The 115,343-nt window shown below is 61.2% G+C and carries 91 protein-coding genes and 1 pseudogene (2 of these 92 cut by a window edge); 52 read left to right on the top strand and 40 right to left on the bottom strand.

The window, feature by feature from the left end; all coding sequences use genetic code 11:
- Both AC3WJW_RS05030 and AC3WJW_RS05025 read left to right on the top strand, forming a co-directional pair.
- Positions 1-387, top strand: partial view of a thermonuclease family protein gene (locus AC3WJW_RS05030; protein ID WP_493725322.1) — the end only. Its footprint begins 402 nt before the window's first position; 387 of the gene's 789 nt are visible here — the last part of the coding sequence; its start codon lies off the left edge, out of view; it ends in the stop codon at positions 385-387.
- A gap of 183 nt (positions 388-570) precedes the next feature.
- Positions 571-1,839 (top strand): malic enzyme-like NAD(P)-binding protein, encoded by a 1,269-nt coding sequence (locus AC3WJW_RS05025; RefSeq protein ID WP_007989306.1) that lies wholly within the window; start codon positions 571-573, stop codon positions 1,837-1,839.
- Positions 1,840-2,106: 267 nt separating this feature from the next.
- Here AC3WJW_RS05025 and AC3WJW_RS05020 read toward each other — a convergent pair whose 3' ends face one another.
- Complete coding sequence (locus AC3WJW_RS05020; protein ID WP_493725519.1) at positions 2,107-4,548, bottom strand: penicillin-binding protein 1A; 2,442 nt, start codon at positions 4,546-4,548, stop codon at positions 2,107-2,109.
- Positions 4,549-4,765: 217 nt separating this feature from the next.
- Here AC3WJW_RS05020 and AC3WJW_RS05015 point away from each other — a divergent pair, with 217 nt between their 5' ends.
- The 23 genes from AC3WJW_RS05015 to AC3WJW_RS04905 all read left to right on the top strand — a co-directional run bounded on the left by AC3WJW_RS05015 (position 4,766) and on the right by AC3WJW_RS04905 (position 32,135).
- A complete protein-coding gene (locus tag AC3WJW_RS05015) occupies positions 4,766-5,830 on the top strand; it encodes a pilus assembly protein PilM (RefSeq protein ID WP_493725321.1) in 1,065 nt (354 codons plus the stop codon).
- Entirely contained in the window at positions 5,830-6,396 is a 567-nt protein-coding gene (locus AC3WJW_RS05010) for a PilN domain-containing protein (RefSeq protein WP_493725320.1), read from the top strand. Before AC3WJW_RS05015 ends, AC3WJW_RS05010 begins: the two co-directional genes overlap by 1 nt.
- Entirely contained in the window at positions 6,393-7,016 is a 624-nt protein-coding gene (locus tag AC3WJW_RS05005; protein ID WP_493725319.1) for a type IV pilus inner membrane component PilO, read from the top strand. The genes AC3WJW_RS05010 and AC3WJW_RS05005 overlap by 4 nt, the downstream gene beginning before the upstream one ends.
- Positions 7,013-7,540 carry a pilus assembly protein PilP gene (locus AC3WJW_RS05000; RefSeq protein ID WP_493725318.1) on the top strand — a complete coding sequence of 176 codons (528 nt, stop codon included), beginning with the start codon at positions 7,013-7,015 and terminating at the stop codon, positions 7,538-7,540. Before AC3WJW_RS05005 ends, AC3WJW_RS05000 begins: the two co-directional genes overlap by 4 nt.
- A gap of 13 nt (positions 7,541-7,553) precedes the next feature.
- The gene (locus AC3WJW_RS04995) at positions 7,554-9,623 is read left to right on the top strand and encodes a type IV pilus secretin PilQ (RefSeq protein ID WP_493725317.1); all 2,070 of its coding nucleotides are present in this window, start codon (positions 7,554-7,556) and stop codon (positions 9,621-9,623) included.
- 4 nt (positions 9,624-9,627) lie between these two features.
- Positions 9,628-10,146 carry a shikimate kinase AroK gene (aroK, locus tag AC3WJW_RS04990; protein WP_015093141.1) on the top strand — a complete coding sequence of 173 codons (519 nt, stop codon included), beginning with the start codon at positions 9,628-9,630 and terminating at the stop codon, positions 10,144-10,146.
- 150 nt (positions 10,147-10,296) lie between these two features.
- Positions 10,297-11,397 carry a 3-dehydroquinate synthase gene (aroB, locus tag AC3WJW_RS04985; protein ID WP_007975598.1) on the top strand — a complete coding sequence of 367 codons (1,101 nt, stop codon included), beginning with the start codon at positions 10,297-10,299 and terminating at the stop codon, positions 11,395-11,397.
- 10 nt (positions 11,398-11,407) lie between these two features.
- Positions 11,408-13,003: an AAA family ATPase gene (locus AC3WJW_RS04980; RefSeq protein WP_493725316.1), complete on the top strand. Its 1,596-nt coding sequence runs from the start codon at positions 11,408-11,410 to the stop codon at positions 13,001-13,003.
- A gap of 349 nt (positions 13,004-13,352) precedes the next feature.
- Positions 13,353-17,798 (top strand): glutamate synthase large subunit, encoded by a 4,446-nt coding sequence (gltB, locus tag AC3WJW_RS04975; protein ID WP_116580782.1) that lies wholly within the window; start codon positions 13,353-13,355, stop codon positions 17,796-17,798.
- Positions 17,799-17,830: 32 nt separating this feature from the next.
- A complete protein-coding gene (locus tag AC3WJW_RS04970) occupies positions 17,831-19,249 on the top strand; it encodes an FAD-dependent oxidoreductase (RefSeq protein WP_007975602.1) in 1,419 nt (472 codons plus the stop codon).
- A gap of 255 nt (positions 19,250-19,504) precedes the next feature.
- The gene (gene hemE, locus AC3WJW_RS04965; RefSeq protein WP_493725315.1) at positions 19,505-20,572 is read left to right on the top strand and encodes a uroporphyrinogen decarboxylase; all 1,068 of its coding nucleotides are present in this window, start codon (positions 19,505-19,507) and stop codon (positions 20,570-20,572) included.
- Positions 20,573-21,219: 647 nt separating this feature from the next.
- Complete coding sequence (gene gbpA / locus AC3WJW_RS04960; protein WP_493725314.1) at positions 21,220-22,686, top strand: N-acetylglucosamine-binding protein GbpA; 1,467 nt, start codon at positions 21,220-21,222, stop codon at positions 22,684-22,686.
- A gap of 58 nt (positions 22,687-22,744) precedes the next feature.
- Positions 22,745-23,299: a type II secretion system protein N gene (locus AC3WJW_RS04955; protein WP_493725313.1), complete on the top strand. Its 555-nt coding sequence runs from the start codon at positions 22,745-22,747 to the stop codon at positions 23,297-23,299.
- Positions 23,300-23,307: 8 nt separating this feature from the next.
- Entirely contained in the window at positions 23,308-25,227 is a 1,920-nt protein-coding gene (gene gspD / locus AC3WJW_RS04950; protein ID WP_493725312.1) for a type II secretion system secretin GspD, read from the top strand.
- A gap of 3 nt (positions 25,228-25,230) precedes the next feature.
- Positions 25,231-26,703 (top strand): type II secretion system ATPase GspE, encoded by a 1,473-nt coding sequence (gene gspE, locus AC3WJW_RS04945; protein WP_218483320.1) that lies wholly within the window; start codon positions 25,231-25,233, stop codon positions 26,701-26,703.
- Positions 26,704-26,706: 3 nt separating this feature from the next.
- Positions 26,707-27,915 carry a type II secretion system inner membrane protein GspF gene (gspF, locus tag AC3WJW_RS04940; protein ID WP_493725311.1) on the top strand — a complete coding sequence of 403 codons (1,209 nt, stop codon included), beginning with the start codon at positions 26,707-26,709 and terminating at the stop codon, positions 27,913-27,915.
- Between the two features lie 3 nt (positions 27,916-27,918).
- Complete coding sequence (gspG, locus tag AC3WJW_RS04935) at positions 27,919-28,374, top strand: type II secretion system major pseudopilin GspG (protein ID WP_008047876.1); 456 nt, start codon at positions 27,919-27,921, stop codon at positions 28,372-28,374.
- A gap of 3 nt (positions 28,375-28,377) precedes the next feature.
- The gene (gspH, locus tag AC3WJW_RS04930; protein WP_493725310.1) at positions 28,378-28,845 is read left to right on the top strand and encodes a type II secretion system minor pseudopilin GspH; all 468 of its coding nucleotides are present in this window, start codon (positions 28,378-28,380) and stop codon (positions 28,843-28,845) included.
- Positions 28,838-29,221, top strand: coding sequence for a type II secretion system minor pseudopilin GspI (gene gspI, locus AC3WJW_RS04925; protein WP_493725309.1), 384 nt, complete (start codon positions 28,838-28,840; stop codon positions 29,219-29,221). Before gspH ends, gspI begins: the two co-directional genes overlap by 8 nt.
- The gene (locus AC3WJW_RS04920; protein ID WP_493725308.1) at positions 29,214-29,756 is read left to right on the top strand and encodes a type II secretion system protein GspJ; all 543 of its coding nucleotides are present in this window, start codon (positions 29,214-29,216) and stop codon (positions 29,754-29,756) included. The genes gspI and AC3WJW_RS04920 overlap by 8 nt, the downstream gene beginning before the upstream one ends.
- The gene (locus tag AC3WJW_RS04915; RefSeq protein ID WP_493725307.1) at positions 29,753-30,604 is read left to right on the top strand and encodes a type II secretion system protein GspK; all 852 of its coding nucleotides are present in this window, start codon (positions 29,753-29,755) and stop codon (positions 30,602-30,604) included. The genes AC3WJW_RS04920 and AC3WJW_RS04915 overlap by 4 nt, the downstream gene beginning before the upstream one ends.
- The gene (gspL, locus tag AC3WJW_RS04910) at positions 30,601-31,707 is read left to right on the top strand and encodes a type II secretion system protein GspL (RefSeq protein ID WP_493725306.1); all 1,107 of its coding nucleotides are present in this window, start codon (positions 30,601-30,603) and stop codon (positions 31,705-31,707) included. Before AC3WJW_RS04915 ends, gspL begins: the two co-directional genes overlap by 4 nt.
- Positions 31,704-32,135 carry a type II secretion system protein M gene (locus AC3WJW_RS04905; protein ID WP_493725305.1) on the top strand — a complete coding sequence of 144 codons (432 nt, stop codon included), beginning with the start codon at positions 31,704-31,706 and terminating at the stop codon, positions 32,133-32,135. Before gspL ends, AC3WJW_RS04905 begins: the two co-directional genes overlap by 4 nt.
- A 62-nt stretch (positions 32,136-32,197) precedes the next feature.
- On the opposite strand, the gene AC3WJW_RS04900 is transcribed toward AC3WJW_RS04905, so the two are convergent.
- The 3 genes from AC3WJW_RS04900 to AC3WJW_RS04890 all read right to left on the bottom strand — a co-directional run bounded on the left by AC3WJW_RS04900 (position 32,198) and on the right by AC3WJW_RS04890 (position 35,466).
- Positions 32,198-32,842 (bottom strand): retron system putative HNH endonuclease, encoded by a 645-nt coding sequence (locus AC3WJW_RS04900; protein WP_493725304.1) that lies wholly within the window; start codon positions 32,840-32,842, stop codon positions 32,198-32,200.
- Positions 32,839-34,110 carry an AAA family ATPase gene (locus AC3WJW_RS04895; RefSeq protein ID WP_493725303.1) on the bottom strand — a complete coding sequence of 424 codons (1,272 nt, stop codon included), beginning with the start codon at positions 34,108-34,110 and terminating at the stop codon, positions 32,839-32,841. The genes AC3WJW_RS04900 and AC3WJW_RS04895 overlap by 4 nt, the downstream gene beginning before the upstream one ends.
- 78 nt (positions 34,111-34,188) lie before the next feature.
- Positions 34,189-35,466 carry an MFS transporter gene (locus tag AC3WJW_RS04890; RefSeq protein WP_493725302.1) on the bottom strand — a complete coding sequence of 426 codons (1,278 nt, stop codon included), beginning with the start codon at positions 35,464-35,466 and terminating at the stop codon, positions 34,189-34,191.
- Between the two features lie 118 nt (positions 35,467-35,584).
- Here AC3WJW_RS04890 and AC3WJW_RS04885 point away from each other — a divergent pair, with 118 nt between their 5' ends.
- The 3 genes from AC3WJW_RS04885 to AC3WJW_RS04875 all read left to right on the top strand — a co-directional run bounded on the left by AC3WJW_RS04885 (position 35,585) and on the right by AC3WJW_RS04875 (position 37,828).
- Entirely contained in the window at positions 35,585-36,487 is a 903-nt protein-coding gene (locus AC3WJW_RS04885) for a LysR family transcriptional regulator (RefSeq protein WP_493725301.1), read from the top strand.
- Positions 36,488-36,585: 98 nt separating this feature from the next.
- Positions 36,586-36,969: a type II toxin-antitoxin system PemK/MazF family toxin gene (locus tag AC3WJW_RS04880; protein ID WP_493725300.1), complete on the top strand. Its 384-nt coding sequence runs from the start codon at positions 36,586-36,588 to the stop codon at positions 36,967-36,969.
- A gap of 643 nt (positions 36,970-37,612) precedes the next feature.
- Positions 37,613-37,828: a DUF6124 family protein gene (locus AC3WJW_RS04875; RefSeq protein ID WP_217836975.1), complete on the top strand. Its 216-nt coding sequence runs from the start codon at positions 37,613-37,615 to the stop codon at positions 37,826-37,828.
- A 139-nt stretch (positions 37,829-37,967) separates the two neighbouring features.
- Here AC3WJW_RS04875 and AC3WJW_RS04870 read toward each other — a convergent pair whose 3' ends face one another.
- The 20 genes from AC3WJW_RS04870 to AC3WJW_RS04775 form a co-directional block, all read right to left on the bottom strand.
- Entirely contained in the window at positions 37,968-39,194 is a 1,227-nt protein-coding gene (locus tag AC3WJW_RS04870; RefSeq protein ID WP_015093149.1) for a beta-ketoacyl-ACP synthase, read from the bottom strand.
- On the bottom strand, positions 39,194-39,922 hold the full coding sequence (gene fabG, locus AC3WJW_RS04865; RefSeq protein WP_493725299.1) for a 3-oxoacyl-ACP reductase FabG: 729 nt from the start codon (positions 39,920-39,922) through the stop codon (positions 39,194-39,196). Before fabG ends, AC3WJW_RS04870 begins: the two co-directional genes overlap by 1 nt.
- Entirely contained in the window at positions 39,919-40,380 is a 462-nt protein-coding gene (locus AC3WJW_RS04860; RefSeq protein ID WP_493725298.1) for a hotdog family protein, read from the bottom strand. Before AC3WJW_RS04860 ends, fabG begins: the two co-directional genes overlap by 4 nt.
- Positions 40,377-41,573 carry a beta-ketoacyl-[acyl-carrier-protein] synthase family protein gene (locus tag AC3WJW_RS04855; protein ID WP_493725297.1) on the bottom strand — a complete coding sequence of 399 codons (1,197 nt, stop codon included), beginning with the start codon at positions 41,571-41,573 and terminating at the stop codon, positions 40,377-40,379. The genes AC3WJW_RS04860 and AC3WJW_RS04855 overlap by 4 nt, the downstream gene beginning before the upstream one ends.
- Positions 41,570-42,187, bottom strand: coding sequence for a hypothetical protein (locus tag AC3WJW_RS04850; protein WP_493725518.1), 618 nt, complete (start codon positions 42,185-42,187; stop codon positions 41,570-41,572). Before AC3WJW_RS04850 ends, AC3WJW_RS04855 begins: the two co-directional genes overlap by 4 nt.
- Positions 42,187-42,912 (bottom strand): class I SAM-dependent methyltransferase, encoded by a 726-nt coding sequence (locus tag AC3WJW_RS04845; RefSeq protein WP_493725296.1) that lies wholly within the window; start codon positions 42,910-42,912, stop codon positions 42,187-42,189. The genes AC3WJW_RS04850 and AC3WJW_RS04845 overlap by 1 nt, the downstream gene beginning before the upstream one ends.
- Positions 42,909-44,156 (bottom strand): NAD(P)/FAD-dependent oxidoreductase, encoded by a 1,248-nt coding sequence (locus AC3WJW_RS04840; RefSeq protein WP_493725295.1) that lies wholly within the window; start codon positions 44,154-44,156, stop codon positions 42,909-42,911. Before AC3WJW_RS04840 ends, AC3WJW_RS04845 begins: the two co-directional genes overlap by 4 nt.
- Positions 44,143-45,300, bottom strand: coding sequence for a sodium:proton antiporter (locus tag AC3WJW_RS04835; protein ID WP_493725517.1), 1,158 nt, complete (start codon positions 45,298-45,300; stop codon positions 44,143-44,145). The genes AC3WJW_RS04840 and AC3WJW_RS04835 overlap by 14 nt, the downstream gene beginning before the upstream one ends.
- A complete protein-coding gene (locus AC3WJW_RS04830; RefSeq protein ID WP_493725294.1) occupies positions 45,300-47,639 on the bottom strand; it encodes an MMPL family transporter in 2,340 nt (779 codons plus the stop codon). Before AC3WJW_RS04830 ends, AC3WJW_RS04835 begins: the two co-directional genes overlap by 1 nt.
- Complete coding sequence (locus AC3WJW_RS04825; RefSeq protein ID WP_493725293.1) at positions 47,623-48,327, bottom strand: outer membrane lipoprotein carrier protein LolA; 705 nt, start codon at positions 48,325-48,327, stop codon at positions 47,623-47,625. The genes AC3WJW_RS04830 and AC3WJW_RS04825 overlap by 17 nt, the downstream gene beginning before the upstream one ends.
- The gene (locus tag AC3WJW_RS04820) at positions 48,324-48,749 is read right to left on the bottom strand and encodes an acyl-CoA thioesterase (RefSeq protein ID WP_095964637.1); all 426 of its coding nucleotides are present in this window, start codon (positions 48,747-48,749) and stop codon (positions 48,324-48,326) included. Before AC3WJW_RS04820 ends, AC3WJW_RS04825 begins: the two co-directional genes overlap by 4 nt.
- Positions 48,742-50,286, bottom strand: coding sequence for an HAL/PAL/TAL family ammonia-lyase (locus tag AC3WJW_RS04815; RefSeq protein ID WP_493725292.1), 1,545 nt, complete (start codon positions 50,284-50,286; stop codon positions 48,742-48,744). Before AC3WJW_RS04815 ends, AC3WJW_RS04820 begins: the two co-directional genes overlap by 8 nt.
- Positions 50,267-51,208: a lysophospholipid acyltransferase family protein gene (locus tag AC3WJW_RS04810; RefSeq protein WP_493725291.1), complete on the bottom strand. Its 942-nt coding sequence runs from the start codon at positions 51,206-51,208 to the stop codon at positions 50,267-50,269. The genes AC3WJW_RS04815 and AC3WJW_RS04810 overlap by 20 nt, the downstream gene beginning before the upstream one ends.
- The gene (locus AC3WJW_RS04805) at positions 51,205-51,939 is read right to left on the bottom strand and encodes a glycosyltransferase family 2 protein (RefSeq protein WP_493725290.1); all 735 of its coding nucleotides are present in this window, start codon (positions 51,937-51,939) and stop codon (positions 51,205-51,207) included. Before AC3WJW_RS04805 ends, AC3WJW_RS04810 begins: the two co-directional genes overlap by 4 nt.
- Positions 51,940-52,094: 155 nt before the next feature.
- Positions 52,095-53,774, bottom strand: coding sequence for an ApeI family dehydratase (locus AC3WJW_RS04800; RefSeq protein ID WP_493725289.1), 1,680 nt, complete (start codon positions 53,772-53,774; stop codon positions 52,095-52,097).
- The gene (locus AC3WJW_RS04795; RefSeq protein ID WP_493725288.1) at positions 53,771-54,316 is read right to left on the bottom strand and encodes a COG4648 family protein; all 546 of its coding nucleotides are present in this window, start codon (positions 54,314-54,316) and stop codon (positions 53,771-53,773) included. Before AC3WJW_RS04795 ends, AC3WJW_RS04800 begins: the two co-directional genes overlap by 4 nt.
- Positions 54,313-54,567 (bottom strand): acyl carrier protein, encoded by a 255-nt coding sequence (locus AC3WJW_RS04790; RefSeq protein ID WP_007972204.1) that lies wholly within the window; start codon positions 54,565-54,567, stop codon positions 54,313-54,315. The genes AC3WJW_RS04795 and AC3WJW_RS04790 overlap by 4 nt, the downstream gene beginning before the upstream one ends.
- Positions 54,568-54,576: 9 nt before the next feature.
- Positions 54,577-54,837, bottom strand: a complete 261-nt coding sequence (locus AC3WJW_RS04785) for a phosphopantetheine-binding protein (RefSeq protein ID WP_095943238.1) — start codon at positions 54,835-54,837, stop codon at positions 54,577-54,579.
- Positions 54,818-55,627 (bottom strand): lysophospholipid acyltransferase family protein, encoded by an 810-nt coding sequence (locus AC3WJW_RS04780; RefSeq protein WP_493725287.1) that lies wholly within the window; start codon positions 55,625-55,627, stop codon positions 54,818-54,820. Before AC3WJW_RS04780 ends, AC3WJW_RS04785 begins: the two co-directional genes overlap by 20 nt.
- A complete protein-coding gene (locus tag AC3WJW_RS04775) occupies positions 55,603-56,328 on the bottom strand; it encodes a beta-ketoacyl synthase chain length factor (RefSeq protein WP_493725286.1) in 726 nt (241 codons plus the stop codon). Before AC3WJW_RS04775 ends, AC3WJW_RS04780 begins: the two co-directional genes overlap by 25 nt.
- Before the next feature lie 355 nt (positions 56,329-56,683).
- On the opposite strand from AC3WJW_RS04775, the gene AC3WJW_RS04770 reads away from it, so the two are divergent.
- Positions 56,684-57,454: a ParA family protein gene (locus AC3WJW_RS04770; protein ID WP_007972195.1), complete on the top strand. Its 771-nt coding sequence runs from the start codon at positions 56,684-56,686 to the stop codon at positions 57,452-57,454.
- Between the two features lie 126 nt (positions 57,455-57,580).
- On the opposite strand, the gene trxC is transcribed toward AC3WJW_RS04770, so the two are convergent.
- Entirely contained in the window at positions 57,581-58,015 is a 435-nt protein-coding gene (trxC, locus tag AC3WJW_RS04765; RefSeq protein WP_492585401.1) for a thioredoxin TrxC, read from the bottom strand.
- A gap of 287 nt (positions 58,016-58,302) precedes the next feature.
- On the opposite strand from trxC, the gene AC3WJW_RS04760 reads away from it, so the two are divergent.
- The gene (locus tag AC3WJW_RS04760; RefSeq protein ID WP_493725285.1) at positions 58,303-58,704 is read left to right on the top strand and encodes a helix-turn-helix domain-containing protein; all 402 of its coding nucleotides are present in this window, start codon (positions 58,303-58,305) and stop codon (positions 58,702-58,704) included.
- Positions 58,705-58,710: 6 nt separating this feature from the next.
- On the opposite strand, the gene selO is transcribed toward AC3WJW_RS04760, so the two are convergent.
- Genes selO through AC3WJW_RS04745 form a run of 3 tightly spaced genes read right to left on the bottom strand, consistent with a single transcriptional unit; the run spans position 58,711 to position 65,368 of the window.
- Entirely contained in the window at positions 58,711-60,174 is a 1,464-nt protein-coding gene (gene selO, locus AC3WJW_RS04755; protein ID WP_493725284.1) for a protein adenylyltransferase SelO, read from the bottom strand.
- Positions 60,175-60,222: 48 nt separating this feature from the next.
- Positions 60,223-63,591 carry a mechanosensitive channel MscK gene (gene mscK, locus AC3WJW_RS04750; RefSeq protein ID WP_493725283.1) on the bottom strand — a complete coding sequence of 1,123 codons (3,369 nt, stop codon included), beginning with the start codon at positions 63,589-63,591 and terminating at the stop codon, positions 60,223-60,225.
- Positions 63,592-63,625: 34 nt separating this feature from the next.
- The gene (locus tag AC3WJW_RS04745; protein ID WP_102698610.1) at positions 63,626-65,368 is read right to left on the bottom strand and encodes a potassium/proton antiporter; all 1,743 of its coding nucleotides are present in this window, start codon (positions 65,366-65,368) and stop codon (positions 63,626-63,628) included.
- Positions 65,369-65,734: 366 nt separating this feature from the next.
- On the opposite strand from AC3WJW_RS04745, the gene AC3WJW_RS04740 reads away from it, so the two are divergent.
- From AC3WJW_RS04740 to AC3WJW_RS04725, 4 genes and pseudogenes are all read left to right on the top strand, one after another.
- On the top strand, positions 65,735-65,965 hold the full coding sequence (locus tag AC3WJW_RS04740; protein WP_007971835.1) for a hypothetical protein: 231 nt from the start codon (positions 65,735-65,737) through the stop codon (positions 65,963-65,965).
- The gene (locus AC3WJW_RS04735; protein WP_007981180.1) at positions 65,962-66,264 is read left to right on the top strand and encodes a cell division protein ZapA; all 303 of its coding nucleotides are present in this window, start codon (positions 65,962-65,964) and stop codon (positions 66,262-66,264) included. The genes AC3WJW_RS04740 and AC3WJW_RS04735 overlap by 4 nt, the downstream gene beginning before the upstream one ends.
- Positions 66,265-66,364: 100 nt before the next feature.
- Positions 66,365-67,438, top strand: a pseudogene (locus tag AC3WJW_RS04730) (HAMP domain-containing protein); the annotation flags it as partial.
- Between the two features lie 18 nt (positions 67,439-67,456).
- Positions 67,457-68,302 carry a methyl-accepting chemotaxis protein gene (locus AC3WJW_RS04725; RefSeq protein WP_493725516.1) on the top strand — a complete coding sequence of 282 codons (846 nt, stop codon included), beginning with the start codon at positions 67,457-67,459 and terminating at the stop codon, positions 68,300-68,302.
- A 110-nt stretch (positions 68,303-68,412) separates the two neighbouring features.
- Here the strand turns inward: AC3WJW_RS04725 and AC3WJW_RS04720 are convergent, their stop codons facing one another.
- Both AC3WJW_RS04720 and putA read right to left on the bottom strand, forming a co-directional pair.
- Positions 68,413-70,215, bottom strand: coding sequence for an acyl-CoA dehydrogenase (locus tag AC3WJW_RS04720; RefSeq protein ID WP_493725282.1), 1,803 nt, complete (start codon positions 70,213-70,215; stop codon positions 68,413-68,415).
- 258 nt (positions 70,216-70,473) lie between these two features.
- Positions 70,474-74,424: a trifunctional transcriptional regulator/proline dehydrogenase/L-glutamate gamma-semialdehyde dehydrogenase gene (gene putA / locus AC3WJW_RS04715; protein WP_493725281.1), complete on the bottom strand. Its 3,951-nt coding sequence runs from the start codon at positions 74,422-74,424 to the stop codon at positions 70,474-70,476.
- Positions 74,425-74,885: 461 nt separating this feature from the next.
- On the opposite strand from putA, the gene putP reads away from it, so the two are divergent.
- Together putP and AC3WJW_RS04705 are read left to right on the top strand one after the other, a co-directional pair.
- Positions 74,886-76,370, top strand: coding sequence for a sodium/proline symporter PutP (gene putP / locus AC3WJW_RS04710; RefSeq protein WP_102698616.1), 1,485 nt, complete (start codon positions 74,886-74,888; stop codon positions 76,368-76,370).
- Between the two features lie 455 nt (positions 76,371-76,825).
- A complete protein-coding gene (locus tag AC3WJW_RS04705) occupies positions 76,826-77,662 on the top strand; it encodes a 23S rRNA (adenine(2030)-N(6))-methyltransferase RlmJ (protein WP_007971823.1) in 837 nt (278 codons plus the stop codon).
- An 85-nt stretch (positions 77,663-77,747) separates the two neighbouring features.
- Here the strand turns inward: AC3WJW_RS04705 and msrA are convergent, their stop codons facing one another.
- The 5 genes from msrA to aceE all read right to left on the bottom strand — a co-directional run bounded on the left by msrA (position 77,748) and on the right by aceE (position 87,793).
- Positions 77,748-78,398, bottom strand: coding sequence for a peptide-methionine (S)-S-oxide reductase MsrA (gene msrA / locus AC3WJW_RS04700; RefSeq protein ID WP_493725280.1), 651 nt, complete (start codon positions 78,396-78,398; stop codon positions 77,748-77,750).
- Between the two features lie 178 nt (positions 78,399-78,576).
- The gene (locus AC3WJW_RS04695) at positions 78,577-81,270 is read right to left on the bottom strand and encodes a putative bifunctional diguanylate cyclase/phosphodiesterase (RefSeq protein ID WP_493725279.1); all 2,694 of its coding nucleotides are present in this window, start codon (positions 81,268-81,270) and stop codon (positions 78,577-78,579) included.
- A gap of 235 nt (positions 81,271-81,505) precedes the next feature.
- The gene (locus tag AC3WJW_RS04690; protein ID WP_493725278.1) at positions 81,506-82,900 is read right to left on the bottom strand and encodes an alkaline phosphatase D family protein; all 1,395 of its coding nucleotides are present in this window, start codon (positions 82,898-82,900) and stop codon (positions 81,506-81,508) included.
- Between the two features lie 274 nt (positions 82,901-83,174).
- Entirely contained in the window at positions 83,175-85,136 is a 1,962-nt protein-coding gene (gene aceF, locus AC3WJW_RS04685; RefSeq protein WP_493725277.1) for a dihydrolipoyllysine-residue acetyltransferase, read from the bottom strand.
- An 11-nt stretch (positions 85,137-85,147) separates the two neighbouring features.
- Positions 85,148-87,793, bottom strand: a complete 2,646-nt coding sequence (gene aceE, locus AC3WJW_RS04680; protein ID WP_015093183.1) for a pyruvate dehydrogenase (acetyl-transferring), homodimeric type — start codon at positions 87,791-87,793, stop codon at positions 85,148-85,150.
- Between the two features lie 383 nt (positions 87,794-88,176).
- Between aceE and glnE the strand changes: the two genes are divergently transcribed.
- From glnE to AC3WJW_RS04610, 14 genes are all read left to right on the top strand, one after another.
- Positions 88,177-91,116, top strand: coding sequence for a bifunctional [glutamate--ammonia ligase]-adenylyl-L-tyrosine phosphorylase/[glutamate--ammonia-ligase] adenylyltransferase (gene glnE, locus AC3WJW_RS04675; RefSeq protein WP_493725276.1), 2,940 nt, complete (start codon positions 88,177-88,179; stop codon positions 91,114-91,116).
- Between the two features lie 307 nt (positions 91,117-91,423).
- Positions 91,424-92,458 carry a lipopolysaccharide heptosyltransferase II gene (waaF, locus tag AC3WJW_RS04670; protein ID WP_104451067.1) on the top strand — a complete coding sequence of 345 codons (1,035 nt, stop codon included), beginning with the start codon at positions 91,424-91,426 and terminating at the stop codon, positions 92,456-92,458.
- 1 nt (position 92,459) lies between these two features.
- The gene (waaC, locus tag AC3WJW_RS04665; protein ID WP_429390993.1) at positions 92,460-93,521 is read left to right on the top strand and encodes a lipopolysaccharide heptosyltransferase I; all 1,062 of its coding nucleotides are present in this window, start codon (positions 92,460-92,462) and stop codon (positions 93,519-93,521) included.
- Positions 93,521-94,642, top strand: a complete 1,122-nt coding sequence (locus tag AC3WJW_RS04660; protein ID WP_102673182.1) for a glycosyltransferase family 4 protein — start codon at positions 93,521-93,523, stop codon at positions 94,640-94,642. Before waaC ends, AC3WJW_RS04660 begins: the two co-directional genes overlap by 1 nt.
- A complete protein-coding gene (rfaP, locus tag AC3WJW_RS04655; protein ID WP_493725275.1) occupies positions 94,643-95,449 on the top strand; it encodes a lipopolysaccharide core heptose(I) kinase RfaP in 807 nt (268 codons plus the stop codon). It abuts the gene before it with no gap.
- A complete protein-coding gene (locus AC3WJW_RS04650; protein ID WP_015093188.1) occupies positions 95,449-96,183 on the top strand; it encodes a lipopolysaccharide kinase InaA family protein in 735 nt (244 codons plus the stop codon). Before rfaP ends, AC3WJW_RS04650 begins: the two co-directional genes overlap by 1 nt.
- Positions 96,180-96,932 (top strand): lipopolysaccharide kinase InaA family protein, encoded by a 753-nt coding sequence (locus AC3WJW_RS04645; RefSeq protein WP_015093189.1) that lies wholly within the window; start codon positions 96,180-96,182, stop codon positions 96,930-96,932. The genes AC3WJW_RS04650 and AC3WJW_RS04645 overlap by 4 nt, the downstream gene beginning before the upstream one ends.
- Entirely contained in the window at positions 96,932-98,383 is a 1,452-nt protein-coding gene (locus tag AC3WJW_RS04640; RefSeq protein WP_493725274.1) for a lipopolysaccharide kinase InaA family protein, read from the top strand. Before AC3WJW_RS04645 ends, AC3WJW_RS04640 begins: the two co-directional genes overlap by 1 nt.
- A 548-nt stretch (positions 98,384-98,931) precedes the next feature.
- Positions 98,932-100,689 carry a carbamoyltransferase family protein gene (locus AC3WJW_RS04635; protein WP_493725273.1) on the top strand — a complete coding sequence of 586 codons (1,758 nt, stop codon included), beginning with the start codon at positions 98,932-98,934 and terminating at the stop codon, positions 100,687-100,689.
- The gene (locus tag AC3WJW_RS04630; RefSeq protein WP_218475965.1) at positions 100,673-101,803 is read left to right on the top strand and encodes a glycosyltransferase; all 1,131 of its coding nucleotides are present in this window, start codon (positions 100,673-100,675) and stop codon (positions 101,801-101,803) included. Before AC3WJW_RS04635 ends, AC3WJW_RS04630 begins: the two co-directional genes overlap by 17 nt.
- Positions 101,803-102,699 (top strand): antimicrobial resistance protein Mig-14, encoded by an 897-nt coding sequence (locus tag AC3WJW_RS04625; RefSeq protein WP_493725272.1) that lies wholly within the window; start codon positions 101,803-101,805, stop codon positions 102,697-102,699. Before AC3WJW_RS04630 ends, AC3WJW_RS04625 begins: the two co-directional genes overlap by 1 nt.
- Positions 102,700-102,707: 8 nt before the next feature.
- Positions 102,708-104,150: a PIG-L deacetylase family protein gene (locus tag AC3WJW_RS04620; RefSeq protein WP_493725271.1), complete on the top strand. Its 1,443-nt coding sequence runs from the start codon at positions 102,708-102,710 to the stop codon at positions 104,148-104,150.
- A complete protein-coding gene (locus AC3WJW_RS04615) occupies positions 104,147-105,301 on the top strand; it encodes a glycosyltransferase family 4 protein (protein WP_493725270.1) in 1,155 nt (384 codons plus the stop codon). The genes AC3WJW_RS04620 and AC3WJW_RS04615 overlap by 4 nt, the downstream gene beginning before the upstream one ends.
- Positions 105,298-106,182, top strand: a complete 885-nt coding sequence (locus AC3WJW_RS04610) for a glycosyltransferase (protein WP_493725269.1) — start codon at positions 105,298-105,300, stop codon at positions 106,180-106,182. The genes AC3WJW_RS04615 and AC3WJW_RS04610 overlap by 4 nt, the downstream gene beginning before the upstream one ends.
- Positions 106,183-106,212: 30 nt before the next feature.
- Here the strand turns inward: AC3WJW_RS04610 and AC3WJW_RS04605 are convergent, their stop codons facing one another.
- Positions 106,213-107,433, bottom strand: a complete 1,221-nt coding sequence (locus AC3WJW_RS04605; RefSeq protein WP_493725268.1) for an acyltransferase family protein — start codon at positions 107,431-107,433, stop codon at positions 106,213-106,215.
- Positions 107,433-109,295, bottom strand: coding sequence for an O-antigen ligase family protein (locus AC3WJW_RS04600; protein ID WP_493725267.1), 1,863 nt, complete (start codon positions 109,293-109,295; stop codon positions 107,433-107,435). Before AC3WJW_RS04600 ends, AC3WJW_RS04605 begins: the two co-directional genes overlap by 1 nt.
- Before the next feature lie 154 nt (positions 109,296-109,449).
- Here AC3WJW_RS04600 and msbA point away from each other — a divergent pair, with 154 nt between their 5' ends.
- The gene (msbA, locus tag AC3WJW_RS04595; RefSeq protein ID WP_218483216.1) at positions 109,450-111,252 is read left to right on the top strand and encodes a lipid A export permease/ATP-binding protein MsbA; all 1,803 of its coding nucleotides are present in this window, start codon (positions 109,450-109,452) and stop codon (positions 111,250-111,252) included.
- 176 nt (positions 111,253-111,428) lie between these two features.
- Positions 111,429-112,853: a bifunctional D-glycero-beta-D-manno-heptose-7-phosphate kinase/D-glycero-beta-D-manno-heptose 1-phosphate adenylyltransferase HldE gene (gene hldE / locus AC3WJW_RS04590; RefSeq protein WP_218475980.1), complete on the top strand. Its 1,425-nt coding sequence runs from the start codon at positions 111,429-111,431 to the stop codon at positions 112,851-112,853.
- Positions 112,854-112,995: 142 nt separating this feature from the next.
- On the opposite strand, the gene AC3WJW_RS04585 is transcribed toward hldE, so the two are convergent.
- The 3 genes in view from AC3WJW_RS04585 to AC3WJW_RS04575 are tightly spaced (at most 32 nt apart) and all read right to left on the bottom strand, a layout consistent with a single transcriptional unit that may run on beyond the window.
- Entirely contained in the window at positions 112,996-113,964 is a 969-nt protein-coding gene (locus tag AC3WJW_RS04585) for a hypothetical protein (RefSeq protein ID WP_007977441.1), read from the bottom strand.
- Between the two features lie 32 nt (positions 113,965-113,996).
- Positions 113,997-114,809: an aldo/keto reductase gene (locus tag AC3WJW_RS04580; protein WP_007977442.1), complete on the bottom strand. Its 813-nt coding sequence runs from the start codon at positions 114,807-114,809 to the stop codon at positions 113,997-113,999.
- A protein-coding gene (locus tag AC3WJW_RS04575; RefSeq protein WP_493725266.1) for an NAD(P)/FAD-dependent oxidoreductase crosses the window boundary here: on the bottom strand, positions 114,806-115,343 show its final stretch. Its footprint extends 638 nt past the window's final position; 538 of the gene's 1,176 nt are visible here — the last part of the coding sequence; the start codon falls outside the window, past its right edge — the gene reads right to left on this strand; its stop codon occupies positions 114,806-114,808. The genes AC3WJW_RS04580 and AC3WJW_RS04575 overlap by 4 nt, the downstream gene beginning before the upstream one ends.

The raw sequence follows: 115,343 nt of genomic DNA, 5'->3' as shown, positions 1-115,343 counted from the left end.
GTGGCGCCGAACGTCGATCTGGTCGCCTGTCAGCAAGCCGCAGAGCGCAACGCTCGACGGGCCGGGCTCGGTGTGTGGCGCCAGTCGCCTGTACTGAAAGCGGAGCAGATCAGCACTTCCGGTTTTGCCGTGCTCAGCGGTCGTGTGAGCAAGGTGCAGCGCAATCGAGGCGGGGTTTGGATCGAGTTGCAGGACTCGGTTGTATTGCGCGTTGCACCCAATCTGCTGGCGCGTTTCGATGTGAACTCGCTGGAAAGCCTCAAGGGCAAGCAGATCGAGGCGCGCGGCTGGGTGCTGGATCGTTCGCGACGTGGCGGACTGAAAGAAGGGCAGGCGCGCTGGATGTTGCCCTTGACCGACCCGGCGATGCTTCAAGCGGTACAGTGATAAAAAATTGTAGACATTTTTTCATTCGATTGTGAACAGTCTAAGCCTTGTGTGCCGTGGCTCTTGGCCCAAAGTCGTAGGGGCGGGCGCTTGACAGGGGTGACCAGTCAGTCTTGTGGGGACTTTGCGAGGCGCGTATCCTCGCTGACCAGTCTGTCCAACAGTAAAAAGCGGAATGCCAAAATGTCTGATCTGAAAACTGCCGCTCTCGAATATCACGCCAATCCTCGTCCAGGGAAGCTGAGTGTCGAGCTCACCAAGGCCACTGCTACCGCTCGCGACCTGTCGCTGGCCTACAGCCCGGGCGTAGCCGAGCCAGTACGCGAGATCGCCCGCGATCCTGAGCTGGCCTACAAGTACACCGGCAAAGGCAACCTGGTTGCAGTCATTTCCGATGGCACCGCGATTCTCGGCCTGGGTAACCTCGGCCCATTGGCTTCCAAGCCAGTGATGGAAGGTAAAGGCGTACTGTTCAAGCGCTTCGCCGGCATCGACGTTTTCGACATCGAAGTCGACTCCGAAAGCCCGCAGGCCTTCATCGACACCGTCAAGCGCATCTCCATCACCTTCGGTGGCATCAACCTGGAAGACATCAAGGCACCCGAGTGCTTTGAAATCGAACGCGCCCTGATCGAGCAGTGCGATATTCCGGTATTCCACGATGACCAGCACGGCACCGCTATCGTGACCGCGGCCGGCATGATCAACGCCCTGGAAATCGCTGGCAAAACCCTGCCGGAAGCCAAGATCGTCTGCCTGGGTGCCGGCGCCGCCGCCATCTCTTGCATGAAGTTGCTGGTGAGCATGGGCGCCAACATCGAAAACATCTACATGGTCGACCGTACCGGTGTGATCCACTCCGGCCGTGACGACCTGAACCAGTACAAGGCTGTGTTCGCTCACGCGACCGACAAGCGCACCCTGGCTGACGCCCTGCAAGGCGCTGACGTGTTCGTAGGCCTGTCCGGCCCGAACCTGCTGAGCCCTGAAGGCCTGCTGTCCATGGCGGCCAACCCGATCGTGTTCGCGTGCTCCAACCCTGATCCGGAAATCTCCCCGGAGCTGGCACACGCCACCCGTAGCGACGTGATCATGGCCACCGGTCGTTCCGACTACCCGAACCAGGTCAACAACGTACTGGGCTTCCCGTTCATCTTCCGTGGTGCCCTGGACGTTCGCGCCAAGCGCATCAACGAAGAAATGAAAGTGGCTGCGGCCAACGCCCTGCGTGAACTGGCCAAGCTGCCAGTGCCTCAGGAAGTGTGCGACGCCTATGGCGGCATCAAACTGGAATTCGGCCGTGAGTACATCATTCCGAAGCCAATGGATGCCCGTCTGATCACCCTGATCTCCGATGCCGTGGCTAAAGCCGCCATCGAGACCGGCGTGGCGACCCTGCCGTATCCGAAGAACTACCCGCTGAAAAGCGTGGATGATGTGTTCAACGGCTAAGCCGTTGTAACGTTTCAACGAAAAGCCCCGGCTTGCGAGAGTCGGGGCTTTTTTGTGCCTGACAGTTTTGTGCCACCTGTAAGGGCCTCTTCGCGAGCAAGCTCGCTCCCACAGTGGGCGATGGTGTACATCGAATTTATGTACACCGCTGATTCCTGTGGGAGCGAGCTTGCTCGCGAAGAGGCCGGACCAGACAACATCAAAACCGGCAGGCACAAAAAAGCCCCGCTCTTCTTTCGAAGGCGGGGCTTTTCATCATTGCTGCAATCAGAACAAATCGATCGGCGCAGCTTCATCCGCTGGCAATGGACTGCCCGGCGCATTGCCGTTACCGAGTTCGTTGACCGACGGCGGCGTATCTTCGGCCTTGAACAGCTCGAAATAGGCGCCTGGCGTGCCCGGGCTGGCCGCGCGACCGCTGACCGGATCGACCCGCAGGCTGAGGAGGCCTTCCGGCTCCGCTTGCGTATGCGGCGGCTTGCCTTTGAGAGCAGCGCCCATGTAGTTCATCCAGATCGGCAACGCGACGGTGCCGCCGAACTCCTTGCGGCCCAGGCTTTCCGGCTGGTCGAAACCGGTCCAAACGGTGGTCACGTAATCGGCGTTGTAACCGGAGAACCAGGCGTCCTTGGATTCGTTGGTCGTACCGGTCTTGCCGGCAATGTCAGGGCGGCCCAGGGCCAGTGCGCGGCGACCGGTGCCGAGCTTGATCACGTCCTCAAGCATGCTGTTGAGGATGTACGTGGTGCGCCCGTCAACGATGCGTTCGGCCACGGCGGGTGCCTGTGGCGTCGGCACAGCAGCGCCAGGGACTTCGCCCGGCGTTGCGTTGACCGTGAAGGCTTGAGGCGCTGGTGCGGCAATGCCATCGCTGGCAGCGCCGCCCTGAGGCACGCTCGGCGGGTTGGCGACGAACAGCGTGTCGCCGTTGCGGCTTTCAATTCTGTCGATGATGTACGGGGTGATCTTGTAGCCGCCGTTGGCGAAGGTGCTCCAGCCGGTGGCGATCTCCATTGGCGTCAGGGTCGCGGTGCCCAGCGCCAGGGACAGGTTGGGTGGCAGGTCCTGTTTGTTGAAGCCGAATCGAGCGATGTAATCGATGGTCTTGCCAACGCCCATCGCTTGCAGCAAGCGGATCGACACCAGGTTGCGCGACTTGTACAGCGCTTCACGCAGGCGGATCGGGCCGAGGAACGTGTTGGTGTCGTTTTTCGGCCGCCAGACTTTGTCCAGGTACTCGTCGACGAACACGATCGGGGCATCGTTCACCAGGCTGGAGGCGGTGTAGCCGTTATCCAGTGCGGCGGCGTAGACGAACGGTTTGAAGCTCGAACCCGGCTGGCGCTTGGCCTGCAGTGCGCGGTTGTAGTTGCTCTGTTCGAAAGCGAAGCCGCCGACCAGGGCGCGAATGGCACCGTTCTGTGGGTCCAGGGACACCAGCGCGCCCTGGGCCTGCGGGATCTGGCTGAACTTCAGCGAGTTGTCCGGCTGACGCTGCACGCGAATCAGGTCACCGACCTGGGCCACGTCCGAAGGCTGCTTCGGATTGGCGCCCATGCTGTTGGTGTTCAGGAACGGACGGGCCCACTTCATGGTGTCCCAGCTGACGTGTTCCTGGCCGGTGCGGGTCAGCACCTGCAGGCCGCTCTTGTCGACCTGGGTCACGATGGCCGGTTCCAGACCGCTGATGGTGCGTTGCTTGGTCAGCTCTGTTACCCAGGCTTCACGAGTCTTGCCCGGGAGCCGCGACTCGGGGCCGCGATAGCCGTGGCGCTGATCGTAGGTCATCAGGCCTTCGTGGACTGCGGTGTTGGCCAGTTCCTGGAGGTCGCTCGGCACCGTGGTGGTGACGCGGAAGCCTTCGGTATACGCGTCGCTGCCATAACGCCCGACCATTTCGGCACGGGCCATTTCGGCGATGTACGGCGCGTTCACTTCCGGAGTCGGTACGTGATAGCTGGCGTTCAGTGGCTCGTTGATCGCGGCGGTGTAGTCGGCCTCGGTGATTTTGCCGAGCTTGTACATGCGCCCCAGGATCCAGTCGCGACGTTCCTTGCTGCGCGCCGGGTTGGCCAGCGGGTTGAAGCGCGACGGCGCCTTGGGCAGGCCGGCAATCATTGCCATCTGCGCCAGGCTGACATCGCGGATCGATTTGCCGTAATAGACCTGCGCCGCCGCCTCGATGCCGTAGGCACGGTTACCCAGGTAGATCTTGTTGACGTACAGCTCGAGGATCTCGTCCTTGGTCAGCTGTCGTTCGATCTGCAGGGCCAGCAGGATCTCGGTGGTCTTGCGCGAAAAGCTGCGTTCGCTGGTCAGGAAGAAGTTCTTCGCCACCTGCATGGTGATCGTGCTGCCGCCGGACTGGATGTGTCCGCTTTTGACCAGTTGGGTCGCGGCACGCATCAGGCTGCTGGGATCGACGCCATAGTGGTTGGCGAAATTGTCGTCTTCAGCACTTAGTAACGCATTAATGAAATTGGGGGGAATGTCGGCGAAACGGATCGGTGTGCGGCGCATTTCGCCGAATTCTGCGATCAACTTGTTATCGCTGCTGTAGACCCGCAAAGGAATCTGCAACTGGATGCTTCTCAGTGCCTCCACGGACGGTAGCCCGGGACTAAGGTAGAGGTACGCCCCGCTCAGACCCAGAAGGAGTCCGCAGAAAACCGCGACGATGGACCAACCGAAAAACTTCAGCAGACGAATCAAGGCTTTTGGATATCCAGGGCAAAAATGAATTGGGCAACAGGGTTCAGGCTAAATGAGAACGACCCGCGCTTGAGCAAATGCGGAAAAAAAACGCTGGGCATTATAAGCATTTTTCTGATCGGGAGCGCGGTTGGCGCTGCTGTCAAGACGGGCGGATTGAACGCAATGGACATTGCAGAGTCCGTAACTCACGGAAAGTCATAGGGAATTGGTAGTGCCAGGACTCTTCAACAAAAAATCCCGTACGCTCCTCGGAATCGATATCAGCTCTACCTCGGTAAAGCTTCTGGAATTGAGCCGTCAGGGCGAACGCTTCCGGGTCGAGGCTTATGCGGTCGAGCCGTTGCCGGTCGGCGCGGTAATCGAAAAGAACATCGCTGACCTCGAAGGCGTGGGGCTGGCACTCGCGCGCGCGCTGACCAGGGCCAGAACCGGCCTCAAGGGTGTGGCCGTGGCTGTGGCAGGCTCGGCGGTGATCACCAAGATCATCGAGATGGATGCCGCTCTTTCCGAAGACGAGATGGAAAGCCAGCTGAAGATCGAGGCGGATCAATACATTCCTTATCCCCTGGATGAAGTCGCGATCGACTTTGAAGTCCAGGGCTCCTCCGCGCGCAGCCCGGAGCGCGTCAACGTGCTGCTCGCGGCTTGCCGCAAGGAAAACGTCGAAGTCCGCGAGGCCGCCCTGGCCCTGGCGGGGCTGACCGCCCGCGTAGTCGATGTCGAGGCCTACGCACTGGAGCGCTCATTCGCGTTGTTGGCCAGTCGGCTTGCGGCGTGCGAGGAACCTTTGACGGTCGCAGTGGTGGATGTCGGCGCCACCATGACCACCCTGAGCGTGCTGCACAACGGGCGGATTATCTACACCCGAGAGCAATTGTTCGGCGGTCGGCAGTTGACCGGGGAAATCCAGCGCCGCTATGGCCTGACGCTGGAGCAGGCGAGCCTGGCGCAAAGGAAGGGCGGCCTGCCGGATGACTATGCCGGTGAGGTCTTGCAGCCATTTCAACAGGCGCTGGTGCAGCAGGTGTCACGCTCGTTGCAGTTCTTCTTTGCCGCCGGCCAGTACAGCGCCGTCGACCATATCCTGCTGGCCGGCGGTACCGCGTCGGTCCCGGGGCTGGACCGTTTGATCGAGCAGCAATTGGGCACGCCGACGCTGATCGCGAACCCTTTTTCCGCAATGACGCTGGGCAGCAAGGTCAATGGTGCTGCCCTGGCGAGTGATGCACCGGCGTTGATGATCGCCTGTGGTCTGGCCCTCAGGAGCTTCGACTGATGGCACGGATCAACTTTTTGCCCTGGCGCGAGGAGCGGCGTGAAATCCGCCGCAAACGCTTCCTGCTGGTCCTGGTGGCCGCTATGGCGGGCACGGTGGGCGCGGTGCTGGTTGCCAACCAGGCCATCAGCCGTGCCATCGACCGGCAAATCGCCCGTAACGATTACATCGGCAGGCAAATCGCCGTGGTCGATGAGCGGATCACGCTGATCAACGATCTCAAGGAGCGCCGCCAGCAACTGGTCGAGCGCATGCGCATCATCCAGGACCTGCAAGACAACCGCCAAATCAGCGGGCGAATATTTGACCAGTTGGCGCGGGCACTGCCTGAGGGCGTGTATTTCACCGAAGTGAGAATGACCGGAAAGACCTTGTCCATCACCGGTGCCGCGCAATCCAACAACCGTGTTTCAGACTTGATGCGCAACCTCGAGGCATCAGACTGGTTCGATGCGCCGAGCCTGACCGAAGTCAAGGCCGCAGCTGCCGGTCAGGTGGAGCAGGCCAACGTCTTCCAGTTGACCGTTCGCCAGACTCAACCGGCAGCACCGGAGGGCGGCAAATGAGCCTGTCCGAATGGTTCGAAGGGCTGCGCAAGATTGACTTCAACGATCTGGACACCGGCAACATGGGGGCCTGGCCGCCGGCGATCAAGTGTCTGGTGGCCGGTTTGCTCATGCTTGTAGTGCTGGCCTTGGGCTACAACTTTTCCACTCGCGACCTTGAGAGCCAGCTCGATCTGAAGCACGAGGAAGAGTCGGCGCTCAAGGAGCAGTTCGCCGGCAAAGCCCGCATGGCGGCGAATCTCGATCTCTACACCCAGCAGCTGAAAGAGATGGAGAGCGCTTTCGGTGTGCTGTTGCGACAACTGCCTGGCGACACCGAAGTGCCCGGCTTGCTGGAAGACATCACGCGTACGGGTCTGGGCAGTGGCCTGGAGTTCGAGGAAATCAAGCTGCTGCCGGAGGCCGCCCAGCCGTTCTACATCGAGTTGCCGATCCAGATCACAGTCACCGGGGGGTACCACGACCTGGCGACCTTCGTCAGTGGTGTGGCCGGGTTGCCGCGAATCGTCACCTTGCATGATTTCGACCTTGTCCCCGTCAGTCCTCAGGGTGCTCCGAAACTGCGCTTGAGCATCCTCGCCAAGACCTACCGCTACAACGAAATGGGGCGGCATCCATGAAGCCGGTACGTTGTTTTCCGATGGTGCTGTTGCTGTCTGTTCTGTCCGGTTGTGGCGCAGGCGATGACTACAGCGATCTGGACGCCTACCTGAGTGAAATACGCCTGCGCGGGCCGGGCAGTATTGAACCAACGCCGGTATTCCGGTCTTACCCGACATTCACCTACGACGCAGGGAGTCTGCGCAGTCCGTTTTCATCGCAGGTCAGCACTGATCTGGCGGCCCATCGGCGGGGTTCGCGCAACGTCAAGCCCGACCCTGACCGGGTCAGGCAATACCTCGAAGGATTCAACATCGAGCAGTTTGAAATGGTCGGCACCCTTTCCAATGCGACAGGCTCCTTTGCCCTGTTGCGCGGGGCGGGTGGCGTGCACCGCCTGAAAGTCGGTGATTACCTGGGGCGTAACGACGGACGGATCGTTGCGATCAGTGGTTCGCAAGTCGATGTGGTTGAAATTGTCCCTGATGGTCAGGGCGCGTGGCTGGAGCGTCCCCGGACCATCCCTTTGAAAGAGCACTCATAGTGGAACCCGAATAATGAACAGGATTTTCTCCGCCTTCGGCCTTTCGCTATGGATAGCGATGTTGTCGCCGATGGTACAAGCGGCCAATCTCAAGGCGCTGGATGTCGCTGCGCTGCCGGGAGACCGGGTCGAGTTGAAGTTGTCGTTCGATGCACCGCCCCCGTTGCCTCAGGGTTACATGACGGAGTCGCCGGCGCGGATTGCGCTGGATTTGCCGGGTGTCGCCAGTCAACTGGCCAGCAGGACTCGCGATCTCGGCAGTGGAAATGCCCGTAGTGCAACGGTGGTGGAGGCCGGGGACCGTACGCGATTGATCATCAACCTGACTCAGTCGGCCCCGTACGACTCGCGAATTGAAGGCAACAATTTGCTGGTGGTTGTCGGGCAGGGTGTCAAACCGTCGACGCCCAGGCCGGCGGCCCCGGCAATGCCGGTTCCGGCGCGAGCCGCTGCGACGCCGGGCAAGGCCATTCGGGGTGTGGATTTTCAGCGAGGGACACAGGGCGAGGGCAACGTGGTGATCGACTTGTCGGATCCATCGATTGCGCCCGACATACAACAGCGCGAGGGCAAGATTATTGTCGGGTTTGCCAAAACCCGATTGCCCGAGCCGTTGCGCGTGCGTCTGGATGTGAAGGATTTCGCCACGCCCGTGCAGTTCGTCAATGCCAGCGCAAGCGGCGATCGAGCCACCATCAGCATCGAGCCCGGTGGTGCGTTCGACTACTCGACCTATCAGACCGACAGCAAACTCACGGTCAGCGTTCGCCCGGCGACGGTCGACGACCTGCAAAAGCGCAATGCCGGGCTACAGGCTTACAGCGGCGAGAAGCTTTCGCTGAATTTCCAGGACATCGATGTGCGTTCGGTGCTGCAATTGATCGCCGATTTCACCAATCTCAATCTGGTGGCCAGCGACACGGTGCAAGGTGGCATCACATTGCGCCTGCAGAACGTGCCGTGGGATCAGGCGCTGGATCTGGTGCTGAAAACCAAGGGGCTGGACAAGCGCAAGGTCGGTAATGTCCTGCTTGTTGCGCCGGCCGATGAAATTGCTGCCCGTGAGCGTCAGGAACTGGAATCACAAAAGCAGATTGCCGATCTGGCGCCATTGCGTCGGGAACTGTTGCAGGTGAATTACGCCAAGGCGGCGGACATTGCCAAGCTCTTCCAGTCGGTGACCAGTGCCGAAGCGAAACCCGACGAACGGGGGTCGATCACCGTCGACGAGCGCACCAACAACATCATTGCCTACCAGACCCAGGAGCGGCTTGATGAGCTGCGCAGGATCGTCACGCAGCTGGATATCCCTGTGCGTCAGGTCATGATCGAGGCGCGCATTGTCGAAGCCAACGTCGACTATGACAAAAGCCTCGGGGTGCGCTGGGGCGGATCGATACAGAACAGGGGCAACTGGAACACCTCCGGTGTCAGCAATGGACTCAATGGCTCATCGACCATTGGCACGCCCGGCAGTACCAGCACCAACTCACCGTTCGTCGACATGGGCGTAGCCAACAACACCTCGGGAATCGGCATCGCGTTCATCACCGATAACGTCTTGCTGGACCTGGAACTGACAGCCATGGAGAAAACCGGCAACGGGGAAATCGTCTCGCAACCCAAGGTGGTCACGTCCGACAAGGAAACCGCCAAGATCCTCAAGGGCACCGAGATTCCCTATCAGGAGGCCAGTTCCAGTGGCGCGACTTCGGTGTCGTTCAAGGAGGCCTCGCTGTCGCTGGAGGTGACGCCGCAGATCACGCCCGACAACCGGATCATCATGGAGGTCAAGGTGACCAAGGACGAACCGGACTACCTGAACAAGGTCCAGGATGTACCGCCGATCAAGAAAAACGAAGTCAACGCCAAGGTCCTGGTCAACGATGGCGAGACCATCGTCATTGGCGGCGTTTTCTCAAATACTCAGAGCAAGGTCGTAGATAAGGTGCCATTTCTTGGCGATGTGCCGTATCTTGGCCGCCTTTTCCGGCGTGATGTGGTTTCGGAGAAAAAATCCGAGCTGTTGGTATTCCTCACTCCGCGTATCATGAATAATCAGGCGATTGCTGTGAGTCATTGATTCTGTGCGAAATTTGATTCTTGTAGGACCGATGGGTGCTGGAAAAAGCACCATCGGCCGGTTGCTGGCCAAAGAGCTGCGCCTGCCATTCAAAGATTCCGATAAGGAAATTGAATTGCGCACGGGCGCCAATATCCCTTGGATCTTCGATAAAGAAGGCGAACCGGGCTTTCGTGATCGCGAGCAGGCAATGATTGCCGAGCTGTGCGACTACGACGGTGTGGTGCTGGCGACAGGTGGGGGCGCGGTCATGCGCGAAGCCAATCGTCGGGCGCTGCATGCCGGTGGGCGGGTGGTTTATCTGCATGCGTCGGTCGAGCAGCAGGTCGGCCGCACGGCCCGTGACCGCAATCGGCCATTGTTGCGTACCGCCGATCCGGCCAAGACCCTTCGGGACCTGTTGGCGATCCGCGATCCGCTTTACCGGGAAATTGCCGACCTGGTGGTCGAAACCGATGAGCGACCACCGCGAATGGTCGTACTCGACATTCTAGAGCGCCTGCAGCAGTTGCCACCCCGTTAAAGCGCCGCGCGAAATGCGCTATCCTCGGCGTCTCGCCATGACCGCTCAAGGTTGTGGCGGATGGCTACCGAACGGCGTCACACCAGCAGGGGCCGTGGATATTCGTTAACTCAAGGCAGGACGCCTGATTCATCTTCACTGTGGGGACACATGCAGACACTCAAGGTCGATCTAGGCGAGCGCAGCTACCCGATTCATATTGGCGAAGGTTTGTTGGATCAGCCTGAGCTGCTGGCCCCGCACATTCGCGGACGGCAAGTGGCGATCATCTCCAACGAGACTGTTGCACCGCTCTATCTCGAGCGTCTGACCCGCAGCCTGGCGCAGTTCTCGGTGATTTCCGTGGTGCTGCCCGACGGTGAAGCCTTCAAGACCTGGGAAACCCTGCAACTGATTTTCGACGGTCTGCTGACCGCACGGCATGATCGCCGCACCACGGTGATCGCCCTCGGTGGCGGTGTGATCGGTGACATGGCCGGCTTTGCCGCCGCCTGCTACCAGCGCGGCGTCGATTTCATCCAGGTTCCAACCACGCTGCTGTCGCAGGTCGACTCCTCGGTGGGCGGCAAGACCGGGATCAACCATCCGCTGGGCAAGAACATGGTCGGCGCCTTCTATCAGCCGAACGTGGTGCTGATCGATACCGCCAGCCTCAATACCCTGCCGGCGCGCGAACTGTCCGCCGGTCTGGCCGAAGTCATCAAGTACGGACTGATCTGTGATGAGCCGTTCCTGACCTGGCTCGAAGACAACGTCGACCGTCTGCGCAACCTGGACCAGCAAGCCCTGACCTATGCCATCGAGCGCTCTTGCGCGGCCAAGGCCGCGGTGGTCGGTGCCGATGAGAAAGAGACGGGCGTTCGTGCCACGTTGAACCTGGGCCACACTTTTGGCCACGCCATCGAAACCCACATGGGCTATGGTGTCTGGCTACATGGAGAAGCGGTGGCTGCTGGCACCGTGATGGCGCTGGAAATGTCCGCGCGACTGGGCTGGATCAGCGAGCAGGAACGTGATCGCGGCATTCGTCTGTTCCAGCGTGCAGGGCTGCCGGTCATTCCGCCAGAAGAGATGACAGAAGCCGATTTCCTCGAACATATGTCCATTGATAAAAAAGTGATCGACGGTCGTTTGCGCCTGGTGCTGCTGCGCCACATGGGTGAAGCGGTGGTGACCGACGATTATCCGAAAGAGGTTCTACAGGCCACGCTGGGGGCAGACTACCGCGCCCTGGCTCAGCTTAAAGGTTAATAAGAACACGATGACTAGTTTGCATGCCGACGAGGCTTTCCTCGGCCATTACCAGTTGAGTCATGACCCTTTTGCTCCACGGGTGCCTGGCTTCAAATTTTTCCCGGCCCAGCGCAAACCCGTGCTGGGACAGTTGCATCACCTGGCCCGCTACAGTCAGCTGCTGCTGGTGGTCACTGGCCCCGAGGGCAGTGGCAAGACCCTGTTGCGTCAGGCCCTGGTCGCCAGCACCAACAAGCAGTCGGTACAAAGTGTGGTGGTGTCCGCCCGAGGCGCGGGAGATGCGGCCGGGGTGCTGCGTCAGGTGGCCCAGGCGCTGAATGTCGCCCAGGCGGATGCCGACGCTATCCTGGCCCAGGTGGTGCAGCTTGCGCTCACCGGCCAGGAAGTCTATTTGCTGGTCGATGACGCCGAACAGCTCGACGAGTCCGCCCTTGAGGTTCTGATGGTCCTGGCGGCCGGCGCGCCTGAAGGTCGCCCGCATGTGTTCCTGTTCGGTGAAACCTCGCTGATCGCTCAGCTGGAGGCTTTGCATCTCGAGGAAGAGCGATTCCACGTCATCGAACTGCAGCCCTATACCGAGGACGAAACCCGCGAGTATCTGGAGCAGCGGCTCGAGGGTGCTGGCCGCGGCATCGAACTTTTCACCGCGGATCAGATCTCTGATATTCACGAAAGCTCCGAAGGTTGGCCTGGCAGCATCAATCAGGTCGCCCGCGATGCAATGATCGAAGCCATGATCGCCAGCCGCTCTGCGGTCAAGCGTCCAAAAATGGGGTTCAATATGCCGAAGAAACACGTATTGGCGATTTCCGCCGTTGTCGTGGTTGCGGTAGCTGCCGCCTGGATGATGCCGGGTCGCAACAAGGCACCGACCACCGGTGCGCCCGCCAATGAACAGGCGCAACTGCCGCTTGGCCAGGGCCAGCCAACCGCGAATGGCGGTGCTCCGGCCGTCGAATTCGCCGGCAACACGCAGCCGATGCCATTGCCGTTGGTCGGTAACTCGCAACCGGTCATGCGTGCCCCGCTGGCTGAGGCCGCAGGCGGCATCACCGAAGGCGACGACGGCGTTCCGGTCGAAGGCTCCAGCGCCACACCGCCTACAGTGACCACCACTGCACCGCCTGTGGGCGTTCCTGCCGGCCCTGCGCCGACACCAGCGGCCAAGCCGGCACCTGCGCCGACTCAGGTCGCCACCGCCAAGCCAGTGCCAGCTCCAGCTCCAGTGACCAAGCCTGCTCCAGCGCCTGCCAAGCCAGCCGTTGCGGCGGCGGCCAAGCCTGCCGAGAAACCGGCTCCGGCGGCCAAGGCGGCGGGTGGCACCTGGTACGCCGGTCAGGCACCGGGCAACTACGTGGTGCAAATCCTCGGCACCAGCTCCGAAACTGCCGCACAAAGCTTCGTCAAGGAGCAGGGCGGCGAGTACCGTTATTTCAAGAAAGTCCTCAATGGCAAGCCGCTCTACGTGATCACCTATGGCAACTTCGCCAATCGTGATGCAGCCGTTTCCGCCATCAAGGCCTTGCCAGCGAAGGTTCAGGCTGGTAAACCTTGGCCTCGCACTGTCGCCAGCGTCCAACAGGAACTGGCAACAACTCGCTGAAGATTCGGCGGCCTTACCCAGGCCGCCTCTCCAAGCACCTCAAAATTTCTACAAGTGCGCGCAACCTTCCGGGCTGCGTGCCTTGTGGTGTCTGCGTCACAGTAGTCTTTGAGTCGTTGCGGTCAAAATTAAAAAAGTTTTGACTAGCACAGCATATCGCTTTAAACCTTTCACAAATGCGACATAGATTTGCGACATTTCGTCGTCAAATTTGTGAGGCCAAGTGTCGGTGTGTACAATGACCTCCCTTTTGTCCCCGCAAAGCTGGCGTACGTTCGGCGCGGATGGCAAGTGGTTGAATTGAAAAGAAATTTGCCTCGTACAGAGGCAGCCTGGTGAGAAAGTGTCTATGAAAGCAGGTCTGTACCAACCAGATGAATTCAAGGATAACTGTGGTTTCGGCCTGATAGCCCATATGCAGGGCGAGCCCAGTCATACCCTTTTGCAAACGGCCATCGAGGCCCTGACCTGCATGACCCACCGCGGTGGGATTAATGCCGACGGCAAGACCGGTGACGGTTGCGGTCTGCTGATTCAAAAGCCGGACGTGTTCCTGCGAGCCATCGCCCAGGAAACCTTCGGCGTCGAAATGCCCAAGCAATATGCGGTGGGCATGGTCTTCTTCAACCAGGACCCGGTCAAAGCCGAAGCCGCTCGCGAGAACATGAACCGCGAGATCCTGGCCGCCGGCTTGCAACTGGTCGGCTGGCGCAAAGTGCCGATCGACACCAGCGTCCTCGGCCGCCTGGCCCTTGAGCGCCTGCCGCAGATCGAGCAAGTGTTCATCGGCGGTGAAGGCCTGAGCGACCAGGACATGGCCGTCAAGCTGTTCACCTCCCGTCGTCGTTCGTCCGTGGCCAACGCCGCCGACACCGATCACTACGTCTGCAGCTTTTCGCACAAGACCATCATTTACAAAGGCCTGATGATGCCGGCGGACTTGACCGCCTTCTATCCGGACCTGAGCGATGAGCGCCTGCAAACTTCGATTTGCGTGTTCCACCAGCGCTTCTCCACCAACACCCTGCCGAAATGGCCGCTGGCTCAACCGTTCCGCTTCCTGGCGCACAACGGCGAGATCAACACCATCACCGGCAACCGCAACTGGGCTGTGGCCCGTCGCACCAAGTTCACCAACGACCTGATGGACCTGGAAGAACTCGGCCCGCTGGTCAACCGCGTGGGTTCCGACTCCTCGAGCATGGACAACATGCTGGAGCTGATGGTCACCGGTGGCATCGACCTGTTCCGTGGCGTGCGGATGATCATTCCGCCAGCGTGGCAGAACGTCGAGACCATGGACCCGGATCTGCGCGCGTTCTACGAATACAACTCGATGCACATGGAACCGTGGGACGGCCCGGCCGGCGTGGTAATGACCGACGGTCGCTACGCGGTGTGCCTGCTCGACCGTAACGGTCTGCGTCCGGCGCGTTGGGTCACCACCAAGAACGGCTTCATCACCCTGGCTTCGGAAATCGGTGTCTGGAACTACCAGCCTGAAGACGTGATCGCCAAGGGTCGCGTTGGCCCGGGCCAGATCTTTGCCGTGGACACCGAGACCGGTCAGATCCTCGATACCGATGCGATCGACAACCGTCTGAAGTCCCGTCATCCGTACAAGCAATGGCTGCGCAAGAATGCCCTGCGCATCCAGGCGACCATGGAAGACAACGACCACGGTTCGGCGTTCTACGACGTCGATCAGCTCAAGCAATACATGAAGATGTACCAGGTCACGTTCGAAGAGCGCGACCAGGTGCTGCGCCCGCTCGGCGAGCAAGGCTACGAAGCCGTGGGTTCGATGGGCGACGACACGCCGATGGCCGTGCTGTCCCAGCGCGTGCGCACGCCGTACGACTATTTCCGCCAGCAGTTCGCGCAGGTCACCAACCCGCCGATCGACCCGCTGCGTGAAGCCATCGTCATGTCGCTGGAAATCTGCCTCGGTGCCGAGCGCAACATTTTCCAGGAGTCGCCGGAACACGCCTCGCGCGTGATCCTCAGCTCGCCGGTGATTTCCCCGGCCAAGTGGCGTTCGCTGATGAACCTCGATCGTCCGGGCTTCGAGCGCGCGATCATCGATCTGAACTACGACGAAAGCGTCGGCCTCGAAGCGGCCATCCGCAACGTCGCCGATCAGGCTGAAGAAGCCGTGCGCGCCGGTCGTACTCAGGTCGTGCTGAGTGACCGTCACATCGCCCCGGGCAAGTTGCCGATCCACGCGTCTCTGGCCACCGGCGCGGTGCACCACCGCCTGACCGAAAAAGGCCTGCGTTGCGACTCCAACATCCTGGTGGAAACCGCGACCGCTCGCGATCCGCATCACTTCGCCGTGTTGATCGGTTTCGGTGCCTCTGCCGTTTATCCGTTCCTGGCTTACGAAGTGCTGGGTGACCTGATCCGTACCGGTGAAGTACTGGGCGACCTCTACGAGGTGTTCAAGAACTACCGTAAAGGCATCACCAAGGGCCTGCTCAAGATCCTGTCGAAGATGGGCATCTCGACCATCACGTCGTACCGCGGTGCGCAGTTGTTCGAGGCCATCGGCCTGTCCGAGGAAGTCTGCAACCTGAGCTTCCGTGGCGTACCGAGCCGCATCAAGGGTGCGCGTTTCGTCGACATCGAAGCCGAGCAGAAAGCCCTGGCGACCGAAGCCTGGAGTCCGCGCAAGCCGATCCAGCAAGGCGGTCTGCTGAAGTTCGTCCACGGTGGCGAATATCACGCCTACAACCCGGACGTGGTCAACACCCTGCAGGCGGCTGTGCAGCAGGGCGACTACAGCAAGTTCAAGGAATACACGTCGCTGGTGGATAACCGCCCGGTGTCGATGATCCGCGACCTGCTGAAAGTCAAAACCCTCGACACTCCATTGGATATCAGCGAGATCGAACCGCTGGAATCGGTGCTCAAGCGCTTCGACTCCGCCGGTATCTCCCTGGGCGCCCTGTCGCCGGAAGCTCACGAAGCCCTGGCCGAAGCCATGAACCGCCTCGGTGCGCGTTCCAACTCCGGCGAAGGCGGCGAAGACCCGGCGCGCTACGGCACCATCAAGAGCTCGAAAATCAAGCAGGTTGCGACTGGCCGCTTCGGTGTGACCCCGGAATACCTGGTCAACGCCGAAGTGCTGCAGATCAAGGTCGCCCAAGGCGCCAAGCCGGGCGAGGGCGGTCAACTGCCGGGCGGTAAAGTGAACGGTCTGATCGCCAAGCTGCGTTACGCAGTGCCAGGCGTGACCCTGATTTCGCCACCGCCGCACCACGACATCTATTCGATCGAAGACTTGTCGCAGCTGATTTTCGACCTGAAACAGGTCAACCCGAAGGCGCTGGTTTCGGTGAAGCTGGTAGCGGAAGCGGGCGTCGGCACCATCGCCGCCGGTGTGGCCAAGGCCTACGCGGACCTGATCACCATCTCCGGCTACGACGGTGGCACCGGTGCATCGCCGCTGACCTCGATCAAGTACGCGGGCGCTCCGTGGGAACTCGGTCTGGCCGAAACCCACCAGACACTGCGCGGCAACGACCTGCGCGGCAAAGTCCGGGTACAGACCGACGGCGGCCTGAAAACCGGCCTCGACGTGATCAAGGCGGCCATCCTCGGCGCTGAAAGCTTCGGCTTCGGCACCGCGCCGATGATCGCCCTGGGCTGCAAATACCTGCGCATCTGCCACCTGAACAACTGCGCCACTGGCGTTGCGACCCAGAACGAGAAGCTGCGCAAGGACCACTACATCGGTACCGTCGACATGGTGGTGAACTTCTTCACCTACGTCGCCGAAGAAACCCGTGAGTGGCTGGCCAAGCTGGGTGTGCGTTCCCTCGAGGAGCTTATCGGCCGTACCGATCTGCTGGAGGTCCTCGAAGGCCAGACCGCCAAGCAGCATCACCTGGACCTGACTCCGTTGCTGGGCAGCGACCACGTGCCGGCGGACAAACCGCAGTTCTGTGGCGTAGACCGCAACCCGCCGTTCGACAAAGGCCTGCTGGCCGAGAAGATGGTCGACATGGCCACCTCGGCGATCAACGACCTGAGCGGCGCTGAATTCGCCCTGGATATCTGCAACTGCGACCGTTCCATCGGTGCACGGATCTCCGGCGAAATCGCGCGCAAGCACGGCAACCAGGGCATGGCCAATGCGCCGATCACCTTCCGCTTCAAGGGCACTGCGGGCCAGAGCTTTGGTGTGTGGAACGCCGGCGGCCTGAACATGTACCTGGAAGGCGACGCCAACGACTACGTCGGCAAGGGCATGACCGGCGGCAAGCTGGTGATCGTTCCGCCGAAAGGCAGCGTCTACCGCACCCAGGACAGTGCCATCATCGGCAACACCTGCCTGTACGGCGCCACCGGCGGCAAGCTGTTCGCCGCCGGCACCGCGGGCGAGCGTTTCGCCGTGCGTAACTCCGGTGCCCACACCGTGGTGGAAGGCACTGGCGATCACTGCTGCGAGTACATGACCGGTGGTTTCGTCTGCGTATTGGGCAAGACCGGTTACAACTTCGGCTCTGGCATGACCGGCGGTTTCGCCTATGTGCTCGACCAGGACAACACCTTCGTTGACCGGGTCAACCACGAACTGGTGGAAATCCAGCGGATCAGCGGCGAGGCGATGGAAGCCTACCGTAGCCACCTGCAACGCGTGCTGAACGAGTACGTCGAGGAAACCGACAGCGAGTGGGGTCGTGAACTCGCCGAGAACCTCGATGATTACGTGCGCCGTTTCTGGCTGGTCAAGCCCAAGGCTGCCAACCTGAAGTCGTTGCTTTCCAGCACCCGTGCCAACCCGCAGTGATATGCGCCTGAAGAGTTTGATGAGGTTTTAAAATGGCTGAACGTCTGAATAATGACTTCCAGTTCATCGAGGTCGGGCGCAAGGATCCGAAGAAGAAACTGTTGCGTCAACGCAAGAAAGAGTTCGTGGAAATCTACGAACCCTTCAAACCCCAGCAGTCGGCCGACCAGGCCCACCGCTGCCTGGGTTGCGGTAACCCGTATTGCGAATGGAAGTGCCCGGTGCACAACTTCATTCCCAACTGGCTGAAGCTGGTGGCCGAGGGCAACATCCTCCAGGCCGCCGAGTTGTCGCACCAGACCAACACCCTGCCGGAAGTCTGCGGCCGGGTGTGCCCGCAGGACCGTCTGTGCGAGGGTGCCTGCACCCTCAACGACGGCTTCGGCGCGGTGACCATCGGTTCGGTTGAGAAGTACATCACCGACACCGCGTTCGCCATGGGCTGGCGCCCGGACATGTCCAAGGTCAAGCCGACCGGCAAGCGTGTCGCGATCATCGGTGCCGGGCCTGCGGGCCTGGGTTGCGCCGATGTGCTGGTGCGCGGCGGCGTGACCCCGGTGGTGTTCGACAAGAACCCGGAAATCGGTGGCCTGCTGACCTTCGGCATCCCCGAGTTCAAGCTGGAAAAGACCGTGTTGAGCAATCGCCGCGAAGTCTTCACCGGCATGGGCATCGAGTTCCGCCTCAACACCGAGGTGGGCAAGGACGTGACCATGGAGCAACTGCTCGAAGAATACGATGCGGTATTCATGGGCATGGGCACCTATACCTACATGAAGGGCGGTTTTGCCGGTGAAGACCTGCCGGGCGTGTACGACGCGCTGGACTTCCTGATCGCCAACGTCAACCGCAACCTGGGCTTTGAAAAGTCGCCGGAAGATTTCGTCGACATGAAAGGCAAGAAGGTTGTGGTACTGGGCGGTGGCGACACGGCGATGGACTGCAACCGTACGTCGATCCGCCAGGGCGCCAAGTCGGTGACCTGCGCCTATCGTCGTGACGAAGCGAATATGCCGGGTTCGCGCAAAGAGGTGAAGAACGCCAAGGAAGAAGGCGTGAAGTTCCTCTACAACCGCCAGCCGATCGCAATCGTCGGCGAAGACAAGGTCGAAGGCGTGAAAGTGGTCGAGACCCGTCTCGGCGAGCCGGACGCCCGTGGCCGTCGCAGCCCCGAGCCGATCCCGGGTTCCGAAGAGATCATCCCGGCCGACGCCGTGGTCATCGCGTTCGGTTTCCGTCCGAGCCCGGCGCCATGGTTCGAGCAGTTCGAGATCCAGACGGACAGCCAGGGCCGCGTTGTGGCTCCGGAGCAAGGTCAGTACAAGCACCAGACCAGCAACCCGAAAATCTTCGCCGGTGGCGACATGGTGCGCGGTTCGGACCTGGTGGTGACGGCGATCTTCGAAGGCCGTAATGCGGCTGAAGGGATTCTGGATTACCTGGGCGTCTAAGCACCCGATCCAGACTTGAAATGCAGTAACCCTGTGGGAGCGAGCCTGCTCGCGAAAGCGGTCTGTCAGCCAACTTCACTGTTGGATGTGCCGGCCTCTTCGCGAGCAGGCTCGCTCCCACAGTTGTTTCGCGGTGTTGCTAAACTCTGTATTTCATTGCGACAAATTGACCCGATAGACAAAAGCCTCCGCTCTTGCCGTGCCTTTTGCGTCCGGCTCTGAGAAAATGCCCTCACTTTTTTTCCGGATGCCGACATGACTGCCCTGAAGAACGACCGTTTCCTGCGCGCCCTGCTCAAGCAACCCGTAGACGTCACCCCCGTGTGGATGATGCGTCAGGCCGGTCGCTACCTGCCTGAATACCGCGCCAGCCGCGCCAAGGCCGGCGATTTCATGAGCCTGTGCATGAACCCGGCGTTCGCTTGCGAAGTCACGATGCAACCGCTCGACCGTTATCCGCAACTGGACGCGGCGATCCTCTTCTCCGACATCCTGACCATCCCCGATGCCATGGGCCAGGGCCTGTACTTCGAAACCGGCGAAGGTCCGCGCTTCAAAAAAGTCGTCAGCACCCTGGCGGACATCGAAGCCCTGCCGATTCCCGACCCGCAGAAAGACCTCGGCTACGTGATGGACGCGGTCAGCACCATTCGTCGTGAGCTGAACGGCCGTGTACCGTTGATCGGCTTCTCCGGCAGCCCATGGACCCTGGCGACCTACATGGTCGAAGGCGGCTCGTCGAAAGACTTCCGCAAGACCAAGGCCATGCTCTACGACAACCCGCAAGCCATGCACCTGTTGCTGGACAAGCTTGCGCAGTCGGTCACCAGCTACCTCAACGGCCAGATCATGGCCGGTGCGCAAGCGGTGCAGATCTTCGATACCTGGGGTGGCAACCTGTCGGCAGCGGCGTACCAGGAGTTCTCCCTGGCCTACATGCGCAAAATCGTCAGCGGCCTGATCCGCGAGCACGAAGGCCGCAAGGTGCCGGTTATCCTGTTCACCAAGAACGGCGGCCTGTGGCTGGAAAGCATCGCCGATGCCGGTGCTGATGCATTGGGCCTGGACTGGACCTGCGACATCGGCAACGCCCGTGCCCGTGTTGGCGACAAGGTCGCGCTGCAAGGCAACATGGACCCGACCGTGCTCTACGCCAAACCGGAAGCCATTCGCACTGAAGTCGGGCGCATTCTCGCCAGCTACGGCAAGGGCAGCGGCCACGTGTTCAACCTCGGTCATGGCATTACGCCGGAAGTCGATCCGGAACACGCCGGTGCATTCCTGCGGGCCGTGCATGAATTGTCGGCGCAATATCACGAGTAACGGTCAACGCCGTTTTCAAGAAACCTGTCCCGCCTCGTGCCGGACAGGTTTTTTTATGGTTGTTCACGCAATGTCGGGGAACACCGATAACTGCCGCGATGGAGGTCAACGATGATGCGGGGAGCCTGACACCCCGCGGTGCTCTCAGGTTTTTCGTCGGAACGCCGCCCGGAGCAAGCTCGCTCCTACAAAGCCCGCCGCGATCGGCCATCCATGCCGGATTGCCCATTGCGCAGAACCTGCGCTCGGCCTCGTTGTCTGGTGGTGCACGTGTTCCCCTGTAGGAGCTGCCGAAGGCTGCGATCTTTTGATCTTGATTTTGCGATCTGGAGATTGCTGAAGATCAAGATCAAAAGATCGCAGCCTTCGGCAGCTCCTACAGATATTTCGTTATCTGTGTTCCCCCGGGATTCCGTGAGGAACCTTTTTTCCGGATGTAGCGTTTCTGTTGGCAGGGTGTTTTCTTTCCTGAGTGAAATTCGAATGAGCAGACTATTCCTGCCCGGCTCGATGATTACTCCTACATAGAATTCCTCGTCATCCCCGTAAGGTTCCAGATCCCTGTTCAGCACAACGCTGAACGGTAACGAAGCAAACATCGCCGCCTGCACGGCGCCTTGTTTTCGATAAGCAGTCTGGAACACATCATGAAAATTACATTTGATAAAAGAAGTGCATTAACGGCCTGCACCTCATCGATGATCCTGTTATCGGCAATGCTGGCCTCTCAAACCGTTTCCGCCCATGGTTATCTGGATGTGCCGCCTTCGCGCGCACTGGCTTGCCAGAAAGGCTTGAACACCAACTGTGGTGGCGCCCAGTACGAGCCGCAGAGTGTCGGTGAAACCTTCAAGGGCTTTCCGGCTGGTGTCGGCGGTGCTCCCTTGCAGGGGCCTGTCGATGGCAAGATCGCCAGCGGCGGTCACGCGCTGTTCTCCGCACTGGACGCACAGTCCGCCACCCGCTGGCACCTGACGGAAATCAGGGATCGCAACATCGATTTCCAATGGCGTTACACCGCCGTTCACCCTGCCACCAGGCATGAGTATTTCATCAGCCGCAATGGCTGGAATCCAAACGAGTCCCTTAAGCGTGCCACCTTTGAGAGCACGCCGTTTTGCACCATCGATGGCGGCAATCAGAAACCGTCCAACAGCGACAAACATAGCTGCACTATCCCTGCAGACAAGTCGGGCCACCATGTCATCCTGGGTATCTGGACAGTTGGTGATACCGATGCCGCGTTTTACAACGTGGCCGATGTGAATATCCTTGCGGAGCCGGAATTGCCAGGCGGCTGGACCCGCGTGGCCAGCATTGCGCCTTCGACCCCCTTGCTGGCGGGTGACAAGGTCAAGGCCCGTGCGTTTACCGTCAATGGCGAGAGCCCGGACTACAGCGTCGAGATCAGTATCGACAATGCCGAGGACGGCGTACCGCAGAACTGGTCGTTCAAGCTGGCAGAAAAAATCAACGCGACCCACACGCTCATCCGTGCCGGTATTCGTGACGAGAGCGGCAATGTCGAGCCAGTGAAAGGCAGCAACAGCCTCTACGCCCAAAAAGAAAGCGGCGTGATCCGTTACGAAGTACAGCTGGGTATGAAGGAAGACGCTTCTGCCAGTATGTCGGTGAGCTCTCAGCAAGCCGAATACGTTCTGAATAAAGGCCGGGCCAAAGTCGAGTTCAGCATGACGGCGAACCGCGCGATGGACGTCGAAGCGACCTTGTTCGATCAGAGCAACAAACCGGTCGGCACCACGTCGGCACAAGTGGCCAGTGGCACCACCTCGTTGTCCCTGGATGTGCGCAGCAATCCTGGCGCGCACACGCTGACCCTGGTCGGCACCACCCTGGATGGCCGCACCACCCGCCAGGACACCAAGACCACCCAACTGACCGGTGAAGGCGCGGGCATCGAATACGACTTCGTGTTCCCTGAAGGCCTCAGCGACTACACCGCCGGCACCAAGGTGCTGCAACCGAAGACCGACGAAGTCTTCGAGTGCAAGCCATTCCCGGCGTCGGGTTATTGCAAGCAGTACACCCCTACCGCCAACGGTTTTGAACCGGGTGTCGGTGCTCACTCGCACATGGCGTGGGACAAGTTGTAAGTCCCCGCAACTGGCTTCAGACGGCCTCAAAAAGGTCGCCTGAAGTCAGGTGTCTTTGTTGAGTACCGAGTTGAAAATGAAGGTTTCGAATTTTTCCGGACAACGCTTTCGGGCATGCCTGAGCAGCATTTGCTGGCTCGCATTGCCAGTGGGCGCTGCGGTGTTTCTGGCGTGGCAGGAACGGGCGTTTCGCGAGCATCTGGCTTCACCGTTGCCCGACGTCACAACTCTGGAGACGGTGCCTGTACGTGAACCGCTCGAAACAACATCGATTGCCATCGTGTTCGGCCTGACTACGGAGGCCACGCTGCGGCCCAGCGCCGAACCGCTGACCTTGCAAGCGAGCTTTGTCAGCAGCGGACTATCCAAGGCACTGCTGGCCAATGCTCAAGGCTCTCGTCTCTATCAGGTGGGCGAGCGTTTGCCTGGCGGCAGCGTCCTGCGTCGTATCGAGACCCACCAGGTTGTGCTGTGGAACAAGGGCCGGGAAGAGCAGCTAACACTCGTCCCCTCTGGCGCGCGGTTCCTGACGGGACTCGAATCATCCGCCGATGCTCAACCGGTCACCACGACCACGCGTTTTTTACGCCCGTTCTCCGGGCAACCAGAGTGAAGAATTTCATGAACAGCTTCGTCGGCGCGCATTGGTTGCGTTCCATGCTTTTGCTTGCCGTTTTGGCGGCTGCAGCCTTCCCGGGCACGCTTCGAGGCGCCGAAGAAAAATGGCAACTGGCGATGAACAACGCAGAGCTGCGTGACATCGTCGAAGAGATTTCCAGCATTCTCGGGACCACGGTAGTGCTGGACCCCAAGGTCTCCGGTCGTATCACCGTCATGTCCCGGCAGGCCCTCGATCGTGAAGGGGTGCGCCGGTTGTTCTATTCAGTGCTCGACGCCCACAATTTTACGGTGATCGATGAGGGCGACCGGATTCTCATCACCCCGGTTGCCGAGGCCAGGACCCGGGCCGGCCAGGGCACGGTAAAAACCAGCACGGCGTCGCAGTTCGTGACTGAAGTCATCGGATTGAACACCGGTAGCGCCACCGATATTGCCGGGCTGGTGCGGCCGTTGGTTTCTGCCAACGGTTATGTCGGCCCCTCGGTGTCGGCCAACGCGTTGGTGCTGACCGATACGGCCGCCAATGTGAAGCGCATCGCCCGGGTGATCCGTGAACTGGACTCGGGGCAGAACAACCTGCACGCGGTGCTTCAGCTCCAGCATGCCCAGGCGGGCGATGTCGCGCCGGTGATAGAGGCCTCCATGGGCAAACGCAATGCCGAGTCGGCAATACAGGTACTGGCTGACACCCGGACCAATCGCCTGATTTTCATAGGCCCGCCGGTCGTTCGCCAGCGCTTGATCGAACTGGCCCGTGGGCTCGATACACCGGCCACCACGACCCTCGACAACGCCCGGGTGATTCGCCTGCGTCACAGCGATGCCAAGCAGTTGGCCGAGATTCTGGAATCGATGGGGCAGGGCAGAAAACAGGTGTCCGCCGCCGGCAACGCCAAGGACATGTCGGGCGGCGCAGCCTTCATGATCAAGGCCGACGAAAGCCAGAATGCGCTGGTGGTGATTGCCGAGTCGGCACAGGTGCGGACCATCGAAAGCATCGTGCGCCAGCTGGACCAACCGCGGGCCCAGGTGTTGATCCATGCCGCCATCGTCGAAATCTCCGGCGACATCGCCGAGGCCGTCGGTGTGCAGTGGAACCTCAACACGGGCGACGCCAAGGGCTTCATCAACTTTCCCGGCACCGACATTCCGATTGTCGGCGGGTTGAAGTTCGACGAGAAACGATCGGCGCCGGAAGGGGCGATCCTGCAACTGGGCAGTGATCGCTTCGGTGCGCTGATTTCGGCACTGGCAAGCAACACCCACAGCAACCTGCTGTCCACCCCGAGCCTGTTGACCCTGGACAATCAGGAAGCGGAAATCATCGTCGGCCAGAACGTGCCGTTCAAGACCGGCTCCTACGCCACCAACAGCAACGGCGCGGAGAATCCGTTCACCACCGTCGAGCGCAAGGACGTCGGCATCAGCCTGAAGATCAAGCCTTACATCAACGAAGGCTCGACGTTGCGCCTGGAGGTCGAGCAGGAGGTGTCGGACATTGCCCCCTCGGTGTCGGGTATCGACTCCTCGGACCTGATCACCAACAAGCGAGCGCTCAAAAGCACCATCCTCGCCGACGATGGCGAAATCATCGTGATCGGCGGCCTGATCCGCGACAGCGTGCGCACCCAGAAAAGCGGCGTGCCACTGCTGCGTGACATTCCCTACCTCGGCGCGTTGTTCCGCTGGAGCCGCGACACCCAGACCAAGAGCAATCTGATGGTGTTCTTGCGCCCGACCATCGTGCGCAGCAAGGAGGACCTTTCCCAGGTCAGCCAGCAGCGTTACAACGCGCTGCGTGACCTGAGCAAATCAGGGGCGGGGGAAAACAACTCGTTGTTGCTGCCATCCGAGGCACGCGGGTTGTTTGAACCGGCCAGTGACGCGCCAGTGTTCGACTTGCGCGGCAAGGCGCAGTAACCCATGGGCGAATTCAGCGAGCAATTGCCCTTCGGCTTCGCCCGGCGTTTTGGTGTGTTGCTGGAACGTGACGGTGACGATCTGCGCCTTGCCCTGCGCAGCGATGCACCGCTCAGCGCATTGTCAGAGGCGCGCCGGGTGTGCGGGTCGACGCTGCCGTTCGTCATCGTCGACGCCGAAGAATACGCCTCACGCCTGGCGGCAGCCTATCGCGAGGGGCAAAGCGCGATGGAGCAGGTAGCCCAAGGGCTGGACGAAGAACTGGACTTGCTCAGTCTGGTCGATCAGGTGCCGCAGACCGCCGACCTGCTGGAGCAACAGGGCGATGCGCCGATCATTCGCCTGATCAACGCACTGCTCGGTGAAGCTGTGCGCGAGCACGCCTCGGACGTGCACCTGGAAACCTTCGAGCAGTACCTGTCGGTGCGCATGCGGGTGGATGGCCAACTGCGTGAAATGCTCAGGCCCAAGCGCGAACTGGCAACGCTGCTGGTGTCGCGGATCAAGGTCATGGCGCGCCTGGACATCGCGGAAAAACGCGTGCCCCAGGATGGGCGAATGGCCTTGCGTCTGGCCGGGCATGAAGTCGATGTGCGGGTCTCGACGCTGCCTTCGGCCCACGGTGAGCGGGTGGTGCTGCGCCTGCTCGACAAGCAGGCCGGACGCCTGGACCTGCATCGGCTGGGCATGCCGGACGATACCCTCGCGGCCCTGCGCCAGCTATTGGGCAAACCCCACGGCATCCTGCTGGTGACCGGGCCGACCGGCTCCGGCAAGACCACTAGCCTGTACGCGGCGTTGAGCAGCCTGAATGACCAGACCCGCAACATCCTCACGGTCGAAGACCCGATCGAGTATCACCTGCCGGGTGTGGGCCAGATGCCGGTCAACCCGAAAGTCGACATGACCTTTGCCCGCGGCCTGCGGGCGATTCTGCGCCAGGACCCGGACGTGGTGATGGTCGGCGAAATCCGCGACCGCGAAACCGCCGAGATCGCCGTGCAGGCGTCTTTGACCGGGCATCTGGTGCTGTCGACCTTGCACACCAACAGTGCGGTCGGCGCCGTCACGCGGCTGGTCGACATGGGCGTCGATGCCTACCTGTTGGCGTCCTCGCTGGTGGGCATTCTGGCCCAGCGCCTGCTGCGCACCCTGTGCCCCCATTGCAAGGTTTCGTACACCGCCGATGCGGCAGCCTGTGAGCGCCTGGGGCTCGACACGGCCACGTCGCACACCCTGTGCAAAGCCTCGGGCTGCGCGCAGTGCCAGCACGGCTATCGCGGGCGTATCGGCATCTACGAACTGATCAGTGTGACGCCCGCCGTCTCGGCGCTGATCCATCAGGGCGCGAGCGAGCAAATCCTCGTCGACGCAACGCGCAAGGTCTCGCGCAGCCTGTTCCAGGACGGGCGTCAGCGGGTGCTGGAAGGCTTGACCAGCCTCGATGAATTGCTGCGCGTGACCCAGGAGCACTGACGGATGCCCACTTTCGACTACCGCTCCCTTGATGCCGAAGGCCGATCCTGCAAGGGACGCCTGGAGGCCGATGGACCCCGTCATGCGCGACAGCTGTTGCGTGAACGTGGCGTGTGGCCGCGTGTGTTGATCGAGGTCCGGGTCGACAGCGGCACAGGCAAGCAACCACGCGGTGCCGGTCTGAGCGCGGCTGATCTGGCGTTGTTGACCTTGCAGCTGGCAACGCTGGTTCAGGCCGGGCTGCCACTGGAAGAAGCCCTCGAGGCGGTGGCGAAACAGAGCTCGAAGCGCAAGGTCGCGGGCCTGCTCTCGGCGGTCAGGAGCCGGGTGATGGAAGGCCACGCCCTGGCCTCGGCCCTGGGACAATTCCCCAGGGCCTTCCCCGAATTGTTCCGCGCCACCGTGGCCGCCGGCGAACGCTCGGGGCATCTGGGCCATGTGCTGGAGCAACTGGCGGCCTACACGCAGGCCCGCCAGGCCTCGCGGCAAAAGATTCAGATGGCCCTGGTGTATCCCTTGATCCTGATGTTGGCCAGCGCGGCAATCGTCGCTTTTCTGCTCGGCTACGTGGTGCCGGATGTGGTGAAGATCTTCGTCGACAGCGGCCAGCCGTTGCCCTGGCTGACCCAGGCACTGATCGGCGTGAGCAACGGCCTGCGCAACCATTTCCTGTTGTTGATAGGCGTACTGGTGATGCTGTTCGGCCTGTGGCGCTTGAGCTGGCAGCAGCCGCAGTGGCGTCTGCGCTGGCATCGTTGGCTGCTGAGTGCGCCTGTCATCGGTGAAGTGCTGCGGGCCATGGAAGCCGCGCGGTTTGCCAGCACCCTGGCGATCCTCGGCAAAAGTGCCGTGCCTTTGGTGGACGCACTGGAAATTTCCGCCTCGGTCATCGGCAACCTGACCATTCGCGCGCGGATGGTCGATGTCGCCCGTTCCGTACGCGAAGGCGGAACGCTCACCCGCGGCCTGGAACTGAGCGGCGACATCCCACCGATGATGCTGCACATGATCGCCAGCGGTGAACGTGCCGGCGAACTCGACCGCATGTTGGCCCGGGCCGCCGAACAACAGGAAAGCAGCCTCGCCGCGCGCATCGCGCTGGTGGTGAGCCTGTTCGAGCCGGCCATGCTGGTGCTGATGGGCGGCGTTGTGCTGCTGATCGTCATGGCCATCCTGCTCCCGATTCTCAGCCTCAACCAATTGGTGAATTGATCCATGCGACCTGTCCGCAAAAGCCTTTCCCGCGTGCAACGCGGTTTTACCCTGATTGAAATCATGGTGGTGGTGGTCATCATCGGCGTGCTGGGGGCCATTGTGGTGCCGCAGTTCATGAGCCGCCCCGATCAGGCCAAGGTCACCGCCGCCAGAATCGATATCCAGGCCATCGCCACCGCCCTGGAAATGTATCGCCTCGACAACGCCCATTACCCCTCGACCCAGCAAGGCCTGGAAGCGTTGGTCAAGCGTCCCTCCGGACTGCCCGCCGCGCGTGGCTGGAACCCTCAGGGTTACCTCAAGAGCATGCCGGTCGACCCGTGGAACACGCCTTATCAGTACCTCAATCCGGGTGTTAGATCGACGGATGGTACGTACGACCTGTATTCCCTGGGGGCCGATGGCGTAGCCGGCGGTGAAGGGTTTGCAGCGGAAATCGGCAATTGGGGTCATTGAACCGTGGGCTACCGTTGCCGGGGATTTACGTTGTTGGAGTTGATGATCGTGATTGTCATGGTCGGCTTTTTGCTGGGCATGGTGAGCTTTGCCGGAGGGGGCAATCCCGCGCGCCAGGTCAGGCAGGAGACTGAGGCGATGGTGCAGGTGATCCATCAATTGCGTGAGCGGGCGGTATTCGAGGGGCAGGACTATGGCTTGCGGCTGAGTACCGATGGCCACCGGGCGATGCGCCAGGGTGCTCAGGGATGGGAGCCAGTGGGGGAGCTTACTGATTGGCCCCTGAGCGTGCGGGTGCGTTTTCTGCATGACGGCTATGCGGTAGACCTGGACGCTGATGAAGGACCGCCGCAGTTGTTGATATTCAGCAACGATGAGACCAGCGTCTTCACCCTGATATTCGAGTCCGGCAACCGGACCTGGCTGAGCCTGTCCGGCGATGGCCTTGGCGAGGTGGAGATCGATGGCTAGCTCGCGAACCCGACCCGCCATGGGCGGTTTCACGCTGCTGGAAATCATGGTGGCCCTGGCAGTCTTCGCGACATTGGCGGCTGCCGTGCTTTCAGCCAGTCAATACGTGGTCAAACAGCGTGGCGCCGTTGAGGCGCGACTGTTCGCGGCGTGGCTGGCGGACAACCGGTTGAACGAATTGCGCCTGCAACCCGGGTTGGCGGTTGGGCAGCAACAACAGGTGGTGTCCATGGATCAGCGCGACTGGGTGTTGCAGCAACACATCAGCGCCACCGGTGATCCGCGTTTGCTCCAGGTCGACATTCAAGTCAGCGCCGCAAACAGTACGCACGCCTTGCATCGTGCCAGCGGTTGGATACTCGCGGTTCATGAATAAGCAGTGCGGGTTCACCTTGCTGGAGCTGGTCATCGCCCTGGCGATCTTCGCCGTGCTGGGGCTGGCCAGTTGGGGCTTGTTCGATAGCGTGGTGCGGGTGCAACGGGGCGTGACGACTCACGAGCGAGAACTCAGGAGCCTGCAGCGCGCGGTGGCGGTGATCGAGCGGGATCTGCTGCATGTCACTGCGCAGCCGATGGTGCTCGCACCGCCGCTTTTGCAGTTCCAGCGCAGTCACTGGCGCAATCCTCTGGACCAGCCGCGCAGTGAGCTTCAGGCGCTGACCTATCGACTCGACGACGGCGTGCTGTGGCGCGAAAGCCAGGGCGAAGGCACAGAACTCGTGCAGCGGCAAAAACTGCTGGATGACGTTCGCGAGTTGAACTGGCGCCTGTTCGACAGCCAGTCCGGCTGGGTCGCAAATTGGTCGTCCGGGCAGGACGCGAAGGCGCCCCTGGCGCTGGAGGTGCAGGTCTCGGTCGGTCGCTTCGAAGCGATTCGTCGGGTGTTGCCGATGCCGGGTGCATTGCCATGAACGGGCACCAACGCGGCATGGCGTTGATCAGTGTTTTGCTGGTCCTGAGCCTGGCGCTGCTGATCACCGGTGGCCTGTTGCGCAGCCATCACCTGTCGTTGCAAAGCAGCGGGCAACAGTTGCAGCAGATACACCTGCGCCAACTCGCATCGGGCGGGGAAAGCTGGGCGTTGCTGCTGTTGCACGACGCGCTACAGAACACGGAAAAACCCGTCGAGCGGACTCAGGGCTGGAGGGCCATGGCGCCGGGTTTCGAGGTTGAAGAGGCGCAGATCCGCATCGATATCGATGACCTCGCCGGGCGTTTCAATCTCAACGCTTTGTTACGCCAGGGCCAGGTGGATCAGGTCACCCTCAACCGTTGGGCGCGCCTGCTTGAGCTGCTTGATCTTCCTCCTGTGCAACTGAGCCAGGTCGGGCCACTGCGGGAACTGAGCCAGCTGCGCTTGCTTCCCGGCATTGACGCCCACCTGCTGCAACGACTGGAGCCCTGGGTGGCACTGCTGCCCACCGACGTCACCTTGAACATCAACACCGCACCGGCGCTGGTGTTGAGAACGCTCGGCGAGGTGGACGCCGCGACCGCCGATGCGCTGGCGCTTCAGGCCGCAACCGCGCCCTGGGCGAGTGTCCAGGCGTTTACGCAGGACCCCTTGCTCTCCGGGCAGGGCTTGAGCAGTCACGGCCTTGGCACCCATAGCCGCTGGTATCGGATCGGCGTGCAGGTGATCCGGGACGGGCGCCAATTGCATCTGGCCACGGATGTCGGGTACGACCCCAAGACTCAACAGCTGACGGTGCTGCAACGACGTTTTCTTCCCATCAGTAGCCACGAGAGACCGCGATGAACACTTGGCTTTACCTGACCGCCGAGGGCCGGGATGTGCCATCCGCACTCTGGCCTTGCGTGCTGTGGTCCCCCTCCGGCCAACGCCAGCCGATGCCACTGAATCAGGCGGCCTCGGCATTGCAGGGGAAATCGGTCGATGTGCTGCTGCCCATGGAAATGTGCAGTTGGGTACGCAGCGAGCCGTGGCCGGCGCGGCGTAAACCCGAGGCCCAGGCCATAGCATTCGCCGTTGAAGATCAACTGAGCGAGGCGCTGGACGTTGTGCATCTGGGTGTTGGCGCTCGTGATCGCGACGGCTGCTACCCGGCCATGGTCATCGGCCGGGAACGGTTGGCCGCCGTGCTCACCCTGCTGCGCGAAACGGGGCTCGAGGTGCGCGGGGTGTTCGTCGATGCCGATGTGTTGTCCGGCGCTCAACCGTGCGGTGTGTGGTGGTTCGGTCGCTGGCTGTTGGGTGGAAGCCTCTCGGCACGCATGGCGTTGTCGCAAGACCACCTGGCGCTGCTCACCCCGCTATTGCCCAAGGACATGCAATGGCTGGACGAACGTGAGGACCCCGCGGTCATCGACCAATGCCTGACCCACCGCCCGATCCGGGCCATCAACCTGCTGCAAGGCGCATTCGCCCCGCGCGGCAAGCGTCTGCCCTGGCGTGCCGGCGGGTGGGTGATGGTGATGCTGGCGCTGTTGACCTGGGGGGCCAGCGAGACGCGGATTCGCTTCATCGACAGCGAAGCCCGCCGCCTCGCCGGCCACAATGAACAGCGATTCAAGGCGCTTTACCCGGAACAAGGCCGCATCGTCGATATGGCAGCGCAACTCAAGGCCCTGCAAAACCAGCCTGTCGAATCGCAAAACACCCGCATTGCAGGACTGGTCCGATTGATTGAGCAGGTGATCGGCGCCAGCCCGGTCGAGGTCCGGCGCATCGAGTTCAGAGCAGGTGAAGGCTGGAAAATCCAGCTGACCGCCAGCGGCTTTGCCGAGCTGGAGCAATTGCGTGAGCGCGGACGCCAACAAGGCATGCCCATCCGGCTCGATAGTGCGAATAAAGCTGCAGACCGGGTGCACGCCACCCTCACCGTGGAGGACGAGGCATGATCCAGGCATGGCGGCGCATTTCTGTGCGCGAACAACGGCTGTTGCAGGTGTTGGGCGCCTTCTTGTTGGCGGTTGTGGCTTTCAGCCTGATCTGGCAACCGAACCGGCAGCGGCTGGAAACTGTCGAGCGTCAGTATCAACGGCAGGCGGGGCTGGCCGCGCAACTGCAACAGGTGTCACCGCGCAGCCATGTCCCCGCCGACACTGGTCAGCCACTATCGCTGCGCATCAGTGAAAGTGCAGCGGCAGCGGGGCTGGAAATCCGTCAGATGGAGAGCGACAGCGACCTGCTGCGCCTGACCCTCAATGGCAACGTGCAACCGTTGATACAGTGGCTCGACGCTATGGAGCGCAATGGTGTCGCGTTGCAGTCGCTGACCCTGGAAAAACGTGACGATGCTTTGGAGGCGCGGCTGGTGCTCAGGTAGTTGCACTTCCTTTCAATAAAAAACGCCCGGCTTATGCTGGGCGCTTTTCATTGTGCAGACTTTCAGTGTCCGATTAGCTGTTCGGCGTAGCGCGCGATCACATGATCGAAAGCTTGTTGCTCAAGAGCGCTGTTAGAGCGAATTGCATCAACGAGGCGGGTCAGATCTTCCTCGCTGGCCTGTGTGATGAACTCGTCATCGAACAGGCCACGGAGTGTGCTCTGCCGGCGATTGTTGAGGTAGGCAATATCGAGTGCCAGTACTTCAATCATTTTCGTGGCCGGCAGATCGTCCCGCTTGGTGGCTTGAATTTCGCCGGTTTGCAGATAACGGAAACGGTGTTCGCAATGCTCATCCATTGGAGATATGTGCTGCGCCTCGTCAAACCAGTTGCCTTTGCGATGACCACAGTGCAATGGATTGCCAGGTGTTGTCTCCCGCAGGCAGGAGGCGTGGAGGTTGTGGTACTCCAATGCCAACGCCTCATAGTGTTCTTGAGGTCTGAAGTGTTCGATATGACTGCTGGCAGCATCTATCTCTCTACCGCAGTAGCAACAGAGGAAACCTTGTTCTTGCAGCAAACTGTTGTGCAAATCACGCTTTTGCGGATTTTGCAGTGTTGGATAAGTAGGACTCCACTCTTCGTTTGCCGAGCTTTTCCATCTTGTAAATGAAACGGGTTCAATTCCTTTGAGCACTCGTTTCATTTTCCGAGGATCTCCTTGCGCCTGATCAGCGCCTCTGCCCCAGCGAACTCCGGAAGATCAGGGGCTCTCAGCTTCAGTGCCTTGAGTTGCGCCTTGGCTTTCTTCAGGTCGTTGTCTTCCAGTGTTGAAAACAGTTCCGAGAGCAATTTTTCAATTTCGGGTTCGCGTTGTGTAACCCCCATGACTTCCTCCAGCACGCTGCTGGAGTCCAGACCATAGGTGACCCGAGGGTGGGACGGATCGCCGTTGTGCAGAACGATGACTTCTTCGGGTTGGAGGCTGCCGATGATTTGAGGGGAGTGGCTGGCGGCGATGAACTGGACTTTCGGGAAAGCTTGTTTCAGTGCAGGCACGATGTTGCGTTGCCAGGCTGGGTGAAGATGGATGTCCAACTCGTCGATGATGACTATGCCTGAAGTGTTTTTCAGGACGTCCTTGCCCATGTGAGGGTTGAGGATGCACATGCGGCGGGCGATGTCGGCGAAGAGGGCGACCATGCCTCGCTGGCCGTCACTGAGGTTGTTGAAGGGAATGGTTGTACCACCTTCAACATCGATCAGTAGGCTTTGAAGTCTGAGGTCGTAACGAAGGTCTTTTGCATTCGGCAGAGCGATCTCGATTGCTTGATTGACCAACGCCAGTTCGTCATCGAATGTCGATGTTAGCGTTTTTGAATCCAGCAAATTTTGCATGCGTTCGAGCGTCTTGCCGATCAGCCAACTTTCGAAGTCTTTTAAGTCGGTAACTGCATCAAACCAGTTCGTGTAACCATCCAGGCGGGAGATTTTTTGTTGTGCCGCAAACTCGGCCGAAATATTTGCGCCTTTCCATTGACGATTAGATCGATAGAAAGCGAGAACAGGTAGCTCGACACTTTCTCCGAGATCGAACCTTGCGAGCTCTTTATCTGTTGCGAGCATTAAATCGAGGTCTGCCAGAGGTGGGAGATGGTCACCCGCTTGAGTGGTTTCCCATTTATTGACTCCTAAGATATCCCCCTTAGCTACAAGCAGAAGCGGGAACTCTCTTTCGAAGCGGCTACGACTTTCAAATTTGTTGATGACAAAGCGCACGTCGTTTTGGTCTAGGCCGATTGGCTGAGGTTTTATCGAATTCGCATATTCAATGAACGAAACGGCCACCGCCTGCAACAACGAAGTCTTCCCGCTCCCATTAACCCCTACCACCAGATTGAAACCCGGCTGAAAGTCGAAAGTGGCATCTTCGTAGCAACGAAAATTCTGAATGTGGAGACGGTCCAGGCGCATTCTGGCTTCCCTTTACCAAGACTGACGAATGCCGTCAGTGTACCTTGGCTCGCGATTACCGCTAGGGTGCAGTTGTGGCTAAACCTGCGCTGTACCCGGCAGCAGCGGCAACTTCGCCAGCTTCAACGCGATCAGCAGCGCAATCACCAGCAGCGTGCCGATGAACAGCCCGATCCCGTTCCAGCCACCCAGATGCCAGAACACGCCACCCGCCGTGCCGGCAATGCTCGACCCGGCGTAGTAGCTGAACAGGTACAGCGATGACGCCTGGCCCTTGGCCTTGGTGGCTCGGCGGCCGATCCAGCTGCTGGCCACCGAATGGGCACCGAAGAAGCCGAAGGTGAACACCAGCATGCCGATGATCACCAGCGGCAGCGGTGTGAACATCGTCAGCGCCAGGCCGGCGATCATCAGCGCAATGGTGCTCCAGAGCATTTTGCGTCGACCGAGCTTGTCGGCCAGGGCACCGATTTTCGCCGAGCTGTAGATACCCGACAGGTACACCACCGAGAGCATCCCGACGAACGCCTGTTCCATGTGATACGGCTCGGCCAGCAGGCGATAGCCGATGTAGTTGAACAGCGTGACGAACGCCCCCATCAGCACAAAGGCCTCGAGGAACAGCAGCGGCAAGCCGGCGTCGCGAAAGTGCATGGTGAAGCCGTCGAGCAGGCTGCGCGGGTGCAGCGAGCGGGAACGGAAGTTGCGCGATTCGGGGAGGATTTTCCAGAACACCGCCGCCGCAATCAGGGCCAGACCGCCGATCACCAGCATTGCCGTGTGCCAACTGACGAAGTCGATCAGTACCCCGGTGATCAAGCGCCCGCTCATCCCGCCAATCGCGTTGCCGCCGATGTACAGCCCCATCGCCAGGCCGATGTGCTGCGGATGGATCTCTTCGCTCAAGTAAGTCATTGCGACCGCCGCCAGCCCGCTCAATGACAGGCCCACCAACGCCCGCATCGCCAGCACCGCGTGCCAGCTCGGCAGCATCGCGCTGGCAAGCGTGCACAGGGCGGCGGCGAACAGCGCGGCGACCATCACCGGTTTGCGCCCGACGCGGTCGGAGATCGGCCCCGTGATCAGCAAGCCGAAAGCGAGCATGCCGGTGGCGACAGAGAGGATCAGGCTGCTTTGCGCCGCGTTGATGGAATATTCGTCGGACAGCAGCGGCATCATTGGTTGCACGCAGTAGAGCAGGGCGAAGGTCGCAAAGCCGCCGCAGAACAGTGCCAGCACCGTGCGCATGAACGCTGGCGTGCCTTTTTCGATGTAGATCTCTGCCAGCTCAACGGCGATATCGTCCTTTGCGGCGGGAGGAACTTCATGGGCGAGTGGGGCGACAGCAGTTTTCACGGGGGACCTCGGAGGACGCAGCCGGTCAGGCAATGAAAAAAGCATATAGCTGGCTAATGATTCAATCCAATATATTGTTCGACCTGTTTGATAGCTTTTACGACCTAATGGGGTTTTCATGGAATTGCGTCATCTGCGCTACTTCATCGCCGTCGCCGAAGAACTGCACTTCGGCCGCGCCGCACAGGTGCTGGGCATCTCCCAGCCGCCACTGAGCCAGCAAATCCAGGCACTGGAGCAGGAAGTCGGCGCGCGGCTGTTCGAGCGTACCAATCGTCGGGTCGAGTTGAGCGAGGCCGGTCGGCTGTTCCTGGAAGAGGCGCGGCTGGTGCTGGCGCAGGTCGACAAAGCGGCGGATGTCGCGCGACGGGCGCAACTGGGTGAGTTGGGTGAATTGAAGATTGGCTTCACCTCATCTGCGCCGTTCAACTCGACCATTCCCCAGGCAATTTTCTCTTTTCGCCAGCGCTTCCCGGCGGTGCATCTGAACCTGCGGGAAATGAGTAGCACCCAGGTGGCCGATGCTTTGGTGGACGAGTCGATTGAGGTCGGCATCATGCGCCCGCTCGGGCTGCCGGACTGCCTCAGCGTGGTCGAACTGATGCGTGAGCCGCTGGTCGCGGTGCTCAGTTCCAAGCACCCGTTGGTAGAGGGGAGCGAAGAGGGCCTGTTTCTGTCAGCCCTGGCGCTTGAGCCCTTTGTGTTTTTTCCACGCAGCTATGGCAGTGGCCTGTATGCACAACTGCTCAGCCTGGCCCGGGATTCCGGTTTCAGCCCGCACTTCGCCCAGGAGGCCGGCGAGGCAATGACCATCATCGGGCTGGTGGCGGCGGGGCTCGGTGTGTCGGTGCTGCCGGCGTCTTATCAGCGGATGCGTATTGATGGTGTGGTCTACCGGCCGTTGCTTGATCCGGCGGCTGTTTCGGCGGTGTGGCTGGTACAGCGCAAGGATCAGAAGTCGGCGATGGCCAAGGCGTTTGTTGAACTGCTGACGCGTAAGGTTGAAGGAGTGAAGTCGTAAGTAAGTCGTTGCACTCGGGACATTTTAAGTAATGGATTGAACTTAGTGGTTTTCCCGATTCTTGCGCAGAATCGATTTCTTTGGCTGAGTGCCATTGGATGCCACTTCAATATCAACCCAAGGAAGGCAGTGTGCTGATATGCGACTTCAGGGGCTATGAAGTTCCGGAGATGGTCAAGGTCCGACCTGTTGTCGTGATACGAAAGCACAGGAGCAACCGCTTGTTGGTAACAGTTGTTCCGCTGAGTACAACCGCTCCGGACTGTATGCTTGAACACCATCTGGAGCTAGCCAGTCATTTGCATGGAGCGAGCCCGACCTGTTGGGCGAAATGCGATATGGTCGCGACAGTAAGTCTCTCCAGACTAGATCGAATCAAGAGTCGTGATCGCCAAGGAAATCGTGTGTACGTCATTTCACAACTTGAAACAGATGAGTTTCATGCCATCAAAGTCGCGGTGCGCAGGGCGTTGGGCTTGTGATTTCGCCGAGCTTGTCGAAAATAGGTGAGTTGCCATCTGTTGTCCGAGACTCCATTTCGGGCAATACTGATCGTGTTCCCGAAAGGGGCTTGTGAGACTCTGAGGATCCTGGTCAACCAGCAGTCGCAGAGCCGGACAGATAAGGGCGATGACAAGCCGATCTGTCTGTGAAGGGGCGCCGAAAGGCGCCCTTTGTCGTTTCTGGTGTTACGGCCAACGCCTGAAAATCAGCGAAGTATTCACCCCGCCAAACGCAAAATTATTGTTCATCACGTATCGCTCCCTTCGGAAGGCTTGACCATCCGCTGTGGGACATTTCCGAAATCCATCGGAGAGGCTACAGCGCCTTGCGGCGCTGCCTACAACTACTCCAGAATCCGCCGGCTTGTGCGCTTTGAGGGGCATCGCTAACTTGATTCGCGTCACTGATTGTCAGTGATCGGGTTTAGCAGCCCGTATCGAAGTAAGCGCATTTGCGCTCCTGATAGGCAGGTATGTCCATACCTGCCCTTGACGGTGGCTGTGCGCAGGGCGCCTTAGGGCGCGCCGGTTTACTTCGTCCGGTCTGCTAACCTGCGTACAGCTGCCACCCTTATGATCAGCAACGATTCGGCGTGGCCGCCCACTTTCAGGACGCTGAATCATGACCAGTACAATCTTCCTCATCGCCCCCGACATCGACAACCGCACCCTGCTGGAATACGCCTGCGTGTCGCTGGCCTCGGCAAGCGTCATGGCGAGTGACTTCGCCAGAGACTTGAAGGGATCGCAGGGCCATACCCTGCTGGGCATTCAGCAGTCGATCATGTTGGGGGAGCTGGCGGTGAATCGGGTGTTGGATAACCTAGATCCACCGTGATCGTCCGGGGAGGCGAGAACCCTTGTGGGAGCGAGCCTGCTCGCGAAAAACGTCCAGACAACGCGGTCATTCAGGCACCGCGCGTTATCGTTGACGTCCATCGCGAGCAAGCTCGCTCCCACAGGGAAAATATTTTAGGTTACGACCAGCGCTTGAAAATCAGCGAAGTATTCACCCCGCCAAACGCAAAGTTATTGTTCATCACGTACCGGTTACTCATCTGCCGAAACTCGCCGCGCAGGTAGTCGAGCTTGCCGCAATGCGGGTCGACTTCGTCGAGGTTGAAGGTGTGGGCGTAGAGGTCGCGGTTCATCATTTCGATGCTGAACCAGGACTCCAGCGCACCGCAGGCGCCGAGGGTGTGGCCGAGGAAGCTCTTCTGCGAGCTGATCGGCATGTGTTCGCCGAACAGGCTGCTGGTGGCCAGGGTTTCGGCGATGTCGCCCTGTTCGGTGGCGGTGCCGTGGCCGTTGACGTAGCCGATGTCCGAAGGTGTCAGCCCGGCGTCTTCCAGGGCCAGTTCCATGGCCCGGCGCATGGTGACTTGCTCCGGACGGGTGGTGTGCTGGCCGTCGGCGTTGCTGCCGAAACCGACGATCTCGGCGTGGATGCGGGCGCCACGGGCCAGGGCGTGTTCCAGCTCTTCGAGCACCAGCATACCGCCGCCTTCGCCGATCACCAGACCGTCGCGTGCGGTGTCGTAAGGGCGCGGGCTGCGTTGTGGGGTGTCGTTTTTCAGGCTGGTGGCGTAGAGCGCGTCGAAGACCATGGCTTCGGTCGGGCACAGTTCCTCGGCACCGCCGGCGAGCATCAGCGGCAGGCGGCCGAACTTGATCGCCTCGTAGGCATAGCCGATGCCCTGGCTGCCGCTGGTGCAGGCGCTGGAGGTGGGAATCAGGCGGCCGGTGAGGCCGAAGAAGATGCTGATGTTCGCCGCGGTGGTGTGCGGCATCATGCGCACGTAGGAATTGGCGTTCAGGCCTTCGGCCACCGAGTTGAGCAGCATGTTGCCGAACGCCTTGATCTCGTCGGTGCTGCCGGTCGAGGAACCGCAGGCGACGCCCATGCGCCCGTCCTTGATCGATTCGTCGCCCAACAGGCCGGCATCGGCCAGCGCCATCTCCGCCGCGCCCACCGCCAGCCGCGAGACCCGGCCCATGCTGCGCAGTTGCTTGCGGGTCCAGTGGCTCGGCACCTTGAAGTCATCGATGGGGGCTGCCAGGCGTGTGTTGAGTTCGGTAAAACGATCCCACTCGTCCATCCGGCGGATGCCGCTGCGGTTGGCCGCGAAGTTGCCGGCGATGGTGTCCCAGTCGCTGCCCAGTGAGGTGATGCCGGCCATGCCGGTGACGACGACGCGCTTCATCAGCACAGGCCTCCGTTGACGGCCAGAACCTGCCGGGTGATGTACGAGGCTTCCGCCGACATCAGGAAATTCACCGCGCCGGCCACCTCTTCAGGGGTGCCCATGCGTTGTGCGGGGATCATTTTCATCAGTTCTTCCACCGGCACGTTTTCATCGAGCATGGCTGTGTCGATCAGGCCGGGGGCGACACAGTTAACGGTGATTTTGCGCTTGCCCAGCTCGATCGCCAATGCCTTGGCCGCACCGATCAGCCCGGCCTTGGAGGCACTGTAGTTGACCTGGCCACGGTTGCCGATCAGCCCGGACACCGAGGTGATGCAGACAATTCGCCCGGCGGCGCGACGCCGGATCATCGGCATCATTACCGGGTGCAGCACGTTGTAGAAGCCGTCGAGGTTGGTGCGCATCACCACATCCCAATCCTCCTCGCTCAGGGCCGGAAAGGCACCGTCGCGGGTCAGGCCGGCATTGAGCACCACGCCGTAATAGGCGCCGTGGCTTTCCACGTCGGCTTCGAGAATTTCCTTGCAGCGGGCGCGGTCGGCCACGTCGAACTGCAGGATGCGCGCACGGCGACCCAAGGCCTCGACTTCGGCCTTGACGGCTTCGGCGTCGGCCACACCGCTACGGCAATGCAGCACGATGTCGTGCCCGGCCCGGGCCAGGCGCAAGGCGATGGCGCGGCCGATGCCACGGCTGGAACCGGTGACCAGTACGGATTCAGTCATGACTGGACTCCTTCGGGTTCATGGAGATATTGAGCAGCCTGGGGTGGGCGGAACACGTTCAGACGAGCGGTGGCGTGAATGCCGGGGGCGTTGATGTGGCACTCGAACACGCCCATGCCATTGTCGTCCTCCAGGGAGCGAATCCCGTGGAGGGTCAACTCGGTGCCGGCCGGAAAGCTTTCAACGTTGCATTCGAATTTGCGGCTGCCGAGCAGGAAGCCCAATTCCACCGCATCGCCGCGCTGACGCGCATGGCAACCGGCAAAGGCCGCCACGCTCTGGGCCATCAGTTCGATGCCGACCCAGGCCGGCAGGCTGCCGTCGGGGAGGTTGAACAGGCCATCGGGCTTGACGGTCAGGCGGGTGTGAATCTGCTCTTCATCGAACGCCAGGACCTGATCGATCAGGATCATGTCGCCAGCATGGGGCAGCAGTTCGGCGAGCGGCCAGTCAATCATGGGGCGTCTCCGATAATCAGGCTGACGTTGTTGCCACCGAAGGCAAAGGAATTGCTCATCAGGTAACGGGGTGCAATGGACGTCAGGCGAGTGGTCGGGGTCACCCATTGCAGCGGCGGCAATTCGGGATCGGGCTGTCCGTCCCAGACGTGCGGCGGCAGGGCATGCCCGCGATTGTCGGCGCTCAGGCTCAACCAGCAGAACGCCGCTTCCAGCGCCCCGGCTGCACCGAGGGTGTGGCCGGTCATGGGTTTGCTCGACGAACAGGGCACGCCGGCAGGGAACAGCGTTGCCACGGCCAGGCTTTCCATGGCGTCGTTGTGTTGGGTGGCAGTCCCGTGCAGGTTCAGATAAGCGATCTGCTCCGGTTGCAGGTTGGCGCGGTCCAAGGCTTTGCGCATGGCTTGCAGGGCGCCACGACCCGTCGGCTCGGGGGCGGAAATGTGATGTGCATCGGAGCTGGCGCCGCTGCCGAGCAAGGCAATCGGCTGGCTGCCGCCTGCGTCTCTGGTCATCAGGAACAGCACCGCCGCTTCGCCAATGTTGATGCCGTTGCGGTTCAGCGAAAACGGATTGCAACGTTGTTCCGAGACCGCTTCCAGCGCCGAGAAACCGTTGAGGGTCAGCTTGCACAGGGTATCGACACCGCCACACAGCACCGCGTCGCAGATGCCCAGGTCCAACAGGCGCTGGGCGCTCATCAGGGCCCGGGCACTGGAGGTGCAAGCCGTGGAAATGACATAGGCCGGCCCGCTCAATTGCAGCCATTCGGCGAGGAAGTTTGCCGGCGCACCCAGTTCCTGTTGCTGGTAGTCGTACTCAGGCGGGAACTGCTTTTCGCGCAGGTAATGCGCCAGGCCCTGGCTGGCCTCGTCGATACCCGAGGTACTGGTGCCGAGCACGACACCGATGCGATCGCGGCCGTAAGTCTGGATGGCGCTGTCGATGTCCGGGCGGATTTGCAGCGTGGCTTCCAGCAGCAGCTGATTGTTGCGACTGTGATGGCGCGACATGTCGGCTGGAAGGGTTGCCAGGTTGCCCTGGACCGCGCCGACCGGCAGCGAGCGTTGCGGCACCCACCCGGCTTGTTCGCGCATGCCGCCGCAGTCGCCGGCAAACAGGTGGCGGGCAACTTCCTGCTTGTCGCGGCCCAGCGCGCAGACCAGCCCGAGGGCATTGAGGTAAGCCGTCATGGTGTTTCACCGCTCAGGGGCGTGACTTGATAGGTCGCACCGTTCGCAGTCATCAATTCAAAATTCTGCGGTTGTGCGTAGCGGATGTCCCAGCGCTCGGGCAGGGACCGTTGTCTGCCGTGCTGCCAGGCGCCGGGATAGTTGGCCGCCAGCTGATCATTCGGCGTTAGCGCAAACAGCAGCGCCGCGAACAGTTCCCGGGCTTGCGGGTTGGGTGGCAACAGGCCGTCGGCGTGCCAGGTTTTATCGTTCAATAGCTGGCGGGCCTGGGGAATGCCCAGCAGGTCCATCATCGACCAGCGAATGCCCGTTTCTTCGCGCTGGATCACCACTACCCAGTCCAGGCGGTCGTCGGGTTTCAATAGCTGGATATGCAGTTGCAGCGGCAACGGCAGATCCGGATTTTGCTCGGGCAATGGGGCTCGGCTGGTGCAGGCGCTTAGCAGCAGGGCCATGCCGAGTAGCAGGAATCGCAGCATGCCGGTTACCCCTGTGGGAGCGAGCCTGCTCGCGAATACGGTGGTACATGCAGCATCAATGTTGACTGACGCACCGCTTTCGCGAGCAGGCTCGCTCCCACAGGGATAGTGTTGTGAGCGACTGGCAATAAACATCACACAGTTCCTTCAAAAGGTTTGCGCGCCACCACATTGACCAGGGTCTCTTCCCGTTGGCCAAAGGGTTTTGGCTTGCACACACCCAAGTATTCGAGCAGGCCGAAATCCTTGGCGCGACTCCACCACAGGTACGGATAAGACACGTTTTGCGCGGTAAATTCGAAACCCTGTTGTCGGATCATTTGCAGATACTGCGCCGCGCTTTTCTGCACGTGCATGGGGTGGCGGAACAACCAGCGGATCACCCAGGTATCAATGTAGGCCTCGGTGGACTCGGCGAACAGCAGATAACCGCCCGGCTTGAGCACGCGGTAAAACTCGGCCAGAGCCTGTTCCTGCTGCACCAGGTGATGGAAGGTCTGGTGACAGAACAGCAGGTCGATGCTGGCGTCCGCCAGCTTGAGGTTCGCGCAGTCGCTGCCGATCAGCTCCACGTCCATGCCCTGGCGGGCCGCTTCTTCGGCGCTCTGGGTGAGGCTCTGTGGGTCGGCATCGATGCCGATCAGGCGAGCCGGCGCAAAGACCTGGCGCAGCAGCGCGAATGACTTGCCCTGACCACAGCCGGCATCCAGCAGTACCGGGTCGGCAGGCGGCGCTTCGCTGAACAGGCCGCGCAAATCGTTGACCGCCAGCCGCAGCACATAGTGTTGCCAGATCCGGCTGCGCAGGAACCACAAACCGAAACGGGTTTCTTCGACGTAGTTGTCGCTCAAGTGGTTCATGACGCCTCCCTTGCACAGAACTCCGATATCACCTTCAACCGGCGCCGGGCTTCGCTGACGAACGGGTTGCGTGGGTCCCAGGCATACCCTGCAAGGATGGAGCTGATCATCCCGCGAATTTCCGGCGAACTGCTCTCATGGAAGATCACATCCTGGAAGGTCCCGGCGTACCAGCCTTCGACGTAACAACGGAAGGTGTCGACGCCGCGCTTGAGCGGCTCGGCGAATTCGGTTTGCCAGTCGACGGTTTCACCTTGCAGCTGGCGGTGCAATACCCCGGCCGCCATGCTCGCCGAACGCATGGCGATGGTCACACCTGAGGAAAACACCGGGTCGAGGAATTCCGCGGCATTGCCCAGCAGCGCGAAGCCCGGACCGTGCAGGGTTTTGACGTTGGCCGAGTAACCGCCGATGGTTCGGGCTGCGGTGTCCCACTGCGCATTTTGCAACACGCTGGCCAGGCTTGGCGTCTCGGCGATAAAGCCGCGCAGGCATTCGTCCAGATTGTCGCTGCGGCCGGCGAAACGTTCCTCGGCGGCGACCACGCCGACCGAGCAGCGCCCATTGCTGAACGGAATGGTCCAGAACCATACGTCGCGCAAGGTCGGATGAGTGGTCACGAGGATCTTGCTGCGATCGAAGGTCGGGAGGTCGATACGATCTTCGACGTGAGTGAACACAGCCTGGCGCACCGGGAAGTTCGACGGCGCCTCGAGGTCGAGCAGGCGCGGCAGCACGCGGCCGTAGCCACTGGCATCGAGCAGGAAGCCTGCCTCGATGCGGTACTCGCTGCCGTCTTCGCGGCGCACGCCGAGTTGCGGTTTTTCCGGGTCGATGTCGACGCTGACGATGGTTTCGCCATAGCGGATCTCCACGCCTTGCAGCGTGGCCTGATCGGCCAGCAGCTTGTCGAAATCGGCGCGCTGGACCTGGAATGTCGTTGATTTGCCGTGGCTGAACGTCTCGCCGAAATCGAAGGCGCTGTAACGTTCGCCCCAGGCAAAGGCGGCACCGGTTTTCACCTGGAAGCCGGCCGCGTTGACGGCGTCGAGCATGCCCGCTTCTTCGACGAAATCCAGGCAATGGGACAACAGGCTTTCACCGATGGAAAAACGTGGAAAATGCTGACGCTCGATCACCAGCACATCGTGTCCCTTGCGCTTGAGCAACGCGGCGGCGATGGCACCCGAAGGACCGGCACCGATGACCACGACCTGGCGGCATTCCATTTCAACGGTTGGCATGAGGGCTCCTTGCCGGGACAGCGGCTTTCAGGGGGATTCGGTGCATACCGGTCAGGGCTGGCAGCAGTGTAGCGATCAGGCCCATCAGCATCAGCGCAAAGTACAGCGGCGGGCTAATGAGTTGCTGTTGCAGCAACAGGTTGAGAAAAACGATCTCGCTCAAGCCGCGGATGTTCAGCAGCACACTTTCCCGCCAGCGGCTGGCGCCCCTGAACGAGGCCCCGGCCCAGCCGAGGCCGAGCCAGTTGCCCAGCAGTTTGCTCAGCATCGGCAACAGCAGCAGGGCGACCAGTTGCACCCAGCCGAGGCTGTCCATCGCGCTGTGCACGTTGATCTGCACGATGCCGAACGTGAGGATCAACGGGATGGCGATGTACGTCTGCAAACGGCTCATCCAGATGGCCGGCAACGGCAGCACCAGGGGCGCTTTCAGCGCGGCCATGATCAACACATAGCCGATGCCGAAAATCAGCGCGTTGAGCTTGTAGTGCTCGGCGACGACCAGCAGGGCGAAAAAACTAAGGCTGTAAAGCCAGGTCTGGCGCAGGCCCAGCAGCCGCAGCAACACTGGCAGGCAGGCGCCGGCCAGTGGCAGCAACAGGCTGCTCAGGTGCAGGCTGCCCTGGGCGAGACCGAATAAAGTCCAGCAGGTGAGGTCGATGAGAATCGCGGTTTGCACCAGACGCCGGGTGGCAGCAGGCGGGTAATCGATGTGTCGCAGGTACAGGTACAACACCGGAATCGCGGTGATGGCGAACAACAGGCCGACGGCCAGCGAGCTGATCCAGGGTTGCGGTGGCAGCAGCCAGATGGCCGTGGCCAGGCCACAGGCAAACGGAATGCAAAAGCTCGGCAAGGCGATTTTCAGGCTCTGGCGATCCAGTTGCAGGTCGATCACATCGCTGAGGATGTAGCCCAGCAACAGGGCAAAGCTCAGGCTGTAGAGGTTCTTCAGCCAGCCCGGTGACACCAGCTGCGCACCGCTCAGTTGCCATTGCGGCTCGATCCAGAAATACATCAGCAGCGGCAAACCGAGGGTTGCCAGCAACAACTGGCTGACGATTGGAATCAGGCCAAAATGCCGGCCGACACGGGTCGCCAGTGCGAACAACGCCAGGGCCATCGCCCAGAACAGAGCGATCATCACGCTGCACGCTCCGCGGCCGTGGACTCATGCACCTGTCGACCGGCCCAGGGTGCCAGCAGGAAGCTGAATACCAGGCCGAGGCTCACCGACAATCCGAAGTTGCTCACCGCCGGGGTGCTCGACACCGCCAGCAGACCGAACGACAACCAGGTAGTCAACGCCGCCAGCAGGGTGCCCAACAGGCTCACGGCCGCGCCGCCGACCTGTTCGCGCATCAGGATCGCGTAATCGACGCTGATCGCCGTCACCAGCAGCAGGCCGAACAGGCTGAACAGGGTCAACGGCTGCCCCAGCCAACCGAGGCTGGCCAGGCTGCACAACGCCGCCAGCAGCGGCAGGGAGACGATGCGCAACGCACCGCCGAGACCGAACGGCAGGATCAGCACCAGCACGATCAGCACGCAGGAGGCGAGTTTCAGTTCAGCGGCGCTGATTTGGGTGGCGGCGAAGACAGTGTTCAATTCACCCAGTCGATCCACCAATGTCACGCCGGGTAAGTCCTCGCCCTGGAGCCGCAGCAGGGCCGGGTTGTTGATGCCTTGCAGGCTGACCATCGCCGCCACGCCGTCTTCGGTCGGCCCCAGCCACAGGGGCCGGTAGGGTTCTGCCAGCGGGCCGCTGAGTGCTGCGTCGATGTCCACGGCCGGCAATGCCTGTAGCTTCGTCAGCTCGGTTTGCAACGCCTCGGCCGGTACGCCGATGTCGAGCAACGGTTGCCAGAACGCCGGGAGTTTGCTCAACGCTTCGCGCACCTGCTGCTGTGCATTCGGCGGGCTGACCAGTTGATTGAGCGACAGATACCCCTGGAGCTTTTCCAGGCCAATCAATTGATCGAGTCGCTCGCTCAGGGCGGTCTGGCGTTCAAGCAGTTGCTGCTGGTTGGCGGCGCGTATCAGGAAGAACTGGCTGGTGGGTTGATAGCCGGTGATCCCTGCAATGGTCCGGGCTTCGTCGGTCAATTGTTGCGGTGCGCTGATCCACTGGCGGATGTCGTTTTTGCTGTTCAACTGCAACAGCCCGCCCACGCAAAAGGCGATCAGCAGCGCCAGCAGGACTGGCGTTTTCACCTGATTGAGCAGTGCTTCACGACAGCCCAGCAAATGCTCGCAAACGCGCAATGGCCACTGCGCCGGACGCAGCTCCACGCCCTTGAGCAAGGCCGGCAGCAGGCCCACGGCGGACAAATAGGCGCCGAGCAAACCGGCGGCAGAGAACACGGCAATCTGGGTCAGCGCCGGGAAGGGGGTCCAGGCCAGGGCCAGGTAGCCGATACCGCTGGTGATCAGGCTCAGGGTCAACCCCGGTAGGGTCAGGCGCAGGGCAGGCCAGCTGTGCCAGGGTTTCAGGCTCCAGCTTTTGGACAGGTAGTGCAGCGGGTAGTCGACCGCCACACCGATCAGGCTCGAACCCAGTACCAGGGTCATCACATGCATATGGCCGAACAGCGCCACGCAGGCCACCGCTCCGAAGAGCATGCCCACCAGCACCGGCACGAACGCCAGCAACACGCGCCAGCGCCGGAAGGCCAACAGCAACAGCAACAGAATCCCGACGGTGGCACCGCCACCGACCCAGGTCATTTCCCGGGCGGCCTGCTGTTGCCCGTGGGCCGCATACAGCAAGCCGCTGGCGGCGAGCAGTTGCACGTCGTGCTGCGCAGCCTCTTCGCGGCTGTGCTCGAGCAGGTCGGCCACTTGCAGCGGCAGGTTCATGTCGAATGCGTTGCCGGTGGTGCGCGCGCGCAGCAGCACCCAGCTTTTGCCATCGGCATCGGCGACCAGGGCACCACTGCTGATGTCCAGTTGCACCGAACCGCGTTGCGGCTGGCTGTTCTGGATACGCCCGGTCAGGCCCAGCCAGTCATCCTGGCTCGGCACCAGGCTGTAACCGTTGAACGGATCGAACAAGGCTTGCACGCGTTGCTGGATAAAGATGTCGGGGTGCTCGATCAGCAGTTGTCGGTCCACCGCCGAGAGCATCGCCAGGCGACCTTGCAGCAATTGCGTGCGCAGCGCCGGCAGGTCGGCTTGCAGGGTCCACTGGACCTTTTCGAACAGTCCGCTGGCCTGCCATTGCTCGCCGAGGGTTTGCGCCATGGCGACGGCTTGCTGGCGATCGGCGTGGCCGACCAGCACCAGCATTTCGCGGTTCAGCGGTTCTTGCATGCGTTGTTCGGCGCGCAGTTCCAGGGCGTCGGGCGCCGTGCCGGGCACCAGTTCCATCAGGTTTGCCGACAGTGGCGCGCCGTCACGCCATTGCCAACCCGCGAGCGCCAGTACCGCCAGCAGCAGGATCAGAAACAGCCGTGGCAACCACCGTTCACTCGGCAAAGTCATGTTGCTCCGCGTCGCTCAACGGTTGGGCGCTGGTGCTGTCTTGCATGCGCAACAACGTACTGTCGCCCTGGGTTTCGAGCAGTTCGATGCTCTGCACCAGTGCTGCGCCGGTAATGTTGATCTGGTTGAACACCTGCTTGAGCAGCATCGAGCGCGGCACCAGCGTGAGCTTCCAGTTCTGTGCGTCGCCGCTCAGAGACAGCTCGAAATCCCGTTGCAGGCCGCTGCTGTCGCCTTGCAGCACAGCGAGGAACAAACGGTTCTGCTCGGCACCGGCGCTTTTGCCCGGCAGCATTTGCCAAACAATGCCGTCACGCCGGGCAATGCCTTTGGTCGTGATGCGATAGTCCTGTTGCAACGGCGTTTTGAGCAGCCACAACAAGCCGTGGTTTTTTGCCAGCACGAACGAGCCCTTGCTGGTCAGCGGCTGGGGCAGGGCGCGCAGGTGCTTCTCCTGGATGAAGTTGCCGTGGATCACCTCGGGTTTGGCCAGTTGCTCGCTGAGTTGTTGCAGGTCGAAGGCGTTGGCCAGCCCTGGAATGCCCAGTAACACGCAGAACACTGTAGGAGCGAGCTTGCTCGCGAAAAACCTGAGAAAGCTGCGGGGTGTCAGGGGCCCGGTGTCATCGTTAGCGACCATCGCGAGCAGGCTCGCTCCTACAGGGGGGCGGGGGGGGCAGAACATCATGGCAGGGCCCTTTCAACGGCGTCGGTGAAGACCTTCGGCGAGGCCAATTGCATCTCGCGGCTGGCGAGGTCGACGGCGACCTGTACCGTCATGGCCCGGGTCAGGCGTTCACCGGTTTGCAGATCGCTGATCAGGTAGTTGATCTTCAAGCGGTTCTCCCACTCCACCAGGTTGGCGCGCACGTTGAGTTTCTGGCCGAACACCGCGCCGCGCACGTAGCGCAATTGCAGGTCGATCACCGGCCACGCGTAGCCGGATTCGTTCATCGCCGTGTAGTTGTGGCCGATCTGGTCCAGCAGCGCGCAGCGGGCGACTTCCAGGTATTTGACGTAATGGCCGTGCCAGACCACGTGCATGCTGTCGACGTCAAAGAACGGTACGACGATTTCCGTGTCGGTGTGCAGATGTCCCTTGCTACGCATGCAGCCTCCAGTGTTGTTCGGCGATGCGCTGCAGGCACAGGCGCAACTCGCCTTCCAGCGCGCGGTCTTCGATGACCGGTGGGAAGTCCTCGGCCAAGGCTTCGTGCATGGCGGCCAGTGCGGGTGGCAGTGGGCGTGCATCTTCGGCCTGGCCGCGCAGCCAGACGCCCTGATTGGCCGCCAGCAACGTGGCGGCTGCCACTTGTTCGGTGAGTTCCAATACGCGGATCGCATCCCGGGCGGCGATGGTGCCCATGCTGACTTTGTCCTGGTTGTGGCATTCGGTGGAGCGCGAGAAGACGCTGGCCGGCATGGTGTTTTTCAGCGCTTCGGCGGTCCAGGCGCTGGTGCCGATCTGCACGGCCTTGAAGCCGTGGTTGAGCATGGCGCGGTCCGCCGTGGCGCCGGACAGGTTGCTCGGCAAGCCATGGTTGTAGCGCTCGTCCACCAGCAGCGCGAGCTGCCGATCCAACAGGTCGGCGACGTTGGCCACGAGGTTTTTCAGGCTGTCCATGGCGAACGCGATGTGCCCGCCGTAGAAGTGCCCGCCGTGCAGCACGCGCTCGGCTTCGGCGTCGATGATCGGGTTGTCGTTGGCGCTGTTGAGCTCAATCTCGATGAACGAACGCAGCCAGTTCAGGCTGTCGGCCAGCACGCCCAGCACATGGGGCGCGCAGCGCAGGGAATAGCGGTCTTGCAGGCGATGCAAGGGGGCGGTCGGTGCGTCGATGGCCAGGTCCTTGCGCAGCCACGCGGCGACCTGCATCTGCCCCGGATGTGGCTTGGCGGCGAACAGGCGCTCGTCGAAGTGCTCCGGGTTGCCCTGCAGGGCGACCACGTTCAGCGCGGTGATGCGGGTGGCCAGTTGCAGCAGGTAATCGGCGCGGGCGAATGCCAGGCAGGCGAGGCCGGTCATTACGGCGGTGCCGTTCATCAGTGCCAGGGCTTCTTTCGGCCGCAACACCAGTGGCTGCCAGCCGAGTTCGCGGTGCACCTCGGCAGCCTGCCGGCGTTCGCCGCGGAACATCACTTCGCGTTCACCGGACAGCGTGGCGGCAACGTACGAAAGCGGCGTCAGGTCACCGCTGGCGCCGACCGAACCTTCCTCAGGAATCAGCGGCAGGATGTCGTGTTCAAGGAACGCCTGCAGGCGTTCCAGCAGCTCCACGCGCACCCCGGAAACACCGTGGCACAGCGACTGCAGACGCGCCGCCAGTACCGCGCGGGTGGCCTGGGCGTCGAGCAGTTTGCCCAGCCCGCAGCCGTGGAAGGTGTACAGATGCTGTGGCAGCGCTTCGACGTGATGCAGCGGCACCGCGACCACGCAGGAATCGCCATAACCGGTGGTCACGCCGTAGATCACGCCTTCCTTGTCCAGCAGCGAGTCCAGAAAACGCGCGCCCTTGGCGATGCGCTCGCGGTAGGCGGGATCGCTTTGCAACTGCGCCGGCACCTTGCGGTTGGCCAGTGCCAGCACATCTTCAATGCGCAGAGGGCGTTCGCCGAAGGTTACCGGCTCAAGCGTTGGCGTCGTCATCGGTCTTCCAGAAAGGGTAAAAGTTGAACCATTGTTGGGGCGCTTCGAGGCAATAGTGACTCAGGCGCTCGGCGTAGCGGGACGCCCACTGATGAATGACCTGTTCGCGGTCGCTGCGCATCCAGGTGATTGCGTCAGCGAAGGGTTCAATGGTCAGTCGATAGTCGCCGTCGGGCTTTTTCAGGCACAGCAGCAGATTGATCGGGCATTTCAGCAGGCCGGCCAACAGCCACGGGCCTTGAGGGAATCTGGCCGGATGGCCGAGAAAATCCACGGTCACGCTGCGCCCGCCATGCAGCGGCACGCGGTCGCCGGCAATCGCCAGCCATTCGCCGCGCTCCAGGCGCTCGCTCAATTGCAGCATGATCCCGGGGTCCAGTTCGCTGACCTGGATCAGGCGCAAGTTGGTCGCCCCGGCTTCACCCAGCAAACGGTTGAACTGCTCGGCGTGCTTGGTGTGCACCAGCACGTTCATCGTGACCTTTTCGCCGATTTCCGCCAGTGCGCGGCAGACTTCCAGATTGCCCAGGTGCGCGCCCACCAGCATCTGGCCGCGGGCAGCGCGCAATTGGTCGCGAAGCTGCGCCGGGTCGATGATTTCGATTTGCTCGATGCTCAGCCTGCCGTTCCAGACGTCGAGTTTGTCGAGCATGGAGTCGGCGAACGCCATGAACTGGCCGAATACCCGCCAATGGCTCGGGCGCAGTTCGTTGCGACCGCTCCAGTCGGCCAGGCGTTGCTGGTATTGCCAGGCACTGTGTCGGGCACTGCGACCGAACAGGAAGAAGTACAGGACGATGCCGTACAACACCGGGCTCAGTACTCGACGGCCCAGCACTTTGGCGCCGAATGCGGTGAGCTTCATCAGCCAGAAACTGCCGCGCTCCTCGCGGTCGGCCCAGTGTTGTTTGTCGGCGCTCATGTCCGCCACCGTCGCCAGAGGATCATGGGTGAGCGCAGCAACATGCCGAAGAACAGCCGCGTGTGCATGCTGGAGATCAGCACGTTGTCGTGGAACATCCGAAAATGCGAAACGCCGTCCAGCGGGTAACGGACTTTGGTTTGTAGCCATAACATCGGCTGATTGCGCCAGGCCAGGCGCACCAGGATGTCCGAGTCGAAGTCCATGCGCTTGCCGATTTTCGCTGACTCGATCAACGCCAGAACCGGTGGCAACGGGTAGACCCGGAAACCGCACATGGAGTCGCGAATCTGCAACGACAGGGTGTTGATCCAGACCATGATGTGGGTGAGGTAGCGCGCATACAAACGGCCTTTCGGTACGCTGGCGTCATATTGCGGATAACCGCAGATCACCGCCCGTGGGTGGCGGCGTGATTGTTCGATGAAGCGTTTGACGTCCTGCAAGTCGTGCTGGCCATCGGCATCCACCTGCAAGGCATGGCTGAAACCCAGGCGCGAAGCTTCGCGCAAGCCGGTCATGACCGCGCCGCCCTTGCCCTGGTTTTCGGCGAGGCGGATCAGGTAAACCATTTCACGTTGGGCCAGGCGGTCCAGTACCCGGGCGCAGCGCGGGCTGCTGGCATCGTCCACCAGAATGCACGGCAGATGGCTGGCGATCAGCGCATCGACCACTGTGGTGATGGCAGTTTCATGGTTGTACACCGGGACAATGGCGCAGGGGCTATGCATGGACTGAAATCTCCGCAGAACCCTTGTGGCGAGGGAGCTTGCTCCCGTTCGAGTGCGAAGCACTCGCCATGAAGCCCGTGCACAAAGGTTTTGGGGCCGCTTCGCAGCCCAGCGGGAGCAAGCTCCCTCGCCACAGAAAGCCTGTTTGCCACAGCTTATGCATGCGCCACCTCCAGCAAGATCCGCCCGCTGGAGCAGGTGGCGGTTTCGTTGCGGTAGGCGAAATAGAGTTTGCCGCGCGCCGGGTCGAAGCGCAGGTGCAGCTGGATTTCATCGCCCGGGCGCACCAGTTGCTGGAACTTCAAAACTTCCATGCCGGCGAATTTCTCCGGCAGGTTCATCAATTGCCGGCCCAGGCTCAGCGCCCAGTCCACCTGCACCACGCCAGGCAATACCGGTGCCTTGGGGAAATGACCGCTGAAATAGGCCAGGTCCGGTGGCACGGCCAGTTGCAGGCTCCACTCGCCATTGCTTTCGACTTGCTCCAGCACCTCTGGGGTTTTGGGACGCGGCGCCAACAGCAGGGCGTCGACGTCGGCCTGGGGCAGTTTGCCCTGAGCGTTCAGCGGCAGTTGTCGCAGCAGGCGCCATCGTCTCGGCAGGGCCAGGGTTTCGCAGTGTTGGCTCAGGTGTTGGCGCAAGTGCTCGGTGAGGCTGCGTCGACCCAGATTACGCAGAGCATGCAAACCGGCTTCGCTCGGGACCACCAACGCCCCCAGGGAAGCGCGGTTTTCGTGAACCACGCCGAGTCGCGCTTCGCAGACCCAGTCATGGGCCATCAGTGCCTGTTCCAGCATCGGCAGCGAGATGCGTTTCTCTTCCAGTTTGACGATCCGGTCCAGTCGCCCGAGCAATTCGAAGCGACCATCGACGGCGATGCGTGCTGAGTCGGCGGTCTGTTCGACATGACCGTCAGGCAAATAGGGCGAAGCGATAAGCAGCGCGCCCACACTGTCTTGAGTCAGTGTGACATCAGCAAAGGGTTGCCAGAGTTCAGCGCCCTGACGCCAGGCGATACCGCCGGTTTCCGAGCTGCCGAAAATTTCCGTTGGCCATTGCCCGAGACGCTCATGCAGGCTCTGTGCGGCCTCGACCGGCAATGCGCCGCCGGAGGAAAACACCCGGCGTACGCAGCTCAAGGCCGGCCAGTCGAGGTTGTCGCCCATGCGCTTGAGCAGTGCCGGGCTGGCCACCCAGGCGAAGGCCGGGTGCTCGCGGCTGGCACGCTGCAGGTCTTCCGGGAACGCCAGTTGCTTGCGTACGAACGGACGTCCGGCGCACAGCGGCCACAGTACCCGAAACAACAGACCGTAGATGTGCTGGGTGGCGACGCTGCCAATGATGCACGCCGGGCCCAGGCCAGGCCCCCATAGCTGTTCCAGGGCTTCGACTTCATTGGCCAGTTGTCGCAGGTTTTTTTCGATGCGCTTGGGTTCGCCACTGGAACCGGATGTGCACAGGCTCAACCGACAGTTATCCAGATCCAGCGCAGCGGCACTGAGCGGTGGTTGTTGGAAATCGCCAAGGTGCGTGTCGCCGGATTGATCGGTCAGCCACAGATCAACTTCGCCTGACCAGCGTTGGCGGGTCTGCGGTTGCAGGTCGGACGGCAGCAGCACACTGACCCCGGCACGCCAGGCGCCGAGCAGGGCAATCGCCAGGTCGGTGGCATCCTCAAGGTGCACGGCCATCTGCCGGACACCCCGGGCTTGCAGGCCGGCGGCCAGGCTCAGCGCCAGTTCGCACAGTCGGGCGTGATCCAGTGCCGGACCGGTCGTGATGGCGCGGTCCGGCTGAGCCTTGAGCAGCAGGTGCTCAAGTTTTATCCAATTCATGGGTGGCCTCGTACCCTTAGTCGTATCAGCCATTCAATGGCAAACATCAGGCCTATCAATCCGTAGGAGATCAGGCCGGTGTACAGCGTCCACCAGCTCAGCGGCGCCCAGAGGGTCAGGGCGGCGGCACACACACCGTTGCATAGGAAAAAGACGCTCCAGGCGACGGTCACCTGACGGGTATAGCGAATGCCCTCGGCCGGCAATTGCGGCTCGCGCACCCGGGCCAGGCGTTCGACGATCGGTGGGCCGAATGTCAGGCTCGAGCCGAACAGCACCAGCATGAAGACGCTGATCAACACCGGATACCAGCGCAACAGCGCCGGGCTGTCGAACAGTGCCAGCAACAGGCAGAACCCAATGGCCACCGTCGCCATCCACAGGCTGCCGGGCCGACGCTTGCCGGTCAGCGCCCGGGCCAGCCACAGTCCGCCCAGCAGCAGGCCGAACTGCCAGGGGGCGAAGTGCTCCATGCCGAAATACACCGCAAAGGGATACAGAAGGCCTGCCAGCAGCAGGCCGAGGCCAATCAGTCGACTCATGCGGCCGGTTGAACCAGACGGTAGACCGCCTCGACCACGTCACTGACGGTACGCACCGATTTGAATTCTTCGGCGGCGATTTTCTTGCCCGTCTGGCGTTTGATGTGATCGATCAGGTCGACGGCGTCGATGCTGTCGATTTCCAGGTCCTGATACAGGTTGGATTCCAGGCTCACACGCCCGGGGTCCAGTTCGAAGAGCTCGACCAGGGCATCGCGCAGGGTGTTGAAAATGTCGTCACGAGTTTGCATGGTCCGGTCTCAAGCTGCCTGTTTTGCGGTGACGAACGCCGCAAGGCTCGCCACGTTACTGAAGTGATTACGAGTGTCTTTGGCGTCGGCATCGATTTTGATGCCGTATTTTTTCTGGATGGCCAGGCCCAGTTCCAGGGCGTCCACCGAGTCCAGGCCCAGGCCTTCGCCGAACAGCGTCTGCTCGTTGCCGATGTCTTCGGCGCTGATGTCTTCCAGGCCAAGGGCGTCGATGATAAGCATTTTGATATCACGGTGCAGATCGCTCATCTTCGGCGAGCTCCTTAATAAAGTAAGAATGTAGATAATCGTTGAGCTTGCGCGAGGCCTGCGGAGCCGGCCCCTGTGTGGCGAAGGTCTGCGGGTCTATATCGGCCCCGACCCGGAAACTGAAGTGCACGCGCCGCTTGGGGATGCGATACCAGGGCTCGGCCTTGGTCAATGTGGTCGGGCTGACCTTGATAATGACCGGGGTGAGGATTTTCGCACCCCGCAGGGCGATTGCCGCACCGCCCCGATGAAAGGCCGGTGCCTGGCCGGGTTGGGTGCGCGTACCTTCGGGGAAAATGATCAGTGTCTGGCCGTCTTTCAGCGCGTCGGCCGCCGCGTCGAGCATGTCCATGCTGCCGTCGTTGCTGATGTATTCGGTGCAGCGCAGCGGTCCACGGGTGAACGGGTTTTCCCAGAGGCTTTGCTTGACCACGCAGTTGGCGTGACGCACCAGGCCGATCAGAAACACCACGTCGATCAGCGAGGGGTGATTGGCAAGGATCATTTGCCCGGGACGACCGAGTTTTTCTGCGCCTTCAATGTCATAGGTCAGCACCCCGGTACGGGCCATGAAGCGCACAAAAATCCAGAAGCAGCGGCTGACCGTTTGCCGGGCTCGCAGCCGATGGGTCCGGGCGTCGCCGGGCAGGCAGTTCAGCGCAGGGAAAATCACCAGGCGCAGGCACAGCCCGCCCAGCCCGAACAGGGCAAAGCTCGCGGCGGTGGCCAGCAAGCGCCAGTAATAGGCGTCGCGGTTTTTCTCGGTCACGGGTTGCGTTGCCAGGTCCATACACGATTTTTCCAGGCATGTTGGCAGGTGGTTTGCTGGCCGAGCAGCGTACGCAACAGATTCAGCGCGTGGGGCCAGCGGGGTTTGGACAACGCATCCGAGGGGCTGTTCAGGGACAACTGCCAGTCGGTGCCTGGTGTGATCAGCAGGCCGACGGCATAAGGGAACGGCACGTCGTCGATCCAGGTCGAGTAAGCCTCGGGCGGCCGCTCTTCGGTGACCACCAGCAGTACCGCGCCAGCGCCTTCGGCCAGCAGCGCGGCAGCTTCGAGCATGCCGTGCTCCAGGCCATCACCTGCGGCGGCCAGGGCCGTCATTTCGCTGGTTTCACCGCGCATGATCGACCACAAACCAATAATCGCGTTATGTACAGACAGGCTGAACCGGGTCGGCGACAGCGGCTGGTCGGCGGCCAGATCACTGAGAATGTCGACGGTGCGCGGCGTTTCGCCGTGACGGGAAACAAAGACCAATGGCAGATCCTGCCGGCCTTCGGCCAATGGCCAGCCGACACTGAATGCCATCCGTGCCAGGCGGCTGAGCCGGCGGCGCTGCATGGCCGGCAGAAAGGAAACGTCGGGAACGGCATCGCTGTCCGGCAGCACGACCGGTTGTCGGCTCCAGGCCTGCCAGTCGCTCACGCTCTCAAGCCCCGGGGCCCAGGCGCGCCATTGGGCGATGTTGAAGTTGATCACAGACATTCATCCCGCCCTCACGGGCTTACTTGACGCGGGGAGTGGCCGAGAGCCGAGACTCGCCCTGCGCGGCGTTTGCCGCCGAGTGGCGCGCATTATCCCGGTGCCGGGAACCTGTAGCAAATGCTGGTTACATTTTGCTCAGCAAGACTCAGCGGCTGGCTCGCAAAAACTGAGCGATTGGTAATTATTCACACAATCACTGCTCCGTCTGTCGGTTCCTGCGTCAAACCATCGTGCCGTTCACGGCTTTTCATGCATGAGAAGGCAACTGACTGTGTAGTCCCTGTGCCGACAAGGTAGCGAAGCAACGCCGTGCACCACTACACTCGGTCATTCTTTGATACACGGGGGTTTTGACATGCGGCGCGTGGTGTTCAATCAGAAGGGTGGCGTTGGCAAGTCCAGCATTGCCTGCAATCTGGCGGCGGTCAGTGCCAGCGAGGGTTTTCGCACCTTGTTGGTGGACCTCGATGCCCAGGCCAACTCCACTCAGTACCTGACGGGGCTCACGGGTAGCGACATCCCGATGGGTATCGCCGATTTCTTCAAGCAGACGCTGTCTTCCGGGCCGTTCTCCAAAAAGAATCAGGTCGACATCTACGAAACCCCCTTCGATAACCTCCACGTCATTACCGCCACCGCCGAACTGGCGGACTTGCAGCCAAAGCTTGAAGCCAAGCACAAGATCAACAAGCTGCGTAAGTTGCTTGAGGAACTGAGCGAAGACTACGACCGGATTTACCTCGATACGCCGCCAGCGCTGAATTTTTATGCGGTTTCTGCATTGATTGCCGCCGATCGTGTGTTGATTCCCTTCGATTGCGACAGTTTTTCACGCCAGGCACTCTACGGCCTGATGGCGGAAATCGAAGAGTTGAAGGACGACCATAACGAAGGCCTGGAAGTCGAAGGCATCGTCGTCAACCAGTTCCAGGCCCGCGCCAGCCTGCCCCAGCAAATCCTCGACGAACTGATCGCCGAAGGCCTGCCGGTGTTGCCGGTGTACCTGGCCAGCTCGGTACGCATGCGCGAATCCCACCAGGCCAACACGCCGCTGATCCATCTCGACCCGCGGCACAAGCTGACCCAGCAGTTTGTCGAATTGCACAGCCTGCTGGAAAACGCATGATCTTCCAGGCGAAACAAAACACTGTGGGAGCGAGCTTGCTCGCGATAGCGGACTGACAGTCAACATTATCTTCGACTGACACATCGTCATCGCGAGCAAGCTCGCTCCCACAGGGTCTGTGTTGCTTCAGATGCCCTGGCTACGCAACCAGCTCATCAATTGCGGCAACGGGAAAGCCCCGCTCTGCCGGGCGACCTCCCGGCCGTTCTTGAACAGGATCAGGCTCGGGATCGAGCGAATCCCCAACTGCGCCGACAACTGCTGGTTCGCCTCGCTGTCCAGCTTGGCCAACCGGCACTTGCCCTCCAGTTGCCCGGCCGCCTGCTCGAACACCGGTGCAAACGACTTGCACGGCCCGCACCAGTCCGCCCACACGTCCACCAGCAGCGGCAGATCGCCCTTGATCTGGCTGGCGTAGTCGCCTTGTTTCAATTCAAACGGCTTGTTCAGCAGAACGTCGGCCTTGCAGCGTCCGCATTTCGGGTGGTCATTGAGGCGCTCGGCGGGGATGCGGTTGAGGCCGTTGCAGTGGGGGCAGGGGATGAGGAGTGGGTCGGTCATGAGCAAGGTCCAATGGGGAGCTGATAACACCTAGTTGGAGACGTTTGCTCATGTTTTCAATCGTGCAGCGGCGTGCGGTGAATCCAGGCTTGAGTCTTGCCGAGCCAGACCGCTTGTCTGTAGAGCATTATCGCAACTTGCGATATTTTCGATCTGAGATTAACTTTCCATAGCAAAATGCGATAAGGATGTTGCATGCGAGTGCGATAACAGCATCGATAATTCGACATCAAGCACGTGCTGGACCACCGCGAATATGATCGCGGTAAATGGAAGGAGGAAAGAGCATGAGTGTCCTGATCGAAAGAGCTGCCGAGCATTGGGAGTTCGTCTCGCCGTTGCTTCGAAAACCGAAAAGCGAAGACGACTATGACCTGTTGGCGCAGGCGCTGGACGAGTTGCTCGAGATGACCGGCGACGATGAGTCTCACCCGTTGATGAGTCTGGTAGACATCATTGGTGACTGGATTGAAGAATGGGATCACAAGCATCACCCAATGCCGAAGCCCAGCGGAGTCGAGGTTCTTGGCTACTTGATGCGCGAACACGGCTTGAGCCAGAGCGACTTGCCTGGCGTCGGCCCTCAGTCGGTCGTTTCCGAGATCCTGAGCGGCAAGCGCCAGCTCAACCTGCGGCAGATCCGCTGGTTGGCCAAGCGATTCAATGTGCCAGTAGACGTTTTTATCTGACCCGCCTCACGACGAACAACTGATCTCCAGATGCTTGCCCCATTCCGGCGGCCTCTCTGCGTAGCTTTCCATCCCCGGTTGTTCCTCGAACGGATTGCTCAGCACCGCGTGCAGTCGTCGAACTTCTGAATAGTCGCCGCTCTCTGCCGCATCGATGGCCTTTTGCGCCAGATAATTGCGCAGGATGTACAGCGGGTTGACCGCGTGCATCCGCTGGCGGCGCTGCGCTTGATCAAGCGCGCCTTCACGGGCGACCCGGGCGACGTAGAGTTCGCCCCAGGCATCAAAGCCCTTGAGGTCGACGAAGTCGTCGCGCAAGCGGGTGATGGCCAGCTCCGGTGCCTCATCCCCCAGACGACGGAAAAACAGGCTGTAGTCGACGCCGCTGTTCTGCATCAGTTGCAGCAGGTTCTCCAGCAGTTTCTGGTCGTCATCCTCCGCCGTGGTCAGGCCGAGACGACGGCGCATCAGGTCCAGGTAATGAGCCTGGAACAGCGGCAGGTAGAGGCCGAGGGTTTCGCGCAGGGCTTCGACGCTGATGAATGGCGTCAGGGCCTGCGCCAAGGCGCTGAGGTTCCACTGGCCAACCGGCACCTGGTTGCTGAAGGAGTAACGGCCCTGGTCGTCGGAGTGGTTGCAGATGAAGTTGGCGTCGAAGTCGTCGAGGAAGGCGAACGGGCCGAAGTCGAATGTAATCCCCAGGATCGACATGTTGTCGGTGTTCATCACTCCGTGGCAGAAGCCATAGGCCTGCCATTTGGCGATCAGTTCGGCGTTGCGCTCGACCACTTCGCGGAACATCGCCAGGTACGGTTCCGGTTGTTCCAGACACTGCGGGAAGTGCATGGCCAGCACGTGATCACCCAGCACTTTCTGCTGCTCGGGGCGTTTGGTGTAGTAGAAGTATTCGAAGTGGCCGAAGCGCACATGGCTTGGCGCCAGGCGCAGGACCATGGCCGCGCGCTCCTGCTTTTCACGCCACACCGGGGTGTCGGAGCCGATCACGCACAGGGCGCGGGTGGTCGGGATATTCAGGGCGTTCAAGGCTTCGGACGCGAGAAACTCGCGGATCGACGAGCGCAGTACCGCCCGGCCATCGCCCATGCGTGAAAACGGTGTCTGGCCGGCGCCCTTGAGGTGCAGGTCCCAGTGTTCGCCGGCCTCGTTGTACACCTCGCCGAGCAACAGGCCGCGACCGTCGCCCAGTTGCGGGTTGTAGGAACCGAACTGGTGCCCGGAATAGACCATCGCCCTGGGGATCGCGTCGGCCCAGAGCTTGTGGCCGCTGAACAGTTCGGCGAACTCCGGGGTTTCGGCCTCGGCCGGGTCGAGGTCCAGCAGGGCCATGGCGGCGGGGCTGGCCACGACCAGGCGCGGATTATCGATGGGCTCGGGCAGCACATGGGCGGAAAACGCTTCGCCCAGGCGGTCGAAGCGATTATCGAAGGTGAGTTCGTCGAGGGCTTTCAAGGGCCGGCTCCAGCAGAATGTCCGAGCATTCTGCTGGGGAAAGGCCGGTTAGTCGAGTTTGGCGGCGGGCGGTTCTTGCGCCGGCTTGCCGTCGACGATCGGCACGATGGTTTTCGCTTCCGGCTCGATCGGCACCATCTTGTATTCCTGGCCGTGCAGGTTCTTGAGGTAGACCTCCATCTGCCGGAACGAGATGTTGATGTGCTGCTTCTTGAACTCGCGGTTGATGAAGCGGTTGACCTCGTCGAGCACCGGGTTGCGGTCACCGAGGTCGCGCACGTGCATGCGCAACTCGTGGTCGAGGGTGCTTTCGCCGAAATTCAGGAAGTACACATGCGGCTCCGGGTCTTTCAGGACGCGCGGGTTATCCCGTGCAGCCTTGAGCAGCAACTCTTTCACCAGGTCCAGGTCCGAGCCGTAGTCGACGCCGAGCTTGAGGGTCACCCGGGTGATGGTGTCGGTCAGCGACCAGTTGATCAGTTGCCCGGTGATGAACGTCTTGTTCGGGACGATGATGTCCTTGCGGTCGAAGTCGGTGATGGTTGTGGCACGGATGCGGATCTTGCTCACCGTGCCCGACAGGTTGCCGATGGTGATGGTGTCACCGATCCGCACCGGACGTTCGAACAGGATCATGATGCCGGAAATGAAGTTGGCGAAGATTTCCTGCATGCCGAAACCGAGGCCGACCGACAGCGCCGCCACCAGCCATTGCAACTTGTCCCAGCTCACGCCCAGGGTCGACAGCGTCGAGACGAAACCGACGCCGGCGATCACGTACGAGAGCAACGTGGTGGTCGCGTAGGCGCTGCCCTGGGCCAGGTTGAGCTTGGACAGCACGAAGACTTCCAGCAGGCCGGGCAAGTTACGCGCCAGGGCAAAGGTGATGCCGATGATGATCAACGCACCGAGCATGTCGCCGATGCTGATTGGCACCATGCTCATGTTGGCGCCGGTACCGCTGGTGTATTCGTAGAGGGTGATGTTGTCCAGGTACGAGAACACGGTGATCAGGTCGGCCCAGACCCAATACAGCGCCGCCATGAAGCCGCCGAGCAGCGCCAGGCGGATCAGGCGCAGGGATTGTTCGTTGACCTTCTCGATGTCCATGGTCGGCTCTTCGATCACCGTTTCGCCGTCGCCGGCCTCTTTGGCGGCCAGGCGCTTGGCCAGGGCGCGCTGGTAGGCCAGCCGCCGGGCTGCCACGCTGAGGCCGCGCACGAAGGTGGCTTCGATCACCAGCCAGAACATCAGCAGGTACAGGGTATTGATCAAGCGGTCGCTGAGCTTCAGCGCGGTGTAGTAGTAGCCGAAGCACACCGCCACGAACAGCGCGACGGGCAGGGCGGTGAACAGGATTCCCACCAGTTTGCGGAACAGCGAGGCGTTCTCGTGGGTCGGGCTGCTGATGAGCAAGCGGCTGAGCAGCAAGGTCATCAAGGCGTAGCAGATCAGCACCACCGGCATGCCGAGCACGTCATCGGCCAGTGCCGCCGGTTGCAGTTCGGCAACGGCCACTACGGTCACCAGGGCCATGACCACGATGCCGAGGCGGCGGATCCATCTGCGCAGGAACTCCACCTGGGGCTTTTCCCAGCGGAAATGCAGTTCTGCCACGCCACCCGGCGCGAGGATCCGGTAGGCGGTGTAGAACACCAGCCAGGCCCCGGCCATTTGCAGCAGCGCCGCGCCCATATTGGCGTTCTGCCCGCGGGCGTCGATTTGCAGGGCCAGCCCGCACAAGGCGAGGCCCAGGGAAACCGGCATCGCCAGCAGGACGTTGATCAGAATCGCCTGCGGGGTGTGCCACTGGCTATCGCGCTTGAAGTGACCGATGTCCTGGTGAACCTTGTTCAGTCGTGCGTACAGACTTTTGCGCCGCCACAGCAGCGCACCGATCAGCAGTGCCAATGGCAGGAACAGCAGCGGGCGTTGGGTCAAACCGTCGGTCAGCTCGCTCAGGCTTGAAAGTACCGGGAGTGAGTCGAGTTGACGCTGGAGGCGATCCGGCACGCTGTGAATCCACTCCAGGTCCAGCGGCTTGTTGCTGGGAATCCAGAACATCTGCTCATCGAGCGTCGCCCGCAGGCTTTGTGCGGTGCTGAGCAGCTGTTTCTGGTTCAGTTGCAGGGTGATGGATTCATTGAGCACTGCGCTCAGTTCGCGATTGAGCCGCTCGAGCAGGTCGGCGCGGGTGGTGGCCAGTTCCATCAGGCTTTTGCGCAACTGCGGCGTGACTTGCTCGGGGGGCTGGGTCGACAGCAGGTTTTCAACGTAGGTGGTCGGATTGCTCAGCAGTTCCCGTTGCTGGCTGACTTCGAACTGATACAGGCGAATGTCAGCGATCTGGTCGGCCAGGTTGCGGTCGAGCCGCAGGCGCGGCAATGCCTGTTTCTGTTTGTAGAGAATCTTCGAGAGCAGCAGGCTGCCTTTGAGTACGTTGATTTGCTCGTCCAGCGCCGAATCGCTCTGGGTCAGGCTGTCCAGTTGTTGCTTGGTCTGCAGGTTCTGCTGGGTGACTTCGTTGAGGCGGTCGGTGCTTTTGAGCAGGTAGTCCGAGAGCTTCAGGTTGGCCGCGCTTTCGGTGGCCAGCAGGCTGCTGCCGCCGGCTTTCTGCGCTTCGATGGATTGCTGGGTGACCGTTTCCTGGGACAACGCCAGACGCTTCTGGTTGATCAGGGTTTGCAGTTCCTGGATTTCCTTGTCCAGGCGGTCGGATCGCTCCGACAACAGGTCATGCTGGCTGTTGCCGAGGTCTTGCAATTGGGTATTGCCGGCCAGTTCCTGGCGGCGCAGCGGGATCAGGGCGTTCAGCGCTGCCAGTTCGGCATTGAGCTGGTCGCGCTGCTCGGCGCTCAGGGTCTTGCCGGCGTCCTTGCCGTTCTTGAGGATATTGTTGATCTGCTGAATGCGCGTCTGACTGGCGGATATCTCCGCCTGGGCGCGCTCGGGGCGGGTCTGGGCAGTGATGGTCAGGCTGTTGGCATCGCCCAGGGCTTTTTGCAGGTCGCTTTGCTGGGTGGAGCGCTCAGTGAGCATTTGCTCCAGCTGCTGGATCGACTCTTTGGCGAAGCGCTGCGCCACCGGCACCACAGGGCTGGCCTTGAGGCGGGTCAGTTCGCGCTGGTTCTCGATCGTCTGCTTGGGTGCAGAACTCAAGGTTTGCTTGAGCTCGATCAGCTTCTGCTCGTAATCGCGCTTGTTGTTGAGCTGGGTCAGTGTGCCTTGCAGGACGGATTGCAAGGCCTTCTGATCGGCTTCCGGCAGTTTGCGGTCGGCAATCTTGTCCAGGCTCGCTTGCACGGCTTCGCTGGAGGGCGGTTCGGCCGCTTGTACAGCTTGTGAAAAACCAAGGGGGCCGACAGAGAGACTCAAGCCCAGAAGGGCAATGGCGAAAAAGGAGCGCAGGTTAGGCATAAAGACCGGTCAAGCAAGTGAGAGTGGAAGCAGTTTAGAGGAAGAGTCCGGGACCCGGGCGACTTCCTTCGGGGAATCTGACGCCCACTTTGCCGATCTTGTTCCCGTCCATGACCGCCACGGTCCAGATGGTGTTGTTCCATTCCACCTGGTCACCCACCACCGGCGCGCCGCCGACTTTCTGGGCAATGAAGCGACCCAGGGACATGTCCGGATCGATGCCCTCGACCTTCAGCCCATACAGGGCCGCAACCGCGGCCAGCTGGGCGTCTCCTTCGAGTACGAAGTCGCCGAAGAAGCGCAGATCGAGGCCTCGTTGTGGTGCCTGGCTGAAGAGTTTTCCGAGGGCCGGCAGGTTGTGTTCATGGCCGATAACACACAGCAAATCATCGACTTCCAGCACCGTACTACCCGACGGATGGAGCAATTGTTGACCACGAAACAGGGCCGCGATACGGGTGCCTTCGGGCATTTTCAGCTCACGCAGGGGCGAACCGATGCACCATTTTTCCGCGCCGAGGCGATAAACGAACAGCTCCCACTCGCTGGTGACGTGCACTTCCAGGGCCGAGCGCGAGATGGGTGCAGGCTCCGGAGGTACCGTCACCTTCAGCAGCTTGGCGACCCACGGCAGGCTCGTGCCCTGAACCAGCAGCGACACCAGCACGATAAAGAAGGCGAGGTTGAAGTACAGCTGGGCGTTGGGCAGGCCGGCCATCAGCGGGAACACCGCGAGAATGATCGGGACCGCGCCGCGCAAGCCGACCCAGGAAATGAACGCTTTCTCACGACCATGGAATGCTTTGAACGGCAGCAGGCCGACCACCACCGACAGTGGCCGGGCAAACAGAATCATCCACAGCGCCAGGGCCAGTGCCGGCAAGGCAATAGGCAGCAGGTCGTGAGGTGTCACCAACAGCCCCAGCACCAGGAACATGCCGATCTGCGCCAGCCAGGCCATGCCGTCGAGCATATGCAAAATGCCGTGGCGGCTGCGCACCGGACGGTTGCCGATCACCAGGCCGCACAGGTACACGGCAAGGAAGCCGCTGCCGTGCAGGGCGTTGGTCAGGGCAAACACTACGAGGCCGCCGGCGATGACCAGTATCGGATACAGGCCGGTGGCCAGGTTGATGCGGTTGACCAGTTGCAGCATGAGCCAGCCACCGCCCAGGCCAATGACGCCACCGATGCCGAACTCGCGCAGCAGATGGGTCAGCAGGCTCCAGTGCAGGCCGGTCTGGCCGCTGGCGAGCATGTCGATCAGGGTGACGGTGAGGAACACCGCCATCGGGTCGTTACTGCCGGATTCGATTTCCAGGCTGGCGGTTACCCGTTCGTTCAGGCCTTTGCCACCCAACAGCGAGAACACCGCCGCGGCGTCGGTGGAGCCGACGATGGCGCCGATCAGCAGGCCCTGGATCAGGTTCAGGTCGAACAGCCAGGCGGCCGCCATGCCGGTCAGCCCGGTGGTAATCAGCACCCCGACCGTGGCCAATGAGAGCGCCGGCCATAACGCCACGCGGAAACTCGAGACCCGGGTACGCAAGCCGCCGTCGAGCAGGATCACCGCCAGTGCGAGGTTGCCGACCAGGTAAGCCGTGGGGTAGTTGTCGAAGATAATGCCGCCGCCATCGACGCCGGCCGCCATGCCGACGGCCAGGATGATCACCAGAATCGGGATGCCGAGGCGCGATGAAAGGGAACTCACCAGAATGCTCGCACCTACCAGCAACGCGCCGATCAAGAACAGGCTGTTGATGGTCGTCGCATTCAAAGGCAGTACTCCAGAAAGCTGAAAGGCGGGCACAAACTGACCATGCAGTCTGCGTGCCAGCGATTCTAACCTGTTGAAATGTGATGCTGTCAAAAAGGTTTTGCAGATCAAAAGATCGCAGCCTGCGGCAGCTCCTGCACAGACTCGCGTTACATGTAGGAGCTGCCGCAGGCTGCGATCTTTTCGGCATCAGAGCAAAGGCCTCGGCGACGAAGTGCAGGAACCAGTTTGGCCTGCCGCAGTCTTTAAAACTCGCGAGGAAGGTCGCCCGTCAGCAAAATCAAGGCTTTGCGCCTGTATAACCCTGGCATCCACAGTGACTTTTCTTTATCGTACGCGCCCTTTGAAAAAGCCCGGAATATCAAAATGTTGGAAGCATCCCTAAGCCAATTGGAACAACTGGTCAGCGACCTGGTGCAACAGAACCAGACGTTGCTCGGCACCAACCAGACCCTGACTGCAGAACTGGCCCAGGCCAAGGATGAAAACGAAAGCCTGCAACTGAGCCTGATGGAGCAGGAAGAGAAACAAGGCGCCACGGCGGCTCGCATCCAGGCCCTGGTTGAGCGCGTCAGCGCAGGCCCTGTCAGCGCATGAGTTACAACGCCGCAGGGGTAAAAGTCGTCTCGATCCTGGGGGAGGACTATTCGATCAAGGCGCCGGCCGGGGAAGAACAGACCCTGCTGGACGCCGCGATGATGTTGAAGGCAGCCCTGGCCGAAACCAAGAGGAAGTACCCGACGCTGATCGGTGACCGACTGCTGGTGCTGGCGGCGATGAATCTGTGCTCCCAGCAGATTGAAATGCAGAAACAGCACAAGCTCGAACTCGACCGTTACCAAGAGCAAGTCAGCGCCACGGTTGAAGTTATCTCCAAGACGATCAATCAGGCCTGATCGGCTTTGCGCACAACCAAAGAATAGATTGTCGGTTGGTCTGTATACAATCGGCACGGCTGTTGCAGTGTTTCAGCCTCTTATTCTTTGGGGGTGCTCCATGCAGTTCTGGCGACGCAGTATTCAATGGCAGTTGATCCTGAGCATGGGCACCGCCCTTCTGGTCAGTATCCTGATCGTGGTTGGCATTTATACCCTCGTGGTCAACCGTCTCGCCCAGAGCTATCTGGTCGAGCAAGCCTTGCCGTCGAGCATCGAGGCGATGCGCAACGACATCGAGCGGATCCTCGTCCAGCCCCTCACCGCCGCCAAGGACATCGCCAGCAATAGCATGGTGCGCGACTGGTTGGCAGGGGGTGAGGACAGTGCCCAGGCTGGCACATTCACGACCTATCTCGAAGGCATCCGCGCCGAGCACAAGGCCTTTACCGCGATTATTGTCGGCACCGCGTCCAACCACTACTTCACCGAAAAAGGCCTGGACCGGACCCTCAGCCGATCCAATCCGAAAGACGCATGGTTCTACTCGTTTCTCGACAGCAACCAGCCGCGCACCCTCAACATCGATAACGATACGGCCACCGGAGAATTGGCGCTGTTCATCGACTTCAAAGTCGAGCAGGCCGGCAAAGTCGTGGGCGTTGCCGGGCTTGGCCTGAGCATGAAAGAGCTGTCGGAGCTGATTCACAACTTCAGCTTCGGAGAGCGCGGCAAGGTCTATCTCGTGCGTTCCGATGGTTTGATCCAGGTCCATCCCGAGGCGCAATTCAGCGGCAAACGCACCTTGACCGAGCAGATCGGCACTGCGGCGGCGCAAGCGGTGATGAGTCAAAAAGCCGCCACCAGTAGCGGCTTCCAGCGCGACGGCGAAGACTTCCTCGCATTGAGCTTGCCGCTGCGCGATCTCGGCTGGACCCTGGTGGCGGAAGTGCCGCAATCGCAGATCTACGCCGAAGCCCGCCGCGCGATGTGGATGAGCAGCGGCATCGGCCTGGCGGTGGCGCTGGTGTGCCTGTTGCTGGTGGTGTTGCTGGCCCGTGGGCTGGTGCGGCCGATTCGCCAGGTAACAGCGGCGCTGGTGGCCATCGGTAGCGGTGGTGGAGATTTGACCCACCGGTTAGATTCCAGTCGCGCTGATGAGTTGGGTGATCTGGCTCGTGGCTTCAATCGATTCCTGGATAGCCAGCGCGACATGATCGGGGAAGTACTGACCACCAGCGAACGCCTGCGCACCGCTGTCGGCCAGGTGGCGCGGGTGGTGGACAACACCGCCGAACGCTCTGGTCGTCAGCAGGAAATGACCGACATGGTCGCCACCGCTGTTCACGAAATGGGCCTGACCGTTCAGGACATCGCGCAGAACGCCGGCAACGCGGCGTTCGCGTCACAAACTGCCCGTGACGAAGCGATGCAGGCGCGGGAGGTGGTGGGTGGCTCTATCCGCCATATTGAAAGCATGTCCCGGGAAATCGGCGTCGCGGCCACGGCGGTGGCCGAGCTAGCTCATCAAGTGGCGTCCATCGATCAGGTGCTGGCGGTGATTCGCGGGATTTCCGAACAGACCAACCTGCTGGCGCTCAACGCCGCTATCGAAGCGGCGCGCGCTGGCGACATGGGGCGTGGATTCGCCGTGGTGGCCGATGAAGTGCGCACTCTGGCGCGGCGTACGCAATCGTCCACCGATGAAATCCAGCAGATGATCGGCAGCCTCAAGCAAGGCGCGGAGAACGCGGTGTCGTCGATGCATTCCGGGCAAGCTGCGACGGGCACGGGTGTCGAGTCGAGCCAGCGTACCGGCACCTCGTTGACGGCGATCACCGGGCAGGTGGAGCGCATCAGCGATATGAACCATCAGGTGGCGACGGCGACGGAAGAGCAGTCGGCAGTCACCGAGGAAATCAATCGCAACGTGCAGGGCATTTCCGATCTGGCGCGGGCGACCGTGGGAGAGGTCAGGGCTTGTCGTGAGGATTGTCAGACGTTGCAGCGGTTGGCGGATGATCTGGCGCGGCAGATGGGTGGGTTCAAGCTGAGCTGATGTTTCGTTTGTGCCGGCCTCTTCGCGAGCAGGCTCGCTCCCACAGGGAAATGCATTCCAATGTGGGAGCGAGCCTGCTCGCGAATTTCAGCTACGCCACAGATGCGGGATCAGAACCACTCATCCTGCATGCCCAGGCACACATCGTCCCGTGCCTCAAGAATCGCCAGTTCATGGTGGCAACCCGGCACTTCCCACGTCAGGAAGTAGCGGGCCGCCTGCAACTTGCCCTTATAGAAGCTCACATCCGCCGCATTGCCCTTGGCCAGGCCTTCCTCGGCACGAACCGCCTGTTCCAGCCAGCGCCAGCCAATGACGGTGTGCCCGAACACCTTCAGGTACAGCGCCGAGTTCGCCAGGCTGCTATTGACCTTGCCTTGCCCCAAATCCGTCAGCAAACCAATGGTCACCGTTTGCAGGCGCGCCACCAGTTTCTTCAGCGGCTCGCGCAGCGGCGTCAGCGACTCGAACCCCTGGGCACGTTCGGCGGTGTCGGCGATCAGGCGGATCAGTTGCTTCAGCCCCGCGCCACCGTTCTGCGCCAGTTTACGGCCCAACAGGTCCAGCGATTGAATGCCGTGGGTGCCTTCGTGGATCGGGTTCAGGCGGTTGTCGCGATAGTACTGCTCCACCGGGTATTCACGGGTGTAGCCATGGCCGCCGAGGATCTGGATCGCCAGTTCGTTGGCCTTCAGGCAGAACTCCGATGGCCAGGATTTGACGATCGGCGTCAGCAGGTCCAGCAGTTCATGGGCCTGCTTGCGCTCGGCTTCGGTTTCAAGGGTGGTGGTGTCGTCGAACAGTCGCGCCGCGTACAGGCCGAGGTCGAACGAGCCTTCAACGTAGGCTTTCTGCGTCAGCAACATGCGTTTGACGTCGGCGTGCTGAATGATCGCTACCGGCGCAGTGTTCGGGTCCTTGCTGTCCGGCACGCGGCCTTGCGGACGCTCACGGGCGTATTCCAGCGAATACAGGTAGCCGGCGTAGCCGAGCATCACCGCGCCCATGCCGACGCCGATCCGCGCCTCGTTCATCATCTGGAACATGTAGCTCAAGCCCTGGTGTGGCTTGCCCACCAGATAGCCGACACATTCGCCGTTATCGCCGAAATTCAGCGCGGTGGAGGTGGTGCCGCGCCAGCCCATCTTGTGGAACAGGCCGGCCAGCAACACGTCGTTGCGCTGGCCGAGGCTGCCGTCGTCGTTGACCAGAAACTTGGGCACGATGAACAGCGAGATGCCCTTCACCCCGGCGGGTGCGTCCGGCAGCTTGGCCAGCACCATGTGCACGATGTTTTCCGACAGCGGATGATCGCCGCCGGAAATGAAGATCTTGTTGCCCTTGAGGCGATAAGTGCCGTCGGGCGCCGGCTCGGCGCGGGTACGAATATCCGACAGCGACGAACCGGCGTGGGGTTCGGTCAGGGCCATGGTGCCGAAGAAGCGGCCATCGATCATCGGTTGCAGGAAGCGGCGCTTCTGCTCCTCGGTACCGAAGCTTTCGATCAGGTTGGCCGCGCCCATGGTCAGGAACGGATAAGAGGTCGAGGCGGCGTTGGCCGACTGGAAGTGCGAAAAGCAGGCCTGGGACAGCAGCGTAGGAAGTTGCATGCCGCCGGCGTCGAAACTGCGCGCGGCGTTGAGGAAGCCGGCTTCGAGGAAAGCATCCACCGCCGGTTTCACTTCCGGAATCAGGATTGCCTGACCGTTCTCGTAGCGCGGCTCGTTCTCGTCGCCTTTGCGGTTGTGCGGGGCGAAGAATTTCTCGGCGATGCTGCGGGCGGTGCCAATGGCTGCATCGAAGGTTTCGCGATTGTGCTCGGCGAAACGTTCACGCTGGGTCAGGCCCTCGGCATCGAGGACTTCATACAGCTCGAAAGCCAGATTGCGGGAACTGAGCAACGTCTCGGACATGGCGGCCTACCTTTTATTGGGATGGGCCGAGTCTAAGGTTGGGAATAGAGACTGAACAGGATGATTGATAAGGGTGATGTTGGAGCCGCGCAGAAACTTAGCAAACGCCACAAACCACTGTGGGAGCGAGCTTGCTCGCGATGGCGGTAGATCAGTCAATATTAAAGGTGACTGACAGACCGCTATCGCGAGCAAGCTCGCTCCCACAGGGATTGTTGCTGAACCGGGCACCTGTTGCAGGTGCCCGGATTGTCGGGTTTAGCCGATCGTCATCAAGCTCGCATTACCACCCGCCGCCGCCGTGTTGACGCTCAACGCACGCTCGATCACCAAGCGCTCCAGTGCAATGTTGGTCTCGCCCTGCGACAGGCCCTGAACCCCGACAATCGCACCGGCACGCTTGGCAACCTGCTGGCAAACCGCACGCAACTGGTCGGAATGGCCGTGATGCACAACCGCGTCAATCACCACTTCGTCCTTGTTCCAGTCGGAAACCAGCTTGATGCGCGCCTGAATCTCCTTCGGCAGACGTGCGAACAGCGCCTTGGTCAGTTCACCTTCCGGCCACACCGCCGAACCGCCGACAGCCAGTACCGCCGCCAGTTGAGTCAGCAGGTCGCCTTCGACTTCCGCCAGGCACAGCACGTGTTCCCGTGGCAGGATCGCGTAGCTGTTGCGCTCGCCGGTCGGGCCGGCCAGAACGCGGGTGATGCCGCTTTGCGATTGCGCGGCGAACTGCACGCACAGGGTGCTCAGGTCGGCGAACTTGTGGCTGTCGGCCCAGGCTTTCAGGGCGGTCAGCGGCTTGCTCATGGCGTCGCGCAGACGAACGTCCGGTGCTGCGGCGGCATCGCCACGAGCGAAGGATTGTTCGATCGCATCCGCAGGACGGGTCGACAGCAGGCGGTACAGGTACAGCGGGCCACCGGCTTTCGGGCCGGTACCCGACAGGCCTTCGCCGCCGAATGGCTGCACGCCGACCACGGCACCGACGATGTTGCGGTTGACGTAGACGTTACCGGCATTGACGTTGTCGATCACCTTGGCGATGGTCTCGTCGATGCGGGTGTGCACGCCCAGGGTCAGGCCGTAGCCGGAAGCGTTGATCTGGCCGATCAGTTGATCGATGTCCTTGCGCTTGTAGCGAACCACGTGCAGCACCGGGCCGAAGATCTCCCGCTGCAGTTCGTCGAAGCTTTCCAGTTCGATCAGGGTCGGCATCACGAAGGTGCCGCGTTTGACTTCTTCGGCGTCGGCGATGGCCACCTGGTACACGCTGCGACCTTTGTCGCGCATGGCCTGGATGTGCTTCTCGATGCCCGCCTTGGCTTCGGCGTCGATGACCGGGCCGATGTCCACGGACAAACGCTCAGGGTTGCCGAGACGGCTTTCGGCCATCGCACCCTTGAGCATTTCGATGACGCGATCAGCGGAGTCTTCCTGCAGGCACAGGACGCGCAGGGCCGAGCAACGCTGGCCGGCGCTGTCGAACGCCGACGAAACCACGTCGATCACCACTTGTTCGGTCAGTGCCGAAGAGTCGACGATCATCGCGTTCTGGCCACCGGTTTCGGCGATCAGCGGGATCGGACGGCCCTGGCTGTCCAGGCGACCGGCGATGTTGCGTTGCAGCAAGCGCGCGACTTCGGTGGAACCGGTGAACATCACGCCTTTGACGCGATCGTCGCCGACCAGGCCGGCACCGACGGTTTCGCCGCGCCCCGGCAGCAGTTGCAGCACGCCCTCGGGAATGCCGGCTTCGAGCAGCAGGCGCACGGCTTGAGCGGCGACCAGCGGAGTCTGTTCCGCAGGCTTGGCCAGTACCGGGTTACCAGCGGCCAATGCAGCAGCCACCTGGCCACTGAAGATCGCCAGCGGGAAGTTCCACGGGCTGATGCACACCACTGGACCCAGCGGACGGTGGGCGTCGTTGGTGAAGTCGTTGCGTGCCTGCACCGCGTAGTAACGCAGGAAGTCCACAGCCTCGCGGACTTCAGCGATGGCGTTGGCGAAGGTCTTGCCGGCTTCGCGGGCCAGCAGGCCCATCAGCGGCTGGATCTCGGCTTCCATCAGGTCGGCGGCACGCTCCAGGATCGCGGCGCGTTCGGCGGGCGGGGTGGCCTGCCAGATCGGTGCAGCGTTGAGGGCGCACTGGATCGCATTGTCGACGTCTTCGACGGTCGCTTCCTGTACATGGCCGACCACGTCACGCAGATCGGACGGGTTCAGCACGGGAGCCGGGGCTTCGTTGCTGGAGGCGCAGCCGAGTATCGGTGCGGCTTTCCAGTGGTTGTGCGCGGTAGCGAGAAGTGCACAGGACAGCGACGCCAAACGATGTTCGTTGGCCATGTCGATGCCGCTGGAGTTGGCGCGTTCGGCGCCATACAGGTCACGCGGCAGCGGAATGCGCGGGTGCGGCAGGCCGAAACCACCTTCCACGGTTGCCATCTGCTCGATGCTGGCTACCGGATCGGCTACCAGTTCCTGGATCGAAATCGACTGGTCGGCAATACGGTTGACGAACGAGGTGTTCGCGCCGTTTTCCAGCAGGCGACGCACCAGGTAGGCCAGCAGGGTTTCGTGGGTGCCGACCGGCGCGTACACGCGGCACGGACGGTTCAGCTTGCCTTCGGAGACTTTGCCTACAACCTGTTCGTACAGCGGTTCACCCATGCCGTGCAGGCACTGGAACTCGTACTGGCCCGGGTAATAGTTCTGACCGGCGATGTGATAAATGGCCGACAGGGTGTGGGCGTTGTGCGTGGCGAACTGCGGGTAAATGACTTCCGGCACCGACAGCAGCTTGCGCGCGCAAGCGATGTAGGACACGTCGGTGTACACCTTGCGGGTATAGACCGGATAGCCTTCCAGGCCTTCGACCTGGGCGCGCTTGATTTCGCTGTCCCAGTACGCGCCTTTCACCAGGCGGATCATCAGGCGATGACGGCTGCGGCGAGCCAGGTCGATCACGTAGTCGATCACGTACGGGCAACGCTTCTGATAAGCCTGGATCACGAAACCGATGCCGTTCCAGCCGGTCAGTTGCGGCTCGAAGCACAGGCGCTCGAGCAGATCCAGCGACAGCTCGAGGCGGTCGGCTTCTTCGGCGTCGATGTTCAGGCCGATGTCGTATTGCTTGGCCAGCAGGGTCAGCGACAGCAGGCGCGGGTACAGCTCATCCATCACGCGCTCGTACTGGGCGCGGCTGTAACGCGGGTGCAGGGCCGACAGCTTGATGGAAATGCCCGGGCCTTCATAAATCCCGCGGCCGTGGGAGGCTTTGCCGATCGAGTGGATGGCTTGTTCGTACGAGGCCAGGTATTTCTGGGCGTCGTGCTCGGTGAGTGCCGCTTCACCCAGCATGTCGTAGGAATAGCGGAAGCCCTTGGCTTCGAACTTGCTGGCGTTGGCCAGGGCTTCGGCGATGGTTTCGCCGGTCACGAACTGCTCGCCCATCAGGCGCATGGCCATGTCGACGCCCTTGCGGATCATCGGCTCGCCGCTCTTGCCGATGATGCGGCTCAGGGACGAAGTCAGGCCGGCTTCGTTGTGGGTCGACACCAGTTTGCCGGTCAGCAGCAAGCCCCAGGTGGCTGCGTTGACGAACAGCGACGGGCTGTTGCCCAGGTGCGGCTGCCAGTTGCCGGTGCTGATCTTGTCGCGGATCAGGGCGTCACGGGTGCCTTTGTCCGGGATGCGCAGCAGCGCTTCGGCCAGGCACATCAGTGCCACGCCTTCCTGGGACGACAGGGAGAATTCCTGCAGCAGGCCCTGAACGATGCCGGCACGGCCGCCAGCGCTCTTCTGATTGCGCAGTTTTTCAGCAATCGAGGCGGCAAGCTTGTTGGTGGCTTCGGCCATCGGTGCCGGCAGGCGAGCCTGTTCGATCAGCATCGGCACGACTTCCGGCTCAGGGCGGCGGTAGGCGGCGGTGATCGAGGCGCGCAGTACCGACTGCGGCAGGATGCTTTCGGCGAATTCGAGGAAGCACTGGTGGGCGTGATCCAGAGGCGCGTCGACGCTGTCGTCGGAGTCCTTGGTCAAACCGCTCAGCTCGGTCAGGGTTGCACCACCCTCGAGTTTTTCCAGGTAATTGAAGATTGCCTGCTTGATCAACCAGTGCGGCGTGCGATCAATCGAGGTCGCGGCGGCCTTGAGGCGTTCGCGGGTCGGGTCGTCAAGTTTGACCCCAAGGGTGGTGGTAGCCATGTTTTTATCCTCATGTTTGCCACGACTGCGTGGCATCAGCTGGCGGCAAGATTAGCCGTGCGACTGTTGAGGTGCAACCGGGTGCAACCCTTTTTTTGTCGGAATATTACGCAGCTCGTCAGGAAATAAATTCTGGTACGGATGTGCCGTCTCTGCTTGGTGCTTTTTAACGCGGTTGGCTCTGTTTCTTGCTCCGAAAAGGAGCAAAAACCGGTGTTTGATATTTATTTCCGACTGGGTGCAACTTATTCTCAAGAAACTGGTTGCACCTTATTTGCTTTGTTGAATAGCATTCGCGCCCAAGGTGCAACCCGGACAGAATCCGGGTGCTCCGGCTGATGGCTTTCCTGGGGAAACATCAGTCATAAATGCGCGGGAATCCGGATCGTCTGTCAAACGTATGCGTTTGCGAGCGGTTCACCAGCCGCCGCTACATAAAAACAAAGCCAGGGCGTAACTTAATGAGCGTAAGCAATCCAACCCTGATCACGTTCGTGATCTACATCGCAGCAATGGTGCTGATCGGCTTGATGGCCTATCGCTCCACCAACAACCTTTCCGACTACATTCTGGGCGGTCGCAGCCTGGGCAGCGTCGTGACTGCACTGTCCGCCGGTGCCTCCGACATGAGCGGCTGGTTGTTGATGGGCTTGCCCGGCGCAATCTACATGTCCGGTCTTTCCGAAAGCTGGATCGCCATCGGCCTGATCGTCGGTGCCTACCTGAACTGGCTGTTCGTCGCCGGCCGTCTGCGCGTGCAGACCGAGCACAACGGTGATGCACTGACCCTGCCGGACTACTTCGCCAGCCGCTTCGAAGACAAGAGCGGCCTGCTGCGGATCATCTCTGCGGTCGTGATCCTGGTGTTCTTCACCATCTACTGCGCTTCCGGCATCGTGGCCGGTGCCCGTCTGTTCGAAAGCACCTTCGGCATGTCCTACGAGACGGCGCTGTGGGCCGGTGCTGCGGCGACGATTGCCTACACCTTTATCGGTGGATTCCTGGCTGTAAGCTGGACCGATACCGTACAAGCCACCCTGATGATCTTCGCGTTGATCCTGACGCCAGTCATCGTGCTGCTGGCCACGGGTGGTGTCGACACCACCTTCCTGGCCATCGAAGCGCAAGATCCAAGCAACTTCGACATGCTCAAGGGCACCACTTTCATCGGCATCATCTCGCTGATGGGCTGGGGTCTGGGCTACTTCGGTCAGCCGCACATCCTGGCGCGTTTCATGGCTGCCGATTCGGTCAAATCGATCGCCAACGCTCGCCGCATCTCCATGACCTGGATGATCCTGTGCCTGGGCGGCACCGTGGCAGTCGGCTTCTTCGGTATCGCCTACTTCTCGGCGCACCCGGACGTGGCTGGCGCAGTCACCGAGAACCACGAGCGTGTGTTCATCGAGCTGGCCAAGATCCTGTTCAACCCATGGATCGCGGGTATCCTGCTGTCGGCCATTCTGGCTGCGGTGATGAGCACCCTGAGCTGCCAGTTGCTGGTGTGCTCGAGCGCCCTGACCGAAGACTTCTACAAGACCTTCCTGCGTAAATCCGCTTCGCAGCTGGAACTGGTCTGGGTCGGTCGTGCCATGGTGTTGTTGGTTGCCCTGGTGGCGATCGCCCTGGCGTCCAACCCGGAAAACCGTGTACTGGGCCTGGTGAGCTACGCCTGGGCCGGTTTCGGTGCTGCATTCGGTCCGGTCGTACTGATCTCCGTGATCTGGAAAGACATGACCCGCAACGGCGCACTGGCCGGTATCCTGGTCGGCGCGATCACCGTGATCGTCTGGAAGCACTTCGAACTGCTGGGCCTGTACGAAATCATCCCGGGCTTCATCTTCGCCAGCCTGGCGATCTACTTCGTCAGCAAGATGGGCACGCCGACTGCCGGCATGTTCCAGCGTTTTGAGGCTGCAGAGCGTGATTATCGTCTGAACAAGTGATGAGTGATGGGGTGAACGTTTCCCGTCCCTGTTAAAAGAACGGCTCGCAGCTTTTGGTGCGGGCCGTTTTTTTTGCTTCTCCACTATCCGTGGTGCTCGCCTCATCTGACCAGCGACTGCAGCGACATGCCCACCCTGTTCGTTGGCACCCACTCGATATCCTCAGCGACTTCGCCTTGCTCTGCGCCATTCCGTTGCGCGATGGCTGTGATGTGCTGGATGTGGTTGGACGGCGGTTGCGGGCGGGGTCTTCGGCAGGGGCGTAGGCATCGGCACAAGAACAAGATCAAAAGATCGCAGCCTTCGGCAGCTCCTACAGGTGTCAGATCCATCTGCGCGATCCCTGTAGGAGCTGCCGAAGGCTGCGATCTTTTTACGTTGAGGGCCACTCAGCCCCGAACCCCTGACTTGCCGGCCGGTAAAAGGTAAACTTCCCGGCCTTCGCAGGAGCAGCCATGAATTATCGTCACGCCTTCCATGCCGGCAATCACGCCGATGTGTTCAAACACCTGACCTTGACCCGCCTCATCGCCCTGATGTCGCGCAAGGAGCAGCCGTTTGCCTATCTCGACACTCACGCCGGCATCGGTCTGTATGACCTTCAGGGTGACCAGGCCAACCGTACCGGTGAGTACCTGGAAGGCATTGCGCGTTTGTGGGATCAGCCGGATCTGCCGATCCTGACCGCTGATTACATGCAGGTGCTGCACGAGATGAACCCGGATGGCCAGTTGCGCTATTACCCGGGGTCGCCGGAGCTGGCGCGACGCTTGACTCGTCCCCAGGACCGCGTCTTGCTCAACGAGAAGCATCCGGAAGACGGCGTGCTGCTCAAGGACAACATGGCCGGTGATCGTCGGGTCAAGGTGCACCTGGGCGAAGGCTGGCATGTGTCGCGGGCCTTGTTGCCGGTGCCGGAGAAGCGGGCGGTGATGTTGATCGATCCGCCGTTCGAAAAGCTCGACGAGATGCAGCGTTGTGCCGCGTCGCTTAAGGAAGCGATTGGCCGGATGCGCCAGACCGTGGCGGCGATCTGGTACCCGGTGAAGGATCAGCGTGCGCTGCGTCGTTTCTACCAGGACCTGGCCGGTACCGGTGCGCCGAAGTTGTTGCGGGTGGAGTTGCTGGTGCATCCGCTGGATACGCCGAACAGCCTGAATGGTTCCGGGCTGGCGATTGCCAATCCGCCGTGGGGGCTGGAGGAAGAGTTGCGTGAGCTGCTGCCGTGGTTGTCCGAGAAGCTTGGACAGACCCAGGGTGGGTGGCGGATGGATTGGTTGATTGCCGAGTAACAAGATCGCAGCCTGCGGCAGCTCCTACAGGGTTATTCGTACGCCTGTAGGAGCTGCCGAAGGCTGCGATCTTTTGTTTTAGCGATCAGATCGGGCAGGTCACGCCCGTACCGCCGATCCCGCAGTAGCCTTCCGGATTCTTGGCCAGGTACTGCTGGTGATACGTCTCGGCAAAGAAGACGGTCGGGGCCTGGTCGATTTCGGTGCTGATTTCACCGAGGCCGGCCTTGGACAGTTCAGCCTGGTACGCTTCTTTGCTCTTGAGCGCGGCTTCCAGTTGTTCAGGCGAGGTGGCGTAGATCACCGAGCGGTACTGGGTGCCGATGTCGTTGCCCTGACGCATGCCCTGAGTCGGGTTGTGCAATTCCCAGAACATCGCCAGCAGCTCCTGGTAGCTGACCTTGGCCTTGTCATACACCACCAGCACCACTTCGGCGTGGCCAGTCAGCCCCGAGCAGACTTCTTCGTACGTAGGGTTCGGCGTGAAGCCGCCGGCGTAACCCACAACAGTGCTGACCACGCCGTCGCGCTGCCAGAAGCGGCGTTCCGCACCCCAGAAACAGCCCAGGCCAAAGATCGCGAACTCGACGTCCTCGAAGAATGGGCCCAGCAGAGGGGTGTCTTTGAAGACAAAGTGCTTCTCAGGCAAGTTCATCGGGGTTTCGCGGCCAGGCAGAGCTTGTTCTTTAGTAGGGAGCACGTTTTTGTTCACCAGAATTTCCGAGCGCAGAACCATGATCAGTCCTCTCAGTCAGGTTGAGTTGTAAATAAGCAGACCGTCAGTGTGCCCAATGCCGGCCAGATACGCACTACCTTGTGGGAGCGAGCTCGCGATGAGGGCATAACTTTCAGCATCAATGTCGACTGATCCACCGCTATCGCGAGCAAGCTCGCTCCCACAGGTTTTGTGTCTGTCAGGCGATTGGGCCGCGCGGGTAGCGTTTGAGCTTTTCGATCAGCTCATTGCCCGGGATCGGACGGTCGAACAGGTAGCCCTGGCCGACGTCGCAGCGGTGACGGCGCAGGAACGACAACTGCTCGGCGGTTTCGATGCCTTCAGCCACGACCTTGAGTTTCAGGTTGTGGGCCATGGCGATCACCGCGGAGGTGATTTCCATGTCGTCCTGGTTGTCCGGGATTTCGTGGATGAAGCTTCGATCGATCTTGATGATGTCGATGGGGAATTTTTTCAAGTAGCTGAGCGACGAGTAACCGGTGCCGAAGTCGTCCATGGCCAGTGTCAGGCCCAGGCGCTTGAGCTGGTCGAGCTGCAAGTGAGTGTCTTCGGTGGCCTCCAGCAGCAGGCCCTCCGTTAACTCAAGCTCCAGCAAATGCGCGGGCAGGGCTTCTTCCTTGAGGATGGTGGCGATGGAGGCCACCAGGTCCGGATCGGAGAATTGCTTGGGCGACAGGTTGATCGCCACTTGCAGGTTGCCCAGGCCGGCGGCGGTCAGCGCTTTGCTCATGCGGCAGGCCTGGCGGGCAATCCATTTACCGATCGGAATGATCAGTCCGGTTTCTTCGGCGACGCTGATGAACTGATCCGGGCGGATCATGCCCTTTTCCGGATGATCCCAGCGCAGCAAGGCTTCCATGCCCAGCAAGCGACCGCTGCGCAGGCACAGCTTGGGCTGGTAGAACACGTCGAGTTCGTTCTGGGTCAGGGCGCGGCGCAGGTTGTTTTCGACGAACAGCTTGTAGCTGGCCTCGGCGTTCAGCGCTTCAGTGAACACTTGCACCTGATGCTTGCCATTGGCCTTGGCCTTGTGCAGCGCCAGCCCGGCGTTGCGCATCAGGGTTTGCGGGTCGCGCCCGTGTAGCGGCGCGCAGGCCAGGCCCACGGAACCCGTGACGCTGATCAACTGGTTGTCGACGAACATCGGTTTGTCGAGGGTCGCGAGCAACTGATTGGCCACTTGCTGACCCATCGTGAGGTCGCTGTTGTCCAGCAACACGGCGAATTCGTTACTGGCGAATCGCGCCAGGCTGCCGCTCGGGATCAAGCTGTTGCGCAGACGTCGGGCCAGGCTGATCAGCAATTTGTCGCCAGTCTGGTGGCCGAGGCTGTCGTTGATCCGCTTGAAGTTGTCAATATCCACCAGCAACAGGCTGATCGGCGCGTCGCTGTCCCGGGCGAAGCGTTCATCGAGGTTGCGGATGAACGCCGGGCGGTTGCCGAGATTGGTCAGGTTGTCGGTGTAGGCCAGGCGCTCGATGCGCTGCTGAGCGAGCTTGGTCTGGGTGATGTCTTCGTAGATGCCGATGTAGTGGGTCAGCTCGCGGTTGTCGCCGTACACCTTGGAGATCGACAACTGGCCCCAGTAGGGTTCGAGGTTTTTCCGGCGGCTCTTGAATTCGCCCTGCCAACTGTTGCTCTTGGCCAGCGCCGAAGGCGCGTCGAACAGCAGTTCGCTGAGGTTCTCCAGGGCCGGCAGTTCCGACAGGCGCTGACCATGCACTTCTTCGGTGGAGTACTGGGTGATTGCGGTGAAGCTCGGGTTGACGTACTCCACCACGCCGTCGCAGTTGACCAGCAGAAAGGCGTTGGCACTTTGCTCGACCGCACGCTGGAACAGGTGCAGGGCGCTGGTAGCGGTGCGCCGGTTGTGGTTGCTGATGACCTGGGCGAACTGGTCGGCCAGTTCGCCGGCGAAGGCGATTTCATCCGACTGCCAGGCACGGGTCGCACCGATTTGCTCCAGGCACAAAACGCCCACCACCTGGCCATCGACTCGGATACTGGCGTCGAGCATTGCGTTGACGTCGCGCGGGCGCAGGCTTTCGGCCATCTCCCGGGTGCGCGGGTCGCGCATGGCGTTATGGGCGTCGATGGCGCGGCCGGTGTGCAGGGCGTCGAGGTAATCGGGGAACACGCTGGCGTCGATCGGCTGCGGCAGCAGGTATTCCTTGTTCGTGCGGTGATAGGCCGAGATCGGCACCAGCATCGAGCCTTCGAGGCTCCACAGGCTGGCGCAGTCGATTTGGTAAATGTCGCAGGCGCTGCGGGTGATCAGCTCGGCGGCTTCACGCAAGGAGTTGTTGCTGCTGTAGCGCTGCCGGGTAAGCAGCAGGATCAGGTCCTGCTGGGCGCGCACCCGGTCCAGATGCAGCAGTTGCTCCTGCTGGGCGCGCTGATTGAGCTCCAGGGCGATTTGCAGGCGCGAGTTCTGGGTTTCCAGATCCAGGGCCGGTTGCAGCGGGTCATCCTCGAACAGGCCGTCAATGACCAGCAGGTAGCCGCGCAACAGGTGACGATTGTGCTGTTTGTAGGCTTCGCCCAGTTCCAGCAGATTCAGGGAGCCGGAGGCCGTGTGCAGGGTGTAACGGATCAGGTAATGCGTGCTGTGAGCCAGCTGTTGCTGGACCGCATCATGAAGTTGATAGCGCGCTTCCGGCTCCATCAGGCTGGCGTAGGGCGAACCCACCAGTGCGCACAGCTCCACGGCGGGCAAGCCGAACTGGCGTTCGCAATTGGGATCGAGAAACAGGAGTGCCCAGCTGGGTTCATTAAGCCGTTCGAAACGCAGCATGCCGAGCCGCGAGGGCACAGGCAACTGCGTCACTACCTCGGCCACCATACGGCTGGCGGCATCGGGTTGGCTTTTCATGGAGGGAAACTCGCTTCGAATATGCTGAACGCGCTGGGCTCACGCCCTCTTTACTGTTGCCTGCGGCAAGGTTGCATCATTGCGACACCGACTGACAAGAGAGATGAAGGCCAAGTGCTATAAGAATATGTCGGCAGACGACGGGTTTTCTTCAGTCGGTGGCAAAAAGTAATGCTATTCGCTGAAAAGTTCGCAGTTTTGCAAGTATTGCTATTGGCTGCGACCCATTTCCGGGTCAGCGAAACGGGATGCCAATGGACTGCAACAGCTTGCCTTCCCGATCGTGATAATTCACCTGGAGCTGCCCGGCATCGACGACCAGGTGTGCAAAGTTATCCTGGCTGATCACGTTGCTGGTCAGCTCATCCCGATAGTCGCCAGAGGCAGTGCGGACCAGGGGTTGACCGAGGATGAACGTGGAGGCCGTGGCATAGGGCAACATTTTGCTGTTGCACAGTGGTGACGAGACGATGGTGTGGACTTCGAAGTCCGGGTCCTCGCTGTGGGTCAACCGGCTGGTCAATGAGCCGTGGACATCGCCGGAAATGAACACGACGTTCTTGATGCGGCGTGTGCGAATGGTCTCCAGCAACCGCAGCCGTTGTTCGGGGAAGGCCTGCCAGGCGTCATCATCCGAGCGTTTTTGGTCAGGGTAGAACATGACACTGGTGACCACGAATTTGACCCGCGCCGGGCTGTGGATCAGCCAGTCGCACAAGGCCTGTTCCTGGTTGGCATCGAGAATGCGTCGGTCAGCGGCCGACAGATTGCGTCGGGTTCGACTGTCGGTAACAAACCATTCGGTATCACCTTCAGTAAATTGATACCAGTATTTATCCAGTCGTTTATTTACAAGTCCGTCATCGGTTAGTGCATGGGCTGGACTATGGCTGGCCTGATACAATTCATAGGCCCTGATTGCGTTTGCATATAAGTAGTCATCAGACTTGCTCTTGTTGGCGGGCCAGTTGTCTTCTATTTCATGGTCGTCAAGAATCATGTAAGTGGATAGGTTGGACATTAATCTGGCGATATTTACCTGCGAAAACGCCACGCGATATTTATGCAGGATTTCCTTGAGTTCCCGATCCGGGGCAATGATGTTCAAATCATCGACGTAGATTTGGTCGCCCGTCATCACCAGCGCACTGACGGGAGGACTGGCTTGTTCCACCAGTCGTGAAATTGAAGCGAAGATTCTGTCACCCAAGTGAGGGGCTGATGCAATGCCGGCGGTCATGCGCAGATATCGGCAGGAACCGACAATGTAGGCCCTTGGCAGGCCGGCCTGGCTGGAACGGGTCCGCAGGTGATATATCTGCTGTGGCCATTGCAGCGGCAGTTCCTTCACCGTGTCGACGGTGTGCGCCGGCCCGGCCGGGCTGAACCACCCGGCCTGATACTCATAGTAGGAGTCGGCGGACAGATTATTTAGTGCAAAGACTTCGCACATGTCGTGCTTGGGTTCGAGTTTCGCAAAGATGCCTTTTGACCATTGGTCTTCGCCTTGTCGTCTATAACGAATGCCGGCAAATACCAGCGTGTTTTTATTGTGTTCGCCGCGCAAGAAAATACGGGTGTGGTTAGTTGTGGTGTGACCAATAATAGGGCCGACAGTTGGTTTAAGCATGTTTGAGTCCATTCGGCTGCTTACAAATTAGTTAGATGGTTGTTTCGGATGTAATAAGTAGTCTTTCAACCAAGGCTAGTTATTTGGCCCGAAAAAATATCTGGCAGAAATGGATTCGAGTTGTGGGCAATATCAGCCACAAATGTAGGAAGACGTTTTAAGTAAAACATTCAGGCAAAAAAAGCCCCGCCAAATTGGCGGGGTTGAGGTACGAGCGTGGCGCTCGGAAACGTGGAACGCGGCAGGCCCTCCGGTGAAGGAGGGCCGGCCGGTGTTACAGGAGCATGGTGCGGATGTCGCCCAGCAGGTCGCTCAGACGCTTGGTGAAGCGTGCAGCAGCGGCGCCGTTGATCACGCGGTGATCGTAGGACAGCGACAGCGGCAGCATCAGTTTCGGCTGGAAGGCTTTGCCGTCCCAGACTGGCTGGATGGTTGCCTTGGAAACACCGAGGATCGCCACTTCCGGCGCATTGACGATTGGCGTGAAGCCGGTGCCGCCAATGTGCCCGAGGCTGGAAATGGTGAAGCAGGCGCCCTGCATCTCGTCTGACGAGAGCTTCTTGGTCCGGGCTTTTTCAGCCAGGGAAGCCGCTTCGGCAGCCAGCTGCAGCAGGCTCTTCTGGTCGACGTTCTTGATGACCGGTACCAGCAGGCCTTCCGGGGTGTCGACGGCGAAGCCGATGTTCACGTATTTCTTGCGGATGATCGCTTTGCCGCTTGGCGCCAGCGAGCTGTTGAAGTCCGGCAGTTCCTTGAGCAGGTGCGCGCAGGACTTGAGCAGCAATGGCAGGACGGTCAGCTTGACGCCGGCCTTCTCTGCAACGGCTTTCTGGGCAACGCGGAACGCTTCGAGTTCGGTGATATCCGCCGAGTCGAATTGCGTCACGTGTGGCACGTTCAGCCAGCTGCGATGCAGGTTGGCAGCGCCGACCTGCATCAGGCGGGTCATCGGCACTTCTTCGATTTCACCGAAGCGGCTGAAGTCCACGACCGGAATCGGCGGGATGCCCGCGCCACCGGTTGCGCCAGCAGCAGCGGCCGGTGCTTCCTTGGCCTTCTGCATCATGGCTTTGACGTAAACCTGCACGTCTTCTTTCAGGATGCGACCGTGCGGACCGCTGGCACCCACGGCGCTCAGCTCGACACCGAACTCACGGGCCAGTTGACGCACGGCAGGGCCGGCGTGAACCTTGGCACCAGGCTTGGCTGGAGCGGCGGCCGGGGCAGCAGCAGGTGCGGCGGCAGCAGGGGCAGCAGCGGCTGGAGCCGAAGCAGGAGCGCTCGGGGCGGCAGCGGCAGGTGCCGGAGCAGCGGCCGGGGCAGCGCCTTTGACTTTCAACTTGAGGATCAGGTCGCCGGTACCGACTTCGTCATCGAGCTTGATGGAAACGCTTTCCACCACGCCAGCGGCTGGCGATGGAATTTCCATGCTGGCCTTGTCGGATTCCAGGGTGATCAGCGACTGGTCGGCGACAACGGTGTCGCCGGCCTTGACCAGGACTTCGATGATCTTGGCCTTGCCCGCCGAACCGATGTCCGGAACGTGGATATCCTGAACGCTGTCGGCCACTGGAGCAGCCGGGGCTGCCGCAGGTGCAGGTGCAGCAGCAGGTGCCGCAGCGGCAGCCTGGGCCGGAGCAGCAGCCGGTGCCGCAGCACCCGCCACTTCCAGATCCAGGATCAGGTCGCCGGTGCCGACTTCGTCGTTGAGCTTGACGCTGATGGCCTTGACCACGCCAGCGGCTGGCGAAGGGATTTCCATGCTGGCCTTGTCGGATTCCAGGGTGATCAGCGATTGATCAGCCGCGACGGTGTCGCCGACCTTGACCTGGATCTCGATGATCTGGGCCTTGCCCGACGAACCGATGTCCGGCACGTGCACTTGCTGAACGCTGGCGGCAGCCGGCGCAGCAGCAGGAGCGGCGGCGGCAGGAGCAGCAGCCGGTTTGGCTTCAGCCTTGGCAGCCGGCGCAGCGGCAGCCGCAGGGGCTGGCGCAGCAGCACCTTCGACTTCCAGCTCCAGCAGTTCGTCGCCTTCTTTCAGGCGATCGCCCAGCTTCACTTTCAGGCTCTTGATGATACCGGCCTTCGGCGCAGGCACTTCCATGCTCGCCTTGTCCGATTCCAGCGTCAGGATGCTCTGGTCGGCTTCGATACGGTCGCCGACCTTCACAAACAGTTCAATTACTTCACCTTCACCGCTGCCGATGTCAGGTACGCGAATGAGTTCGCTCACAGAATCTCTCCTCAGCAGTCCAGTGGGTTGCGTTTTTCCGGGTTGATACCGAACTTGGCGATGGCCTCGGCCACAACCTTAGGTTCGATGTCACCACGGTCAGCCAGTGCTTCCAGGGCTGCCAACACCACGAAATGACGGTCGACTTCGAAGAAATGACGCAGTTTCTTGCGGCTGTCGCTGCGGCCGAAACCGTCGGTGCCCAGAACTTTGAATTCCTTGGACGGTACCCACTGACGGATCTGCTCGGCGAACAGTTTCATGTAGTCGGTAGAGGCGATGACCGGACCTTTACGGCCGTTCAGGCACTCTTCGACGTAGCTCAGCTTAGGCTTCTGGCCAGGGTGCAGACGGTTGCTGCGCTCTACGGCCAGGCCGTCGCGACGCAGTTCGTTGAAGCTGGTAACGCTCCACACGTCGGCGCCGACGTTGAACTCTTCACGCAGGATCTTCGCGGCTTCACGGACTTCACGCAGGATGGTGCCGGAGCCCATCAGCTGAACGTGGTGCGCCGCTTCGCGGTTGTCTTCCTCGAGCAGGTACATGCCTTTCTTGATGCCTTCTTCGGCACCGGCCGGCATGGCTGGCTGCTGGTACGACTCGTTCATTACGGTGATGTAGTAGAAGACGTCCTGTTGCTCTTCGGTCATCTTCTTCATGCCGTCCTGAATGATCACCGCCAGCTCGTAGCCGTAGGTTGGATCGTAGGTGCGGCAGTTCGGGATGGTGGCAGCCAGCAGGTGGCTGTGACCGTCTTCGTGTTGCAGGCCTTCACCGTTCAGGGTGGTACGGCCGGCGGTGCCGCCGATCAGGAAACCACGGGTGCGGCTGTCGCCAGCGGCCCATGCCAGGTCGCCGATACGCTGGAAGCCGAACATCGAGTAGAAGATGTAGAACGGCAGCATCGGCTGGTTGTGGCTGGAGTACGAAGTACCGGCAGCGATGAAGGAACTCATGGCGCCCGCTTCGTTGATGCCTTCTTCGAGGATCTGGCCCTTCTGGTCTTCCTTGTAGAACATCACCTGGTCTTTATCGACTGGCTCGTAGAGCTGGCCGACGGAGGAGTAGATGCCCAACTGACGGAACATGCCTTCCATACCGAAGGTACGGGCTTCGTCCGGGATGATCGGCACGATGCGTGGACCGATTTCCTTGTCCTTGACCAGTTGCGCGAGGATCCGCACGAAGGCCATGGTGGTGGAGATTTCACGGTCGCCCGAGCCGTCCAGGATCGCCTTGAGGGTGTCCAGTGGCGGAGTCGGGATGTTGAAGCTCTTGGCGCGACGCTGAGGCACGAAGCCGCCCAGTGCGGTGCGGCGCTCGCTCAGGTAACGGGCTTCGGCGCTGCCTTCTTCCGGTTTGAAGAACGGCAGGTTTTCCAGCTCGTCGTCCTTGACCGGGATGTCGAAACGATCGCGGAACAACTTCAGGCTGTCGACATCGACTTTCTTGGTGTTGTGCGCAGTGTTCTTCGCTTCGCCGGCACCGGTGCCATAACCCTTGATGGTCTTGGCCAGGATGACGGTCGGTTGTTCTTTGTGGTTGACCGCTTCGTGGTACGCCGCGTAGACCTTGTACGGGTCGTGGCCGCCACGGTTGAGCTTCCAGATCTCGTCGTCGGACAGGTCTTCAACCATCGCCTTGAGTTCCGGCGTGTTGAAGAAGTGTTCACGCACGAACGCGCCGTCTTTGGCTTTGTAGTTCTGGTACTCGCCGTCGATGACTTCGTCCATGCGGCGTTGCAGGATACCGTCGACGTCCTTGGCCAGCAGTGGGTCCCAGAAACGGCCCCAGATGACTTTGGTCACGTTCCACTGAGCACCGCGGAACACGCCTTCGAGTTCCTGGATGATCTTGCCGTTGCCGCGAACCGGGCCGTCGAGGCGCTGCAGGTTGCAGTTGATGACGAAGATCAGATTGTCCAGCTTCTCGCGGCCGGCCAGGGAGATCGCGCCCAGGGATTCCGGTTCGTCGCACTCGCCGTCGCCCAGGAAGCACCAGACTTTCTGTTTGCCTGGCTGGATGAAGCCGCGGTGTTCCAGGTACTTCATGAAGCGTGCCTGGTAGATCGCCTGGATCGGGCCCAGACCCATGGATACGGTCGGGAACTGCCAGAAGTCAGGCATCAGCCAAGGGTGCGGGTAGGACGACAGGCCCTGACCGTCGACTTCCTGGCGGAAGTTGTTCATCTGGTCTTCGGTGATGCGGCCTTCCATGAATGCGCGGGCGTAAACGCCTGGCGAGGTGTGGCCCTGGAAGTAGATCAGGTCGCCGCCGTGTTCATCGGTCGGGGCCTGGAAGAAGTAGTTGAAGCCGATGTCATACAGGGTCGCACTGGAAGCGAAGCTGGAGATGTGACCGCCGAGGTCAGAATCTTTCAGGTTCGTACGCATCACCATGGCCATCGCGTTCCAGCGTACCAGCGAGCGAATGCGGCGTTCCATGAACAGGTCGCCAGGCATGCGTGCTTCGTGGGTAACGGGGATCGTGTTGCGGTAAGGCGTGGTGATGGCGTAAGGCAACTGCGAACCGCTGCGGGTCGCCAGTTCACCCATACGGGTCATCAGATAGTGAGCACGGTCTTCGCCTTCTTTGTCGAGAACCGATTCCAGGGCGTCCAGCCATTCCTGGGTTTCGACGGGATCGAGGTCTTGCATGGCTTGCTCCAGGGCGGAAAGGCTACCAGAATCGGTTGCCTGAGTTAGCGACTGGCCTTGTGGGCAGACGTTATGAATTCTTGGATTGCCGACAGGTTGTTCCGGCGGCGTGTAGTTTTACTACAAATCCTCCGGCATTTCAGCCCGTCTAATGTATATACGAGTAGTAAAACTACAGATGAGCGGCTTGTGGCCCCCGGCTGCGTTGTGAGAATAATCGTTAAGGTTGGTCTTTTTCCAACTACAAAAGGTAAAAGCTTGATGCTGGCTGCCAAAATTAAAGAAATTTCAGCTATTTCTAACTTTTGTTCGACACTCCCTCAGGTAGTGGGTTTTCGCAAACCACTACATGCAGTCCGTTGTACGCCGATCAAGGATAGACCATGAGCCTCCCTTCGCTTGCCGAACTGCCCGCCATTCTCCAGCCGTTTGTCACCCGCGCCGAGCAGTCGTTCCGGGCTGCCGTCGCCACTTTGGACGATGATCACGGGCTGTCTGCCTGGTCGCCGGAGCGCTGGGCACAATTTGCCCGTGTCACCGCCGCCAGCGATTTCGTGATTGAACAGTCTGTTCGTGACCCTTTGATGTTGCTGCAGCTGGTGCAGTCCGGTGAGCTGGACCGCAGCTACGTGCCCGGTGAATTGTGCGCGCAGATCGCGGCCGCCGTGAGCACGGCCGAGACCGACGATCTGCTTGGCCGTGCCCTGCGCCGCCAGCGCGCGCGCCATCAGGTGCGGATCATCTGGCGCGACCTGACCCGCCAGGCCGATTTGATCCAGACCTGCCGCGACCTCTCGGACATGGCCGATGCCAGCATCGATCAGGCCTATCAGTGGTTGTACGTGCGGCATTGCCAGCAGTTCGGCGTGCCGACCGGGCGGCGCAGCGGCGAGCCGCAGCAGATGGTCATCCTCGGCATGGGCAAGCTCGGCGCCGTGGAGTTGAACCTGTCGTCGGACATCGACCTGATTTTCGCCTATCCCGAGGGCGGTGAAACCGTCGGCGTGAAACGCGCGCTGGATAACCAGGAGTTCTTCATTCGTCTGGGCCAGCGGCTGATCAAGGCCCTGGACCCGATGACCGTCGACGGCTTTGTATTCCGCGTCGACATGCGCTTGCGCCCCTACGGTTCGGCGGGCGCGCTGGTGCTGAGCTTCAATGCGCTGGAGCAGTATTACCAGGATCAGGGTCGCGACTGGGAACGCTACGCGATGATCAAGTCGCGGGTGGTGGCCGGCGACCAGGTGGCTGGCGCGCAACTGCAAGACATGCTGCGGCCGTTCGTTTACCGGCGTTACCTGGACTTTTCGGCCATCGAAGCGCTGCGCACCATGAAGCAGTTGATCCAGCAGGAAGTGCGGCGCAAGGGCATGGCCGACAACATCAAGCTCGGCTCTGGCGGTATTCGCGAAGTCGAGTTCATTGCCCAGGCGTTCCAGCTGATCCACGGCGGCCGCGATCTGAGCTTGCAGCAGCGCCCGCTATTAAAGGTGCTGAGCACGCTGGAAGGTCAGGGTTATCTGCCGCCGAATGTGATCAGCGAGTTGCGCGAAGGCTACGAATTCCTGCGTTACACCGAACACGCGATTCAGGCGATCGCTGACCGCCAGACGCAAATGTTGCCCAGTGGCGAGCAGGATCAGGCGCGCATTGCCTTTATACTGGGCTTCGCCAACTGGACGGCGTTCCACGAACAACTGATGTATTGGCGTGGCCGCGTAGCCTGGCACTTCGGGCAGGTGATCGCCGATCCCGACGAAGAGCAGGGTGCCGAAAGCGAAGTGGTGGTCGGCGGTGAGTGGTTGCCGCTGTGGGAAGAGGCTCAGGACGATGAGGCCGCTTGCCGCCAACTGGAGGAGGGTGGTTTCAAGGATGCGCCCAAGGCCTTGAAAGCCTTGGCCGGCTTGCGCAGCAGTCCACAATTGCGAGCGATGCAGCGTCTGGGGCGCGAACGTCTCGATGCGTTTATTCCGCGTTTGCTGGCGCAGGCCGTGGAGCATGCCAATCCGGATCTGGTGCTGGAACGCGTGCTGCCGCTGGTTGAAGCCGTGGCCCGTCGCTCCGCGTACCTGGTGCTGCTGACCGAGAACCCTGGCGCCTTGCGGCGTTTGCTGACGCTGTGCGCCGCGAGCCCGTGGATCGCCGAGCAAATCACCCGTTTCCCGCTGCTGCTCGACGAATTGCTCAACGAAGGCCGACTGTTCAAGCCGCCACTGGCGCCAGAACTGGCAGCCGAGTTGCGCGAGCGCCTGACGCGGATTCCCGAGGACGACCTGGAACAGCAAATGGAAGCGCTGCGCCACTTCAAGCTGGCGCACCGCTTGCGGGTGGCCGCCTCGGAAATCGCCGGCAGCCTGCCGCTGATGAAAGTCAGCGACTACCTGACCTGGCTTGCCGAAGCGATTCTTGAACAGGTGCTCGCGCTGGCCTGGCGCCAGACCGTGGCCAAGTACGGCACGCCCCTGCGCACCGATGGCACCTTGTGCGATCCCGGCTTCATCATTGTCGGTTATGGGAAAGTCGGCGGCCTGGAACTCGGGCATGGTTCGGACCTGGACCTGGTGTTCATCCACGACGGGGATCCGCAAGCTGAAACCGATGGGCCCAAACCCATCGACGGTGCGCAATTTTTCACCCGCCTGGGGCAGCGGATCATTCACCTGCTGACGGCGCAGACCAACTCCGGGCAGTTGTATGAAGTGGATATGCGCCTGCGGCCGTCCGGTGCGTCGGGATTGCTGGTGAGTTCTTTGGGGGCGTTTGCCCGTTATCAGGAGAACGAAGCCTGGACCTGGGAGCATCAGGCGTTGGTGCGGGCGCGCGTGCTGGTGGGCAGTCAGGATGTCGGCCAGGCCTTCGAGCAAGTCCGCGCCGCGATATTGGGCAAGGCGCGTGATTTGCCGACCCTGCGCCAGGAGGTCAGCGAGATGCGCGCCAAGATGCGCGATAACCTCGGCAGCAAGAGCACGGCGGCCGGCACCGGGGCAAATGCCTTCGAAGCCACGGCGCCGTTCGATATCAAGCAGGACGCCGGAGGTATCGTCGATATTGAATTTATGGTGCAATACGCGGCCCTGGCGTGGTCCGAAACACACCCGCCATTGCTGCGCTGGACCGATAACATCCGCATTCTGGAAGAGCTGGAACACGAAGGGCTGATGCCCGTCGAAGATGCCAGCCTGTTGCGTGAAGCGTATAAAGCGTACCGCTCCGCCGCCCACCGACAGGCTCTGCAGAAGAACCCGGGGGTGATACCGGCCGACCAGTTCACGGACGAACGGCAGCAGGTCATGCGGATCTGGCGTGAGCTGGGGCTACGCTGAAACGCGTCAGTCGGAGCGACAAGATTCAAATGTGGGAGCGGGCTTGCTCGCGAAGGCGGAGTGTCAGTCGATAGAGATATTGAATGTGATGGCCCCTTCGCGAGCAAGCCCGCTCCCACAGTAGATCTGCAGTGTCATGCCGATCGAAGTACACCAATACCCAATGTGGGAGCGAGCCTGCTCGCGATAGCGGAGTGACAGTCGACAGCAATGTTGAAGGTGATGACCCATCGCAAGCCGCCATGCTCCCGCAGAGATTCTCGAGGCGGGGAGGCGTAGGCCTCCCCGGTTCGTTTATGGAAACCACATGAAAATTCTGATCGTTGGGCCCAGTTGGGTCGGTGATATGGTGATGGCGCAGACACTTTTCCAGTGTCTCAAGCAACGCCACCCGCAGTGCGAAATCGACGTGCTGGCCCCCGAGTGGAGCCGGCCGATTCTTGAGCGCATGCCCGAAGTTCGCCAGGCCTTGAGCTTTCCGCTCGGTCATGGCGTGCTGGAGTTGGCGACGCGCCGGCGCATCGGTAAATCCCTGGCCGGCCAGTACGACCAGGCGATCCTGTTGCCCAATTCCCTGAAGTCGGCGCTGGTGCCTTTCTTTGCCGGCATCCCGAAGCGCACCGGCTGGCGTGGCGAATTCCGCTATGGCCTGCTCAATGACGTGCGCACGCTGGATAAGGATCGTTATCCGCTGATGATCGAGCGCTTCATGGCCCTGGCCTTCGAGCCGGGCGTCGAGTTGCCGAAACCCTATCCGCGTCCGACGCTGCAGATCGATCCGGTCACCCGCGAGGCGGCGCTGGCCAAGTTCGGCCTGGCCCTCGACCGTCCGGTGTTGGCCCTGTGCCCCGGTGCCGAGTTCGGCGAGTCCAAGCGCTGGCCGTCCGAGCATTACGCCAAGGTCGCCGAAACGAAGATTCGTGAAGGCTGGCAAGTCTGGCTTTTCGGTTCGAAAAACGACCACGCCGTGGGCGAAGACATTCGCGCGCGGCTGATTCCCGGCCTGCGCGAAGAATCGGTCAACCTCAGCGGCGGCACCTCGCTGGCCGAAGCCATCGACCTGCTGTCCTGTGCCGATTCGGTGGTGTCCAACGACTCCGGCCTGATGCACGTCGCCGCCGCGCTGAACCGCCCGCTGGTCGCGGTCTACGGCTCGACGTCGCCGGGTTTCACGCCACCGTTGGCCGAGCACGTGGAAATCGTACGCCTGGGCATCGAGTGCAGCCCGTGCTTCGATCGCACCTGCCGTTTCGGCCATTACAACTGCCTGCGCCAGCTCATGCCGCAAGCCGTGAACGAAGCCTTGCAGCGGTTGCAAGGCACTGTGGTCGAGGTCAAATAGCTTGCGGGTTCTGTTGATCAAGACGTCTTCGCTGGGCGACGTCATTCATGCGTTGCCGGCGTTGACCGACGCGGCGCGGGCGATTCCCGGCATCAAGTTCGACTGGGTGGTGGAAGAAGGCTTTGCCGAAATCCCGACCTGGCATCCGGCGGTGGGCAAGGTGATTCCGGTGGCGATCCGTCGCTGGCGCAAAAACATCTGGCAAACCATCAAGAGCGGTGAGTGGAAGCGCTTCAAGCAAAGCGTTCGCGCCACGAAATACGACTTGGTGATCGACGCCCAGGGCTTGCTGAAAAGCGCCTGGCTGACCCGTTACGTCAAGGCGCCGGTGGCCGGCCTCGATAAAAGCTCGGCGCGCGAGCCCATCGCTGCGCGCTTTTACAATCGGCGTCTGGCCGTTGCCCGCGGGCAGCACGCGGTGGAGCGAGTGCGTCAGTTGTTCGCCATCGCCTTGGGCTATGACTTGCCAAAAGGCATGGGCGACTACGGTCTGAATGTCGAGCGCCTGGTGGAGTTGCCGCGCAAGAACCCGTACGTGGTGTTTCTGCATGGCACGACCTGGGACACCAAGCACTGGCCTGAAGCTTACTGGCGCGAGCTGACCGAACGGGTCGGCTACCTGGGCGTCGGGGTGAAGCTGCCTTGGGGTAATGCCCAGGAGAAAGCCCGGGCCGAACGCATTGCCGAGGGTTTCAAGCACGCCGAAGTGTTGCCCAAATTGAACCTGGCCGGTGTCGGCAAGGTGCTGGCTGGCGCGCAAGCCTGCGTGGCGGTGGATACCGGCCTGGGTCACCTGGCCGCCGCGCTGGATGTGCCGACGCTGTCGTTGTTCGGCCCGACCAATCCGGGCCTGACCGGCGCCTACGGCAAGGTGCAGATTCACCTGGCCAGCGACTTCCCGTGTGCGCCGTGCCTGCAAAAGAAATGCACCTACCAACCGACGGCCGAAGATGCCCGTCAATTTGATCTGAAACGCGAGTGGCCGTTGTGCTTCACGCGTCTGAACCCCGAGCGTGTCGCCAGCCGACTGAGCACGTTGTTAATGGCTGAGGAGCTGCGCTGATGCAATTGGCATTTGTCCTGTACAAGTATTTTCCGTTTGGCGGCTTGCAGCGCGACTTCATGCGCATTGCCCTGGAGTGCCAGAAACGCGGCCATCAGATTCGCGTCTACACGCTGATCTGGGAGGGCGACGTACCGCCGGGCTTCGAAGTGCTGGTGGCGCCGGTCAAGGCGTTCTTCAACCATCGACGCAACGAAAAACTCAGCGAATGGATGGAAGCCGACCTGGCCAAGCGCCCGGTCGACCGCCTGATCGGCTTCAACAAGATGCCGGGCCTGGACGTTTACTACGCCGCCGACGGCTGCTTCGAAGACAAGGCGCAGAACCTGCGCAACTCGCTGTACCGTCGTTGGGGGCGCTATCGCCACTTCGCCGAATACGAGCGCGCGGTGTTCGCCAGGGATGCGAAGACCGAAGTATTGATGATTTCCGAGGTCCAGCAGCCGCTGTTCATCAAGCATTACGACACGCCGCTGGAGCGTTTCCACCTGCTGCCACCGGGTATCGCCCAGGACCGTCGCCGGCCGGCCGATGCCGATGACATTCGTGCAGGGTTCCGTGCTGAGTTCGACCTCAAGGACGACGAGTTGCTGCTGGTGCAGATCGGCTCCGGGTTCAAGACCAAGGGTGTGGACCGCAGCCTCAAGGCACTGGCGGCATTGCCTGCCGAGCTGAGGAAGCGCACCCGGCTGTTTGTAATTGGCCAGGATGACCCCAAGTTATTCCAGATGCAGAGCGCGACATTGGGGTTGGGCGACAACGTCACGTTCCTCAAGGGGCGCAGCGATATCCCGCGTTTCCTGTTGGGTGCCGATCTGTTGATCCACCCGGCGTACAACGAAAATACCGGCACCGTGCTGCTCGAAGCACTGGTGGCCGGCTTGCCGGTGTTGGTGAGCGCGGTGTGCGGTTACGCCCATTACATCGCCGAGGCCGATGCTGGCCTGGTGTTGGACGAGCCCTTCGATCAGGCACAGCTGACGCAATACCTGACCGGCATGTTGAACGACGCTCAAGCAAGGGCGGCCTGGAGCCGCAATGGTCTGGCCTTTGCCGAAACGGCCGACCTCTACAGCATGCCGCAACACGCGGCCGATGTGATTCTGGCGGAGCACGCTTAAATGAAGTTGATGCTGGCTGAACCGTTCAAGAGCCTCTGGGCCGGACGCGACCCGTTCGCCGAAGTCGAGGGGCTCAAGGGCGAGGTGTACCGCGAGCTGGAAGCACGCCGGACGTTGCGCACGGAAGTCGACGGCAACGGGTTTTTCGTGAAAATCCACCGTGGCATCGGCTGGGGCGAAATCTTCAAGAACCTGCTCACTGCCAAGCTCCCGGTACTGGGTGCCGGCCAGGAGTGGAAGGCGATTCAGCGCCTGCAGGAAGCCGGCGTGCCGACCATGACCGCCGTCGCGTATGGCGAGAAGGGCAGTAACCCGGCCGACCAGCACTCGTTCATCGTTACCGAAGAATTGGCGCCCACCGTCAGCCTCGAAGACTTCAGCATCAACTGGGTCAAGCAGCCGCCCGAGCCAAAACTCAAGCGCGCGCTGATTGCCGAAGTCGCACGCATGACTGGCATGATGCACCGCGCCGGGGTCAATCACCGCGACTGCTACATCTGTCATTTCCTGCTGCACACCGACAAACCGGTGACCTTTGATGATTTCAAGCTTTCGGTGATCGACCTGCACCGTGCCCAGACCCGTCCGGCGATCACCTCGCGCTGGCGCAACAAGGATCTGGCGGCCCTGTACTTTTCCGCCCTGGACATCGGCCTGACCCGCCGCGACAAACTGCGTTTCCTCAAGGGCTATTTCCAGCGGCCGCTGCGGCAGATCCTGAGTGAAGAGGCGGGTTTGCTGGCATGGCTCGATGGCAAGGCGAACAAGCTCTACGAGCGTAAACAGCGATACGGGGATGCGCTCTGATGTCGGGTTGGAAACTGGAGCCGGCCTATAGCGATCTGGCCGATGACTTTGGCAGCCTTGAGGCGGTGTTTGCGCTTCAGGGCGAACGGTTGACCAAGGACCTGCTCTCCGAGGTCATTCGCGTTCAGCGCAATGGCGTCAACTATTACGTCAAACGCTATGTGGGCGCTGGCAAAGGCTTGCGGCGTTACCTCGGCAAGCCTAGGGTGAAGATGGAGTGGCAGAACCTCAAGCGTTTCGCCAAGTGGGGCATTCCCACGGCCGAGGTGGTGGCCTGGGGCCTGGAACGTCGCGGTGCGGCCTACGCTCGCGGTGCGATGATTACCCGGGAACTGCCGCGTACCGAAGACTTGTCGGCACTGGCCGAGCGACGCGATCCGAAGCTGTCGGATCGCGCCTGGGTCGATGCCGTCAGTCGTCAGTTGGCCCAGTACACCCGGACCATGCACGATCACCGCTTCACCCATAATGATCTGAAGTGGCGCAACCTGCTGATCGACGACGAGGCTCGTCTGTTTCTGATCGATTGCCCCAACGGCGATTTCTGGCGCGGTTTCTGGCTCAAGTACCGAATCACCAAGGATCTGGCGTGCCTGGACAAGGTCGCCAAGTATCAACTGTCGGCTACCCAGCGCTTGCGCTTTTACCTGCAATACCGCAACCGGACCCGGCTCAACGCTGCGGACAAGAAACGCATCCGGCACGTGGTGAGATTTTTCGAGGGACGCGAATGACTGATTTTCTGGCCGCTGAAGACCGTGCGCTGCTTGAGCGCCATGGTCTCGGCACGTTCGAGGCGCTCTGGGCCAAGCAGCTCGATGCGGTGGACGAACCCAACACCGGTCGCGGCGGCTGGAGCAGTGTGTTTCGGCTGGATCTGGAAGGTCATGGCTATTACCTCAAGCGCCAAAGCAACTACCTGACCCGCACCTTGCGCGCGCCGTTCGGCGAGCCGAGTTTCGCCCGCGAGTTTCGCAACATCTCCCGTTACCGGAAGATGGGCATTCCGGCGCTGGAAGCGGTGTTCTACGGGCAGCGCAAGGTCAATGGCGAAGTCCGCGCGATCCTGCTGACCCGCGCTCTGGACGGCTGGGACGACCTCGACTCGCTGTTGCAGCGCTGGGCTCAATTGAGCCCTGAGCAGCACTCGGAAATCCTCAAGGCCAGTGGCGAACTGGCCCGGCAGCTGCACGCGGCTCGCCAGGTGCACGGGTGTTTCTATCCCAAGCACATTTTCATGCGTGCCACCGGCCACGGCTACCAGGCTCAATTAATCGACCTCGAAAAGACCCGGCCGCTGCTGTACGGGCAGCGTGACCGAATCAAGGACCTGGAACCGCTGACGCGCCGCGCGCCCGAGTGGGGCGAGTCGCAGCTGCGGCAATTGCTGGCGGCCTATCTGGATCAGCCGCAGGACAGCTCGCTGATCGACAGCTGGCTGCAGCGCTTGACCGCACGGCGCAGCCAAAAGGGGCCTCGTTGATGCGTTTGTCCGAATTGAAATCCGCTGGCCGCCATCCGGCTTTACCGCTGAGCGTTTCGCTGGCCGATGCCGCCGGTCCCGCCGATTTACAACTGTTGAGCCTGTTGCGGGTATTGCCGGGGCAGCGTTATGTCGGTGCCGGTGTCTGGCGTGGCCGGCCGGTGTTGGCCAAGTTGCTGGTCGGCAGCAAGGCTGCACGGCATTTTCAGCGTGAACTGGACGGCGTGCGCCTGCTCTCCGACCAGGGCCTGACCACGCCGCAGTTGTTGGCCGACGGCCTGAAGGACGGCGAGGGTGGCTGGCTGCTGTTTGATTTCCTTGAGCATGCCGAAAGCCTTGGCGATACCTGGAAACAGGTTGAGCAGCAACCCGTACTGTCCGATGGACAAGGGGCGGTGTTGGCCGAGGCATTGGGTGCGATCGGTCAGATGCATCGCAAGGGCCTGTGGCAGGAGGACCTGCACCTGGACAATCTACTGCGCCAGGGCGGCCGCCTGTACCTGATCGATGGTGCCGGTATCTGCTGCGAGACGCCTGGCCAGCCGCTGTCGCGGCAGAAAGTCCTGGAAAACCTCGGGGTGTTCTTCGCCCAGTTGCCGAAGTCGATTGAACCCTTCATTGAAGAGTTGCTGGTGTATTACCTGCTCAGCAACGGCGAGCACGCCTTGCCCATGGAGGCGCTGCAGAAGCAGATCGACAAGGTCCGCAACTGGCGCCTCAAGGACTTCCTGATCAAGGTCGGTCGCGAGTGCACGCTGTTCAGCGTCCAGCGCGGGGCCTTCGGACTGCGGGCGATTCGCCGCGAGGAAGAAGCGTCGATGGTGTCGGTGCTGGAGCAGGCCGATGCCTTGCTCGATCAGGGGCATCTGTACAAGACCGGCGGCGCGGCGAGTGTTGGCAAAGTCGAGGTGGATGGCCGCACGCTGGTGATAAAACGCTACAACATCAAGGGTTTTGCCCACTGGCTCAAGCGTTTCTGGCGCCCGAGCCGGGCCTGGCATTCATGGCGCGAAGGCAATCGCCTGGCGTTCCTCGGGATTGCCACACCCAAGCCGCTGGCGTTGCTGGAGAAGCGTTTCCTGTGGCTGCGCAGCCGGGCGTACCTGATCACCGAGTATCTGCCGGGGCCGGACATCATCGAGCGTTTTGCGCCCTACGTTGAAAGCGGTGACGCACCCCAGGCAGAACTGGCGGCACTGGATCATCTGTTTGCCGAGCTGATTCGTTTGCGTATCAGTCATGGCGACTTCAAGGGCCATAACCTGTTCTGGCAGCAGGATCGCTGGGCGTTGATCGACCTCGACTCGATGTGCCAGCACGGCTCGCTCGGCAGCTTCGCCCCGGCGTATGCCAGGGATCGCGCGCGGTTCATGCGTAACTGGCCTGAAGGCAGTGCCCTTTACCAGGTCATCGATCAGCGTCTGCCCAAAGACATCTCCAGCGCGGCCTGAATCCTTTTCGCGAGCAGGCTCGCTCCCACAGGGATTTCTGAACGACCGGAACCACTGTGGGAGCGAGCCTGCTCGCGAAGAGGCCGGAACTGCCAACCGAGAAAGCAGACAGTTTCTTGTGAACCGTCCTGCGCGATCTTGGGAGGCCATGAACTGTGGCCGAAATCGCCCCGATGCTAGTTTGCCTGACGTTCTCGGAGGGCAGGCTGTGTCGATCAAAGTGGCAGTTTCATCGGGTGTTTTGTCTGTGTCGCTAATGGGCTGCGGGACCGTCGCCACCGTCCTGCAGGATGAAGCCGAAGCAGCGCACGGGCTGCGCAGGCAAATACCGGCAAAGCGTGGACGGCAATATCCTTGTCTATTGGCGGCCTTAGCGCGGTTAAAAATGCCGTGAGGTCCCCGCTGCAGTTGCTCGCCGCTTGCGGCTAGAGGCTTGCCGCCGCTTTTACGCTATAATCCCGCCCTTTAGCTGTCTCTCGCCCCTTGCGAGGGCACATTAATTTTTGAGGCGCTTGCGCCTGCATGCAGACTAAAGAGGCTAGACCCCTGTGGCATTGACGATTCTTGGCCTGTCCGGCGCCCTTAGCCATGATCCTTCCGCAGCCCTGTACATCGACGGCAAGCTGGTCGCGGCGGCTGAAGAGGAACGCTTCGTACGCGATAAACATGCAAAGAACCGCATGCCCTACGAATCGGCGAAATTCTGCCTGGAACAGGCTGGCATCAAGCCGTCCGATGTCGACGTGGTAGCGATCCCGTTCGCCCCGATCAGCCTGTTCGGCAAGGCGCGCTGGCAGTACGCCAAGCGTTACTGGTACGCCCCGGACCGTGCACTCGACGCGATCCTGATGGGCAACCGTCGCTACAAGCGCTATCGCAACAAGATCGTCTGGTGCCTGGAGCAACTGGGCTTTGATCCGAAGAAGATCAAGATCGAGCCGGTCGAGCATCACCTGGCCCACGCCTCCAGCGCCTACCACTGCTCCGGTTTCAAAGAGAAAACCGCGATCCTGGGCATCGACGGCAAGGGCGAGTACGCCACGACCTTCTTCGGTTATGGCGAAAACGGCAAGATCCACAAGATCAAGGAATTCTTCGATCCGGACTCCCTCGGCGGCCTGTACGGCGCGATCACCGAGTTCCTCGGTTTCGACATGCTCGACGGTGAGTTCAAGGTCATGGGCATGGCGCCGTACGGCGACGCCAGCAAATACGATTTCTCGCGCCTGGCTTCGTTCGAAAACGGCGAGCTGGTGATCAACACCGACTACGCCAACGTCATCGGCCTGCGTCGCTATAAAGAGAAGGGCAAGGGTTACTACTTCTCGCCGAAACTGATCGAGTGGCTGGGTCCGAAGCGCGAAGGCGACATCGCCGACGAGCCTTACATCCACTACGCCGCCAGCATTCAAGCGCTGTTCGAAAAAATTTCGTTGCAGATGATCGACCACTACCTGGGCGACGTGCTCAAGGAAACCGGCAAGCTGGCTTACGCCGGTGGCTGTGCGTTGAACGTCAAGCTCAACCAGAAAATCATCGCTCGCGACGACGTCAAGGAGCTGTTCGTACAGCCGGCGTCCGGTGACGCCGGTACTGCAGTGGGCGCGGCAGCCTATGTGTCCCACGCCCGTGGCGTACCGGTCGAGAAGATGGAACACGTCTACCTCGGCCCGTCGTACAGCAACGAAGACGTGATCGCGGCCTGCGCCCGTCATGCCGACAAGCCGACGTGGCGCAAGCTCGACAACATGCCGGAGCAGATCGCCAAAATCATGGTCGATGGCAACCCGGTGGCCTGGTTCCAGGGTCGCATGGAGTTCGGTCCGCGTGCACTGGGCGGTCGTTCGATCATCGGTTGCCCGAGCGTGCCCGGCGTGGCCGATCGCATCAACCACCAGATCAAGTTCCGCGAGCGCTGGAGGCCTTTCTGCCCGTCGATGCTCGACACCGTGGCGCCGCAGATGATCAAGATCGATCACCCGGCTCCGTTCATGACCTTCACCTTCGAAGTGGCGGAAGAGTGGAAAACCCGCGTGCCCGAAGTCGTCCACGAAGACGGCACCTCCCGCGCCCAGGTGCTCAAACGCGAATACAACCCGCGCTACTACGACATGATGAAAGCGCTGGAAGTGCTCACCGGCAACGGTGTGTCGCTCAACACCTCGCTCAACCGTCGCGGCGAACCGATGATCTGCTCGCCGACTGACGCGTTGAACATGTTCTTCGGTTCGGATCTACAGTATCTGATCATGGAAGACATCCTGGTGGTCAAAGAGGGCGCAAACGCCTATGACACGTTCGGCTGAACGTCATGTGCTGCAGTTCTGCCACGGCTATGACGGGCCGTTCCTGGACTGCGCACGGCAGTACGCCAGCCTGTTCGCGGGGACTGGCTATCGCGTGACCACGGTGTTTCTCACCGGGGTTGCCGATGCCGAAGTCGCCGCGGGCTGCGCCTCCGACGAGGTGCTGTTCATGGAGTACAGTTCCAAGGCCATTCGTGGCCTGAAACTGGGCGCCATCGGCGATCTGCGCAAGATCGCCGCGTCGCGCAACTTCAGTTTCTGCATCGCTCATCGCTTCAAGCCTATTTATATCGCCCTGCTCGGTACGTCGTTGCCGGTCATTGGCGTGCACCACGGGTTTGAAGACTACAAGCGCGGTAGCCGCAAACTGTTCGCCCATATATTCCGCAAGCGCTTGAGCCTGCTCGGTGTGTCCGACGCGGTGCGCGACGACATGCGCAGTTGCCTGCCGAAGTGGCCGGCTTCGCGAATTCAGACGTTGTACAACCGCATCGACGTCGATGCCTTGCAAGCCACGCAGGTGTCGGCTCGCGAGGCCCGGGAAACCCTCGGGCTGGCGGCGGATGCCTGGATTGTCGGCAACGTCGGACGCCTGCATCCGGACAAGGACCAGGCCACGCTGCTCGATGGATTCGCCGAGGCATTGCCGCAGTTGCCGGCCAACAGCCAGTTGGTGATTCTCGGCAAGGGGCGCCTGGAGGAAGACCTCAAGGCTCAGGCCCGCGAGCTGGGTATCGGCGACCGGGTGCTGTTCCTCGGCCAGGTGCCGGATGCGCGCAACTATTTCCGCGCCTTCGATGTGTTCGCCCTGAGCTCCGATCACGAACCGTTCGGCATGGTGCTGCTGGAAGCCATGGCCGCCGGCGTCCCCTTGCTCGCCACGGCGTGCGGCGGAGCGAAAGAAGTGGTCGAAGGCGTAGGTATTCTGTTCCCCTTGGGTGATGCCGGACATCTGGCCCAGGGCCTGCAACACCTGGCTGCCATGGATGATCAGCAACGCCGGCAGTGTGCCGAGATGATGCTCGAGCGCTTGCGCGAACGCTTTTCCGACCGCGCAGTGCGCGATGCTTTCTGGCACTTGCCGCACGTTACCGAACTGGCACAGAGGGGCTGATGCTCAACCGATTTCAAGGCTGGCGCGAGCGTGGCTGGGCGGTAGTCGACGCCGCGACTTACGCCGAAACCTGGCAGCGTTATGGCGGCAGCGTCGCGACACATCCCATGGTGGTCGAGCGCCTGGCGCAACTGGCCGACATCCCGGTGCGCTACCTGGCCTGGATGCAGGGTGGTGAGGTCAAGGCGGCGATCCCGACCTGGGGACGCGACCTGGCCTTGTCCAAGGACGTACTCAAGCGTCGCGGCAAAAAAGGTCTGTTCGACCTGGGCAATGCCGAGATCATCCTGCCGGCCGCGGCCGATACCCAGGCGCCTTTGCGCCATCGCGGGCGCTATCTGTCGGCGTTGAACGAAGGGCGGTTCACTGGCATCCGGTTGCAGGCTGAGCAGCTGGCCATGGCTCGTACCCCCGAAGAGCTGTCGAAGAAATTTCGCTACAACCAGCGCCGTGAATTGCGCCTGCTGGAAGAGGCCGGAGGCGTGGTGCGCCCGGTGTCCGAATTTTCCAGCGCTGAGCTGGCGGTGATTTATTGCGACCTGTTCCAGCGCCGCTGGGGTTTCCCGGCGACGGGGGCCGAACGCATGGCCGAGGTCATCGAGTTGCTGCGCGAGTTGCTGATCGGTTCGGTGATTTTTCTCAACGATGCGCCGATTGCGATTCAATTGGTGTACCGCGTCGAAACCCCGCAGTGGATCAGCGTCGAGTACATCAACGGCGGGGTCGATCCCGAGACTCGCGAGTTCAGCCCCGGCAGTGTGCTGAGTTTTCTCAATACGCAAAGCGCTTGGGAGCATGCCCGGGCGCAGGACAAGCCGTTGCGTTTTTCTTTCGGTCGCGCCGACCGTGAATACAAGGATCGCTGGTGCAACCCTGTGCCGGTCTTCACCGTATGAGCCAAGCCATGAGCCGCAAACAGCAACTGCTCAAGCGCCATCGGCGCACTAAACGCATCGGCCTGTTGATCGCGCTGGTGCTGTTGATCGTCATCGGTGTGCTGGTGGCCTGGTGGTTGCCGCTGGTGCTGGCGGTACTGGGCTGGATGGCCCACGAAGCCTGGTTTGCCGACCATCTGTTCTACTCGCCGAAAGACGATTACCAGTACAGCTTTCCCCCGTACACGCCACAGCCCAAGGTGCACCTGAGCGGTGAACATTTGCGGCTGGACGAGGGCGTGATGCTGGTCGACGACGCGACGCTGGTGCTGGCCCTGCGGGTAAAAAGCACCTGGCTGGGTCGTTTTTTTGATCCGGTGGTCGAGTTGGCGGGGGGCGAAAACCCTGACCGACAAACCTTCGAACGGGGCGTAAACGGCCTGCGCTACCTCAATCTCAGTGGTCAGGCTCAGGCGCTGTCCCGTGGTGACCTGCGCTTGCGCGGGCGTTTCTGTCGAGTGTTCGGTGAGCCGGTGCTATGGGCACTCGAGCATCCGGATTACCGGCGTCAGCGAGTGATGGTCATCGCGCCCCACGCCGATGACGCCGAGCTGGCGGCCTACGGTTTGTACAGCCAGGCCGACGAAACCTGGATCGTCACGCTGACTGCCGGTGAAATCGAAGCCGAACACTACCGGCAGATGGGCCTGAACAAGGTCGATGCGGCCCGCTTGAAAGGCCGCCTGCGCACCTGGGACAGCATTGCCGTACCGCGTTGGGCCGGTGTGCCCGAGGCCCGCTGCGTACAGCTGGGTTATTTCTGCCTGCAACTGGCGAGCATGCAGGCCGCGCCTGGCGTGCCGGCGGGATCGCGGGAAGCGGACCTGAGTGATACCCGTCTATTTCGCCAGCTGAATCCTTTCGCACTGCCAGGCGATGCCGATGGCGCGCCGACCTGGAACAATTTGCTGGCCGATCTGCGCGAATTGCTACTGAGGGCCCGGCCCGAGGTCATCGTGCTGCCGCATCCGACCCTGGATCCGCATCCCGATCATATCTGCGCCCAGGCGGCAGTTCTCGAGGCCTTGCAAGGCCTGGACTGGCAACCGACCACGCTGTTGGGCTACGCCAATCACTTGCACGACAACGACCGCTGGCCGATGGGCGATAGCGGTGACGGCATCGCCTTGCCGCCGGCCTTCGATTCCGTCCAGCCGATGCAGCCCTATTGCCTGCCGATGCCGCTGGAGCAACAGCGGGACAAGGCCATGGCATTGGGCATGATGCACGACCTGCAGCCGCCGATGCCGTTCAAGCGCCGCTTGCGTCGCATGATCCAGCGGCTGTTGGCCGGCCGGGTGCCGCCCACCTATGGCGAGAACGAATTCTTTCGCAAGGCCGTCCGGCGCCACGAGCTCTTGTGGTCCATCAAGCACACACCAGGCAATGTTTCTCAGCGGGGAGAGTTATGAGTCAGCGGTCAAAGGTCCTGCAACTGCAGCCTGACTACAACGTCAAAGCCCATGATTTTGCCGACCTCGCGGAGCAAATCGTCAAGGCCCTGCCCACCGATCGATATGAAGTGACCGCCGCGTTTCTGCGGGGTAAACCCGGGCCGGGCGAAGCGGTGAGCCGGGCCGATCGTTCGGTGTACTTCGAGTTTTCCGACAAGTCCCTCAAGGGCATGCGCCTGCGGGCGATGTGGCAGCTGTACAAGTTCTGCCGCCGGGAAAAATTCGATGTGGTGATCTGCAACCGCTTCAAGCCAGTGAACATGATGCTGGCGCTCAACCGCTGGTTGAAAGTGCCGTTGTGCATTGGCATTTCCCACGGCTTTGGCGAGTACGACCGTTTTTACCGGCGCCGCCAGACCCAGCGCCTGATCGATCGTCACTGGCGCTTCGTTGGTGTGTCGCCTGCGGTGAAACAGTATCTGCTGGACTGCGACTGTGGCTTCACCGACCAGAATACCTACGCCATCACCAATGCCATCGACATCGAGCAGGCCGAAGGTCTGCAGCACAGTCGTGAAAAGGCCCGTGAAATGCTCGGCATCGATCCGTCGGTACGGCTGATCGGTGCACTGGGGCGGCTGGTGCCGGTCAAGGGCCATATCTATTTGCTGCAGGCCTTTGCCGCGCTCAAGGACAAATACCCGAATACCCAGTTGGCGATCATCGGTGCCGGCCGCGAAGAGTCGCGCCTGTCGGCGGAGATCGACCGTCTCGACCTCGGCGGTCGCGCCCATTTGCTGGGGTTCAAGGAAATTGCCCTGCAGTACATTCGCGCGTTCGACATCTGGACCATGCCGTCCCTGGCCGAGGGCCTCGGGTTGGCGCTGCTCGAAGGCATGAGTGGGCATTTGCCGGTGATTGCCTCGAACGTGCCGGCCATGTTGCCGCTCATCGAGGGGGCCGGTGGCCTGGCAATTACGCCCAAGGATGTGCCGACGCTGCAGGCTGCGCTGGACACTTACCTCGGGCTGTCGGATGACGAACTCAAGGCCAAGGGCGAGCAGGCTTTCCGTTATCTGCAACAACACCATGACATCGAGGCGTTCCGTCGCGAATACCTCAATCTGATCGACTCCGGCCTGGAGCAGGCCCGCAAGGAACAGCCATGAACGACGCGCAACCCATCGTCACGGTCATCATCGCGTCGTATAACCACGCCCCTTACATCGAGGAAAGCATTCTCAGCGTCCTCAACCAGACCTATCGGAACATTGAGTTGCTGGTGGTCGACGATGGTTCGAAGGATGACAGCGTCGAGCGGATCAAGGCGTTGCAGGCCACCCATGGTTTCGACTTCCGGGTCCAGGAAAACCAGGGGCTGACCAACACCCTCAATGGTGCGATTGCCCGGTCAAAGGGCAGCCTGATCGTGCCGTTCGGTTCGGATGACATCATGTTGCCGGAGCGAATCGCCATCCAGGTCGCGCATATGGATGGCAAGCCCGAGGTCGGCATTTGCGCCGGCAACATCGAGCTGATCGATGCCGACGGCAACCTCTACCCGGAGAAGCGCCAGCGCCGGGATGTGCCGTTCCGTCGCCTGGACTTCGATGACATGTTCCTGGAACGCAAGCCCTATCCTCCGGCACCCACCCTGATGATCCGGCGCGAAGCGCTGGAGAAGGTGGGCGGTTTCGACCCGACCATTCGTCTGGAGGATTTGCTGATCGAGTTGAAGGTGACCCATGCCGGTTACTTCATCGATGGTCTGAACGTGTTGATGGCGCGCTATCGCAAGCATGCCACCAACTCTTACAAGAACCACCGCTTCATGATCGACAGCATCCTGCGCACCTACGCGCTCTTCAGCGATCACCCGCTGTATGACGAGGTGCGCTACAAGTTTCTCAATTCCATGTTCCTCAAGACCGCCAACCGTGATCGCAAGCTGGCGCGTGAGTTGCTGGCGCAGATTCCTTTCAAGGCCTGGAACAAGAAAACCTGGCGCGGCTTGGGCCGGATGTATTTCTCACGGCTGGAGAAAGGCTGAGACAAGGGGGGGGGCTCAACGGGGGATTGCTCAGCGTTGTTGAGCCGACTTCTCCAGTTCTTTCCCGGCCTTCCTGTTCTGGCGCAGCCAGTGCAGGGTTTTCTTGCCGGCATTGATGCCAGGCCTTTCGATGTACTGGTAAGTCAGGCTGCTGATGATGATCAACAGGCAACTGCACACGGCCAGCAACGGCAGGAAGACCCAGGCTTGCCGAGCGTCAAGATGCAACAACGGCGGCAGTCGCTGCACCAGAATCCAGAGCACGAAACCGTGCAGCAAATACGTGCTGTAGCTGATTTCCCCGAGCCAGCGAATGCTGCGTGGTCTCAGGGCGCCGAACAGGGTATTGCCGGATGCCACGATCACAAAAAACAGTGACAGCAGCAGTAGTGCCCTCAGGTTGAATGCACGGTTGAACGCCGTAAAGGCGATGACCAGGGCGAGCAGAGCGATGATGCCCGCCAGTGGAGTCAGGCTCCAGGCGACCCATTGTGGTCGGCGAATCCAGTACGCCGCAGCGATGCCACCGAGAAAGCTGGCCAGGAAGTGCTTCTTCAGCGAGTGTTCCCAGCCGACCACCTGGTACAGGGTGTAGATACCGATCAGGCACAGCACCGTCTGCATCCAGCCACCGCGATAAATGAACACCATGGCGGCCAGTGGCAGGGCCAGGTAGAAAAACACCTCGTACCCCAGCGTCCAGGTGACGTTGGAGATCAGCATGCCGGTCTGGTGGTACTGGTTGACGTCTGGCCGGTCGAAGGTCAGCCAGGCCAGAGTCTGGCCGATGAGTTGGGTGACGGAGTCCTTGAGTTCCCAGTCCTGCAAATAGAACACACAGACAAATACGGCCAACATCAGTGGCAGGTAGAGCGGATAGAGGCGAAACAGCCGCGATATCGCAAATGCCAGCCAGTCGTGTTGCCGCCCATGGGTAAGCAAGCGGTCCCAAAACAGAAAACCGGTGATCATGAAGAAGAGGGCAACGCTGCCCTGGCCGAGCTGCGAGTAGAAATTGCTCGGTGGAAAATCGATCACGCCGGTTCGCAGAAAGATCCAGGTAATGATCGAGTGGTGCACGAACACGCCGAAAGCCAGATACCCGCGCAAGCCGTCGATGCCGGCAAAGCGGCTTTCACCGCTATGCTCCAGCTGTCGGGTGAATGCTGGCACCGTGCGCAGCAGTAGCGCAGCGGTCGCGATGGCAAGCAGATAGCCCGTCATCGCGATAAGCGGGTTGGTTTCTGTCATCAGTGAGCCTGGGCCGGAGGATTCGCCGCCAGCACTTGCTTGTGCAAATTATCCACGTCGGCTTTCGAGGCCGCCGCGGCGTATCCCTGCAGTAACGCTTCGAAGTGGTCTTCGAACAACCAACGCCGATCTTCTGCGTAACGCTGCATATGGCGCAGGTTACGCCGACGCAGGGACGGGCTCAATGATGAAGGGTAGATTCGCAGGTCGGCCAGGTCGATCAGACCGAACTCGCCGTCCTCCAGCACCAGCACATTGCCCAGGTGCAGGGAGCGGAAGTAGATCCCTTTCTGATGCAGTTGAGCCATGAACCTGCCGAAGCGCTCCACCAGTGCCTGGCGCACCGCCGGGGCGGTGATGCCTTGCAGGATCTGGCGCAGCGTGTTGCCCGGCAACGGCGAGTAGTGCACCGCGGTGCTGCCGTCTTCGAACCGGTAGAGATCGAGGATTTGCGGGGTCGGGATGCCCATGCTGCGCAGTTGCACACTGTTGACGGCAAAACGATCGGAATAGGGCGTGAAACTGCCCGAGGTATACCAGCGACGCCGGCGGAACAGCTTGAGAAAGCTGCCGTCGGTCAGACGCAGGACTTTGGGCCCCAAACCGTCTTCTTCGATGACCCGGGCATCGGCCGTCAGTTGCTGCAGGGCGCTTGGCGCCGCGGCCTTGATCTGCGTGTCCAGCAGGCGTCTGGCCCGTTGATTGATACTCAATGCGGCGATCAGCGCCAGGGGGATCCACAGCAGGAACCAGTGCTCCTTGGGGCGCGAGATAATCCCGCCACCTTCAGTCAGGCCTGCGCCGATACCGAAGGCCAGCCAGGCCGAGGCAATGATGAACAGCGGTTGCACGCGATGGCGCCGGCTACTGATGAGGCCCCATGCGAGGAAGAACAGCCATGGCAGCAGGCCGATAATGCCGACGTAGTAGAGCACGCCCAGGGCAAAGCTATGGGGCTCTTGCAGGGTGTAGCCGACGCCCGGGTCCAGGGTCAGCCGGGCGTTGTAGCCATGTCCGATCCACGGATGTTCAGCGATCCTGCCCAAGGTCAATTGCCAGAGCTCGATGCGGAAGGAGCTGCCTCTTTCGATGATTTTGTCCGCTAATAGCGCGAAAGTCGCCGCTCCGGCGATGAACATGGAGGCAAGCAAGAGGACCGAGCGTCGATTCCAGCAGATGAAACCCAGCCACAGCGCAGCGAATGTCAGTGCAACCAGTGGCGTCCTGGAGCCGGTGGCCAGCACGGTGGCGAACATGATCGCCATCGCTGGCAAGCTCAACCAAAGAATCCGGGGGCGCTTGCAGGTCATGCTCAGGCTTAGCCAGTAGGTACAGAAAAAGCCGAAGACGTGGGAGCTGAGCAGTGGATTGTCGAACGCGCCGACACCGATCAGGCGCATTTCCGGTTGGTAGATCAGGTCAAACCTGTAGAGGTTATAGGCGGAGATGATCAACGCCAACGTCGCGGCGCAGAACAGCAGGGGTTGAATGATTTCGCTGCGATAGCGCACCAGCAGGTAGCAGCCAACGAACAGCATCAGGGTGTGCAATGGCGGTTTGAACTGGCCAAATTCGATTTCGTCGCCCGGACCCCAGGACAGGCTGAGCAGTGCCCACCCCACAAACAGCAGGGCTGCAATGACGATCGGTTCGTGCAGCAGCTCCTTGGCGAGCCGCGGCCGCAGGCACAGTGCAATCAGTGCCGGAATGCTGAACAGGCCATAATAGAGCTTGTGATGCACACTGCGCCCCGGCAGGAAAAACAGTGCACAAAGCAGCAATAAGTAACCGAGCGGAAGGATCCACAAACAAATGAAATCGAAGATTCTGTTGGACGTGCTGTTCAAAGCGTTTAATTGCATGCTGAGTAACTTATTCCTGAATTGAGCGACCGTACCAAGGCAGGGACAGCGGGTGGCGATTTGACGTGCCACAATACACAGACTGTATGCGATTGCCAGAACCCTGGGGAAGCTGTGCTAAAGTCAGCGTCCTTTTCATCGACATTCGCGTGATATGACCGACTCCAGTCTCTCCGCAAGCCCATCGAGCTTGAAAATCTACTTCCGCCTGCTCGGCTATGTCCGGCCGTATATCAGCCTGTTCCTGATCAGCATCGTCGGTTTTCTGATTTTCGCTTCGACGCAGCCAATGCTGGGCTACATCCTCAAGTACTTCGTCGACGGTCTATCCAATCCTGAAGCGGCGCTGTTTCCAACCGTGCCCTACCTGCGCGACCTGCAACTGCTGCAGGCGGTGCCGTTGCTGATCATCCTGATCGCCGCGTGGCAGGGGTTGGGGTCGTACCTGGGCAATTACTTCCTGGCCAAGGTTTCCCTGGGCCTGGTCCATGACTTGCGGGTCCAGTTGTTCAACAACCTGCTGGTGTTGCCGAACCGGTATTTCGACAAGCATAACTCGGGGCACCTGATTTCACGTATCACCTTCAACGTGACCATGGTCACGGGGGCGGCAACAGATGCGATCAAGGTCGTAATTCGTGAAGGCATGACGGTGGTCTTCCTGTTTGCCTCGCTGTTGTACATGAACTGGCGCCTGACGCTGGTAATGGTCGCCATCCTGCCGCTGATTGCCATCATGGTGCGCACGGCCAGCAAGAAATTCCGCAAGCAAAGCAAGAAAATCCAGTTGGCCATGGGCGACGTGACGCACGTGGCGTCCGAAACGATCCAGGGCTATCGCGTGGTGCGCAGCTTCGGCGGTGAAAAATACGAAGAGAAACGCTTCTTCGACGCCAGCCAGGGCAATACCGACAAGCAATTGCGCATGACCCGCACCGGTGCCATCTATACGCCGCTGCTGCAACTGGTGATCTACACCGCCATGGCCGTGCTGATGTTCCTGGTGCTGTTCCTGCGTGGCGATGCGTCCGCCGGCGACATGGTGGCCTACATCACCCTGGCCGGCCTGCTGCCCAAGCCGATTCGCCAGCTGTCCGAAGTCAGCTCGACCATCCAGAAAGGTGTGGCCGGTGCTGAAAGTATCTTCGAGCAACTGGATGTCGAGCCTGAAGTCGATACCGGTACCGTCGAGCGTGATGTCGTCAGCGGCCGCCTGGACGTGCGCAACCTCAGCTTTACCTACCCTGACACCGAGCGTCAGGTGCTCAATGACATCAGTTTCTCGGTCGAGCCCGGGCAAATGGTGGCGCTGGTGGGGCGTTCGGGCAGCGGCAAGTCGACCCTGGCCAACCTGATTCCGCGTTTCTATCACCACGACAAGGGCGAAATCCTCATCGATGGCGTCGAGGTGGAACAGTACAAGCTGTTGAACCTGCGTCGGCATATCGCCCAGGTGACTCAGCACGTGACCCTGTTCAGCGACACGGTGGCCAACAACATCGCCTATGGCGACCTGGCCGGGGCACCCCGTGAAGACATCGAAAAAGCGGCCAAGGATGCCTACGCGATGGACTTCATCGCTCAATTGCCCGAAGGCCTGGACACCCAGGTCGGGGAAAACGGCGTGCTGTTGTCCGGTGGCCAGCGTCAGCGCCTGGCGATTGCCCGGGCGCTGTTGAAGAATGCCCCGCTGCTGATTCTCGACGAGGCGACTTCGGCACTCGACACCGAGTCCGAGCGGCATATCCAGGCCGCCCTGGATCAGGTCATGAAAGGTCGCACCACGCTGGTGATCGCTCATCGCTTGTCGACCATCGAGAAGGCCGACCTGATCCTGGTCATGGATCAGGGGAAAATCGTCGAGCGCGGCACCCACGAGCAACTGCTGGCGCAAAACGGCTACTACTCGCGCCTCAACGCGATGGGCCTCGACGCCCCGGCCGAAGACATCGCCTGACCCCGAAAGGGCGAGCCTGGCTCGCCCTTTCGTGCCGGTGCCGTCGCCTGGCGGGTCTTCTGCTCAAAAAATGAGCAAAAATACCCGGCAAATCATCCCGTTGCAGCCACCGCACAAGCCGACGCCAACCCTGTGTTAATATCGCGCCCCTGTTCATTCTGTATGTGGGTTGCACCATGAAGTTGTCCATGCCGCGATTCGATCAAGCCCCTGTCTTGGTGGTCGGCGATGTCATGCTCGACCGTTACTGGCATGGTGGTACCTCACGGATTTCCCCTGAGGCGCCGGTGCCGGTGGTCAAGGTCGATCACATCGAGGACCGTCCGGGCGGCGCTGCCAACGTTGCCTTGAACATTGCCGCCCTGGGGGCTCCGGCCTCGCTGGTCGGTGTAACCGGCGACGATGAGGCCGCCAATAGCCTGGTCAACAGCCTCAAGGGCGCTGGCGTGCGCGCCATCTTCCAGCGCATTGCGCACCAGCCGACCATCGTCAAGCTGCGGGTCATGAGTCGTCACCAGCAACTGCTGCGTATCGATTTCGAAGAACCCTTCGCCACCGACGCGCTGGCCCTGGCCGCGCAGGTCGACGAGTTGCTCGAAGGCATCAAGGTGCTGGTGCTGTCCGACTACGGCAAAGGCGCATTGAAAAATCATCAGGCGCTGATCCAGGCCGCCCGGGCCCGCGGCATTCCGGTACTGGCCGATCCAAAGGGCAAGGACTTTTCGATCTACCGTGGCGCCAGCCTGATCACGCCGAACCTCAACGAATTCGAAACCATCGTCGGTGGTTGCGCCGATGAACACGAGCTGGTCAACAAGGGCGCGCAGCTGATGCACGACCTGGACCTCGGTGCCTTGCTGGTGACCCGTGGCGAACACGGCATGACCTTGCTGCGTCCGGATCATCCGGCGCTGCACCTGCCGGCCCGTGCCCGTGAAGTGTTCGACGTGACCGGTGCCGGCGATACAGTGATTTCCACCCTGGCAGCAGCGATTGCCGCGGGTGAAGAACTGCCTCACGCCGTGGCCCTGGCCAACCTGGCAGCCGGTATCGTGGTGGGCAAGCTCGGTACGGCGGCCATCAGTGCGCCGGAACTGCGTCGTGCGATCCAGCGTGCGGAAGGTTCCGAGCGCGGTGTGCTGGGTCTTGAGCAACTGTTGCTGGCGGTCGATGATGCCCGCGCGCACAACGAGCGGATCGTGTTCACCAACGGTTGCTTCGACATCCTGCATGCCGGCCACGTGACCTATCTGGAACAGGCGCGGGCCCAGGGCGATCGCCTGATTGTCGCGATCAACGACGACGCATCGGTCAGCCGCCTGAAAGGGCCGGGCCGTCCGATCAACAGTGTCGACCGACGCATGGCGGTGCTGGCCGGGTTGGGCGCGGTGGACTGGGTCATCAGTTTCCCGGAAGGCACCCCGGAAAACCTGCTGAGCGCGATCAAGCCGGATGTGCTGGTCAAGGGTGGCGACTACGGGATCGACCAGGTGGTCGGCGCGGACATCGTGACGGCCTACGGCGGTACCGTGAAAGTGCTGGGGCTGGTGGAAAACAGCTCGACCACGGCGATTGTCGAGAAGATCCGCAAGTCCGAATGAAGCCGTAAAAGATCGCAGCCTCTGTAGGAGCGAGCTTGCTCGCGATGGACGTGAACGATACCGCGTATTGACTGATTGAATGCGGTGCCGCTGAGTTCATCGCGAGCAAGCTCGCTCCTACAGGGGGCGGCGATCTTTTGCTTTAAGAGCTGACCTTCTTGCGCGGCACGATTTTCTTCAGCAGCAGCTTGGCTTTCCCGCGTAACCGCGCCAAGCCCGAATCCTTCCCCGGCGGGGTCAAACCCTGCTGCCTCACCCAGTCCTTCCAGCGAATTCGTTCATCGCGTACCAGCCAGCCTTCCTGTCGGGCAAAACTCTCGGCCAGGTACAGGCCGCGGGTGCTGGCCGGGTGCAGCTGATCCTTTTTCAGGGTGTAGAGCTCAGCCATCGGGTGGCCGTCCTGCAAGGGCATCAAGTACAGGTCGGGGCGCTTGCGGTCGAGACGGGCGACGAGTTGATCGCCTTCGAGCCTTTCATCGACATGGAACAGACTCAGGGATTTGGCTTCCTTGGGAACGTCCAGGCGCAGGTCGTAAATCAGTTGCAGCGACGCCGTTGGCAAATGCACGTAAGCCCGCGGACGTTCCATCAGCGTCAGGTTGGCGCAACGCACCGGCCGCGCCGAGCCGGACAGTGGCGACAAGCGAAACGGCAGGGCTTCGCGGTAATGCAGGGCGGCCGAGTAGGGGGCCGGCAGCCAGGTGTCATTGAACCGGCCACCGAGCCAGCCCTCCGGGGTTTCCAGCAGGCATTCTTCGGCAATCTCCTGGATCGCCGTGTGCAGGGGGAGGTTCAGTTCGTGGGCCGGCACGTAACCGGAGATCAGCTTGAGCACCACGTCGCCACGGTCCTGCCGACGCTGACGCACCAGCACCCAGTAGTCGCGATTCTGCCAATGCAGGGTCAGGCGCACCGAGACCCCGAGATTGGCCAGTTCCAGGGCAAATCGTTCACTGTCGCCGACCGTGACCGGCCGACGACGTTGCAGGGTCTGGGAGAAATTCAGCGGCCTGCCGACGCTCTGGTAACTCAGGCCTTCGGGAGTCGCTTCGACGAATAACGGCAGGGTCTTGAAGTTGCTCGGGTTCTTTCTGATGAGCGTGCGCGACATGTCGGCTCCTGCTTAAGGCCGCGTGAGCGGCGTCAGTGGCTACGTAGGACCTGGGCAACGGTCGCGACATTGTGGGCGAGGTGCAGCGGATTGATGGTCCCGACAATAGCACTGGCAACACCCGGATGTTCAAACAGCAACTCGAAACTGGCGCGCACCGGGTCCACGCCCGGACTCAGGCATACGTGACCGCTGGCGAGGGCTTTCTTGACCAGAATGGCTTTGCCGTGTGCAGCAGCATAGTCAATGACGGCCTTCTCGTTTTGTTCGTTCAGATTGTAGGTGACCATCGCGCAGTCGCCTTGCTCCAGCGCCTTCAATCCGCCTTCGACGGTCTTGCCGGAAAACCCGAAGCCGCCAATCTTGCCTTCGGCCTTGAGTTCGGCGAGGGTTTCGTAAACTTCGCAGTCATTGAGGATCGCCAGGTCGTTGCCATCGGAGTGCACCAGCACCAGGTCGATGAAGTCCGTTTCCAGGCGTTGCAGGCTGCGCTCTACCGACATGCGCGTGTGTGCCGCGCTGAAGTCGTGACGGGACTGGCCATCGGCAAACTCTTCACCCACCTTGCTGACAATCACCCAATCCTGACGCTGACCGCGCAGCAACGGGCCGAGGCGTTCTTCGCTGCGGCCATAGGCCGGGGCCGTGTCGATCAGGTTGATGCCCAGGTCGCGGGCGAGCTTGAGCAGCATGCGCGCTTCATCGTCATCGGGAATCCGGAAGCCGCTGGGGTATTTCACACCTTGGTCGCGGCCCAGTTTCACCGTGCCCAGGCCCAGGGGTGAAACCAGCAGGCCGCTGCTGCCCAGGGGGCGATGCAAGTCATGCAGGGTCGGTTGACTCATGGCAGCAGTTGCTCCCAGGCCGGTACGCCCATCGGTGGCTTCGGCAGTACAGGCAGTGCTGCCGGGTGGCCTGGCTGGATACCGTCGCGGGTCAGGCTGGCGATGACCCGGTCAGCGAAGTCCGGCGCCAGGGCGAGTTTGGTTGGCCAGCCCACCAGCAGCCGGCCTTCTTCTGCGACAAACGCATTGTCGGGGCGGGTCAGGCCTGATTGCAGGGGTTCGGCGCGATCCACGCGCAGGGTGGCCCACTGCACCGTGCTCAGGTCGATCCACGGCAGCAACTGGCCGAGTTCTTTCTGTGCGGTGGCGATTTGCTCCGCAGGCTCACGGAGCACGCCTTCGCTTTCGGCGATGTCGCCACCCATGTACCAGACCCATTGACCGTCGGCGGCCGGGTGGGTGGTGACGGTCATGCGCGGTTTGGTGCCGCCGCCCAGGCAATGGGCGTACAGCGGTTTGAGGCTCGGCCCCTTGGCGATGATCATGTGCAGCGGTCGACGCTGCATCGCCGGCTCGCTGAGGCCCAATGCTTCG

The organism is Pseudomonas sp. GW821-FHT07G06 (assembly GCF_058986625.1).
This window is presented reverse-complemented; position numbering and strand designations above follow the sequence as displayed.

What these genes read in the sequence shown, in the direction of transcription:
- fabG (WP_493725299.1), bottom strand. Translation starts at nt 39,922, where the DNA reads ATGACTGAATCCGTACTGGTCACCGGTTCCAGCCGTGGCATCGGCCGC.
- AC3WJW_RS04610 (WP_493725269.1), top strand. Translation starts at nt 105,298, where the DNA reads ATGAACGACGCGCAACCCATCGTCACGGTCATCATCGCGTCGTATAAC.
- AC3WJW_RS04735 (WP_007981180.1), top strand. Translation starts at nt 65,962, where the DNA reads ATGAGTTACAACGCCGCAGGGGTAAAAGTCGTCTCGATCCTGGGGGAG.
- AC3WJW_RS04605 (WP_493725268.1), bottom strand. Translation starts at nt 107,433, where the DNA reads ATGACAGAAACCAACCCGCTTATCGCGATGACGGGCTATCTGCTTGCC.
- gspE (WP_218483320.1), top strand. Translation starts at nt 25,231, where the DNA reads ATGGGCGAATTCAGCGAGCAATTGCCCTTCGGCTTCGCCCGGCGTTTT.
- AC3WJW_RS04800 (WP_493725289.1), bottom strand. Translation starts at nt 53,774, where the DNA reads ATGAATTGGATAAAACTTGAGCACCTGCTGCTCAAGGCTCAGCCGGAC.
- AC3WJW_RS04775 (WP_493725286.1), bottom strand. Translation starts at nt 56,328, where the DNA reads ATGTCTGTGATCAACTTCAACATCGCCCAATGGCGCGCCTGGGCCCCG.
- AC3WJW_RS04825 (WP_493725293.1), bottom strand. Translation starts at nt 48,327, where the DNA reads ATGATGTTCTGCCCCCCCCGCCCCCCTGTAGGAGCGAGCCTGCTCGCG.
- AC3WJW_RS04805 (WP_493725290.1), bottom strand. Translation starts at nt 51,939, where the DNA reads ATGCATAGCCCCTGCGCCATTGTCCCGGTGTACAACCATGAAACTGCC.
- AC3WJW_RS04725 (WP_493725516.1), top strand. Translation starts at nt 67,457, where the DNA reads ATGATCGGGGAAGTACTGACCACCAGCGAACGCCTGCGCACCGCTGTC.
- AC3WJW_RS04915 (WP_493725307.1), top strand. Translation starts at nt 29,753, where the DNA reads ATGAACGGGCACCAACGCGGCATGGCGTTGATCAGTGTTTTGCTGGTC.
- aceE (WP_015093183.1), bottom strand. Translation starts at nt 87,793, where the DNA reads ATGCAAGACCTCGATCCCGTCGAAACCCAGGAATGGCTGGACGCCCTG.
- rfaP (WP_493725275.1), top strand. Translation starts at nt 94,643, where the DNA reads ATGAAGTTGATGCTGGCTGAACCGTTCAAGAGCCTCTGGGCCGGACGC.
- AC3WJW_RS04760 (WP_493725285.1), top strand. Translation starts at nt 58,303, where the DNA reads ATGAGTGTCCTGATCGAAAGAGCTGCCGAGCATTGGGAGTTCGTCTCG.
- AC3WJW_RS04690 (WP_493725278.1), bottom strand. Translation starts at nt 82,900, where the DNA reads ATGCTTAAACCAACTGTCGGCCCTATTATTGGTCACACCACAACTAAC.
- mscK (WP_493725283.1), bottom strand. Translation starts at nt 63,591, where the DNA reads ATGCCTAACCTGCGCTCCTTTTTCGCCATTGCCCTTCTGGGCTTGAGT.
- trxC (WP_492585401.1), bottom strand. Translation starts at nt 58,015, where the DNA reads ATGACCGACCCACTCCTCATCCCCTGCCCCCACTGCAACGGCCTCAAC.
- AC3WJW_RS04815 (WP_493725292.1), bottom strand. Translation starts at nt 50,286, where the DNA reads ATGACGACGCCAACGCTTGAGCCGGTAACCTTCGGCGAACGCCCTCTG.
- putP (WP_102698616.1), top strand. Translation starts at nt 74,886, where the DNA reads ATGAGCGTAAGCAATCCAACCCTGATCACGTTCGTGATCTACATCGCA.
- AC3WJW_RS04620 (WP_493725271.1), top strand. Translation starts at nt 102,708, where the DNA reads ATGAGCCGCAAACAGCAACTGCTCAAGCGCCATCGGCGCACTAAACGC.
- AC3WJW_RS04870 (WP_015093149.1), bottom strand. Translation starts at nt 39,194, where the DNA reads ATGAAGCGCGTCGTCGTCACCGGCATGGCCGGCATCACCTCACTGGGC.
- gspI (WP_493725309.1), top strand. Translation starts at nt 28,838, where the DNA reads ATGGCTAGCTCGCGAACCCGACCCGCCATGGGCGGTTTCACGCTGCTG.
- AC3WJW_RS04720 (WP_493725282.1), bottom strand. Translation starts at nt 70,215, where the DNA reads ATGTCCGAGACGTTGCTCAGTTCCCGCAATCTGGCTTTCGAGCTGTAT.
- AC3WJW_RS05005 (WP_493725319.1), top strand. Translation starts at nt 6,393, where the DNA reads ATGAGCCTGTCCGAATGGTTCGAAGGGCTGCGCAAGATTGACTTCAAC.
- aroB (WP_007975598.1), top strand. Translation starts at nt 10,297, where the DNA reads ATGCAGACACTCAAGGTCGATCTAGGCGAGCGCAGCTACCCGATTCAT.
- AC3WJW_RS04850 (WP_493725518.1), bottom strand. Translation starts at nt 42,187, where the DNA reads ATGTTTATTGCCAGTCGCTCACAACACTATCCCTGTGGGAGCGAGCCT.
- msrA (WP_493725280.1), bottom strand. Translation starts at nt 78,398, where the DNA reads ATGGTTCTGCGCTCGGAAATTCTGGTGAACAAAAACGTGCTCCCTACT.
- AC3WJW_RS04650 (WP_015093188.1), top strand. Translation starts at nt 95,449, where the DNA reads ATGTCGGGTTGGAAACTGGAGCCGGCCTATAGCGATCTGGCCGATGAC.
- AC3WJW_RS04600 (WP_493725267.1), bottom strand. Translation starts at nt 109,295, where the DNA reads ATGCAATTAAACGCTTTGAACAGCACGTCCAACAGAATCTTCGATTTC.
- gspL (WP_493725306.1), top strand. Translation starts at nt 30,601, where the DNA reads ATGAACACTTGGCTTTACCTGACCGCCGAGGGCCGGGATGTGCCATCC.
- AC3WJW_RS04860 (WP_493725298.1), bottom strand. Translation starts at nt 40,380, where the DNA reads ATGATTGACTGGCCGCTCGCCGAACTGCTGCCCCATGCTGGCGACATG.
- AC3WJW_RS05025 (WP_007989306.1), top strand. Translation starts at nt 571, where the DNA reads ATGTCTGATCTGAAAACTGCCGCTCTCGAATATCACGCCAATCCTCGT.
- AC3WJW_RS04875 (WP_217836975.1), top strand. Translation starts at nt 37,613, where the DNA reads ATGACCAGTACAATCTTCCTCATCGCCCCCGACATCGACAACCGCACC.
- AC3WJW_RS04845 (WP_493725296.1), bottom strand. Translation starts at nt 42,912, where the DNA reads ATGAACCACTTGAGCGACAACTACGTCGAAGAAACCCGTTTCGGTTTG.
- AC3WJW_RS04640 (WP_493725274.1), top strand. Translation starts at nt 96,932, where the DNA reads ATGCGTTTGTCCGAATTGAAATCCGCTGGCCGCCATCCGGCTTTACCG.
- glnE (WP_493725276.1), top strand. Translation starts at nt 88,177, where the DNA reads ATGAGCCTCCCTTCGCTTGCCGAACTGCCCGCCATTCTCCAGCCGTTT.
- AC3WJW_RS04885 (WP_493725301.1), top strand. Translation starts at nt 35,585, where the DNA reads ATGGAATTGCGTCATCTGCGCTACTTCATCGCCGTCGCCGAAGAACTG.
- hldE (WP_218475980.1), top strand. Translation starts at nt 111,429, where the DNA reads ATGAAGTTGTCCATGCCGCGATTCGATCAAGCCCCTGTCTTGGTGGTC.
- AC3WJW_RS04880 (WP_493725300.1), top strand. Translation starts at nt 36,586, where the DNA reads ATGCCACTTCAATATCAACCCAAGGAAGGCAGTGTGCTGATATGCGAC.
- gspD (WP_493725312.1), top strand. Translation starts at nt 23,308, where the DNA reads ATGAACAGCTTCGTCGGCGCGCATTGGTTGCGTTCCATGCTTTTGCTT.
- hemE (WP_493725315.1), top strand. Translation starts at nt 19,505, where the DNA reads ATGACTGCCCTGAAGAACGACCGTTTCCTGCGCGCCCTGCTCAAGCAA.
- AC3WJW_RS04905 (WP_493725305.1), top strand. Translation starts at nt 31,704, where the DNA reads ATGATCCAGGCATGGCGGCGCATTTCTGTGCGCGAACAACGGCTGTTG.
- AC3WJW_RS04810 (WP_493725291.1), bottom strand. Translation starts at nt 51,208, where the DNA reads ATGAGCGCCGACAAACAACACTGGGCCGACCGCGAGGAGCGCGGCAGT.
- gspG (WP_008047876.1), top strand. Translation starts at nt 27,919, where the DNA reads ATGCGACCTGTCCGCAAAAGCCTTTCCCGCGTGCAACGCGGTTTTACC.
- gbpA (WP_493725314.1), top strand. Translation starts at nt 21,220, where the DNA reads ATGAAAATTACATTTGATAAAAGAAGTGCATTAACGGCCTGCACCTCA.
- AC3WJW_RS04835 (WP_493725517.1), bottom strand. Translation starts at nt 45,300, where the DNA reads ATGATCGCTCTGTTCTGGGCGATGGCCCTGGCGTTGTTCGCACTGGCG.
- AC3WJW_RS04585 (WP_007977441.1), bottom strand. Translation starts at nt 113,964, where the DNA reads ATGTCGCGCACGCTCATCAGAAAGAACCCGAGCAACTTCAAGACCCTG.
- gspF (WP_493725311.1), top strand. Translation starts at nt 26,707, where the DNA reads ATGCCCACTTTCGACTACCGCTCCCTTGATGCCGAAGGCCGATCCTGC.
- AC3WJW_RS04795 (WP_493725288.1), bottom strand. Translation starts at nt 54,316, where the DNA reads ATGAGTCGACTGATTGGCCTCGGCCTGCTGCTGGCAGGCCTTCTGTAT.
- gltB (WP_116580782.1), top strand. Translation starts at nt 13,353, where the DNA reads ATGAAAGCAGGTCTGTACCAACCAGATGAATTCAAGGATAACTGTGGT.
- AC3WJW_RS04855 (WP_493725297.1), bottom strand. Translation starts at nt 41,573, where the DNA reads ATGACGGCTTACCTCAATGCCCTCGGGCTGGTCTGCGCGCTGGGCCGC.
- putA (WP_493725281.1), bottom strand. Translation starts at nt 74,424, where the DNA reads ATGGCTACCACCACCCTTGGGGTCAAACTTGACGACCCGACCCGCGAA.
- AC3WJW_RS04785 (WP_095943238.1), bottom strand. Translation starts at nt 54,837, where the DNA reads ATGAGCGATCTGCACCGTGATATCAAAATGCTTATCATCGACGCCCTT.
- AC3WJW_RS04790 (WP_007972204.1), bottom strand. Translation starts at nt 54,567, where the DNA reads ATGCAAACTCGTGACGACATTTTCAACACCCTGCGCGATGCCCTGGTC.
- AC3WJW_RS04580 (WP_007977442.1), bottom strand. Translation starts at nt 114,809, where the DNA reads ATGAGTCAACCGACCCTGCATGACTTGCATCGCCCCCTGGGCAGCAGC.
- waaF (WP_104451067.1), top strand. Translation starts at nt 91,424, where the DNA reads ATGAAAATTCTGATCGTTGGGCCCAGTTGGGTCGGTGATATGGTGATG.
- AC3WJW_RS04980 (WP_493725316.1), top strand. Translation starts at nt 11,408, where the DNA reads ATGACTAGTTTGCATGCCGACGAGGCTTTCCTCGGCCATTACCAGTTG.
- AC3WJW_RS04740 (WP_007971835.1), top strand. Translation starts at nt 65,735, where the DNA reads ATGTTGGAAGCATCCCTAAGCCAATTGGAACAACTGGTCAGCGACCTG.
- AC3WJW_RS04780 (WP_493725287.1), bottom strand. Translation starts at nt 55,627, where the DNA reads ATGGACCTGGCAACGCAACCCGTGACCGAGAAAAACCGCGACGCCTAT.
- AC3WJW_RS04770 (WP_007972195.1), top strand. Translation starts at nt 56,684, where the DNA reads ATGCGGCGCGTGGTGTTCAATCAGAAGGGTGGCGTTGGCAAGTCCAGC.
- AC3WJW_RS04895 (WP_493725303.1), bottom strand. Translation starts at nt 34,110, where the DNA reads ATGCGCCTGGACCGTCTCCACATTCAGAATTTTCGTTGCTACGAAGAT.
- AC3WJW_RS04660 (WP_102673182.1), top strand. Translation starts at nt 93,521, where the DNA reads ATGCAATTGGCATTTGTCCTGTACAAGTATTTTCCGTTTGGCGGCTTG.
- AC3WJW_RS04705 (WP_007971823.1), top strand. Translation starts at nt 76,826, where the DNA reads ATGAATTATCGTCACGCCTTCCATGCCGGCAATCACGCCGATGTGTTC.
- AC3WJW_RS04615 (WP_493725270.1), top strand. Translation starts at nt 104,147, where the DNA reads ATGAGTCAGCGGTCAAAGGTCCTGCAACTGCAGCCTGACTACAACGTC.
- AC3WJW_RS04820 (WP_095964637.1), bottom strand. Translation starts at nt 48,749, where the DNA reads ATGCGTAGCAAGGGACATCTGCACACCGACACGGAAATCGTCGTACCG.
- AC3WJW_RS04630 (WP_218475965.1), top strand. Translation starts at nt 100,673, where the DNA reads ATGACACGTTCGGCTGAACGTCATGTGCTGCAGTTCTGCCACGGCTAT.
- AC3WJW_RS05000 (WP_493725318.1), top strand. Translation starts at nt 7,013, where the DNA reads ATGAAGCCGGTACGTTGTTTTCCGATGGTGCTGTTGCTGTCTGTTCTG.
- AC3WJW_RS04995 (WP_493725317.1), top strand. Translation starts at nt 7,554, where the DNA reads ATGAACAGGATTTTCTCCGCCTTCGGCCTTTCGCTATGGATAGCGATG.
- AC3WJW_RS04840 (WP_493725295.1), bottom strand. Translation starts at nt 44,156, where the DNA reads ATGCCAACCGTTGAAATGGAATGCCGCCAGGTCGTGGTCATCGGTGCC.
- AC3WJW_RS04900 (WP_493725304.1), bottom strand. Translation starts at nt 32,842, where the DNA reads ATGAAACGAGTGCTCAAAGGAATTGAACCCGTTTCATTTACAAGATGG.
- AC3WJW_RS04830 (WP_493725294.1), bottom strand. Translation starts at nt 47,639, where the DNA reads ATGACTTTGCCGAGTGAACGGTGGTTGCCACGGCTGTTTCTGATCCTG.
- AC3WJW_RS04920 (WP_493725308.1), top strand. Translation starts at nt 29,214, where the DNA reads ATGAATAAGCAGTGCGGGTTCACCTTGCTGGAGCTGGTCATCGCCCTG.
- AC3WJW_RS04970 (WP_007975602.1), top strand. Translation starts at nt 17,831, where the DNA reads ATGGCTGAACGTCTGAATAATGACTTCCAGTTCATCGAGGTCGGGCGC.
- AC3WJW_RS05010 (WP_493725320.1), top strand. Translation starts at nt 5,830, where the DNA reads ATGGCACGGATCAACTTTTTGCCCTGGCGCGAGGAGCGGCGTGAAATC.
- AC3WJW_RS04625 (WP_493725272.1), top strand. Translation starts at nt 101,803, where the DNA reads ATGCTCAACCGATTTCAAGGCTGGCGCGAGCGTGGCTGGGCGGTAGTC.
- AC3WJW_RS04695 (WP_493725279.1), bottom strand. Translation starts at nt 81,270, where the DNA reads ATGAAAAGCCAACCCGATGCCGCCAGCCGTATGGTGGCCGAGGTAGTG.
- AC3WJW_RS04645 (WP_015093189.1), top strand. Translation starts at nt 96,180, where the DNA reads ATGACTGATTTTCTGGCCGCTGAAGACCGTGCGCTGCTTGAGCGCCAT.
- msbA (WP_218483216.1), top strand. Translation starts at nt 109,450, where the DNA reads ATGACCGACTCCAGTCTCTCCGCAAGCCCATCGAGCTTGAAAATCTAC.